This is a genomic window from Methylobrevis albus (genome assembly GCF_015904235.1).
In the GTDB taxonomy this organism is placed as follows: domain Bacteria; phylum Pseudomonadota; class Alphaproteobacteria; order Rhizobiales; family Pleomorphomonadaceae; genus Methylobrevis_A; species Methylobrevis_A albus.
In genome coordinates this window covers 57,341-151,501 of record NZ_JADZLT010000055.1, presented here as the reverse complement: position 1 = coordinate 151,501, position 94,161 = coordinate 57,341, and the positions used below count along the sequence as shown (strand labels likewise).

General features: G+C 69.8%; 77 protein-coding genes, 2 tRNA genes and 1 pseudogene (1 of these 80 running past the window's edge). 39 read left to right on the top strand and 41 right to left on the bottom strand.

The features are described from left to right. The 11 genes from I5731_RS17450 to lhgO form a co-directional block, all read left to right on the top strand. Positions 1–1,068 (top strand): aldehyde dehydrogenase family protein (locus I5731_RS17450; RefSeq protein WP_197312691.1); only part of this gene is annotated, 1,068 nt, incomplete at its 5' end. Positions 1,069–1,079: 11 nt separating this feature from the next. Further along, complete coding sequence (locus I5731_RS17445) at positions 1,080–2,009, top strand: dihydrodipicolinate synthase family protein (RefSeq protein ID WP_197312690.1); 930 nt, start codon at positions 1,080–1,082, stop codon at positions 2,007–2,009. Continuing rightward, positions 2,006–3,052 (top strand): Ldh family oxidoreductase, encoded by a 1,047-nt coding sequence (locus I5731_RS17440; protein WP_407941856.1) that lies wholly within the window; start codon positions 2,006–2,008, stop codon positions 3,050–3,052. The genes I5731_RS17445 and I5731_RS17440 overlap by 4 nt, the downstream gene beginning before the upstream one ends. A gap of 1 nt (position 3,053) precedes the next feature. After that, on the top strand, positions 3,054–3,965 hold the full coding sequence (locus I5731_RS17435) for a DMT family transporter (protein WP_407941855.1): 912 nt from the start codon (positions 3,054–3,056) through the stop codon (positions 3,963–3,965). Between the two features lie 134 nt (positions 3,966–4,099). Beyond that, the gene (locus tag I5731_RS17430) at positions 4,100–5,191 is read left to right on the top strand and encodes an Ldh family oxidoreductase (protein ID WP_197312687.1); all 1,092 of its coding nucleotides are present in this window, start codon (positions 4,100–4,102) and stop codon (positions 5,189–5,191) included. Positions 5,192–5,256: 65 nt separating this feature from the next. Further along, positions 5,257–5,928, top strand: coding sequence for a GntR family transcriptional regulator (locus tag I5731_RS17425; RefSeq protein WP_197312686.1), 672 nt, complete (start codon positions 5,257–5,259; stop codon positions 5,926–5,928). Positions 5,929–5,957: 29 nt separating this feature from the next. Continuing rightward, complete coding sequence (locus tag I5731_RS17420; protein ID WP_197312685.1) at positions 5,958–7,133, top strand: mandelate racemase/muconate lactonizing enzyme family protein; 1,176 nt, start codon at positions 5,958–5,960, stop codon at positions 7,131–7,133. A 118-nt stretch (positions 7,134–7,251) separates the two neighbouring features. Further along, positions 7,252–8,229 (top strand): tripartite tricarboxylate transporter substrate binding protein, encoded by a 978-nt coding sequence (locus I5731_RS17415; protein ID WP_197312684.1) that lies wholly within the window; start codon positions 7,252–7,254, stop codon positions 8,227–8,229. A 125-nt stretch (positions 8,230–8,354) separates the two neighbouring features. Next, positions 8,355–8,822 carry a tripartite tricarboxylate transporter TctB family protein gene (locus tag I5731_RS17410; RefSeq protein ID WP_197312683.1) on the top strand — a complete coding sequence of 156 codons (468 nt, stop codon included), beginning with the start codon at positions 8,355–8,357 and terminating at the stop codon, positions 8,820–8,822. Positions 8,823–8,856: 34 nt separating this feature from the next. Next, positions 8,857–10,365: a tripartite tricarboxylate transporter permease gene (locus tag I5731_RS17405; protein ID WP_197312682.1), complete on the top strand. Its 1,509-nt coding sequence runs from the start codon at positions 8,857–8,859 to the stop codon at positions 10,363–10,365. An 82-nt stretch (positions 10,366–10,447) separates the two neighbouring features. Further along, positions 10,448–11,638 (top strand): L-2-hydroxyglutarate oxidase, encoded by a 1,191-nt coding sequence (lhgO, locus tag I5731_RS17400; protein WP_197312681.1) that lies wholly within the window; start codon positions 10,448–10,450, stop codon positions 11,636–11,638. 322 nt (positions 11,639–11,960) lie between these two features. On the opposite strand, the gene I5731_RS17395 is transcribed toward lhgO, so the two are convergent. Continuing rightward, entirely contained in the window at positions 11,961–12,668 is a 708-nt protein-coding gene (locus I5731_RS17395) for a ribonuclease activity regulator RraA (protein ID WP_197312680.1), read from the bottom strand. A 37-nt stretch (positions 12,669–12,705) separates the two neighbouring features. Then, a complete protein-coding gene (locus tag I5731_RS17390; protein ID WP_197312679.1) occupies positions 12,706–13,491 on the bottom strand; it encodes an SDR family oxidoreductase in 786 nt (261 codons plus the stop codon). Positions 13,492–13,582: 91 nt separating this feature from the next. Here I5731_RS17390 and I5731_RS17385 point away from each other — a divergent pair, with 91 nt between their 5' ends. Continuing rightward, positions 13,583–14,458, top strand: a complete 876-nt coding sequence (locus tag I5731_RS17385; protein WP_197312678.1) for a LysR family transcriptional regulator — start codon at positions 13,583–13,585, stop codon at positions 14,456–14,458. 37 nt (positions 14,459–14,495) lie between these two features. On the opposite strand, the gene I5731_RS17380 is transcribed toward I5731_RS17385, so the two are convergent. After that, on the bottom strand, positions 14,496–15,191 hold the full coding sequence (locus tag I5731_RS17380; RefSeq protein WP_197312677.1) for a fumarylacetoacetate hydrolase family protein: 696 nt from the start codon (positions 15,189–15,191) through the stop codon (positions 14,496–14,498). A 123-nt stretch (positions 15,192–15,314) separates the two neighbouring features. Here I5731_RS17380 and I5731_RS17375 point away from each other — a divergent pair, with 123 nt between their 5' ends. The 4 genes from I5731_RS17375 to I5731_RS17360 all read left to right on the top strand — a co-directional run bounded on the left by I5731_RS17375 (position 15,315) and on the right by I5731_RS17360 (position 17,739). Beyond that, complete coding sequence (locus I5731_RS17375) at positions 15,315–16,037, top strand: FadR/GntR family transcriptional regulator (protein WP_197312676.1); 723 nt, start codon at positions 15,315–15,317, stop codon at positions 16,035–16,037. A 33-nt stretch (positions 16,038–16,070) separates the two neighbouring features. Continuing rightward, entirely contained in the window at positions 16,071–16,547 is a 477-nt protein-coding gene (locus tag I5731_RS17370; protein ID WP_197312675.1) for an AAC(3)-I family aminoglycoside N-acetyltransferase, read from the top strand. A gap of 312 nt (positions 16,548–16,859) precedes the next feature. Beyond that, positions 16,860–17,219 (top strand): ArsR/SmtB family transcription factor, encoded by a 360-nt coding sequence (locus tag I5731_RS17365; protein ID WP_197312674.1) that lies wholly within the window; start codon positions 16,860–16,862, stop codon positions 17,217–17,219. Next, positions 17,212–17,739 carry an arsenate reductase ArsC gene (locus I5731_RS17360; protein ID WP_197312673.1) on the top strand — a complete coding sequence of 176 codons (528 nt, stop codon included), beginning with the start codon at positions 17,212–17,214 and terminating at the stop codon, positions 17,737–17,739. The genes I5731_RS17365 and I5731_RS17360 overlap by 8 nt, the downstream gene beginning before the upstream one ends. Positions 17,740–18,105: 366 nt before the next feature. On the opposite strand, the gene I5731_RS17355 is transcribed toward I5731_RS17360, so the two are convergent. The 5 genes from I5731_RS17355 to I5731_RS17335 all read right to left on the bottom strand — a co-directional run bounded on the left by I5731_RS17355 (position 18,106) and on the right by I5731_RS17335 (position 23,301). After that, positions 18,106–18,663: an isochorismatase family protein gene (locus tag I5731_RS17355; RefSeq protein ID WP_197312672.1), complete on the bottom strand. Its 558-nt coding sequence runs from the start codon at positions 18,661–18,663 to the stop codon at positions 18,106–18,108. Between the two features lie 72 nt (positions 18,664–18,735). Continuing rightward, positions 18,736–19,635 (bottom strand): HNH endonuclease, encoded by a 900-nt coding sequence (locus I5731_RS17350; protein ID WP_197312671.1) that lies wholly within the window; start codon positions 19,633–19,635, stop codon positions 18,736–18,738. 56 nt (positions 19,636–19,691) lie between these two features. After that, the gene (locus tag I5731_RS17345) at positions 19,692–20,540 is read right to left on the bottom strand and encodes an alpha/beta hydrolase (protein ID WP_197312670.1); all 849 of its coding nucleotides are present in this window, start codon (positions 20,538–20,540) and stop codon (positions 19,692–19,694) included. 17 nt (positions 20,541–20,557) lie between these two features. Next, complete coding sequence (locus tag I5731_RS17340) at positions 20,558–22,048, bottom strand: NAD-dependent succinate-semialdehyde dehydrogenase (RefSeq protein ID WP_197312669.1); 1,491 nt, start codon at positions 22,046–22,048, stop codon at positions 20,558–20,560. Then, complete coding sequence (locus I5731_RS17335) at positions 22,045–23,301, bottom strand: iron-containing alcohol dehydrogenase (protein WP_197312668.1); 1,257 nt, start codon at positions 23,299–23,301, stop codon at positions 22,045–22,047. Before I5731_RS17335 ends, I5731_RS17340 begins: the two co-directional genes overlap by 4 nt. Before the next feature lie 193 nt (positions 23,302–23,494). Here I5731_RS17335 and I5731_RS17330 point away from each other — a divergent pair, with 193 nt between their 5' ends. The 5 genes from I5731_RS17330 (at position 23,495) to I5731_RS17310 (ending at position 28,415) form a co-directional block, all read left to right on the top strand. Continuing rightward, positions 23,495–24,145 (top strand): GntR family transcriptional regulator, encoded by a 651-nt coding sequence (locus tag I5731_RS17330; RefSeq protein ID WP_197312701.1) that lies wholly within the window; start codon positions 23,495–23,497, stop codon positions 24,143–24,145. Then, the gene (locus tag I5731_RS17325; RefSeq protein ID WP_197312667.1) at positions 24,142–25,710 is read left to right on the top strand and encodes a sugar ABC transporter ATP-binding protein; all 1,569 of its coding nucleotides are present in this window, start codon (positions 24,142–24,144) and stop codon (positions 25,708–25,710) included. Before I5731_RS17330 ends, I5731_RS17325 begins: the two co-directional genes overlap by 4 nt. Then, complete coding sequence (locus I5731_RS17320; protein ID WP_197312666.1) at positions 25,703–26,695, top strand: ABC transporter permease; 993 nt, start codon at positions 25,703–25,705, stop codon at positions 26,693–26,695. Before I5731_RS17325 ends, I5731_RS17320 begins: the two co-directional genes overlap by 8 nt. An 86-nt stretch (positions 26,696–26,781) precedes the next feature. Further along, positions 26,782–27,732 (top strand): substrate-binding domain-containing protein, encoded by a 951-nt coding sequence (locus I5731_RS17315; protein WP_197312665.1) that lies wholly within the window; start codon positions 26,782–26,784, stop codon positions 27,730–27,732. Between the two features lie 62 nt (positions 27,733–27,794). Beyond that, entirely contained in the window at positions 27,795–28,415 is a 621-nt protein-coding gene (locus I5731_RS17310; RefSeq protein ID WP_197312664.1) for a DJ-1/PfpI family protein, read from the top strand. Positions 28,416–28,784: 369 nt separating this feature from the next. Here I5731_RS17310 and I5731_RS17305 read toward each other — a convergent pair whose 3' ends face one another. Beyond that, on the bottom strand, positions 28,785–29,783 hold the full coding sequence (locus I5731_RS17305; protein WP_197312663.1) for a sensor histidine kinase: 999 nt from the start codon (positions 29,781–29,783) through the stop codon (positions 28,785–28,787). A 174-nt stretch (positions 29,784–29,957) separates the two neighbouring features. Continuing rightward, on the bottom strand, positions 29,958–31,232 hold the full coding sequence (locus tag I5731_RS17300; protein ID WP_197312662.1) for a TadE/TadG family type IV pilus assembly protein: 1,275 nt from the start codon (positions 31,230–31,232) through the stop codon (positions 29,958–29,960). Positions 31,233–31,343: 111 nt separating this feature from the next. Between I5731_RS17300 and I5731_RS17295 the strand changes: the two are divergent. After that, positions 31,344–31,787: pseudogene (locus I5731_RS17295) on the top strand (IS630 family transposase); the annotation flags it as partial. Positions 31,788–31,825: 38 nt separating this feature from the next. Here I5731_RS17295 and I5731_RS17290 read toward each other — a convergent pair. Both I5731_RS17290 and I5731_RS17285 read right to left on the bottom strand, forming a co-directional pair. Continuing rightward, positions 31,826–31,915: transfer RNA gene (locus I5731_RS17290), tRNA-Ser, on the bottom strand. Between the two features lie 106 nt (positions 31,916–32,021). Beyond that, positions 32,022–33,008 (bottom strand): 2-hydroxyacid dehydrogenase, encoded by a 987-nt coding sequence (locus tag I5731_RS17285; protein WP_197312661.1) that lies wholly within the window; start codon positions 33,006–33,008, stop codon positions 32,022–32,024. 345 nt (positions 33,009–33,353) lie between these two features. Between I5731_RS17285 and I5731_RS17280 the strand changes: the two genes are divergently transcribed. Together I5731_RS17280 and I5731_RS17275 are read left to right on the top strand one after the other, a co-directional pair. Continuing rightward, positions 33,354–33,911: an SH3 domain-containing protein gene (locus I5731_RS17280; protein ID WP_197312660.1), complete on the top strand. Its 558-nt coding sequence runs from the start codon at positions 33,354–33,356 to the stop codon at positions 33,909–33,911. Positions 33,912–33,986: 75 nt separating this feature from the next. Then, entirely contained in the window at positions 33,987–34,469 is a 483-nt protein-coding gene (locus tag I5731_RS17275) for a TspO/MBR family protein (protein WP_235981877.1), read from the top strand. A gap of 244 nt (positions 34,470–34,713) precedes the next feature. Here the strand turns inward: I5731_RS17275 and pyc are convergent, their stop codons facing one another. The 11 genes from pyc to I5731_RS17220 all read right to left on the bottom strand — a co-directional run bounded on the left by pyc (position 34,714) and on the right by I5731_RS17220 (position 52,757). Continuing rightward, the gene (gene pyc / locus I5731_RS17270) at positions 34,714–38,154 is read right to left on the bottom strand and encodes a pyruvate carboxylase (protein ID WP_197312658.1); all 3,441 of its coding nucleotides are present in this window, start codon (positions 38,152–38,154) and stop codon (positions 34,714–34,716) included. Between the two features lie 205 nt (positions 38,155–38,359). Further along, entirely contained in the window at positions 38,360–39,010 is a 651-nt protein-coding gene (locus I5731_RS17265) for an acyl-homoserine-lactone synthase (RefSeq protein WP_197312657.1), read from the bottom strand. Positions 39,011–39,779: 769 nt separating this feature from the next. Further along, on the bottom strand, positions 39,780–40,511 hold the full coding sequence (locus I5731_RS17260) for a LuxR family transcriptional regulator (protein ID WP_197312656.1): 732 nt from the start codon (positions 40,509–40,511) through the stop codon (positions 39,780–39,782). 193 nt (positions 40,512–40,704) lie between these two features. Continuing rightward, positions 40,705–41,670 carry a polysaccharide pyruvyl transferase family protein gene (locus I5731_RS17255; RefSeq protein ID WP_197312655.1) on the bottom strand — a complete coding sequence of 322 codons (966 nt, stop codon included), beginning with the start codon at positions 41,668–41,670 and terminating at the stop codon, positions 40,705–40,707. A gap of 18 nt (positions 41,671–41,688) precedes the next feature. Continuing rightward, entirely contained in the window at positions 41,689–43,203 is a 1,515-nt protein-coding gene (locus I5731_RS17250) for a glycosyltransferase family 29 protein (protein ID WP_197312654.1), read from the bottom strand. Between the two features lie 120 nt (positions 43,204–43,323). Continuing rightward, a complete protein-coding gene (locus I5731_RS17245; protein ID WP_197312653.1) occupies positions 43,324–48,348 on the bottom strand; it encodes a capsular polysaccharide export protein, LipB/KpsS family in 5,025 nt (1,674 codons plus the stop codon). 47 nt (positions 48,349–48,395) lie between these two features. After that, a complete protein-coding gene (gene kdsA / locus I5731_RS17240) occupies positions 48,396–49,247 on the bottom strand; it encodes a 3-deoxy-8-phosphooctulonate synthase (protein ID WP_197312652.1) in 852 nt (283 codons plus the stop codon). Between the two features lie 56 nt (positions 49,248–49,303). Continuing rightward, positions 49,304–50,107: a 3-deoxy-manno-octulosonate cytidylyltransferase gene (locus tag I5731_RS17235; protein ID WP_197312651.1), complete on the bottom strand. Its 804-nt coding sequence runs from the start codon at positions 50,105–50,107 to the stop codon at positions 49,304–49,306. Beyond that, positions 50,104–51,072, bottom strand: a complete 969-nt coding sequence (locus I5731_RS17230; protein ID WP_235981876.1) for a KpsF/GutQ family sugar-phosphate isomerase — start codon at positions 51,070–51,072, stop codon at positions 50,104–50,106. The genes I5731_RS17235 and I5731_RS17230 overlap by 4 nt, the downstream gene beginning before the upstream one ends. Positions 51,073–51,294: 222 nt before the next feature. Next, a complete protein-coding gene (locus I5731_RS17225; protein ID WP_197312649.1) occupies positions 51,295–51,672 on the bottom strand; it encodes a tetratricopeptide repeat protein in 378 nt (125 codons plus the stop codon). A 2-nt stretch (positions 51,673–51,674) separates the two neighbouring features. Next, positions 51,675–52,757 carry a hypothetical protein gene (locus tag I5731_RS17220; protein WP_197312648.1) on the bottom strand — a complete coding sequence of 361 codons (1,083 nt, stop codon included), beginning with the start codon at positions 52,755–52,757 and terminating at the stop codon, positions 51,675–51,677. Positions 52,758–53,143: 386 nt separating this feature from the next. Between I5731_RS17220 and I5731_RS17215 the strand changes: the two genes are divergently transcribed. Continuing rightward, entirely contained in the window at positions 53,144–54,565 is a 1,422-nt protein-coding gene (locus tag I5731_RS17215; RefSeq protein WP_197312647.1) for a DUF1800 domain-containing protein, read from the top strand. A gap of 19 nt (positions 54,566–54,584) precedes the next feature. Further along, positions 54,585–55,856, top strand: a complete 1,272-nt coding sequence (locus I5731_RS17210) for a DUF1501 domain-containing protein (protein ID WP_235981874.1) — start codon at positions 54,585–54,587, stop codon at positions 55,854–55,856. Positions 55,857–55,878: 22 nt separating this feature from the next. Here the strand turns inward: I5731_RS17210 and I5731_RS17205 are convergent, their stop codons facing one another. From I5731_RS17205 to I5731_RS17185, 5 genes are all read right to left on the bottom strand, one after another. Next, a complete protein-coding gene (locus tag I5731_RS17205) occupies positions 55,879–57,210 on the bottom strand; it encodes a glycosyltransferase family 29 protein (RefSeq protein ID WP_197312646.1) in 1,332 nt (443 codons plus the stop codon). Between the two features lie 64 nt (positions 57,211–57,274). Next, complete coding sequence (gene mdoH, locus I5731_RS17200; protein ID WP_328839084.1) at positions 57,275–59,503, bottom strand: glucans biosynthesis glucosyltransferase MdoH; 2,229 nt, start codon at positions 59,501–59,503, stop codon at positions 57,275–57,277. Continuing rightward, a complete protein-coding gene (locus tag I5731_RS17195) occupies positions 59,479–61,071 on the bottom strand; it encodes a glucan biosynthesis protein (RefSeq protein WP_197312699.1) in 1,593 nt (530 codons plus the stop codon). Before I5731_RS17195 ends, mdoH begins: the two co-directional genes overlap by 25 nt. A gap of 388 nt (positions 61,072–61,459) precedes the next feature. Continuing rightward, positions 61,460–62,095, bottom strand: coding sequence for a bifunctional nicotinamidase/pyrazinamidase (gene pncA / locus I5731_RS17190; RefSeq protein ID WP_328839082.1), 636 nt, complete (start codon positions 62,093–62,095; stop codon positions 61,460–61,462). 90 nt (positions 62,096–62,185) lie between these two features. After that, entirely contained in the window at positions 62,186–62,839 is a 654-nt protein-coding gene (locus I5731_RS17185) for a glutathione S-transferase family protein (RefSeq protein WP_197312645.1), read from the bottom strand. Positions 62,840–62,970: 131 nt separating this feature from the next. Between I5731_RS17185 and I5731_RS17180 the strand changes: the two genes are divergently transcribed. Further along, positions 62,971–64,185, top strand: a complete 1,215-nt coding sequence (locus I5731_RS17180; protein ID WP_197312644.1) for a polyhydroxyalkanoate depolymerase — start codon at positions 62,971–62,973, stop codon at positions 64,183–64,185. 198 nt (positions 64,186–64,383) lie between these two features. Here the strand turns inward: I5731_RS17180 and I5731_RS17175 are convergent, their stop codons facing one another. The 4 genes from I5731_RS17175 to I5731_RS17160 all read right to left on the bottom strand — a co-directional run bounded on the left by I5731_RS17175 (position 64,384) and on the right by I5731_RS17160 (position 67,424). After that, the gene (locus I5731_RS17175) at positions 64,384–64,854 is read right to left on the bottom strand and encodes an NfeD family protein (protein WP_235981872.1); all 471 of its coding nucleotides are present in this window, start codon (positions 64,852–64,854) and stop codon (positions 64,384–64,386) included. A 36-nt stretch (positions 64,855–64,890) separates the two neighbouring features. Continuing rightward, entirely contained in the window at positions 64,891–65,898 is a 1,008-nt protein-coding gene (locus I5731_RS17170) for an SPFH domain-containing protein (RefSeq protein ID WP_235981870.1), read from the bottom strand. 105 nt (positions 65,899–66,003) lie between these two features. Beyond that, positions 66,004–66,981 (bottom strand): class I SAM-dependent methyltransferase, encoded by a 978-nt coding sequence (locus I5731_RS17165; protein ID WP_197312643.1) that lies wholly within the window; start codon positions 66,979–66,981, stop codon positions 66,004–66,006. Positions 66,982–67,058: 77 nt separating this feature from the next. Beyond that, positions 67,059–67,424, bottom strand: coding sequence for a hypothetical protein (locus tag I5731_RS17160; RefSeq protein ID WP_197312642.1), 366 nt, complete (start codon positions 67,422–67,424; stop codon positions 67,059–67,061). Here I5731_RS17160 and I5731_RS17155 point away from each other — a divergent pair. Both I5731_RS17155 and rpoH read left to right on the top strand, forming a co-directional pair. Further along, on the top strand, positions 67,423–68,583 hold the full coding sequence (locus I5731_RS17155) for an RluA family pseudouridine synthase (RefSeq protein WP_197312641.1): 1,161 nt from the start codon (positions 67,423–67,425) through the stop codon (positions 68,581–68,583). The genes I5731_RS17160 and I5731_RS17155 overlap by 2 nt on opposite strands. Positions 68,584–68,737: 154 nt before the next feature. Further along, positions 68,738–69,652, top strand: a complete 915-nt coding sequence (gene rpoH, locus I5731_RS17150; protein WP_197312640.1) for an RNA polymerase sigma factor RpoH — start codon at positions 68,738–68,740, stop codon at positions 69,650–69,652. Positions 69,653–69,733: 81 nt separating this feature from the next. On the opposite strand, the gene I5731_RS17145 is transcribed toward rpoH, so the two are convergent. Continuing rightward, a complete protein-coding gene (locus tag I5731_RS17145) occupies positions 69,734–70,207 on the bottom strand; it encodes a DUF1579 domain-containing protein (RefSeq protein WP_197312639.1) in 474 nt (157 codons plus the stop codon). 454 nt (positions 70,208–70,661) lie between these two features. On the opposite strand from I5731_RS17145, the gene I5731_RS17140 reads away from it, so the two are divergent. Next, the gene (locus tag I5731_RS17140; protein ID WP_197312638.1) at positions 70,662–71,210 is read left to right on the top strand and encodes a redoxin domain-containing protein; all 549 of its coding nucleotides are present in this window, start codon (positions 70,662–70,664) and stop codon (positions 71,208–71,210) included. 103 nt (positions 71,211–71,313) lie between these two features. On the opposite strand, the gene I5731_RS17135 is transcribed toward I5731_RS17140, so the two are convergent. Beyond that, entirely contained in the window at positions 71,314–72,990 is a 1,677-nt protein-coding gene (locus I5731_RS17135) for a TRAP transporter large permease (protein WP_197312637.1), read from the bottom strand. 97 nt (positions 72,991–73,087) lie between these two features. Then, the gene (locus I5731_RS17130) at positions 73,088–73,630 is read right to left on the bottom strand and encodes a TRAP transporter small permease subunit (RefSeq protein ID WP_197312636.1); all 543 of its coding nucleotides are present in this window, start codon (positions 73,628–73,630) and stop codon (positions 73,088–73,090) included. 423 nt (positions 73,631–74,053) lie between these two features. On the opposite strand from I5731_RS17130, the gene I5731_RS17125 reads away from it, so the two are divergent. Continuing rightward, positions 74,054–74,530, top strand: coding sequence for a response regulator (locus I5731_RS17125; RefSeq protein ID WP_197312635.1), 477 nt, complete (start codon positions 74,054–74,056; stop codon positions 74,528–74,530). 28 nt (positions 74,531–74,558) lie between these two features. On the opposite strand, the gene I5731_RS17120 is transcribed toward I5731_RS17125, so the two are convergent. Beyond that, positions 74,559–76,088, bottom strand: a complete 1,530-nt coding sequence (locus I5731_RS17120; RefSeq protein WP_197312634.1) for a bifunctional metallophosphatase/5'-nucleotidase — start codon at positions 76,086–76,088, stop codon at positions 74,559–74,561. A 184-nt stretch (positions 76,089–76,272) separates the two neighbouring features. Here I5731_RS17120 and hemH point away from each other — a divergent pair, with 184 nt between their 5' ends. The 6 genes from hemH (at position 76,273) to I5731_RS17090 (ending at position 86,312) form a co-directional block, all read left to right on the top strand. Further along, positions 76,273–77,334 carry a ferrochelatase gene (hemH, locus tag I5731_RS17115; RefSeq protein ID WP_235981869.1) on the top strand — a complete coding sequence of 354 codons (1,062 nt, stop codon included), beginning with the start codon at positions 76,273–76,275 and terminating at the stop codon, positions 77,332–77,334. 234 nt (positions 77,335–77,568) lie between these two features. Beyond that, positions 77,569–77,644: transfer RNA gene (locus I5731_RS17110), tRNA-Glu, on the top strand. A gap of 249 nt (positions 77,645–77,893) precedes the next feature. Continuing rightward, the gene (locus I5731_RS17105; RefSeq protein ID WP_197312633.1) at positions 77,894–82,942 is read left to right on the top strand and encodes a putative Ig domain-containing protein; all 5,049 of its coding nucleotides are present in this window, start codon (positions 77,894–77,896) and stop codon (positions 82,940–82,942) included. Continuing rightward, on the top strand, positions 82,942–83,385 hold the full coding sequence (locus tag I5731_RS17100; RefSeq protein WP_197312632.1) for a hypothetical protein: 444 nt from the start codon (positions 82,942–82,944) through the stop codon (positions 83,383–83,385). The genes I5731_RS17105 and I5731_RS17100 overlap by 1 nt, the downstream gene beginning before the upstream one ends. After that, positions 83,382–84,053, top strand: a complete 672-nt coding sequence (locus I5731_RS17095; protein ID WP_197312631.1) for an SCO family protein — start codon at positions 83,382–83,384, stop codon at positions 84,051–84,053. The genes I5731_RS17100 and I5731_RS17095 overlap by 4 nt, the downstream gene beginning before the upstream one ends. A 255-nt stretch (positions 84,054–84,308) precedes the next feature. Further along, positions 84,309–86,312, top strand: a complete 2,004-nt coding sequence (locus tag I5731_RS17090) for an acyl CoA:acetate/3-ketoacid CoA transferase (protein ID WP_197312693.1) — start codon at positions 84,309–84,311, stop codon at positions 86,310–86,312. A gap of 318 nt (positions 86,313–86,630) precedes the next feature. Here I5731_RS17090 and I5731_RS17085 read toward each other — a convergent pair whose 3' ends face one another. Beyond that, positions 86,631–87,737 (bottom strand): TRAP transporter substrate-binding protein, encoded by a 1,107-nt coding sequence (locus tag I5731_RS17085; protein WP_197312630.1) that lies wholly within the window; start codon positions 87,735–87,737, stop codon positions 86,631–86,633. Between the two features lie 346 nt (positions 87,738–88,083). Between I5731_RS17085 and I5731_RS17080 the strand changes: the two genes are divergently transcribed. Further along, positions 88,084–88,836: a gamma-glutamyl-gamma-aminobutyrate hydrolase family protein gene (locus tag I5731_RS17080; RefSeq protein ID WP_197312629.1), complete on the top strand. Its 753-nt coding sequence runs from the start codon at positions 88,084–88,086 to the stop codon at positions 88,834–88,836. A gap of 19 nt (positions 88,837–88,855) precedes the next feature. Here the strand turns inward: I5731_RS17080 and I5731_RS17075 are convergent, their stop codons facing one another. The 4 genes from I5731_RS17075 to I5731_RS17060 form a co-directional block, all read right to left on the bottom strand. Next, complete coding sequence (locus tag I5731_RS17075) at positions 88,856–90,013, bottom strand: nickel/cobalt transporter (RefSeq protein ID WP_197312628.1); 1,158 nt, start codon at positions 90,011–90,013, stop codon at positions 88,856–88,858. Then, positions 90,010–90,720 (bottom strand): DUF1007 family protein, encoded by a 711-nt coding sequence (locus tag I5731_RS17070; RefSeq protein WP_197312627.1) that lies wholly within the window; start codon positions 90,718–90,720, stop codon positions 90,010–90,012. Before I5731_RS17070 ends, I5731_RS17075 begins: the two co-directional genes overlap by 4 nt. 130 nt (positions 90,721–90,850) lie before the next feature. After that, positions 90,851–91,747, bottom strand: a complete 897-nt coding sequence (locus tag I5731_RS17065) for a LysR family transcriptional regulator (RefSeq protein ID WP_197312626.1) — start codon at positions 91,745–91,747, stop codon at positions 90,851–90,853. A gap of 30 nt (positions 91,748–91,777) precedes the next feature. Beyond that, the gene (locus I5731_RS17060) at positions 91,778–93,370 is read right to left on the bottom strand and encodes a gamma-glutamyltransferase family protein (protein WP_197312625.1); all 1,593 of its coding nucleotides are present in this window, start codon (positions 93,368–93,370) and stop codon (positions 91,778–91,780) included. 612 nt (positions 93,371–93,982) lie between these two features. Here I5731_RS17060 and I5731_RS17055 point away from each other — a divergent pair. Further along, on the top strand, positions 93,983–94,161 hold the 5' end (the start) of the coding sequence (locus I5731_RS17055; protein ID WP_197312624.1) for a type III PLP-dependent enzyme. 952 nt of this gene lie beyond the right edge of the window; 179 of the gene's 1,131 nt are visible here — the first part of the coding sequence; it begins with the start codon at positions 93,983–93,985; its stop codon lies beyond the right edge, outside the window.

Genomic DNA, 94,161 nt, shown 5'->3' with positions numbered 1-94,161 from the left:
AGCGTGCGCCCCGGCGTCGGCATCGAGGTGACGCGCGAGCCGGTCGGCGTCGTCGGCATCATCACGCCGTGGAACTTCCCGATCGCCATCCCCGCCTGGAAGATCGCCCCGGCGCTCGCCTACGGCAACACCGTGGTGTTCAAGCCGGCCGAGCTGGTGCCCGGCTGCGCCTGGGCCATCGTCGACATTCTCCACCGGGCCGGCCTGCCGAAGGGCGTGCTCAACCTCGTCATGGGCAAGGGCTCGGTGGTCGGCCAGGCGATGCTGGACAGCCCCGACGTCACCGCGCAGACCTTCACCGGCTCGGTCGCGACCGGCAAGCGCGTCGCCGCGGCCTGTGTCGAGCATATGCGCAAGTTCCAGCTCGAGATGGGCGGCAAGAACCCGCTGGTGGTGCTCGACGACGCCGACCTCGCCGTCGCCGTCGACTGCGCCGTCAACGGCGCCTTCTTCTCGACCGGCCAGCGCTGCACCGCCTCGTCGCGCCTCATCGTGACGGAGGGCATCCACGACCGCTTCGTCGCCGCCGTGACGGAGAAGCTGAAAGGCCTCGTCGTCGACGACGCGCTGAAGGCCGGCACCCACATCGGCCCGGTGGTCGACCCGAACCAGCTCGCGCAGGATCAGGATTACGTCGAGATCGGCCGGAAAGAGGGCGCGACGCTCGCCTTCGGCGGCGAGCGGCTGAACCGCGAGACGCCCGGCTTCTACCTGCAGCCGGCCCTCTTCACCGAGGCGACCAACGCGATGCGGATCTCGCGCGAGGAGATCTTCGGGCCCGTCGCGAGCGTGATCCGGGTCAAGGACTACGACGAGGCGCTGCAGCTTGCCAACGACACGCCGTTCGGCCTCTCGTCGGGCATCTGCACGACCAGCCTGAAGTACTCCACGCACTTCCGGCGCAATGCCGAGGCCGGCATGGTGATGGTGAACCTCCCCACCGCCGGCGTCGACTTCCACGTCCCCTTCGGCGGCCGCAAGGGCTCGAGCTTCGGCTCGCGCGAGCAGGGCCGCTACGCGGCGGAGTTCTTCACCACGGTGAAGATCGCCTATACGGCCGCAGGGTGAGGAGCACCGCCATGAGCTTCACCAAGGCCCTCACCGGCATCTCCGGCATCCTCGTGACGCCGTTCGACGCCGACGACCGCATCGCGCCGCGCCGCCTCGTGCCCATCGTCGACCGGGCGGTCGCGGCCGGCGTGCACATCCTCGTCTCGAACGGCAACACCGGCGAGTTCTACGGCCTCACCATCGACGAGGCCGAGGCGATGCTCGCCGAGACCGCAGAAATCATCGCCGGCCGGGTGCCGCTCGTCGCCGGCGTCGGCCGCAGCGTCAAGGACGCCGAACGCCTCGCCCGCGCGGCGCAAGAAGCCGGCGCCACCGCCCTGATGGTGCACCAGCCGCCGGATCCCTTCGTGTCGCCGCGCGGCATCACGGCCTATCTCCGCCGCGTCGAGCAGGCGGCCGGCGGGCTGCCGATCGTGCTCTATCTCCGCAACGATGCCATCGGCACCGCGGCGATCGCCGAGCTCTGCGCCATCCCCTCGGTGGTCGGCGTCAAATGGGCGACGCCGAACCCGCTCCGCCTCGCCGACGCGATCGCCGCGGCAGCCCCGGACATCGTCTGGGTCGGCGGCCTCGCCGAGACCTGGGCGCCGACGCTCTACGCCGTCGGCGCGCGCGGCTTCACCTCGGGCCTGATCAACGTCTGGCCGGCGCATTCGGTGGCGATCCACACGGCGCTGGAAGCCGGCGACTATGCCGGCGCCAACCGGCTGATCGCGAAGATGCGCGCGTTCGAGGACGTCCGCGCCGAGGAACTGAACGGCACCAACGTCACTGGCGTCAAGGCGGCGCTCGCCCTGCAGGGCCTCGACTGCGGCCCGGCCCGGCCGCCCTCCGCCTGGCCGCTGAGCCCGGCGCAGGCCGGCCGACTCGCCACCTTCATGACGGACAACGGACTGCTCGCCGCGCCTGCGCCGGCGAGCGCACGCACGGGAACATGACCATGGCACGCGTGGACCAACAGAAGCTCCGTACCGGCATCGCCGGCCTGCTCGCGGCGGAGGGCATGGACGCGGACAAGGCGGCGGTCGTCGCCGAGGTGCTGGTGGAGGCCGACGCGATCGGCCACTTCACCCACGGCGCCGGCCTCGTCGGCGGCTATCTCGACGCGCTGAAATCGGGCGAGATGACCGGCCGGGGCAGCTACGACGTCGTCGCCGACCGCGGCGCTTGCCTCACGTGGGACGGCAACATGCTGCCCGGGCCGTGGCTGGTGCGCTCGGCGCTCGACCTTGCCGCCGAGCGGGTCGCCACCCACGGCGTCGTCACCGTCGCGATCCGCCGCAGCCACCACACCGGGGCGCTCGCCGCCTACATGAAGCGGCTCACCGACCGCGGCCTGATCGCCGAGATCAGTTGCTCCACGGCATCCGCGGCGCGAATGGCACCCTTCGGCGGCACAACGCCGGTGCTGACGCCCAATCCGGTCGCCTTCGCCTTCCCGACCGACGGCGACGCCGTGGTCGTCGACGTCAGCTCGTCGATCGCCACCACGACGATGACGCGGCAACTCGCCAGCGCCGGCGAGCGCTACCCCGGCGCCTGGGGCCTCACCGCGGCCGGCGTGCCGACCGACGATCCGGAAGAGGTCGTCTCGCGCGGCGGCACGCTGATGCCGCTCGGCGGCGCCGAGAAGGGTTACAAGGGCTTCGGCCTCGCGCTCGCGGTCGACCTGCTCAGCCAGGGCCTCTCCGGCTCGGGCCGGGCCGACACGCTCGGCCAGATGACGCTGTCGGTGTTCATCCAGGTGATCGACCCCGCGGCGTTTGCCGGCACCGACGCCTTCCTGCACCAGGCGAGCCACACCGCCGGCCTCTGCCGCGACAACCCGCCCGCGCCCGGCGTCACCAAGGTCCGCGTGCCCGGCGACGGCGCCGCGGCGTCCCGGCGCAAGGCGGCGGCCGAGGGCGTCGCGGTCGACGACGCGGTGCTCGCCGGCCTCGCCCGGAGGGCCGCCGCGCACGGGCTCGACTGGCCCCTCTGAGGTGGCCCGGGCACCCCTGTCCCCGGCCGTTGCCGGAGCGGCGCTGATGCTGGTCTCGGCCAGCGTCGGCGTCGTCGATTCGATCGTCGTCAAGTCGATCTCGGCCGAGGTGCATCCGTTCGAGATCGTCTTCTTCCGCAACCTGTTCAGCCTCATGGCGCTCGCGGCGCTGCTGCGCGGCGGCGAGTTCGCGCTCGCCGGCGGCGGGCTGTGGCCGGTGCACATCGCCCGCGCGGTACTGAAGCTCGCGGCCCTCGCCGCCGCCTTCCTCGCCGTCACCATGCTCCCCCTCGCCACCGTCACCGCGATCGCCTTCACGACGCCGGTGTTCACGGTGCTCGGCGCAATTCTCATCCTCGGCGAGGCGCCGCGCACCCTGCGGCTCGCCGCCCTCGTCCTCGGTTTTGCCGGCGTCCTCGTCGTCGTGCGCCCCTGGGAGACGGGCATCTCGGGATCCGTCGGCACCGGCTTCGCGCTGGCGATCGGCGCCGCCGTTGCGCTTGCCGCCGTGATGCTGCTGCTGAAAGTCTCGTCGCACCGCGAGGACGGCCGCCGCGTCGTCTGGATCAACCTCGTGCTCAGCGTGCCGCTCTGCCTGCTGCTGGCGATTCCCGTCTGGACCTGGCCGTCTCCGGGCGCGCTCGCCCTGATGGCGGCGCAGGGCATTGGCGGCCTCGTCGCGCAGCTCGCCGTCACCCGCGCGATGCGGATCGGCGATGCCTCGCTGCTCGTCGTGGTCGACTTCGTGCGCCTGCCGCTGGCGATCCTCGCCGGCCTCGTCCTCTTCAGCGAACCCTTTGATTTCGCTGTCGCCGCCGGCGGCGGACTGATCCTCGGCGCCGTGCTGCTGATCGCCGCCGACCGCCCGCGCCGCCTGCCGCCAATGCCGCCGCCGGGCCCGCCCTCCGTCTGACCCCGCGGGGCAGAAGACAGTTCTGCTTCGCTTTGACGAAAGGTTCGGCCGCATTGTTCTTATCTCCCGGCTCCGCCTAAGGTCGGGGCCTCCGATGCGGCCGTGGAGGCGGTCGCAGCGGCGGGAGGAAAACAATGCGACACGACTACGACGTCCATCGGCAGCAGGCGGAAGAAATTTTCCGCGCCTGGGGCATGCCGGACGAGAAAGCCGCGATCACCGCCGAGATCCTCGCCTGGTCCGATCTGCACGGACACGAGAGCCACGGCATCGCGTTGCTTGTCGAATACAACGAGCGGCGCCAGACCCGGCCGATCAATTTCCAGTCTGTCCCGAAGATCGTCCGCGAAACACCGGTATCGGCGCTGATCGACGGCGACGGCGGCCTCGGCCATCACCCGGCGCGCTTCGCGATGGAAACCGCCATCGCCAAGGCGAAGAGCGCCGGGGTCGGCCTCGTCAGCGTGCGCAACTCCGGCCATTTCGGCGCGCTCGGCTACTACACGACGCTCGCCGCCGAGTTGGACCTGATCGGCATCGCCGCCACCAGCGTCTTCGGCATCCGCGTGCCCCCGACCGGCGGCACCAAGGCGCGCTTCGGCACCGACCCGTGGTCGTTCGCTGCCCCCGGCGAGCCCGGCCGCCCCTTCGTGCTCGACATGGCGACCACCACGGTCGCCTCGGGCAAGGTGCGCAACAAGATCGTCGAGGGCCAGCAGATGCCGGCCGGCTGGGGCATGGACGCCAGCGGCAAGCCGACGCTCGACCCGTCCGAGGTGATGAACGGCGGCTTCCTCGCCCCGCTCGGCGGCACGCCGGACGGCGGCAGCCACAAGGGCTACGGCCTCGCGGCGATGGTCAACATCCTCGCCTCGTGCCTGTCCGGCTCGACGCTGATCACCGACCCGATGCATTCGCGCCAGCCCTACGGCCTCGACGTCGGCCACTTCTTCATGGCCTTCGACCCCGGCCTGTTCCGCGAGGTGTCGGACTTCCGCGGCGACGTCGCCCGCTTCTGCGACGACCTGCGCAGCACCCCGCCGATCGATGCGGCAAAACCCGTGATGGTCGCCGGCGATCCGGAGCGGAAAGTCCGCGACGAGCGCCGGGCGAACGGCATGCCGATCGGGCCCGGCCTGCATCGCCGCCTGAAATCCATCGCCGCCGACGTCGGGGCGCGCTGGGTGATGACCGAGCCGGCGCCTGCCGCGACTGCCACAAAGTAAACTGTTGACAGTTTACTGGCATCAGTCGACGGTAGGCACGTCGCACCGGCCGAGAGGGTGATCTCATGTCGCTGAAACCGATCGAACGCACCGAAAGCCTCACCGCCCGCGTCTACGCGGCGATCGAGGACATGGTCGTCTCCGGCAGCCTGGAGCCCGGCGCGCGCCTCAACGAGGTGCTGCTCGCCGAGCAGCTCGCCGTCAGCCGCGGCCCGGTGCGCGAGGCGACGCGGGCGCTGGTCAAGGCGGGGCTGCTGGTGTCGATCCCGGCGCGCGGCGTCTTCGTGCGCAAGATGTCGGACCGTGAGGTCAGCGAGAACTACGACGTGCGCGCCCTGCTCACCGGGCTGATGTGCGCCCGGGCCGCGCAACTGCGCACCGAGGCCGACGTCGGCCGCCTCGCCCGCCTCGTCGGCGACATGGAGCGGGCGATCACCGAGGACCGCATCGCCGACTACTACGAGATCAACCTCGAGTTTCACGACCTGATCGGCCGCATCGCCGGGCACGGCTGCGCCCACCGGGTCTACGACGACCTGATCCGCGAGACCCACAGCCTGCGCCGCGCGCTGTCGTCGCCGGGTCAAACCAACAGCGAGCACCGCGGCATGGTCGAGGCCATCCGCGCAGGCGACGCCGATCTCGCCCGGCGCCGCGGCGAGGAGCACGTGCTGCACGGCAAGGAGCGCTGGCAGGCCGCGCTCCGCGCCGCCGGCATCACCCCGCCCGAACTTTGAAACACCAGCAAGACCTAAGGGAGAAAACCTTGAAGATCGCCAACATCACCGCCAGCCTGCATCGGCACGAGATCGACCTGCCGGGCATCGGCGCCTCGATCGAGAGCCGCATGTTCGTCTTCGTCGAGGTCGAGACCGAAGACGGCCTGAAGGGCATGGGCTGCACCGGCCAGTTCCTGCCCTGGGCCGTCATGCCCTGCATCGAGGACCACATCTTCCCGCTCATCAAGGGCATGGACGTCTTCCACACCGAGGCGATCCACCACAAGGTCTGGAAGCAGCTCAACAACCGCGCCTACACCGGCGTCATCTCCAACGCGCTGTCGGCGATCGACATCGCGCTGTGGGACCTCAAGGGCAAGGCGACCGGCCGCACGATCTCCGAGCTGCTCGGCGGCTATTCCCGCGAGGCCTACACCTACGCCACCTTCGGCTACCCCTTCTTCGACGAGAAGCAGATCGCCGAATACGCGAAGAAGTTCCTCGCCGACGGCCACACGATGCTGAAGATGGTGGTGGGCGGCGAGCCGACCCGTACCTGGAAGGACGACGTCCGCCGCGTCTACGCCGCCCGCGAGGCGATCGGTCCCGACGTCGACCTGATGATCGACGCCAACTGCTGGTTCAACCCGCACGACGCCTTCATGCTGGCGAGCGCGCTCGAGGGCGCGAACCTCAAGTGGTTCGAGGAGCCGATCGAGCAGAATGACGCCCGCGCGCTCGCCGACCTGCGCAGCCGCGTCAAGATGCCGATCGCGGCCGGCCAGATGGAAGGCAACCGCTGGCGCTTCCGCGAGCTCGTGATGCACCACGCCGTCGACGTGCTGCAGCCGAACGTCCTCTACAACGGCGGCTACACCGAGGCCCTCAAGGCGGCGCATCTCGCGCAGTCGTTCAACCTGCCGATGGCCAACGGCGGCGGCTGGCCGATCTTCAACATGCACATCCTCGCCGGCGTCATGAACGGCGGCCCGGTGGAGTTCCACTACGGCATGTGGATGACCGGCAAGCACTTCTTCAACGGCACCCCCGACCCGGTGAACGGCAAGATGACCATTCCGGACGCCCCCGGCCTCGGCTTCACCCCGAACTACGACGCCCTGAAGGACGCCCGGGTCAAGGATTCGAAGGGCAGCCGCTTCGAGGGCCGCGACGCACACGGCTACCTGCTGCGCGACGCCATCGAGGCGCGCCTCAGCGCCTGATACGACGCCCCCTCCCGGCCTCTTCCCGCGGGAAGAAGTTGCCCGCGCGGCGCGGCGGGTGCGGGAGGGGGCCTGTCGGCCCGCGCGCCGAAAGCCTGAAAATACGGGAGGAAAACCAATGACAAAGACCGCTTCGACCTCGTTCGGCCGCCTGCGCACCGCCGGCGTCGCCCTGTTCGCGACCGCCGCCCTCGCCGCCGCCCCCGCCGCCGCGGAGTACCCCGAGCGCGACATCCAGATGATCATCCCGTTCGGCGCCGGCGGCGGCAGCGACACGCTCGCCCGCACCATCGCCGAGGTGATCGCCGAGCTCGACCTGCTGCCCGTCAACATCCTGCCGGAGAACCGTCCCGGCGGTTCCGGCGCCGTCGGCTACAGCACGGTCGCGAAGGAAACCGCCGACCCGTACTTCATCGCCACCGTCAGCGTCAGCTTCTTCACGACCCCGCTGCTCGGCGGCTCGCCGGTGAGCTACCGCGACTTCACCCCGCTCGCCTCGATCGCGCAGTCGCCGTACATCATGGTGGCCCCGGCCGCGGCCGGCTACGAGACGCTCGACGACCTGAAGACCGCCGGCCGCCTCACCACCGGCACGGTCGGCGTCGTCTCCGACGCGGCCCTGCTCGCCAAGCTCACCTCGAACGCCCTCGGCGTGCAGATCGACGCGATCCCGTTCGACGGCGAGGGCGAAGTGCTCGCGGCCCTGCTCGGCGGCCACGTTAACGTCGGCTACATGAACCCGTCCGAGGCGATGAGCCAGATCCAGGCCGGCACGCTGCGTCCGCTCGCGATCAGCTCGGCCGAACGCTCGCCGGCCTTCCCGGACGTGCCGACCTTCCTCGAGCTCGGCCATGACCAGATCGTCCACACCCAGCTGCGCGGCCTCGTGATGCCGGCCGGCGTGCCGGCCGAGGTGGTCACCTACTGGGAGGGCATCCTCCAGCAGGTCGCGACCAGCGACGCCTGGAAGACGAAGTACATCGACCGCTTCCACGACATTCCGGACTTCACGGATGCGGCCGGCTTCGCCGAGGCGATCGCGACCACCAACGCGCGCTACGAGACCCTGATGAAGGAACTCGGGATCATCGAGTAATCCCGACGGCCGCAAGGCCTGCCGGCGAGGGCTTCGACGCCCCCGCCGGCGTTCACGCGACACGGCGGACAAGCGACGACAAGGCAATTCCACGCAGGATGGCCGCCGTCCGGGGAGAGACGACCATGACGATCCACACGCTCGACAAGGCCGTTGCCGGTCTCCTGATCCTCTTCGGCGGCTGGCTGATCTGGACCGGGCTCGACTATGGCATCATGCAGGGCACCACGCCCGGCGCCGGACTGTTCCCGCTCATCATGGGCATCGCGATCGTCGTGCTCAGCGCAATCAACCTGTTTCGCGCGGTCACCAACCTCGAGACGCTCAGCGCCGGCATGTCGCGCCGCGAGATCATCAAGGCCGCCGGCGTGGTCGTCGTGCTCATCGTTTCGCTGCTGCTGATCCCCGTCCTCGGCATGACGCTCGCCACCCTCGGCGCCATGGTCGTGATCGGGCTGCTGCTGCGCACCGATCCGAGCCGCGCCTTCCTCGTCCGGCTCGCCGCCGTCTCGCTGCTGACGCCGATCATCTGCTGGTGGCTGTTCGACGGCCTGCTCGGCGTTCCCGTGCCCGTCGGCCCGCTCGGCTTCTGACGATCCGCCCCCCCCCGTCACAAGGAACTTCACCATGGAAGTCCTCGCTCTGCTGTGGAACGGCATCGTCGCTGCGTCCGATCCGGCAATCTTGATGTGTACCCTGCTCGGCGCCGTCGTCGGCCTGCTGATCGGCGCGCTGCCGGGGCTCGGCCCCACGGCCGGCGTCGCGATCATGCTGCCGATCGCCGCCGGCTTCGGCGGCATCGCCGCCATCGCCTGCCTCGGCGGCGTCTACTACGGTTCGATGTTCGGCGGCGCGATCACCTCGATCCTGCTCGGCATCCCGGGTGACGCGCCCTCGGTGATGACCGTCGTCGACGGCTATCCGATGGCCCAGAAGGGCGAGGCCGGCCGCGCCCTCGGCATGAGCGTGTTCGGCTCCTTCGTCGGCGGCGTACTCGGCATCCTCGGCCTCGTCGCCATCTCGGTGCCGGTGTCGCAATTCGCGCTCGCCTTCGGCCCGACCGAGATGACCGCGATGATGTGCTTCGCGCTGTCGCTGCTCAGCGTCCTCGGCGGCCGAAATGCGATCAAGGGCTTCGTGGCGCTGGCGATCGGCTTCTGGCTCGGCACCGTCGGCCTCGACCCGATCGCGGGCTCGACGCGCTACACCTTCGGCTCGGTCGACCTCTTCGACGGCCTCGACTTCTCGATCATCGCCGTCGGCCTGTTCGGCCTCACCGCGATCTTCACGACGCTCGAGGTCTCCGTCGACAAGCCGCTCGCCCGCTACAGCTTCCGCTCGCTGATGCCCCGCTTCTCCGACGCCATCCTCTCGCGCTGGCAGCTCGCCCAGGGCTCCGTGGTCGGCTTCTTCATCGGCGTGCTGCCCGGCGTCGGCGCCACCGCCGCGACGATGCTCTCCTATGCGATCGCGAAACGCACCTCGCGCAACCCGGACGCCTACGGCACCGGCATCGTCCAGGGCGTCGCCGCCCCCGAGGCCGCCAACAACTCCGCCTCCTACGGCTCGATGATCCCGCTGTTCAGCCTCGGCATTCCGGGCTCGGCGACCACGGCCGTCATGATGGGCGGCCTGTTGATGGTGGGCCTGCAGCCCGGCCCGCTGCTGTTCGCCACCAATCCGGACTTCGTCTGGTCGGTGTTCGGCAGCTTCGCGATCGGCAACCTCGCGCTGGTCTTTCTCACCCTCGCCCTGACGCCGCTGCTCGCCAGCGCGCTCTTCGTCTCGACGGCGCTGCTCTATCCGATCGTCATCGCCATCGTCGTCTTCGGCGTCTACGCCATCGACTATTCGCTCTCGAGCGTGATGCTGACGATCATCGCCGGCGCAATCGGCGTCGTGCTCCTGAAGCTCGACTATCCGGCGGTGCCGCTGATCCTCGGCCTCGTGCTCGGCCCGTTGCTCGAGCGCAACATCCGCCGCACGATGATCAGCTCGCAGGGCGACCTCAGCGTGTTCATCGAGCGGCCGATCGCCCTGGTGCTGTTCATCGCCACCATCGTCGTGCTGCTGGTGCCGGTCGCGCTGCATTTCCTCGGCAAGCGCAAGATCGCCGCCGACGAGGCGGAGATCTGAGCACCGGTCCCGGCCATCCTCCGGCTATCCTCTCCGGCGGGGCGAAGCGCCCCGCCGCCCCCACCCCAGCAGTGGACGTCCCATGGACTACGAGTATGCAATCGTCGGCGGCGGCATCGTCGGGCTCGCGACGGCCGCCGAACTGAAGCGGCGCGACCCGGCCGCCCGCATCGTGCTCGTCGAGAAGGAGGCCGACTACGGGCTGCACCAGACCGGGCACAACAGCGGCGTCATCCACGCCGGCATCTATTATGCGCCCGGCTCGCTGAAGGCCCGGCTCTGCCGCGCCGGCGCCGAGGCGACCAAGGCGTTCTGCCGCGAGACCGGCATCCCCTTCGAGACCTGCGGCAAGCTGCTGGTCGCGACCAGCGCCCTCGAGCTCGAGCGCATGCAGGGCCTGAAAGTCCGCGCGGCGCAGAACGAGATCGCCATCGAGGACGTCTCGGCCGCCCGGCTGCGCGAGATCGAGCCCAACATCGCCGGCGTCGGCGCGATCCTGGTGCCGGCGACCGGCATCGTCGACTACCGCCGGATCTGCCTCGCCCTCGCCGAACGGCTTAGCACCCTCGGCGTCAAGCTCGTCACCGGCACCGCCGTCACCGCGATCGACGAGGACGGCAGCGGCGTTTCGGTCCAGACCGCCGCCGGCGACCGCTTCCGCGCAGCAAAACTCGTCGCCTGCGCCGGGCTGCAGGCCGACCGCATCGCCCGCCTCGCCGGCCTCGCCCCGACCTTCCAGATCGTGCCGTTCCGCGGCGAGTACTACACGCTGCCGCCGGAGAAATCGGGCATCGTGCGCCACCTGATCTACCCGATCCCCGACCCCGACCTGCCCTTCCTCGGCATCCACCTCACAAGGATGATCGACGGCCGCGTCACCCTCGGCCCCAACGCCGTGCTCGGCTTCCACCGCGAGGGCTACGCCAAGGGCAGCGTCCGCCTCGCCGACGTCGCCGCGATGGCGACCTCGGGCGGCTTCTGGCGCATGGCGCGCAAGAACCTCAAATCCGGCATCACCGAGTTCCGCAACTCGATGTCGCGCCGGCGCTATCTCGAGGAGTGCCGCAAGTACTGCCCGCAGCTCACCTTGGATGACCTCGGCACCCCCGGCGCCGGCATCCGCGCCCAGGCGGTGATGAACGACGGCGCGCTGGTGCACGACTTCCTGTTCCTCGACTCCCCACGCCAGCTCCACGTCTGCAACGCCCCCTCGCCGGCGGCGACCTCGGCGATGCCGATCGCGGCGATGATCGTGGACCGGCTGGCGGGGTGAATGTGGGGGTGGGCTGACGGTGCTCTTGTAAAGAGGATAGGCCGTTACCCCTCCCGACCCCGCCTCCGGCGGGGCCACCCTCCCCACGAGGGGGAGGGATGTCTTCAACTGATGCTCTGGATCTAGCCGCGACCTATTGCTGGATCTGGCCGCGACCTATCGAGGTGCGAATCCCTCCCCCTCGTGGGGAGGGTGGCCCGGCGGAGCCGGGTCGGGAGGGGTAGCGGCCTCTCCCCCAACTCGGTCCCAACAATCCCCCGCCCAAACAAAAACGGCCGCCGCGAGCACCCCCGCGACGGCCGCACATCCCCTCAACCCCCCCTCAGCCCTGCGACGCCTTCCACCCCTCGTAGCGCTCCTTGGTCTCCGCGTTCATCGGGTAGAGCCCCGGCAGCGGCACCCCGCGGTCGACCTCGGTCATGATCCAGCCTTCCATGCGCTCCTGCTCGGGCGCCTCGGCGAGGATCTGGTCCAGGAACGCGATCGGGATCAGCACGGCGCCGTCGTCGTCGACGACGACGACGTCGCCCGGGAACACCGCGACGCCGCCGCAGGCGATCGGCTCCTGCCAGGCGACGAAGGTGAGGCCGGCCACCGACGGCGGGGCGGCGATGCCGTCGCACCAGACCGGCAGGCCGGTGCCGAGCACGCCGGCGGCGTCGCGCATCACGCCGTCGGTGACGAGACCGGCGACGTTGCGCTTGGCCATGCGGGCACAGAGGATGTCGCCGAAGATGCCGGCGTCGGTGACGCCCATCGCGTCGGCGACCGCGATGCAGCCTTCCGGCATCGCCTCGATGGCGGCGCGAGTGGAGATCGGTGAGGCCCAGCTCGCCGGGGTCGCGAGGTCCTCGCGCGCCGGCACGAAGCGCAACGTGAAGGCTTCGCCGACGAGGCGCGGCTGGCCGGCGCGGATCGGCCGGGTGCCGCGCATCCAGACGTTACGCAGGCCCTTCTTCAGGAGGATGGTGGTGAGCGTCGCGGTCGAGACGCCCTTCAGGGTTTCGACGACCTTGGGATCGAGTGCCATGCTGCTTCCTTGGAACGATGAGACGGGTCTGGCGGGGTCAGATGCTGGCGATCAGGCCGCCGTCGATGCGCAGGACCGAGCCGGTGATGTACGACGCCCGGGTACTGGCGAGGAAGGTGACGGCGTCGCCATATTCCTGCGGTTCGCCGTAGCGGCCGACCGGGATCGCGGCGGTGCTTTCGGCGCTGACTTCTTCCACCGTCCGCCCCTCGCGCTTCGCCTTCTGCTCGTCGAGGAAGACGATGCGGCCCGTCGCGACGCGGCCGGGCAGCACGATGTTCGCCGTAATGCCGTCGCGGCCGACCTCGCGCGCCAGCGTCTTCGACCAGCCGACGAGGGCGAGCCGCAGCGAGTTGGAGATGCCGAGGTTGGCGATCGGCGCGACGACGCCGGACGAGGTCGAGGTGATGATGCGGCCCCATTTGCGCTCGCGCATCTCGGGCAGCACGGCGTCGGTCAGCGCGATCACCGAGCGCACCATGCTGTCGAAGAACTTCGACCACACCTCGGGCGCCTGGCCGGCCGCGGGCGTCGGCGGCGGGCCGCCGGTGTTGTTGACCAGCACGTCGACCGGGCCGAACTCAGCGCGGATGCGCTCAAGATTCGGCGCGATCAGGCCGAGGTCGGCGACGTCCCAGGCCATGGTGATCGCCTTGCCGCTGGCGGCGACAATGGCGTCGGTGGTGCGCGCGGCCGCGGCCTCGTCGATGTCGGCGACCACGACCTTGGCGCCTTCGGCGGCCAGCGACGCGGCGATCGCCCCGCCCAGCCCGCCACCGGCGCCGAAGACGAGCGCGACCTTATCCTGAAGTCCGAGATCCACGTCTGAGTCCTCCTTGTTGAAGTCCGCAGTATCGCGGTGCGAAAGCGAAAAGAAATCTGGATTCTGCTTCGTTCAGAAGATAGGCAAGCTTATGGAGACGCGCTTTCTCGAGACCTTCCTCGAAGTCGTCCGGCAGGGCTCGCTCGCCGATGCCGCGCGCCGGCTCGGCGTGACGCCGGCGGCGATTTCCCAGCGGATGCAGGCGCTCGAAGCCGAAATCGGCGTGCCGCTGCTGGTGCGCGCCGGGCGCACGGTGCAGCCGACCGACGCCGGCCGGGCGATCCTCGAGCGCAGCAATCGCATTCTCGCCGAGGTGCGCCAACTGCGCGGCCTGGCCCGGCTCGACGTACCGGCCGGCGAACTTCGCCTCGGCGCGGTGTCGACGGCGATGACCGGCCTCCTGCCCCCGGCGCTGCGCATCCTGCGCGAGCGGCTGAGCGGCATCGAGGTGTTCCTGTTGCCCGGCACCTCGGCCGACCTCTACCAGCAGCTGCTCGATTCCCGCATCGACGCGGCGATCCTGGTGCGCCCGGCCTTCGAGCTCTCGAAGAGCTTCGAGTGGCGCACGCTGCGCCGCGAACCGCTGATGCTGATCTGCCCGGAAAGCGCCCCCGGCGACGACGTCATCCGGCTGATCGAGAGCCACCCCTTCATCCGCTACGACAGCAACAACTGGGGCGGACGTCTCGTCGACAGCTGGCTGCGCGACCAGGAGCTGCGGCCGAAGGAATGGCTCGAACTCGATTCGCTCGACGCCATCGCCGTGATGGTCAGCAACGGCCTCGGCCTCTCGATCGTGCCGCGCTGGGCGCGGCCGTGGCCGGAGGGCCTGTCGGTCCGGATGCTGCCGCTGCCGGGCACCGCGCCGGTGCGGGAAATCGGCGCCGTCTGGGCGCGCAGTTCCGGAGCCGGCCGCCTGGTGCAGGCGCTGCTCGGCGCGCTGGAGGAAAGCGAGCCGGCGGCCTGACCGGCCGCCGCACCGCCGTTTTTCAGACCTTCCGGCTTCAAACCACCGTGACGACCAGCCCCGGCAGCCCCTCGACGCTCGCTTCCATCACGTCGCCGCGCACCACCGGGCCGACGCCGGCCGGCGTGCCGGTCAGGATCACGTCGCCGGGGGCGAGGATGAACAGGGTCGAAAGGTGGGCGATCACGTCCTCGATCGGCCAGATCATGTCGGAGATGCGGGCCGACTGCTTCACCGCGCCGTTGACGCTGAGGCTGATCGCGGCCTCCGCGATGCCGGAAACCGCAGACGCCGGGGCCACCAGCCCGATCGGCGCCGAGAACTCCGCCGCCTTCGCCGCCTCCCACGGCCGCCCGGCCTTCTTCGCCTTCGCCTGCAGGTCGCGCCGCGTCATGTCGAGCGCGACGGCATAGCCGTAGATCGTCGCCGCCGCGTCCGCGCGGGCGATGTCGCGGCCGCCGGCGCCGAGCAGCACGGCGAGCTCGACCTCGTAGTGCACGTCCTCGCTCAGGGCCGGATAGGGAAAGCGGCCATCGGTGACGAGGTTGTCGGCATTCTTCTGGAAGAAGAACGGCGGCTCGGCGTCGGGATCGTGCCCCATCTCGCGGGCGTGGTCGGCATAGTTGCGGCCGACGCAATAGACCCGGCGCACCGGAAACCGCGCCTCGGACCCGGAGACGGGCAGCAGCACCGGGGCCGGCGCGGGAATGACGAGGGCGGGCGAGGCTGTCATGACGATCTCCGGGAGGCTTGACCAATCATGGATTGGTTACATAGCTTCACCGGCAGCGTCAACGCGCGATCGGCGCAGCCGCGGGCCGGCGGGCGGGCGACAGCGTTCGGGGAGACGGCGAGGATGGCGGACGCGGCAGAGGCATCCGGACCGGCGGTGGAAGCGGCGCTGCTGCATTTGCGCGCGCTGCTGGCGCGCCAGGCCGCCGGCCGCGACGCACCCGCGACGCGGCTGCCGGCCGAGCGCGACCTCGCCGCCGCCATCGGCGTCTCGCGCCCCACCCTGCGCCGGGCGCTGCAGGTGCTGGAGGACGAGGGGCTGATCTGGCGCCATGTCGGCCGCGGCACCTTCGCCGGCCCGCGCGCCGACCGCGTCGAGGTCGCCATTCCCGCTGCGGCACTGTCGGCAGACCCGGCGCAGGTGATGGCCGCGCGCCGCGCGCTGGAACCCGGTCTCGCCGCCGCGGCGGCCGGCATCGGCCTCGATACCGCGGCGAGGGCCGACCTCGCCGCGATCGGCGCCCGCACTCGGACCGCCCAAAACTGGCGCGAATACGAGGTCGCCGACACCGAGTTCCACCTTGCGGTCGCCCGCCTCGCCGGCAATCCCGTGCTGCTGCTGCTTGCCGAAACGCTGCATCTCGTCCGCCGCACCGCGACCTGGACCCGCGCCCGCGGCAACGCCCCGGCGCCGCCGCAGGATCACCACAGCTTCGCCGAGCACGACCGCATCGTCGCGGCGATCGCCGCCCGCGACCCGGACGCCGCCCATGCCGCCATGACCGCCCACCTCGACAGCGTCGGCAGCCGGTTTCGGGTGGCGGACGCCCCGTCGGACGGGGTCTGATCGCCGGCAGCAAACCAGCCGCGAGACGACCCCATGCCCGCGACCCGCCCGCCCCCCTTCACCATCCATCGCTTCGGCGCCGGCGACATCCGGCTGTTCCGCCGCCTGCTGGCGCTGTTCGGCCGGGTGTTCGAGGAGCCCGCGACCTATGGCGACGCCCAGCCGGACGACGCCTATCTGCAGCGACTGCTCGGCGGCGACGGCTTCGTCGCCCTCGGCGCCGTCGCGGACGGCGAGGTGATCGGCGGCCTCGCCGCCTATGTGCTGCCGAAGTTCGAGCAGGCGCGCAGCGAAATCTATGTCTACGACCTCGCCGTCGACGCCGCGCACCGCCGCCGCGGGGTGGCGACGGCGCTGTTTACGGCGTTGCAGCCGATCGCCGCCGAGGCTGGCGCCTACGTCATCATCGTCCAGGCAGACCTGCCCGACGCCCCGGCCATCGCGCTCTACGACAAGCTCGGCCGGCGCGAGACGGTGCTGCACTTCGACATCGCGGTCACCCCGCGATAGGTGCGTTAGGAGGGACGGCGCAGGCGCCCCGGCTTTTCCCTCGCCCTTCGAGACAGCCGCTGCGCGGCTTCCTCAGGATGAGGGAAAAGGATAACCGCCTGCCGTGAAACGAAAAACTCGCGGAGGCCTCATCCTGAGGAGGCCCGGAGGGCCGTCTCGAAGGGCGAGGCCGGGTGCACCGCCGCCCCCCCGACCCGCCTCCAGCATCCCGAGCCACGCCACGTCGACCACGATCGCGACACCGCTTTTCCGGCTTGACGAAATCCTCGGCCTGCGCGACATTTCAATAGTCATAAAACAATCGAAGTGTTCATGGACGAACGTCAGGCTCTCGACGCCTTTGCCGCCCTGTCGCAGCCGACCCGGCTGCGCATCCTGCGGCAGCTCGTCACGGCAGGGCCGGATGGTCTCGCCGCCGGGGTGATCAGCGACGCCGTCGGCGCATCGTCCTCGAACATCTCGTTTCACCTTAGCCACCTGGAACGCGCGGGGCTGATCCAGTCCCGCCGTGAATCGCGGTCGATCATCTACAGCGCCGCCCTCCCCGCCCTGTCCGGCCTGATCGCGTTCCTGATGCGCGACTGCTGCCAGGGCCATCCGGAGGTCTGCGGACCGGCCGTCACCGCTCTCGACAGTTGTTGCACGCCAAACGAGGCCATCGTCGATGTCTGACCGTCCCTTCAACGTCCTCTTCCTCTGCACCGGCAACTCGGCCCGCTCGATCATGGCCGAGGCGATCCTCGCCCAGGATGGCCGCGGCCGGTTCAACGCGTTTTCCGCGGGCAGCCAGCCCAAGGGCGCGATCAACCCGCTGGCGCTCGCGACCCTCGAGCGCTTCGAGTATCCGACCGCCGGCTTCCGCTCGAAGGCGTGGGACGAGTTCGCCGTGCCCGGCGCGCCGGTGATGGATTTCGTATTCACCGTCTGCGACAACGCCGCCGGCGAGACCTGCCCGGTGTGGCCTGGCCAGCCGATGTCGGCGCACTGGGGCATCGAGGATCCGGCCGAGGCCGAAGGCACCGAGATCGAGCGCCTCGCCGCCTTCGCAAAATCGTTCCGCTACCTGAAGAACCGCATCAGCATCTTCGCCGCCCTGCCGCTCGAAAGCCTCGACCGGCTCGCCCTCGGCCACAAGCTGCGCGAGATCGGCCAGTCGGAAGGCTCGACCTCGCCGCGCTCCGACGTGGCGTGAGGTGGGTTTGGCTCTAGCTGGCTCCGGTGGGCATGATTGATCGAAGGTCCCGGCAACGGCGCCACTGCTATCCGGTCGACGTTCATCGGCACCTGTGAGGTGGCCGAGAAGAGGGGAAGAAGTCGGGGATTGCCGACGAGGACACGACGTGCTGTCTGCCGGCGCCTCGGCTTTTCCCTCGCCCTTCGAGACAGCCGCTGCGCGGCTTCCTCAGGATGAGGGAAAAGGGCAACCATCTGGAGTTAAACGGCAAACCTCACCAAGGCCTCATCCTGAGGAGGCCCGCAGGGCCGTCTCGAAGGGCGAGGCCGGGCGCGCCGGTCTCTCCCGACGGCTGAACCGGCCAGCCGTACGCCGGAGCCCGGATTACGCGTCGAACCGCGCGACGATCCCCGCCGCCGGCTCCACCGCCGCCCCTGCCTCGCCGAGCGCCCCCATGAAGGCCGCATGCACATCGGCGGCCGGTAACACCCGCTCGCCGAAGGCGAGGTCGCGCGTCGCCACGGCGTCGTGCGCCACGGTGACGCCATAGCCGTGGTCGAGCGCGGCGCGCGTGCCGGCGTCGACGCACATGTGGCTCATCGCGCCGACGATCACGAGGTCGGTGACGCCGCGCCCGCGCAGGATCTCGTCGAGCCCGGTGCCGCGGAAGGCGTTGACCTCGGACTTCACCACCACCGGCTCGCCCTCCGCCGGCGCCACGGCGGCATGGATCGCCGCCCCGTCGGTGCCCGCGACGAAGAACGGCGCGTCCGCCGACGCCTCCTCGTGCCGCACATGCACCACCACCGCCCCCGCCGCCCGCGCCGCGGCGAGCAACTCGGCCGCCGTCTCGGCCGCGCGCTCGATGCCGACCAGCGGATGGCGGCCGTTGGCAAAATAGTCGTTCTGGATGTCGATGATCAGCAGCGCGGGAGCGGGCATGGGGAGGTGTCCTCGGAGGGGTGCGCGTCTCGAGCGCGCAAACAGGGTTATCGGACGGCGCAAAGAGCGAGGCTAGTGCTTGAAGCAGTTCTCCCGGTGCCATGCCAAAAAGTGCGGGTGGGGTCGGTCGCCGGCCCGCTGCGGGGCGAAGGCGACGCCGCTGCGGTTGAGGAAGCTGCGGACGCCGTCTGGATCGTTGACCTGCCGCGAGATCAGGATCTCGAGGTCGTCGCCGAGGCTGACGAGGCCGCGGTCGAACATCCAGTGCGCAGTACCCGACAGCGCGAGGCCATTGTTGACCACATCGGGCCCGTTCGCCTCGACCGGGCGGATGTGCGCGGCATCGACTTCGGCCCGCCCGCCGCCGTTGATCAGCTTCAGCCCGGTCAGCGCGCAGCGCGCGTCATAGGCGCGGAGCACGACCTTGCGGAACACCCGGTCGCGAACCACCCGCGAGGTCAGTTGCTGCACGCGGTCGCGCGGCTGCTCGACGACATAGGGCGCCTGGCCTTCCGCAAAGCCGATCGCCGGCTGGTCGAGATCGACGCGCGGCAGCAGCGGGTCCGTGTCGTCGAGGCCGCGGGCCACGATGCGCTCGAAATCGGCCGGCGAGACCGGCCGCACCGCCGCCTGCGCCCGGCCGGACAGCTTCCTCTCCGCGTTGAGCAGGCCGCGCTCGATCGGGCCGCCGGCTTCCTTGAACGGCACCGGCCGCGCGAAGTCGAGATAGGAGCCCGGCTCGATCAGCGCGAGATACATGTCCGGCGCCGTCGGATCCGGAACGATCCGCTCCACCTTCGCGATCGCAAAGTAGCCGCGCGATCCGGGCACCTTGGTCGGCTCCAGATAGACGATCCAGTCCCCGACGCTCCCCGCGGCCCGGCCGAGATACGATTTCGGGAACTGGTACCGCTCGGCGGGACTGTCGTCGTAGATCGAATCCGACCGGTGCATGAAGACGCAGTAGCTCATGCGATGAGCCTAGCGCGCGGCCGCGCCGCTGCCTATGGGCGAGCCGGCGCGGGCGGTCACGCGCGCGCCCGGACGCCCGTGACGCCGCCGCCCTCCGCCCCGAGGCAGCGGGCGAGCCGGTTCGCGACCTCCGTGCCCGGCGTGCCGAGATCGGCGACGATGCTCATGTGGTCGGCGCCGGCGATGGTCGCGGCGTCGGCATCGACCCCGGCTCGGCCGAGATGCGCGGCAAAGGCGCCGGCCTGTGCGTGGAACGGTGCCGTCTCGCGCTCCCCGACCAGCAGGGACATCGCCGGTCCGCGGCCGTAGTCCGTCCGCAGCGGGCTGAACTCCGCCACCTCGTCGTTGCCGAGCAGGATCAGCGGCTGCAGGAACGAGGCCTGCAGCGGCGCGAGGTCGTAGATGCCGCTGAGGAGCAACGCCCCGGCGATCCGCCGCGCCGGCTGGCCCTCGCCGAACAGCATCGCCGCGAGATGGGCGCCGGCCGAATGGCCGCTGACGGTCAGCTGCGTCGGGTCGCCGCCATATTCGTCGATGCAGCGGACCACCCAGTCGCGGGCGCGGCGCACCTCGGCGACCACCGTCGCCATCCGCACCTTGGGCATCAGGTCGTAGCCGACCACCACAGCAATGGCCCCCGCCTGGGTCACCGTCTCGGCGACGAAGGAGAAGTCCGATTTTCCGAACATCCGCCAATAGCCGCCGTGGATGAACATGTGCACGGCGCCGGTCGAAAGATGCGCCGGCGGCAGGAACACGTCGAGCCGCTCGGCCGGCGACGGGCCATAGGCGATGTCGGCGAACATCGGCAGCCGCGCCCGCGCCGCCGCGCTGCGCGCGGCATAGTCGGCGACGTGCCGGTCGAAATCCGGCACGTGGTCGCGGGTGCGAAAGAGGTCGCTCATCGCGCGGAGGTTCGCGGTCAGAGCGTGGTGGCGATGTACTTCGCCTCCAGGAACTCCAGCACGCCGTGCGTGCCGCCTTCCCGGCCGAGGCCCGACTGCTTGGTGCCGCCGAACGGCGCCGCCGGATCGGAGACGAGGCCGCGGTTGAGCCCGACCATGCCGACCTCGAGCCGCCGCGACACGCGCAAGCCCCGCGCGAGGTCGCGGGTGAAGACATAGCCGGCGAGGCCGTATTCGGTGGCGTTGGCGAGCGCCACCGCCTCGTCCTCGGTCTCGAAACGGGTGAGCGCGGCGACCGGCCCGAAGATCTCCTCCCCGGCCATCATCGCATCCGCCGGCACGTCGGCCAGCACGGTGGGCGGATAGTAGAACCCCGCCCCCGCCGGCCGCGTGCCGCCGCAGTGCAGCGTCGCGCCGCGGGCGAGCGCGTCGCCGACCAGCCGCTCGATCTTGTCCACCGCCTTCGCGGTGATCATCGGGCCGCATTCGGTGCCGGCCTGCGTCCCCGGCCCGACGGCGAGCGCCGCCATCCGCGCGGTGAGCGCAGCGGCGAAGCGGTCGTGGATGCCGGACTGGACGTAGAAGCGGTTGGCGGCGGTGCAGGCTTCGCCGGCGTTGCGCATCTTGGCGAGCATGGCGCCCTCGACCGCGACTCCAAGGTCGGCGTCGTCGAACACGATCAGCGGCGCGTTGCCGCCGAGCTCCATCGAGCAGCTGATGACGTGCTTCGCCGCCTCGGCGAGCAGCGTGCGGCCGACCGGCGTCGAGCCCGTGAAGGAGAGTTTCCGCACGCGCGGGTCGGCGAGCATCGCGGCCGTCACCTCGCCGGGGGCGGACGTGGTCAGCACGTTGACGACGCCGGGCGGCACGCCGGCCTCCTCGTAGAGCGCCGCGAGGACATAGGCCGTCAGCGGCGTCTCGCTCGCGGGCTTCAGCACCACCGTGCAGCCGGCGGCGAGTGCCGGCGCGATCTTGCGCGTCGCCATCGCCGCCGGGAAGTTCCACGGCGTGATCAGCACGCAGATGCCCATCGGCTCGTAGTCGACGATGATGTGGTTGCCGCCGGCCGGCGACAGCGCGAAGTCGCCGCTGATGCGCACCGCCTCCTCGGCGTTCCAGCGGAAGAACTCGGCGGCGTAGGCGACCTCGCCGCGCGCGTCGCGCAGCGCCTTGCCGTTTTCGAGCGAGATCAGCGTGGCGAGTTCTTCCGACCGCGCGGTCATCAGGTCGAAGCAGCGGCGCAGGATTTCCGAGCGCCGGCGCGGCGGCGTCGCGCGCCAGCCGGCCGCGGCCGCGGCCGCGGCCTCGACGGCGGCCAGGGCGTCGTCGACGGTCGCGTCCGGCACGTCGGCGAGCTTCGTCTCGGTAGAGGGATCCATCACCGGGATCGCCTTGCGGCCCGCCGGCCACAGCCACGCGCCGCCGATGTAGAGACCGCGGGCGCCGGACGCCGGATCGAGGGTCGGCGCGATACCAGGGGCGATGGAAGAGAGCGCGGCGACGTTCATGACAGCATGTCCTGTTCAAGGAGGAGATCGGCGGCCGCGGCGTCGAGGTCGCCGCGATAGGCCGCGTCGAGCAGCCGGGTCATCTCGGCCGGCCCGAGCGGGCGCGGGTTGTTCTTCATCAGCCGCTCGATGCCGAGCGCCTGCTCGCCGACCCAGCCGAGCTTGTCGGCGGCGAGGCCGAGCCTGGCGAGCGAGGACGGAATGCCGATCGCGGCGAGCAGCCGGCTCACCGCGGCGATGGCCGCGTCGGCCAGTACCGCGGGCGAGCGGCCCTCGCCGGCAACCCCGAGCGCCAGCGCGATCTCGGCCATCTCGGCCGTCGCCGCGTCGCGGTTGAAGCGCATCACATAGGGCAGCAGCGCCGCGACCCCGAGCCCGTGCGCGGTGTGGGTCAGCGCGCCGAGCGGATACTGGATCGCGTGCGCCGCCGCCGTGCCCGCGGTGCCGAAGGCACAACCGGCGGCGAGCGCCGCCATCATCACGTCGCCCCGCGCCTCGTCGTCGCCGCCGTCGCTGTACGCCCGCTCGAGGCTGCGGCCGAGCAGGCGGATCGCGAGCAGGGCGAAGTGGTCGGTGAGGGCGGTCTTGCCGATGAAGACGTGCTTCTGCGCAAGCTCCGGCGACGGCGGCCGCCGCTTCGCCGTGAACGCCTCGATGGCATGGGTCAGCGCATCCGCGCCGGCGATCGCGGTGAGCGCGGGCGGACAGGAGCGCGTCAGGTCCGGATCGCAGATCGCCGCGGTCGGGATCAGGTAGGGGCTGGAAATGCCGACCTTCAACGTACGGTCGGGGTCGGAGATCACCGCGACCGGGGTCGCTTCCGAGCCGGTGCCGGCGGTGGTCGGCACGGCGATGATCGGCAGCAGCGGCCCGGGCACCTTGAACTCGCCGTAGTAGTCCGGCAGCGCCCCGCCGTGGGTCAGCAGCAGCGCGACGCATTTCGCCATGTCGAGGCAACTGCCGCCGCCGATGCCGATCACGAGGTCGGGGGCGAAGGCCCGCACCGCCTCGGCGCAGCGGGCGACGCTGTCGCGCGGCACTTCCGGCAGCACGCGGTCGTGCACCAGCACCGCGAGCCCGGCGGCGCCGAGCCCGTCGCGCAGACGGGCGAAGTCGTCCGATGCGGCGAAGCGCTCGTCCGTACAGACCAGGGCACGGCGGCCGAGCCGCGCGGCCACGGCGGGCAAGGCCTCGCTCTGCCCCTTGCCGAACAGGATTTCGGTCGGCAACCGGATCGCGGAGAAGGATGTCACAGCGTCTATCCAATTGGTAAAGCTGAATTATTCAGCTTGTTGGGTGATCCTATATGAAATCCTATAGGAAATCGTATTGAGTGGAGTTGAGGATCGTGCTAGCAGTCGCTCATTGTCAAGGGGCAAAACCGTGCGCAGTCCGAAACCTCACGCCACCACCCACCTGCCGGAACCGGGCGAACCCGCGCCGGCGGTGCACCGCGCCGCCAGCCTCGCCGAGGAAGTCTACGATGCGATCTTCGCGCGCCTGATGGCGCTGAAGATCCCGCCCGGCGCGCGCATCACGGTGGACAATCTGGTGCGGGAACTCGCGGTGTCGCAGACGCCGATCCGCGAGGCGCTGGGGCGGCTCGAGGGCGAGGGGCTGGTCGTCAAGACGCATCTCGTCGGCTACAGCGCCGCGCCGCAGATCACCCGCCGCCGCTTCGAGGAGCTCTACGAGCTGCGCCTGCTGCTGGAGCCGGAAATGGCCGGCCGCGCCGCGGCGCGGATGACCGACGCCGCCCTCGCCGAACTCACCGCCGCCGCCGGCGTGATGTCGCGCAGCGGCGGCATCGACGAGCGCGCCCGCTACTCGCAGTTCGCCCGCCAGGACGCCGTGTTCCACGACCAGATCCTCGGCGTTGCCGGCAACGAGATGGTGCGCGAGACGCTGGCGCACCAGCACACCCACTTCCACATCTTCCGCCTGATGTTCCACGCGCGCGTCACCGAGGAGGCGCTCGACGAGCATGAGGCGATCCTCGCCGCCTTCGCCGCCCGCGATGCCGACGCCGCCCGCCGCGCGATGCGACTGCACATCGAGCGCTCCCGCGACCGCCTGCTGCCGGCCTTCGAGCAATGACCGTCGCGCTCGCCCCCTCTCAGCGGACGGACGCCGTCGCCGCGCCGGTGCTGCGCGCCGAGCGGCTCGCCAAGGCGTTCGGCGGCGTCACGGTGCTGTCCGATGTCTCGCTCGACATCTGGCCGGGCGAGATCCACGCGGTGATCGGCGAGAACGGCGCCGGCAAGTCGACGCTGATGCGCCTGTTGTCCGGCTACCTGCATCCGACCGAGGGCGGGCTGCTGATCGACGGCGCACCGATCGCCTTCCACGCCCCGAAGGACGCGGAGGCGGCCGGCATTGCGCTCGTGCACCAGGAAATCCTGCTCGCCGAGGCGCTGACCGTCACCGAGAACATCTTCATCGGCCGCGAGATCACCGGCCGCTTCGGCAGCCTCGACGAGCGCGCCATGCGCGAGGCGGCCGCCGCCGAGCTCGCCGAGATCGGCTGCAAGGTCTCGCCCCGGGCCCGCGTCGGCGACATCTCGCTCGCCAACCGGCAGCTGGTGCAGATCGCCAAGGCGCTGCACGGCACCCACCGGGTGGTGATCTTCGACGAGCCGACCGCCGTGCTGACCCACGACGAGGTCGATCCGCTGTTCGACATCATCCTCGAGCTGAAGCAGCGCGGCGTCGCGATCCTCTACATCAGCCACCGCCTCGACGAGGTCGAGCGCCTCGCCGACCGCGTCACCGTGCTGCGCGACGGCCGCAAGGTCGGAACCTACGACGCCGCGGGCCTCACCCCGCAGCGCATGGCGAGCCTGATGGTCGGGCGGGAGTTCTCCAGCCTCTATCCGCCGCGCCTCGAACGCGACCTCGCCGAACCGGCCCTCGAGATCGAGCACGCCAGCGTCCCCGGCTTCGTGCACGACGTCTCGTTCACGCTGAAAAAGGGCGAGATTCTCGGCCTCGCCGGCATGATCGGCGCCGGGCGGACCGAGCTGTTCGAAGGGCTGCTCGGCCTGCGCCCGGCGAGCTTCGCCGCCGTGCGCCTGCATGGGCGGCCGGTGCACTTCGGCTCGCCTGCGCAAGCCATGGCGGCCGGCTTCGGCTACCTGACCGAAGACCGCAAGGGCAAGGGCCTGCTGCTCGGCGAGCGCCTCGCGCCCAACCTCACCCTCGCCGCCCTCGTCCGGGTGCACCCCGTCACCGGCCTCGATCTCGGCCGCGAAGCGCAGCTGCTGGGCGAGGCGGTGGAAACCTATGACATCCGCCTGCACAGCCGCGACGTCCGCGCCGGCCAGCTCTCCGGCGGCAACCAGCAGAAGCTCCTGCTCGCCAAGGTGATGCTGAACGACCCGAGCGTCATCGTCATCGACGAGCCGACGCGCGGCATAGACATCGCCAACAAGAGCCAGATCTACGCCTTCATCCAGTCGCTGGTGCGCGAGGGCCGCTCCTGCATCGTCATCTCCTCGGAGATGCAGGAATTGATCGGCCTCTGCGACCGCATCCTGGTGATGCGCTCCGGCCGGATCAACGGCGAGCTCAGCGGCGACGCCATGACGGAAAGCAACGTCGCGCTCCACGCCACCAGCAGTGTGGCGAGCAAGGAAACGCCAGGGGGAAACGCACATGACTGACGTCCCGGCCGCGCCGCCGCGCGCGCTGCAAGGCTGGTCCATCGGCTGGGGCGACGTCGGCCCCTTCCTCGCGCTCGGCGCGCTGGTGCTGATCGGCTTCCTGATCAATCCCGACTTCCTGTCGGCCAACAACGTCGCCAACGTCGTCACCCGCAGCGCCTTCATCGCCATCATCGCGATCGGCGCCACGTTCGTGATCTCGTCCGGCGGCCTCGACCTCTCGGTCGGCTCGATGGCGGCCTTCATCACCGGCGTGATGATCCTGTTCATGAACTGGGCGGTGCCGAGCTTCGGCACGGCGGCGATCCCGCTCGGCATGGCGGTGGCTCTCGTCACCGGCATCGCCTGCGGCCTGCTCAACGGCACCATCGTCACGATGGGGCGCATCGAGCCCTTCATCGTCACCCTCGGCACCATGGGCATCTTCCGCGCGCTGATCACCTACATGACCGACGGCGGCACGGTTGCGATCGACCGCAGCCTGCGCGAGGCCTATCGCCCGGTCTACTTCGGCAACGTGCTCGGCGTGCCGATCCCGATCCTCGTCTCGCTCGCGGTGGCGCTGGTTGCGGCCTACGTGCTCTACCGCACCCGCTTCGGCCGCCGCTGCATCGCCGTCGGCGCCAACGAGGACGTCGCGCGCTACTCCGGCATCTCGGTCACCCGCGTGCGCACCATGGCGTTCGTGATCCAGGGCGCCTGCGTCGCGATCGCCGCCATCTGCTACGTGCCCCGCCTCGGCGCCGCCACCCCGACCACCGGCCTGCTCTGGGAGCTGCAGGTGATCACCGCCGTCGTCATCGGCGGCACCGCGCTCCGCGGGGGACGCGGCCGCATCTGGGGCACGGTCATCGGCGCGGTGATCCTCGAGTTCATCGCCAACCTGATGGTCCTCTCCGACTTCGTTTCCGAATACCTCGTCGCAGCCGTCCAGGGCGTCATCATCATCATCGCGATGCTGATCCAGCGGATGTCGAAGCGGTAGGCGGAACAGGAAAGCTGGCGCGCGCGAGGCAGCCGCGACGCGCCGGACTGCAACAACGACTGCCGTCACATCAATGGAGGAAACCCATGCTCAGGAACATTCTGCTCGCGACCAGCGTGACGCTGTCGCTGCTCGCCGCCGGCCCGGCCTTCGCCGCCGAAAAGAAGACCATCGCCGTCTCGATCCCGGCCGCCGACCACGGCTGGACCGCCGGCGTCGTCTACCATGCGAACGCCGCCGCGGCCGAGATCAACGCCGCCTTCCCGGATATCGAGGTAGTCGTGAAGACCTCGCCCTCGGCAAGCTCTCAGGTCAGCGCCATCGAGGATCTGTCGGCGACGCGCCAGCTCGACGCCCTCGTCATCCTGCCGCACACCTCCGAGGAGCTGACCACCCCGGTCGCGGCGATCAAGGACAACGGCACCTTCATCACCGTCGTCGATCGCGGCCTGAGCGACCCGGAGATCCAGGACCTCTATGTCGCCGGCGACAACATCGCGGTCGGCTTCAACACCGCGAAGTTCCTCGTCGAGAACCTCGGCGGCAAGGGCAACGTCGTCGTGCTGCGCGGCATTCCGACCGTGATCGACGACGAGCGCATCAAGGGCTTCCAGGACGGCATCGCCGGCTCCGAGCTCAAGGTGCTCGACATCCAGTACGCCAACTGGAACAGCGACGAAGCCTTCAAGCTGATGCAGGACTACCTCGCCAAGTACCCGCAGATCGACGCGGTCTGGGCGAACGACGACGACATGCTGCTCGGCGTGCTGGAGGCGATCAAGCAGTCCGGCCGCGAGGAGATCAAGTACGCGCTCGGCGGCAACGGCATGAAGGAAATCATCGAGAAGGTGATGGCCGGCGACGCGGTCACCCCGGTCGAGACCCCCTACCCGCCGTCCATGATCAAGACCGCGATCTACCTGACGGTCGCCCACTTCACCGGCCATGCCCCGGTGCGCGGCTCGTTCAAGCTCGATGCGCCGCTGATCACCAAGGACAACGCGGCGGAATACTACTTCCCGGAATCGCCGTTCTGATCGCTGCCGATCGGCCATCCGGTCCAGCGCACCGACACTCAATACGCGGAGGAGACACGACCATGCCAGGCAAGAAGATCCTGATGCTCACCGGCGAGTTCACCGAGGAATACGAGATCTTCGTGTTCCAGCAGGGGATGGAGGCCGTCGGCCACACCGTCCACGTGATCTGCCCGGACAAGAAGGCCGGCGAGATCATCAAGACCTCGCTGCACGACTTCGAGGGTGGCCAGACCTATACCGAAAAGCCCGGCCACGACTTCGTCATCAACAAGACCTTCTCGGAGGTCAACCTCGACGAGTATGACGCCGTCTACTGCGCCGGCGGGCGCGGACCGGAGTACATCCGCACCGACAAGCGGATCCAGGCGATGGTCCGCCACTTCCACGAGACCGACAAGCCGATCTTCACCATCTGCCACGGCGTGCAGATCCTGATCGCGGTCGACGGCGTCGTCACCGGCAAGCGCGTCGGCGCCCTCGCCGCCTGCGAGCCGGAAGTGCGCCTCGCCGGCGGCACCTACGTCGACCTCTCGCCGACCGACGCCCTCGTCGACGGTACCATGGTCTCGGCCAAGGGCTGGACGGCGCTCGCCGCCTTCATGCGCGAATGCCTGAAGGTGCTCGGCACCGAGATCCATCACGCCGAAACCGTCCCGGCCGCCGCCACCCGCGCCGCCTGACGACAAGTGCTCCCGGGCGCTCGCAACGGCGCCCGGGGGGACTTACTGCTGTCCGTTTCGTACCGGCTCTTGCCGGTCGATGCGTTGACTGGATGCTATGTTGCACCAAGTGGCCCTGCGCGCACACGGCATGGCGTCTCGGCCCGTCGGGCTTCGGTTCCGATGCCCCCTCTCGATCGTCATCGCCGGGCTTGACTCACGGCTGTCTCGAAGGGCGAGGGAAAAGCCGGGGCGCCGGCGAGCTCGAGGCCGTGTCCGGCATCGAGCATCGCAACTTGCCAACGGCTCCAGCTGCTTGGTCCGGAATTGAGACGGCCGAACCGGACAACGGCGGGCTGGTCGCAGGGCCCCGCGGCTCAACGACGATCACTACTCCGCCAGCTTGCCCGGGTTCATCGTCACCGTCACGATGATGCCGTCGTCGGACCAGTCGGTCCGGATCGCGCCGCCGAGTTGCCCGGTCACGCTGCGCCGGAGCAGCTTGCTGCCATAGCCTTCGTCGCCCGATTTCGTCACCGGCGGGCCGCCGCGCTCGGTCCAGACGATGCAGACCTCGGTCTCGCTCGACGTCCCCGAGATGTCGAGCATGCCCGACGACACCGACAGCGCGCCGTATTTCAGCGAATTCGTCGCGAGTTCGTGCACCACCATCGCCAGCGTCGTCGCGGACTGTTCGCCGATGCCCATGCGCGGCACGGCGACGCGCACGCGGCCGCTGAAGGCGCCGGAATCGTCATAGGGTGCGAGCAGCACGGCGATCAGGTCGCCGAGCAGCGCGGCGCGGCCCTGGTTGCCGGCGAGCGGGCGGACGAGGTCGTGCGCCCGGCCGAGCGCCGTCAGGCGGTGGATCAGTTCGCGCGACATCTCCTCGACGGAATTCACCGAGCGCGAGGTGAGCGAGGTGAGCCCCGCGGCGATCGCCAGCAGGTTCTTGACCCGGTGGCTCATCTCGCCGGCGAGCAGTTCATGCCCCTCTTCGGCCTGCTTGCGCCCGGTGACGTCGAGGAAGACGCCCGACATCCGGCCGTTGTGCTCGCCCTCGTCGTTGCCGAGGCCGCGGGCGGAAATCCAGCGGATCTCCTCGCCGATCAGGATCCGGAAGTCGATTTCATAGGGGCCGACCAGCGCCCGGGTCGCGGTGAAGGCGGCGCGCACCCGGTCGCGGTCCGCCGGGTGGATGCGCGAGGAGAGATCCTCGAACGTCACATGGCTCGCCAGCGGCAGCCCCCAGAGCCTGAACGCCTGCTCGTCCATCGCGAAGGCGTCGGTGTCGGTGGTCCACGACCACAGCGCCACCCCGGCCGCATGCAGCGCCCGCTTCAGGTTCGCCACCTGCCAGAGGGGATGGCTATCGTCGCTGAATGGCATGACGCCCTTCCTGGATTGCTGGCGCGGATTGCCCGGTACCGCGCCATCCGTTCGGGCTTCCCCCCCGGAGAGTCAAGCCGCGGGGCGCTGATTTCTGGTCTTGCGGCTACCGCGAGGGCGGACGGCGCGGCGCGAGGCTGCGTCGGCCGATGTACTGCGAAACGGGCACCCGCGCTACTGCGACAGGATCGGGACACCCGACGCCGGGCCGAGGCCGGCGGGCACCGGGATCTCGGTCGAATCGTAGTCAGATTGAACCATGAGCTTAGGGTTGGCGCTGAGGTAGAGCCTCCGCACCACGATCACGGTGAAAGCGGATTGCTGCGCGACCTCGTTGGTCGCGTCGACGGTCAACTGGCCGCGCGACAGATACATCGTTCCCGTCAGATTCGACACGTAGTTGCTGGTTATCTTGTGCTCCCGGCCAAGGGAAACGCTCCTGTCCTCGAAGAACAGCAGGCCAGACATCGGGCCGTCTTTCGGCGCGTCGATGTTGACCTTGGCGTTGCTGACGAACTGGAACGTCGTCTTTTCGCCCTGCATGTAGAACCCGACATGGGTGCCGCGCACGTCGGCGTTGGAATCGATCACCAGTGGCCCGTCCTTGATGACGTAGACCCCGGGGTCCAGTCGCACGACCGAGTTGCCGCCGATGAACAGCCCACCGCAATAGGTGCCGGGGGTCAGCACATGCCGGGCGCTCAGCGTTCCCTTGTCGACGACGCGGTGACCCTGCGCCTTGCAGGCGGCGGTCGGAGGCGGCGGGCGCGCCGCGAGCGGGTCGACGATCGGCGGACAATCTGGAACTTTCAGTCCAAAGAACTGGCCTGTCCCGGAGAAGCCGCCAGCCGAGCAGGTCATCTTGGCCGTGACCTTGATGCCGCTGTCGGACTTGATCCCCGAAGGACTGCTGGAGTTCGAATAGACGTTGCAATCTTGCGCCGTCAGCCAGGCGTTCGACTTCAGGTAGATCGATTCGGAGCCGGTTTCTTCGAGCGCAATGACACAGATCTTCTGGTTGCCCGAGACGATCGCCGTCGACAGGACGACGATGCTGGACGCGCCGTTGCCGACGATATCGCCGAAGAACCGCCGCATCGGGTGCTCGATCTCGACCGTCACCCCCCGGCCGGACGAAACGAGACTGGCCCGCACGACAGCGTCGGCCTCCAGACCCTGACGCTTCAGATGCGGTTCCGCAAGTGCGCTGGCGACGGAGGCGATCCCGGCATCGGTGACGTTGGCGGTCGAGAGTTCGCTCGCCACCGCCAGCGCTGTCGTATCGGAAATGATCTGCAGCGCCGATCGGTCACGGGAGGCGAAGCCGAAATCGACCGCGACCCCGACGGCGATCAGCAGAACCGGGAGCACCAGCGCCCCGATCAGGACGACCCCACCATTAGCGGACCGCCGGAAGCGTCGGAGCGTGCTGTGCAGAAGATCGATCACACCTGGTCCCCGGAACGAAAAAAGTCAAACGGTCGAGAATCGTCATGGTTCCGATCATCCGCGATGCACAGTAAAATGATTGTATAGCGAACCGATCGATTGCGGCGCAGCGGCATCAGGGCCGACCAACGGCGCCCCGCTGGCCACTGGAAGACGACCACCTTCGTCGGCGCGCTCACGCTGCGTGGCTTCATCGCGCCGTGGGTTCTGGACGGCGCCATCAACCGGACGGCCTTCGAGACCTACATCGCCAAGGTCCTCATCCCGGAACTCCGGCCCGGCGACGTCGTCATCATGGACAACCTGTCGAGCCACAAGGGCCCTCGCGTGCGCAAGATGATCGAAGCCGCCGGCGCCAAGTTGCGCTACCTGCCGCCCTACAGCCCGGACTTCAACCCGATCGAGAACGCCTTCTCCAAGCTCAAGGCACTGCTCAGAAAGGCTGCCGAACGCACCGTCACCGGCCTCTGGAGCGCCATCGGTCGCGTCATCGATCTCTTCCCCCCGACCGAATGCGCCAACTACTTCAAAGCAGCCGGATATGATGCAACCTGATCGGATTCCGCTCTAGGAGACGCTTCATTTGGAAGTAATGGCGGAGTCGGAGGGATTCGAACCCTCGATACGGTTTCCCGTATACACACTTTCCAGGCGTGCGCCTTCAACCACTCGGCCACGACTCCGCGATCGACCGTTGGCCGAAGCGGGTGCACTATACCCATCGGCTCTTGCCGTTCAAGCGCATAAGGCCAACGCCGGAAAACAGTTTTGCCGGCGCGGCTTGGCGCCTCAGAGCATCGACGGCAGCACGCGGTCCGGCGGGCGGTGGCCGTCCATGAAGGTCTTGATGTTGATGATGACCTTCTCGCCCATGTCGATGCGGCCCTCGATCGTCGCCGAGCCCATGTGCGGCAGCAGCACGACGCGGTCGGATTTGGCGAGCTTCGGGTTCACCGCCGGCTCGTGCTCGAACACGTCGAGACCGGCGCCGGCGAGCTCGCCCGCCTCCAGCATGCGCGCCAGCGTGTTCTCGTCGACGACCTCGCCGCGCGCGGTGTTGACGAGGTAGGCGTCCTTCTTCATCAGCCGCAGCCGCCGGGCGGACAGCAGGTGATAGGTGCCGGGCGTGTGCGGGCAGTGCACCGAGACGACGTCCATCCGCGCCAGCATCTGGTCGAGGCTCTCCCAGTAGGTCGCCTCCAGCTTGTCCTCGATCTCGGCCGCGACGCGGCGGCGGTTGTGGTAGTGGATCGACATGCCGAAGGCGAGCGCCCGCCGCGCCACCGCCTGGCCGATCCGCCCCATGCCGATGATGCCGAGCCGCTTGCCCCAGATGCGGTGGCCGAGCATCCACGTCGGCGACCAGCCGTGCCAGTCGCCCTGCTCGATCACCTTGATGCCCTCGGCGACGCGCCGCGGCACCGCGAGGATCAGCGCCATCGTCATGTCGGCGGTGTCCTCGGTGAGGACGCCCGGGGTGTTGGTGACGGCAATACCGCGGTTGGTGGCGGTCTCGACGTCGATGTTGTCGACGCCGGTGCCGAAGTTGGCGATCAACTTGAGGTTGGGGCCGGCCTGCGACAGGATGCCGGCGTCGATCCGGTCGGTGACGGTCGGCACCAGCACATCGGCGGTGCGCACCGCGTCGACCAGTTCGGCCTGGGTCAGCGCGCGGTCCTCGCTGACGAGGCGGGTGTCGAAGAGTTCGCGCATCCGCGTCTCGACGACATCGGGCAGCTTGCGCGTGACGAAGACGAGGGGCTTCCTGCGGGCCATTCGACCGGCTCCTTTGTGGGCCGCGGCCGCCTGTCGCGGTTCGGGGCCGGCGCGTTGCGATGCTGACCTTGATATATCGACCGCACCCCGCCTTCTCAACGGTCTCGTCGATCGTTGACCGGGCGTTAACCCTGTGGCGGGACACTGGTCCCGCCCGGTGCCGCGGCCGGCGCGCGGATCTCCGGGCGGGGCCGCCGCCGGCGGTTGCCGGTTTCCCGCGGTTTTGTCCCACGGGGCGGGCACGGCGTCCGGCCGGACGTTCCGCCTTCCGCCCGCCGCGCGTTGCCGGCGCCCCTCGACGGGCGACACCGTGTCGCTTCCCGCCCTGACACCAGACGGATCGAGATGACCTGCCTGCCGAAGTTTCTCGCCGTTCTCCTCGCCGCAGCCCTCGTCACCGTGGTGGCGCCGCCAGCGCCCGCGCGCGCCCAGGACCAGCCGGCCGGGGCCGAAAACTATCGCAAGGGTGCGGCCACCGGCCTGCGCATTCCCCGCTTCGTCAGCCTGAAATCCGACAACGTCAACGTGCGCGTCGGCCCGAGCCGCGAGCATGGCGTCGCCTGGCGCTATGTGCGCGCGGGCATGCCGGTCGAGGTGACGCAGGAATTCGACAACTGGCGCCGCATCCGCGACTACGAGGGCGCCGAGGGCTGGGTGTTCCATGCCCTACTCTCGGGCGTGCGCACCGCCATCGTCGCGCCGTGGGACAAGTCCGGCACACCGGTCGCGATCTATGCCAGCGCCGCGCAGAGCGCGGCGATCGCCGCCCAGCTGGAACCCGGCGTCCAGGGCAACGTTTCCGGCTGCGACGGCCGCTGGTGCCACATCGACGGCCGCGGCTTCGACGGCTGGATCGCCCAGACGGCGCTGTGGGGCGTGTATCCCGACGAGACCTTCGAATAAGGTCGGGCTTTCGGCGACCCGCCGACGATCGCCGCCCGGACGCCGACGTCCGGGCCGGCAACCAAGGATGCGATGATGAGCGAAGCAAACCGGTCCCTCGTCGCCCTCGGCATCGCCCTCGCGATCTGCTACGCGGCGGCGGCGATCGGCGGCCTCGTCACCGCGCCGGCGATCCCGGGCTGGTACGAGACGCTGCGCAAGCCGCCGTTCAACCCGCCGAACGGGGTGTTCGGCCCGGTCTGGACCGTGCTCTACACGATGATGGCGCTGGCGGTCTGGCTGGTCTGGAAGGCGCCCGCCCCCGCGCCGCAACGCCGCCTCGCCTTCCTCGCCTTCGCCGTGCAGCTGGTGCTCAACGTCGCCTGGTCGGTGGTGTTCTTCGGCCTGCAGAGCCCCTGGGGCGGCGTGCTGGTGATCATCGCGCTGATCGCCGCGGTCGTCGGCACCATGTTCGCCTTCGCCCCGATCAGCCGCAACGCCGCCCTGCTGCTCGCGCCATATCTGGCGTGGATCGCGTTCGCGAGCGTGCTGAATCTGTGGATCGCGGCGCTGAACTGAGGTTCGGTCGTGCCGTGGGGCCTCCCCCCTCCCTGTCCCTCCCCCGCTTCGCAGGAGAGGGGACGCAGGAGGCTAGTGCGCTCGTCTCACCGGCACTTCGGTTAGGCGCGGATTTCGTTTCGCGAAAGGCCCATCGCCCATCGTCCCCTCTCCTGCGAAGCGGGGGAGGGACAGGGAGGGGGGAGGCCACACGGCACAGCCCCGCACCTCCAACCCGGGCGCGCCGCAGCGCGCCCGCCTCGCCTCACCCCGCGTAGACCACGAGAAGGTCCTTCGCGTCGATCTGCGCCCCGGCCGCCACCACCACCTCGGCGATGGTGCCGTCGCGTTCGGCGTGGATCGAGGTTTCCATCTTCATCGCCTCGATCGAGAGCAGCACGTCGCCGGCCGAGACCTTCTGGCCGGCCTTCACCGCCATGGTCGAGACGACGCCGGGCATCGGCGCCGCGACGTGGTTGGCGTTGCCCTCTTCCGCCTTGCGCTTGACGCCCTTGCCGGTGGCGGCGCGGGCGCGGTCGGGCACGCGCACCATGCGCGGCTGGCCGTTGAGCTCGAAGAACACCCGCACCATGCCGTCGTCGTCGGGCTCGCCGATCGCCTGGCAGATGATCACCAGCGCCTTGCCGCGCTCGAGCTCCACGGTGAGCTCGCCGCCCGGCGTCATGCCGTAGAAGTAGACGCTGGTCGGCAGCGCCCCGGTCGGGCCGTAGGTGTCACGGGCGCGGGCGTAGTCGCTGAACACCTTCGGGTACATCAGATACGAGGCGAGATCGGCGTCGCTGAGCGGCTGGCCGAGCTTTTCGGACGCCTCGGCGCGCACCGCGTCGAGATCGGCGGGCGGCAGCAGCGAGCCGGGGCGCACCAGCACCGGCTCCTCGCCCTTCAGGATCTTCTTCGAAAGATCCGCCGGCCAGCCGCCCGGCGGCTGACCGAGGTCGCCCTTGAACATCTGCACGACGCTCTCGGGGAACGCGACGTCCTTGCCCGGATCCATCACGTCCGACGGCGTCAGGCCCGAGGAGACCATCAGCAGCGCCATGTCGCCGACGACCTTCGACGACGGCGTCACCTTGACGATGTCGCCGAACATCTGGTTGACGTCGGCATACATCTGCGCGACTTCGTGCCAGCGCGCCTCGAGGCCCAGCGAGCGGGCCTGTTCCTTCAGGTTGGTGAACTGGCCGCCCGGCATCTCGTGCAGGTAGACTTCCGAGGCCGGCCCCTTGAGGTCGCTCTCGAAGGCCGCGTAGAGCGAGCGCACGGATTCCCAGTAGAACGAAATCCGCCGGATCGCCGCCTGGTCGAGCCCGGTGTCGCGGGCGCTGCCCGCGAGCGCCGCGACGATCGAGCCGAGACAGGGCTGCGAGGTGTTGCCGGCGAAGGCGTCCATCGCCGCGTCGATCGCATCGACACCCTCGTCGACGGCCGCGAGCACGCTCGCCGCCGCGATGCCGGAGGTGTCGTGGGTGTGGAAGTGCAGCGGCAGGTCGGTCGAGTCGCGCAGCGCCTTGAACAGCACCCGCGCCGCGGCCGGCTTCATCAGGCCGGCCATGTCCTTGATGCCGATGACGTGGGCGCCGGCGCGCTCCAATTCCTTGGTCAGCGCGATGTAGTACTTGAGATCGTATTTCGCGCGCGACGGGTCGAGGATGTCGCCGGTGTAGCAGATCGCCGCCTCGCAGACCTTGCCGGTATCGAGCACCGCGTCCATCGCGACGCGCATGTTCTCGACCCAGTTCAGGCAGTCGAAGACGCGGAACACGTCGATGCCGGCCGCCGCCGACTGGTTGACGAAGTAGCGCACCACGTTGTCGGGATAGTTGGTGTAGCCGACGCCGTTCGAGCCGCGCAGCAGCATCTGCAGCAGGATGTTCGGCGCCTTCTCGCGCACCGCCGCCAGCCGCTCCCACGGATCCTCGGTCAGGAAGCGCATCGCGACGTCGAAGGTGGCGCCGCCCCAGCACTCGAGGCTGAACAGCCCCGGCAGGCCGCGGGCATAGGCTTCCGCCGCCGCGGCGACGTCGTAGGAGCGCATGCGGGTCGCGAGCAGCGACTGGTGGCCGTCGCGCATCGTCGTGTCGGTGACGAGCACACGGTCCTGCTCGCGCATCCACTTCGCCAGCGCTTCGGGGCCGCGCGCGACGAGCAGATCGCGGGTGCCCGGCTGCACCGCGCCGTTGAAGCTCGGCACCACGACCTTGACCTCGGCCTTCGGCTTCGGCCGCTTGCGCGTCTCCGGATGGCCGTTGACCGAGACGTCGGCGATATAGGTCAGCAGTTTGGTGGCGCGGTCGCGCCGCTTCACGCTGACGAACAGCTCCGGCGTCTCGTCGATGAACCGGGTCGTGTAGCGGTTAGATTGGAATTTCGGGTGGCTGATGATGTTTTCGAGGAAGGTGAGGTTGGTCGCGACGCCGCGGATGCGGAACTCGCGCAGCGCGCGCAGCGTGCGCTTGATCACTTCCTCCGACGTCGGCGCCCACGCCGTCATCTTTTCGAGCAGCGGATCGTAGAAGCGGGTGATCACCGCCCCCGCATAGGCCGTGCCGCCATCGAGGCGGATGCCGAAGCCGGTCGCGCCGCGATAGGCGGTGATGCGGCCGTAGTCGGGGATGAAGTTCTGCTCGGGATCCTCGGTGGTGATGCGGCACTGCAGGGCGTGGCCGTTGAGCTGGATGTTCTCCTGCGTCGGCACGCCCGATTCCGGCGACCCGATCACCGCGCCCTCGAGGATGTGGATCTGCGCCTTGACGATGTCGATGCCGGTCACCTCCTCGGTGACGGTGTGCTCGACCTGGATGCGCGGGTTCACCTCGATGAAATAGAACTGGCCGGTGTCGCTATCCATCAGGAATTCGACGGTGCCGGCGCCGTAGTAATTGGTCGCGTGGCCGATCGCGATGCCGTGGTCGGTGATCTCCTTGCGCTGCGCCTCGGTGAGGTACGGCGCGGGGGCGCGCTCCACCACCTTCTGGTGCCGGCGCTGCACGGTACAGTCGCGTTCGAACAGGTGGACGACGTTGCCGTGCTTGTCGCCGAGGATCTGCACCTCGACGTGGCGGGCCCGCTCGACCAGCTTCTCGAGATAGACCTCGTCCTTGCCGAAGGCGGCGCGCGCCTCGCGCTTCGCCGTCACCACTTCCTTCAGCAGCGAGGCCTCGTCGCGGATGACGCGCATGCCGCGCCCGCCGCCGCCCCAGGACGCCTTCAGCATCACCGGATAGCCGATCGCCTTCGCCGCGGCCTTCACCGCCTCGGGGTCGTCGGGCAGCGGCTCGGTCGCCGGCATCACCGGCACGCCGGCTTCGATGGCGAGGTTGCGCGCCGCCACCTTGTTGCCGAGCTGGCGCATGGTGTCGGGCGACGGGCCGATGAAGATGATGCCGGCGTCGGCGCAGGCCTCGGCGAACTCCGGGCTCTCCGACAAGAGGCCGTAGCCGGGATGGATCGCGTCGGCGCCGGACTCGCGGGCGACGCGGATCACTTCGGGGATCGAGAGATAAGCCTCGATCGGGCCGAGGCCCTTGCCGATCTGATAGGCCTCGTCGGCCTTAAATCGATGCAGTGCGATCTTGTCTTCTTCCGCGAAGACGGCGACCGTCTTCAGGCCGAGTTCATTGGCCGCCCGGAACACGCGGATCGCGATTTCCGACCGGTTCGCCACCAGAATCTTGGTGATCGCCACGCCCTATCCCCCTCGCTACTGCGATATCCTCGACGCTTCCTTATCGCGTTTGCGGCGCAGCGCAAAGTGCCCAAGGATTCGCCATCGCACATGCACGCGCCGTGCCACCCCCTGCGCATGACAGCTGCGCAGGGGTTTGAAGCAAAAGGGAAATCCTTGGCGCAGCCCGGATCGGCGGCAGTCCGCCCGCCGCCGATCGGGAAGTTCAGACGTGCAGCGCGAGTTCCGGCAGCTGAGGGGCCATTGGCGCCCGTTCCGGCCGCCGCGCGCCGCGCCGTCCGCACACCGCCCGCGTCCGCTTGATCGCCCGCTCGCCGATCTCGAACAGCAGCGCGACCACCAGCTCATCGCCGACCATCTGCGGCAGGCCGAGCGGATCGACGCCGAAGCCGAGCTGCAGCGTGCGGGTGATCCACAGCGGATCGCCCTGGCAGGTCGCATGGCTGATGCCGCGCGCCTCGCACCATTCGAGCACCGCGAGGATCAGCTCGTTGCTCGCCTGCACCGCCGCCTGCCCCGACAGCCGGTCGGTGTCGACGCAGTGGCGCGTCCACTCCACGATATGCGGCCCACGCGGGATTTCGGCGCGCTGGCAGAGCCAGGGGTAGACGTCGCTGAGCAGGTGCGGCCCGGTGGTCGGCAGGATGCGCGCATAGGCGAGCACCTCGCCGTCCTCTCCGACGGCGGCGAAATGCACCGCCGCCGCGGTGTCGAACTGATCGATCTCCCGGCCGTCGTCGCGGGCGATGTCCGTCCAGCCCCGCTTTTCGACGAAGATGCGGTGCCGCAGCCGATGACAGGCCTCGAGGACCTCGGTGTAGCGGTGGGCATTGTCTGCACTGATGACATGGACCATGACGTGCCTCCTTACTGGTCTGCATGGAGGCAGGATTGTAGGAGGCACGCGGTGGTGGGAGGACGACGAATCCCGTCGCAGGATCAAGCACCCGCGACCCCGGCGGGTTATGCCCGCAATCCACACGGCGAGCGTTAACGATTTTGTAACATAGCGGGCGCCGCAGGCCGCGCGACCCATGCGATGGGCGCGGGACGAAGCAGGAGCGCGGCGACTCACCCCGGCTGACCGACGGCGTGCGGGCACGGCTCGTGCGACGCGGCCGGTCGTGGTGGTCGTTCCGGCCATTTCGGGCCGTGAATTCGCTACGCGGAGTGACGACGGCTCGGGGGAGGACGATACCGCAGGACGCGCGACACGGCTGGAAACAGGGAGGCCGCGGGGAGCGGGCCCACCAATGCCCCGGCTTTTCCCCCCCTTCGAGACAGCCGCTGCGCGGCGTCCTCAGGATGACGGAAAAGGACAAATCCTCGCGATCCAGGGAGAACGTCTCGAAGGCCTCACCCTGAGGAAGCCGCGCAGCGGCTGTCTCGAAGGGCGAGGCCGGGCGCGATGGCCGCGATACTCGGCCGCGATATTGGCAAGTCCGGACTGACATTCCTCCGGCGAGGTCAGCCTAAAAGACGGACCCCCTTGATCGTCTCTCCTATCGCAAGACTAGGGGGAATCCGGCTCCCGCGGCCATCGATTGCAAACCGCCGAACCCGGCCAAGAGGCGCAGTCCATACGCCGCCCTGCCCCGCATCGCCTTACGCTGCCATCTCACCCGTCAGTGGATCAGCCCGCGCCGAAACCCTTCCGCGACCGCCTGGATGCGGTTGACCGCGTGCAGCTTGCGCGTCGCCGAGGTGAGGTAGCCGTCGGCGGTGTGGTTGGAGATGTTGAGGATCTGCGCGATTTCCCACGAGGTCTTGCCGTTCGCGGCCCAGCGCAGGCACTCGATCTCGCGCGGCGACAGCCGGCCGCGGCGCGAGCGGCGATCGGCGGCGGAATCGCGAGCGTAGCATTCGCGCAGCTGGTTGTGGGCGTAGATCGCGACGAGGTGGAGCATGCTCTTGTGCTCGCCGGAGATGTCGATCTTGCCACCGGCGAACGAGACGACCGCCTGGAAGCCCGTGGTGGAATAGATCGGCACCGAGAGACCGGTGAGCAGGCCGAATTCCGCCGCCTCGTTCATCACGGCGGCGCCGAGCGGCGTCGGCTCCGCCGCGGCGGTGGCCTCGCTCCACATGAAGGGCCGCGTCGTCGAGCGCACCATGGCGACGACCGGATCGTGCTGCACGAAGTCGCGCGCGAGGTAGCGCTCGGTCCAGGCCTGGTTCCAGCCCTTCAGCAGCAGGTAGCCGTCGATCTTGTCGCCGGGGTCCGGCAAGCCGGTCATCATGAACCCGTCGAAGCCGACGCTGTTCGACACCGACTGGAGATCACCGAGTATCTCGTCGGGCGTCTGCCGCATCTTCAAACGTTCGATCGTGTCGAGCGCAGCCTGGAAGACGGTCATGATCTCGTTCCAAGGTTGCCCGGTCCGATGCCGACCGGGCCCGATCGGCGGCATCGCGAAAGAGATTAACCAGCGTTAACCGACCCGGAGCCGCCTCAAATCATCTGAGCAGCACTCATCATTGCGGATGAATCGCTGCGAGGTCAATGAAAGACGGCGGGATCGACCTCTGCAGAGACCGCAAAACTGCGTATCAACTCGGCGAAAGCGCCGACGCCGTCGCCGCGAGCTCGCCGATGCGGCGTTCGACGGCGCCGTAGAGGTCGGCCTTGGCGGCGAAGAACCGGTCGAGCGCTTGGTTTTCCGCCTCGGTCCAGGTCACGTAGGGGACGAGATCCAGCTTCTTCAGCGTCTTTGCCGCGACGACCCGGTCGGCGGAGCCGAGGATGTCATTGAGCACGTTGGTGATCTTCGGCGTGTTGGATTCGACGGCGATGAAGGGGGTCCGCGTCGCGAGCGCGAAGCAGACCGAGTGGAACCGCCCGGTCACCAGCAGGTCGAGGCCGCCGAGCACCTCCGCATAATGCCGGATGCCCTTGCCCTGGCCTTTGGCGAATCGAATGCTCGCGTCCGAAAAGCCGCGCTTCTCGGCGATCTCCTGCAGAAGGTCGCGTGCCGACGTGACGACCGAATCGGTGAAGCCGACCTTCGGCGGCGTCGACGGCGCGGTCACCGTGCGCAGTCCGCCGAAATCGTGGAACATCGAGAAATCCGGGCAGTAGCCGACGTCCGTCACCCCGAACCCGGCCGCCTCCGCGATGCTCGCCCGGTCGCGCACGACCACGGCGTCGAAATCGGCGACGCCGCGGTAGACGGCCTCGTCGTTGGCGAACAGCGTCGCGTTCAGCAGGATGCTCGGCTTGCGCAACTGGGTCTTGCAGACGGTGCCGAGGCTCGACAGCGTCTGCGCCTTGGCGTTGGCGTGGTGAATGCTGCCCTCGCCGTTGACGATGACGATGTCGGCCGCCGCGGCGGACTCGAGGAACGCGTCGTCCTCGTTCCACGGCCGGTTCACCGCCTGATAGCGGATCACGTCGATCCCCTGCCGCTCGAGCATCGTCGCGATCGTCGTCATCACGGCCTCGCAGCCGTAGTGACGCTGGACGCGGGTGTCATTGACGACGACGGCGGTCCGGCGCGGCTCATTCGTTTCGGTCATGCAGAAAATCCATGTGCGTTACGAGGCGTTGCCGGGCGGCGGCGTCCCGTGTGTGGCGATCATCTCGCGCACGTAGTGCTCGACGTCCATCGACAGGATGTCGTGCAGCACGGCATCGACCTCGATGTAGCCCCGCTCCAGCATGCGCTTCAGGAAGACGAAGTTCGACACGATGTCGTGACGGATGAAGACGAAGGGCAGGTTGAAATTGAGGAAATGGCCCTTGTGATATGCCGGGTTCGTCGGGTTCCGGTCCAGCCACATGTTGCCATTGAAGATCTTGATCCGGCTGGCGCCATAGTGGAACAAATCGAAGATGTAGCGCTGGAAGGCGTTCGGGGTACCGGCGAAGAACGGCGTATCCTTGCGGCCCGCGATCAGGTTGGGCGGAAACTTCACCCGCTTGACGCCCTCGATCTTGCGCCCCATCGGAATGATGGCAAAGCGCAGGTCGTCGAGCACCGCGAGCGTCCGCTCGTACTCCTTCGAAAGCAGCCCGTTCACGTAATAGGAGATATCGGTGCGCGTGCCGAACACCTCGGGCGGAAAGCCGTCGAGGCCGCGGTAGTTCATGCGCACGACGGCATCGAACCCGTCGATCTCGGCGCCATTCGCCAGTCCGGTGTTCGCCGGACCGACCATCGCCACCGAATGGCCGCGGATGAACGCCGAGATCTCCTCCGTCCCCGGCAGCAGCGGCCCGGGCTGGGGGCGTTCGCGCGCGAGATAGACACGGATGAACCGCATGTCCTTGGCCACCACCGGATGCGCGGCCACCACGCGGTCGAGGCCCTCCCCGTCGCCGACTTCGGCATGGGCGCTCGCCTTGAGGCGGATGGCGGCGCGCGAATCCACCGGACAGGAGTCGTCGAGGGCCGCCTGCAAGGCCTGGCCGCGCGCCCAGTGGCCGAGGCTCGGGTCGAGGGCAAGGATCAGGATGTAGCTGATCACCAGCCAGTGCGCGGGCGCGATCGTCGTGATCGGCGGCGCCTCGGGCAGCCGGCTCAGCGCATCGCGCACGGCCTTGAGCACGGCCGGCCGGAACCGCGGCGCGCCGCCGGCCGTCACCAGCTTGCCGTCGATCTTGGCGACCCGCGTCGACAGCGCCGCCATCGCGGACGCCAGCGCGTCGCGGTCGAGGAACGGCGCGTAGGCCGGATCGCTCGCCAGGATGTCGAGCGTCTCGGCGAGACCGGCGAGGTCTTCGGGATTGAAGTTTCCGGGCTGGACCAGCTTCGCCTGCCCCGCGAGGAAGCGCGCGCGCTCCTCCGGCGCAACCGCGTCCAGCCTGGCCCGGGTCTGGGCCGCGGCGCGCAGGAAGCGATAGGCCTTGAGCTCGCCCTTCGGTCCCTTGCGGGCGCCCGGCTTCTTCGCGGCGACCCACTGGTCGACCTCGTCGAACAGTGCCGCCGCCGCCGGCCAGTCCTTGCGGCCGAACGCCTCGACGGCACGGGCATGCACGGCCGCGATCTCGACGTCGCCGGGGGATTTGCTGTCGGGCGACGATCGGGACTCGTTGGCTTCAATCGACATGTATTGCAACTTTCCTTGCGCGGCTGGCGGCGACGCCGTCACGCCGCTTCCCCCGCAGCGGCGCGATGCAGCATTCCTGTCACCTCGGAAGGCCCGGCGACTTCATCCCGCGCCGGACCCTCACTCGTCCGCTTCGAACAGACCGGCATCGAACACCGGGTCGGCCAGCAGCTGAAGCTCGCTCTCGATTTCTTCGATCACCGTGCGAAGATCGAGCACCGCACCGGTCTTCGGATCACAATACTTCGCATAGAGCAGATAGGCGCCCGCGAAGAGTTGGTCAATCGTCAGCTGCCGGTTCCGCCGCGGCGTCGCCATGCGGGTGTCGGTCAGGCCCCAGCCGGCGTAGAACGGCGCGCCGACCGTCGTCACCTTGATCCCCCGCATCAGGGCCTCGAAGCCCGCCAGCGAAGTGATCGTGTAGACGTGGTCGACTTCGTGGAAGGCGTCGTGCATCGACAGCGGCCCCGACGAGATCTCGCAGATCCCGGCGACGTCGGCCGGATCGGAGTTGTAGGCGCGCCGGCCGGCGAGCACGTCCGGGTGGATCTTGTAGATCACCTGGGCGTCGGGGTTCTCGGCGCGGGCGAGCCGGACGAGATCGTTGTTGGAGACGCCGCCCGGCGGACCGCCGAACTCGATCGACGCGTCGTCCTCGACCTGGCCGATCACCAGCACCCGCTTCGCCCGCTTCGGGCCGAACGGACCGCCCTCGGTGCTCGGATAGGGGAAGTTGTACTTGGAGAGGCCGCGCGCGACGATCATCTCGCGCAAGGTGGCCGCCTGCTCGACCAGATCCGGCTCGGCCGCGAAGTCGAAGCTCGACAGCACCACCTCGAGATCCGACGGCTGCGTCGCGTCGAAGTAGATGCCGCGGCTGTCGAGGCAGAACGAGTAGGGCAGCACCTTGTCGGCGCCGAGGCCGACCGAGCGCACGAAGCCGTCTTCCATGCGGTAGACCGGGATCGACCAGCGCCGGCACAGCACGCTGAGGCCCGGCCGCGTGCTGCGGCCCCAGACCACGAAGGCCGGGTTGTTCGAGCCGCGGATCGCGCCGCTGATGTCCTGGATCGACGTCCCCGCGTCGACGAACTCGATGCGGTGGTTGCTGAAGATGTTCTGCAGGTACTCCCGCTTCCACGGCGAGAAGTTCAGCGCCCAGATCGTGGCGTCGGCGGCGAGCGGCTGCTCCTGCAGCGGCGTCGGCAGTTCGGCCGGCGACAGCGCGCCCGCCTCCTCGCGCACCGCCGCGCCGAGCGTCAGCGTCTCGTCCGGCATCCGCCACGGCCGGATGTCGGCGATGTACTGGACGACGCGCTCGACCTCGCACGGCTGCTCGACCACCGGGTCGAAGTAGCGGCTCAGCGTGATGTAGAAGGTGTGGAACAGGTCCTCGATGGTGCGCTTCGCCGTGCGGCGCGGCACCTTGACCCGGTCCTTGGTGAGGCCCCAGCCGGCATAGAACGGCACGCCGAAGCACCAGACTTCCTTGCCCGCCATCAGCGCCTCGAAGCCGAGGCCCGAGGTGACGACGAACACCTTGTCGACGACGTCGATCAGCGAATAGGGGTTCATGTCGTCGGTGACGACGGTGACCGCCGGATTGTTGCGCGCCGACTCCAGCGTCGCGAGGCCGATGGCGCTGTCCTTGCCGCCGATGTTGGCGTCGGGATGCGTCTTGATGATCACGTCGTGATCGCGGCTGAGCTCGATCGCCGCCATCACCATCGCCTGGAACGAGGTCGGCGAGGCGAGACCGGATTCGATCGACTGGTCGCCGCCGCGCTGGTCGACGACGAGGATCTTCTTGCGCTCCGGCGCCCCGAGGTCGAGGCGGCGGTAGGGGGCGAAGTTGTACTTCGTCACCTTCAGCGAGGTGATCAGCTCGATCGCCGCGCGCGATCGCGCCTTCTGGTCGGGCGTGAGTGCGAAGCTCTTGTCGTTGAGGATGGTCTCGAGCCGCGACGGCTGCGTCGCGTCATAGAACGGCGTCATGTCGTCCATCGTCACCGACAACGTCGGATCGCCCGACAGGCCGATGTTGATCGAGCGGATGAAGCCGTCTTCCAGCAGCAGCCGGCCGATGCCGAGGCGGCGACGCGCGAGGTCGACCGCTTCCTTCTGGACGTTGCTGCGGATGCCCCACTGCACGACGAGATCGATGTCGATCATCTCGGACAGCGCCGTGGCCGCGGTGGTGCGCACCCAGCGGCGGGCGCCGATCATCGGCAGCAGGTGGCGCTGCGTGCGCTGCAGTTCGGCGAGCGGCACCGTGCTGCTGACGACCGCGAACGGCACCTTGCCGCCCGAAAGCAGCCGCTCTTCCGGCGGCGGCAGCACCGTCACGGTGCGAGCCCCCGACAACAGCTCGCCGAGCACCTCGTCGAGCGCCTCGGCGTCCGACCCGGTGGCCGGGCCGCCCTCCGCCGGCAGGTTGTCGAGGCTGGCGGCGAGCGCCGAGCGCACTTCGGCGGCATTGCGGCAGATGTTGCGACCGGCCGGCACCGCTTCGGCATCGCGCGCCAGCAGCACGCCGAGCAGCCCGATCTGCTGCACGCGGCGCTGGATCGCCCGGGAATCGCAGAGAACCACGGTCGATTCGAGCAGCAGTTCGTCGAACGGGCGCAGCTCCGCGCCTTCGATCTCGAAGGTGACGTTCGGCACCGACTGCAGGATCTGCAGCCCGCGATCGGGCAGCGTCTTCAGGAACTCCTTGCCGAGATGGAAGGCGACCCCGTAGCCGAAAGCGTCGGCGAGTTCGATCAGGTCGACGATGAAGTCGTCGGCATCCTTCGGCTCCTCGCTCCGGCTGCGCTCCCAGCGCTGGCCGAGCGAGACGAGGATGCTGTTGTTCGCCGAGGCGTCCACGGCGGCGGTGACGCCGGCGTCGACCGCAAGGATGCGGTCCGCGGGATAGCCGATCTGCTCGAGCAGCGCCCCGTAGCCCTCGTCCCAGGCGAGTACGAGGTCGGCGAGCGAGCTCAGCGATTCGAGCTGCAGCCGCTCCTCGTCGTCGAGCATGTCGCTGGCGTTCATCGGCAGGTAGATGCGCGGCACGCCGAGCGAGCCCGCCGCCCGGGCGAAGAAGCGCACGGCCGGATTGCGCAGGTCGCGGATCACCACCGCGCGGGCGCCGAACCGGGAGAGCCGGCCGCGCACGAGGCGCAGGAACAGTTCGGGCTGCTTTGCCGCGAAATTGGCGACGCGCCGGGCGCTGACCGAGACGTCGGCGTCGTCGTTGAGGACGAGGTCGATCACCGCCTCAACCTTCGGCACGAAGGCGTTGTCGCCGCTGCGCAGGTCGAAATCGAGACCGACCAGCCGGCCGGTCGGCACTTCGCCGGCGGGCTCGGCGGCGAGCCAGTTCGGGACCACCATGTGGGCGACGCCCTCGGCCGGCCGCGGCTGCGTCGCCTGCTCCTTGGTGAGCGCCTTCTTGTCGGGCACGCGCAGGTTCGCCAGCAACTTCTTGATGCTGACCGGCGCCGCGGCGCTCGGCTGCGGCTTCGGCGCGGCGGGGGCGGCCGGGGCCCGCGCGACCGGCTCCCTCCAGGCGGCACTGACGCGCGGCTTGACTGGCGTCTTCTGGGCGGCGCGGGCGGCGATCAGACCGATCGCATCGGAGAGTTCGATGGCCCGCGAAGAGACGGGGTCGACGTAGTGCACGCCGTCGGCGAAAACGGCGGCGAACAGATCGAGCGGCGGCACCTTCTCGGCCAGCCCGCGGGCGAGGTCCGTGTCGCCGATCGCGACCACGGAAATCCCGCGCGCCGCGGCGTCGAAGCCGGCGAAGCTGTTGTGGACGAGCACGGCTTCACAGCCGCCGAGCAGTTGCGGGCTGTACGGCGCGTGGATGACGTTGTCGACACCGGCGACGACCTGCGACACCACGGCGTCGGGAATGAAATAGTCGAAGTTGGTGACGAAGTTGATTTCCCAGCCCGGGAAGCGCTCGCGCGCGATGCGCACCAGTTCGCCGTAGCCGGCGAACCGCTTCGCCGACGCCGGCGCGAGCAGGCCGTCCTGCTCGTCGGCGACGATCAGCACCGAGCGGCGCGTCGAGCGCGGCGGCGCGACGCCGCGGCAGCCCGGATTGGCGAGCGTCACGCCGGCCTTGAGATAGGCGTCGAGCAGCGCCTGCAGCCTGGCCGTCTCGGCGGCGGTGCGCATCTGCGACGGGCGCAGGGTCCGCACGGCCGAGGAGCCGAGCGCCGGCGGCGCCGGGGTCTTGTCGAGGTAGAAGCCATAGGGCGTCAGGCCCGGGCCGCCGGTGGCCGGGCCGAGCAGGCCGGCGGGACCGAGGCGGGCGAAGGGTACGCCGGTCTCGACGATGAACTCCTCGAGATCCGAGGTGCGCGCGTCGCCCCACGCCGCGACGCAGGCACCGGCCGAGTGCACGATGCGGTCGCGCCGCTCGCCGAGCGGCTGCGTCGTCAGGAGGAAGCGGAACACCCGGTCGGGCATCGCCGCCTCGATCAGCGGCCTGAGTTCCACCGGCGCGCCGAGGATCCAGATCGTGCGGAGCGCCGGCAGCGCCCGCGTCGACCGCGCCGCCGCAGCGGCCGCAACCGCGACCGCCTCGGCGCTGCCCGCGGGCGCGGCAGCCGCCACGGTCTCTCCGGCTTCGGCCGTCTCGTCGGCCTCGAAGGCCGCCGCCTCGTCGGTGACGGTCGCGTCACCGGTCCCGGCGTCCGGATCCGTCTCGTCGTCGGCGACGAACTCGGCCGGATCGGGCACCTCATAGGTCGCGTCGTCGTCCACCGCCTCGGCGTCGGCGGCGTCGCTGTCCGTCTCGCCGGTTTCGGCGTCGTCGCTGCCGAGGTCGTCGGCGCCGTCGTCCGCAGCGAGATCCACCGGATCGGCGGCGTCGCCGGGAGCCTCGTCGACATCGCCCGTGTCGGGATGCTCGTCCGCAACGAAATCCGCCGGATCGGCCACGTCGAAGGTCTCGTCCGCGGCCGGCCGCTCGAGGTCCACCGCGGCGGGAGACGTCGGCGACGTCTCCTCCGTGGCGGACTCCGGCCCCCCGGCCGCATCGAACATCACGACCACGGAATCGTTCGATTCCGCAGTCGCTTCAACTGCCTGATCAGACGGCTTCACCCCGGATTCCTTCTGATTGTCCATCACGGCGACATCGGCCATACGATTTTCCCCGTCGTAGTTCCGAGCTGTCCGCTCACGAGCGGTGATCAGAAACCATAGCCCGTCTTGCGGCTCTTCGCGACCTCGTCGATCGCCTTGAGGTCGGCGAGGAACGGCTCGACCCACTCGAGCGGCAGCATGTTGGGACCGTCGGACGGCGCGTTGTCCGGGTCGTCATGCGCTTCGGCGAAGATCGCCGCGGCGCCGACGGCCAGCGCCGCGCGGGCGAGCGCCGTCGCATAGTCGCGCTTGCCGCCCGAGGATCCGCCGCGCCCGCCCGGCTCCTGCACGGAGTGGGTGGCGTCGAACACCACCGGATAGCCGGTCTGCGACATGATCGGCAGGCCGCGGAAGTCGCTCACCAGCGTGTTGTAGCCGAACGAGGTGCCGCGATCGCAGAGCAGGATGTTCTCGTTGCTCGTCGAGGCGATCTTGCTCGCGACGTTCGCCATGTCCCAGGGCGCGAGGAACTGGCCCTTCTTGACGTTGATCACGGCGCCGGTCTCGCCGGCGGCGAGCAGCAGGTCGGTCTGGCGGCTGAGGAACGCCGGGATCTGGATGATGTCGACGACCTTCGCCGCGATCCGGGTCTGCTCGATGTCGTGGATGTCGGTGAGCACCGGGCAGCCGAACTCGTCACGCACTTCGCCGAGCACCTTGAGGCCCTCGTCGATGCCGATGCCGCGCTGGCCCGACAGCGAGGTGCGGTTGGCCTTGTCGTAGGAGCCCTTGAAGATGAAGGGGATGCCGGCCTTGTCGGTGGCGGCCTTCAGGAAGGACGCGATCTTGAACGCGTGCTCGCGGCTTTCGATCTGGCACGGGCCGGAGATGAAGACGAACGGCAGCGCGTTGGAAAACTGGACGTCGCGAGCCTTCACGACCTTGGGTTCGACAGTCATGCGAAAAATCCTCGTGGGACCCGCGCCCGGCGCGGGCAGTCAATGGTCCTGGACGATCAGTCGATGCCCAGCTTGGCGAGATAGCCTTCGATCAGCGGCACGTCGGTCGGGTTGTTCAGCTCCCAGAACGCCCCGCCGCGCGCCTCGACCTCGACGGCCTTGACCGGATGGCCGTTCTCGAGGAAGCGCAGCTGCTCCAGCCCCTCGAGCGTCTCGAGCGGGCCCTGGGCGAACCCGCCATAGGCGGCCAGCGCCGAGCGGCGGTAGGCGTAGAGGCCGACATGGTGGAATACCGGCACGATGCCGTCGACTTCGCTGCGTCCGTTGGTGAACGGCAGCACTTCCTTGGAGAAGTAGAGCGCGTCGCCGGTGTTCGCGACGACCACCGTGGTCGCGCCGACGCGGCCGTTGCGGCGGTCCTCGAGGAAGTTCTCGAGCGCTTCCTTGTCGCAGCGCAGCACCGGCGTCGCAACGCCCACCGACGGATCGGCGTCCATCGCCGCGGCGAGCGCGGTGACGAAGTGCGGCGGCGTCAGCGGCGCGTCGCCCTGCAGGTTGATCACCACTTCGGCGTCCAGCCCGGCCCGCTCGACGGCCTGCGCCACGCGCTCGGTGCCGTTGCGGCAGGCGGCGTCGGTCATGATCACCGCGGTATCGCAGTTCTCGGCCTCGGCGGCGATCCGCTCGTCATCGGTCGCGACATAGATGTCGGCGCCGAGGTCGGCGGCCCGCGCCGCGGCGATCGACCGGGCGAGCAGCGTGCGCGCCGTGCCGGAGGCCCCGCGCAGCAGCGCGAGGGGCTTGGCCGGATAGCGGGTCGAGGCGTAGCGGGCAGGAATGATGATGGCAATGCGGCTCATGCGACACCGGCGCGAAGGAGGTCGAGGATGTGGAGGATGCCGACGGGAACGCCGTTGTCGCCGACCACGAACAGCGTCGTGATCTTCTGCGACTCCATCATTTCCAGCGCGGCGCTGGCGATCATGTCGGGCTTCACCGTGCGCGGCCTCGCCGACATGACGAGTTCCACCGGCTGGGCCAGCAGGTCGGGGCTCATGTGGCGGCGCAAGTCGCCGTCGGTGATGATGCCCGCGAGCGTGCCGTCCTTCTCGACGATGCCGACGACGCCGAAGCCCTTCGACGACATCATCACGACGGCCTCGCTCATCGGCGTGCCGACGGTGAGCAGCGGGATGCGCTCGGGGCCGTGCGACAGTTCGCCGACGAGGCGCAGCTGCGAGCCGAGCTTGCCGCCCGGGTGGTAGACCTTGAAGTCGTTGGCCGAGAAGCCGCGGCTTTCGAGCAGCGCGATCGCCAGCGCGTCGCCGATGGCGAGTTGCAGGATCGTCGATGTCGTCGGCGCGAGGCCGTGCGGGCACGCTTCGCGCGCCTTCGGCAGCGCCAGCGCCACGGTGGCGTTGCGGCCGAGCGTGCTGTTGGCGTTGGAGCACAGCGCGATCAGCGCGACGCGGAAGCGCTTGGCATAGGTGAGGACGGCGGCGAGTTCGGCGGTTTCACCCGACCAGGACAGGCAGATGATGACGTCGTCGGGCCCGATCATGCCGAGGTCGCCGTGGCTCGCCTCGGTCGGGTGGACGAAGTAGGCCGGCGTGCCGGTCGAGGCGAGGGTCGCGGCGATCTTGCGCCCGATGTGACCGCTCTTGCCGACGCCCGAAAGAATGACCCGGCCGCTGCGGCTGGAGATCAGTTCGACGGCGGCGATGAGGCTGGAAGCGAAGTTTTCGTCAGTGTTGAATTTCTCGACCAGCTCACGAAGTCCCGCGCTCTCGGTGTCGAGGGAGCGAGCAAGCGACTCGCGTATCATATCAGTCTCCATTCGTCCCACCCGTCCTTCCATGAATGGCCGCCGCCCCGGCCCAAATACTTTAGCAAAGCGCGATACTTACAATTGCGCCTAATCATGACGGCATGTGCGGCAATATTCGCGAGCGATCAACGCACGCGCGCCCCTTCTAAAACCGGCACACACTCGGATTTCGCACCCGCCTCGTCAAGGACGAATTTCGCGGTTGCGAGAAGCCCCGATTCATCTGTTCGCCTCGCCAACGAGTTCATCGACGAGTTCGGCAAAATGCCTCGCCGCCTCGCCCAGACCCGGGTCGAGCGCCGTCGCCTGCTCGTAGTAGGCGGCCGCGTCGCGGCGGCGCCCGATCCGGCGCAGGAAGTGGCCCATCTGCAGGTGCAGGTCGGCGTCGAGCGGCATCCGCTCCAGCGCCTCCCGATACGCCTTGCCGGCCGCCTCGAAGTGGCCGGCCTCCTTCAGCATGTGACCGAGCTGGACCCAGATCGGCCCGGCACCGGCATCGAGCGCCAGCGCCGCCCGGTAGCCGGCGGCGGCGGTGGTCCAGTCGCCGCGGTCGCGCGCACCGTCGGCTTCGGCGACGAGGCTGTCGAAATCGGCCATCGTCAGCGCCCCCAGGTCATGTTGATCGACGTCCTGAGCGCCCCGTCCTGCAGGCGGCGGCCGCCCGGAGCTGGCGCCGGCGCGGCGCCGAGCACATGGCGCCAGGCGGCGATGCCGAGGATGTCGGGATGCATGGGCAGGAAGGCCGGCAGGCCGGTCCCTGTGTCGCCGTCGAGCGCGGGATCCCGGTTGGCGAGCACGCGCCGGGCCGGCACGCCGAAATAGCGCGCCTCGTGCAGCACGCTCGACGAGAGGCTCGCCACGGCGGCGACCGTCGGGACCGCGAGAAGGTCGTAGGCCGCGGCCTCGGTCCAGGTGATGCCCCCGACCTCGGCGACGGCGGCCTCGACCGCGCGGCGCCGCTCGATGTGCGGATGCGGCCGGTAATAGACGTGCGGATAGGTGTCGCGCAGGTCGGCGAGCGCCCGGGTGACGTCGGCGAGCCCGGCCATCCGGCCGTCGACGATCAGCGAACTGTCGACCGCGATCTGCCCGAAGAACACCGCGGCCCCAGCCTCCGGCCAGCCGCGCCGGAAGGCGCGGATGGACCGGGCCCGCGACAGGCGTGCCTCGTCGCGAATCGCCTCGTCCGCCATCGCGAAGGCGCCGAGGCGGGCATGGAGATCGGGGACGTTGGAGCGCATGCCGAACACGTAATCCGGCATGAACCGCACCGGGTGGATCGTGGTGTCGATCAGCGGGATGCCTTGGGCGCGCAGGATGCGGGCGAGATAGGGCGGGGTCTCGAAGCCGACGACGAGGCTGCCGGCGAAGAGGTCGCCGATGCGCTCGCAGAGCCAGGCATCGTCGATCCCGGCATGCAACCGCGCCCAACCGTCGGTGGAGAACTCGAGGCCGAGCCGGCGATAGGCGGCGAGCCGCGCCGTCGGTGCCGGATAGTCGTCGGCGAGGACGGTCTCGGCGGCCGCCCCGGTGATCTCGGCGAACACCGGCGCGAACAGGCTGGCGATCCACTCGACGTTGAGGGCGTGCGGATTGGGCAGCCGCAGCCGCTCGCGATCGTCGACCTTGTAGATGTCGGACGTGAAGCAGACCTTGCGGCCGTTCCACTCATTCGCCAGCATGCCTTGCTCCGATGCGGACCGGTCGCCGATCCGGACGCCGCGGACCCGGCGCCTCGCATCCCTACCAAGCCCGGCGGGGATCACACAACTGTGGCCCTGTCGAATGGCCCGCTGCCCGTCACGGCGCGCCGGCGGGCGGGGGCTTCTCCGGCGGATCGGGCCGCATCCGGAAAACTATAGATCCCTCATTGTGCGTTGCAACATGCATTTCCGGAGGGGCCGGCCTGCATCCTCCGGCCTTCGCCGACCGCCGCGGAACGCCGCGGAGTTTCGGCGCGGCAGCGCCGCATCGCCACAGAGCCTCGCCATAGAAATGGACCAGTTGCGTGCTCTGTCGGGGATGAAGCGGCGTTTCCGCCGATGATCCATCCCGAGGACGAACCACTTTGGCGACCGACATTTCGCAGGACGCGGCGGGCCGGGGCGGCCTCATCGCGCTGACGCGCTTCGGGCTCGGCCCAAAGCCGGGCCAGCGCGCCATGGCCGAGGCCGACCCGCGCGGAATGGTGGCGGCGGAGATCGCCCGTCCCGGCGCCGCCGCCCTCGACGTCGACTCGATCCTGTCCTTGCCCGACGTGATCGCCGAAGTCACCCTGCGGCGCCAGGCGGTACGGGCGCGGAACATCGCCGCCGCCGCGGCGGGCTCGTCCGAGGCCGGGATGGCGTCGCTCACGCCCGAACTTGCGGCGGCGATCAAGGGCATGAGCCCGATCGGGCTCGCCTACGAGACCGAGGTCCGCGCCCGGCTCGATCGCGCCGCCGCCGTCGAGATCGGCTTTGCCGAGCGCCTCGTCGGCTTCTGGACCAACCATTTCACCGTTTCCACCGTCAAGTCGTCCTTCATCGGCGCCCTCGGCGGCGCCTATGAGCGCGAGGCGATCCGGCCGCACGCGCTCGGGCGCTTCGGCGACATGCTGCTCGCCGTCGCCCGGCATCCCGCGATGCTGCTCTATCTCGACAACCGCACCTCGACCGGGCCGAACTCGGCGCTCGGCCGCCGCCGCCCCGGCCGTGGTCTCAACGAGAACTTCGCGCGCGAACTGCTCGAACTGCACACCCTCGGCCCGCGCAACTTCGGCCAGGAGGACGTCACCGAACTCGCCGCGGCGCTGACCGGCTGGAGCTTCGGCATGAATCCGAAAGAGCCCGACGTCGGCGTGTTCCGCTTCGAGAGGCGGCGCCACGAGCCCGGGCCGCGTGTGATCCTCGGCAAGCGCTATCCGGAGGGCGGCGCCGGCCAGGCGGAGGCGATCCTCGCCGATCTCGCCCGCCATCCCGCAACCGCCCGCAATGTCGCCGACCGGCTGGTTCGCGCCTTCGTTGGCACGCCGTCGGCGGCACTCACCGAACGCCTCGAGCGCCGCTTCCTCGACACGGGCGGCGACCTCGCCGAGGTCGCCGCGACCCTCGTCGCCGCTGACGAGGCCTGGGCCGCGCCGCCGGCCCAGCTGCGGCCGCCGATCGACTTCATGCTCGCGGCGATGCGGGCGACGTCGAGCAACTTCACGGTCTCGTTCGCCCGCCGCAGCCTCGAGGTGCTCGGCCAGCCGGTCTGGGGCGCGCCCTCGCCGAAGGGCTATGCCATCGACGGCGACGACTGGCTGGCGCCCGACGCGATCACCAACCGCCTCGACATCGCCGAGCGCATCATCGCTCGCGCCCCCGACGTCGAGCAGCCGATCGAGCTCGCCGACGACCTCTACGGCACCGCGCTCACCGACGAGACCCGCACCGCGATCCGCCGTGCCGGATCGCGGGCGCAGGCGATGACGCTGTTCCTGATGAGCCCCGAATTCCAGCGTCGCTGACGCGCCGAGGAGAGCCACCATGCCGATCGATCCCGCGATGCTGCACGGCCACGACCCCTTCGGCCGCTTCGCCCAGCCGAGCCGCCGCCTGTTCCTCGCCGGCGTCGGCTCGCTCACCGCCTCGGTGATGCTGCCGCGGCTCGCCAGCGCCGCCGGCACGCGCGATCCGCGCCTCGTGGTGATCGTGCTGCGCGGCGCCCTCGACGGGCTCGGCGCGGTGCCCCCGGTCGGCGACCCGCACTATGCGGGCCTGCGCCCCGACATCGCCGTCGAGGCGGAGGGGGAGCACGCGGTGCTGCCGCTCGACGGCTTCTTCGGCCTCAACCCCGGCCTGACCCGGCTGCACGCGATGGTCGCCCGCGGCGAGGCGCTGATCGTGCACGCCGCCGCGACGCCCTATCGCCAGCGCTCGCATTTCCAGGGCCAGGACGTGCTGGAGAACGGCTCGCCGCGGCCCGATCTCGCCACCGGCTGGCTCAACCGCCTCGCCGGCATCCTGCCCGCGGGGGGCCAGCAGATCTCGGCGACCCCGGTGCGCGGCCTCGGCATCGGCGCCACCGTGCCGCTGATCCTGCGCGGCCCGGCGCCGACCGTGACCTGGACGCCGACCGAGGGCGACACCGCCCGCGCCGACACGATCGAGCGTCTCGCCGCGCTCTATGCCGCGCGCGACCCGGCGCTGGAGGCCGCCCTCGTCGCCGGCGCCGACCTCGATCAGCTCGCGGCCCAGACGATGGCGGGAGGGACCACCATCGACGCCACGCTCGACCGGGCCCAGCGCACCTTCGTGCAGCTCGCCAATGCGACCGCCGGCCTGATCGCCGCCGACGACGGGCCGCGCATCGCCGCGATCAGCTACGACGGCTGGGACACCCATGCCAACGAGGGCGGCGGCACCGGCCGCCTCGCCCGGCTGCTCGCCGGCCTCGACGTCGCCCTCGATGGCCTGCGCACCGGGCTCGGCCCGGTCTGGAGCGAGACCGCTGTGCTCGTCGTGACCGAATTCGGCCGCACCGCGCGCGAGAACGGCACCGACGGCACCGACCACGGCACCGGCACCACGGCCTTCCTGCTCGGCGGCCGGGTGAAGGGCGGGCGCATCATCGCCGACTGGCCGGGCCTCGCCGAAGCCGACCTGTTCGAGAACCGCGACCTGAAGCCGACCCTCGACCTGCGCTCGCTCTGCAAGGGCGTGATTGCCGAACTCTTCGACGTGCCCGAACGGCTGCTCTCCGAGGTGGTGTTCCCCGAAAGCGCCGGCGTCCGGCCGATGCGCGGCCTGCTGACCTGATCGCAGCGCCCGTGAACGCCGGTCAGGCGCACCACTCCGGCGCGGGGCCGGCCCGCAGCTCGTCGAAGGCTGCCTTTTCGGCGATCCAGTTGTGCCGGAAGCCGGGGCGCGCCGACTCGAAATAGTGCGCGCTCACCGTCTCCTGCAGCTGGTCGACGAAGCCGAAGCCGAAGCAGCCGACGCCGGCGAGCGAGCCGCGCACGTGGGCGAGATGGGCGAGCATGTAGAGGCCGGCGCTCGGCACGGCCGCAAGGCGCCGGACGAGCTGCCCGTCGAGGTGCTCGGCAAAGCAGCTGACGCGGTGGCGGGCGGCAATCGCCTTCGCCGCGCCGAGCCGCCGCATCGCCATGAACCGCAACCCGCTCAGGATGACGCGAACCGCCGGGTCCGCGCCGCCGAGCACGTCGTCGGCGAGCTCGCCGCCGGAGACGAGGATCGTCGTGCGGCTGCCGTAGTCGGCGCGGAACGGCTCGCCGAGCGCATGGCGGTTGAAGCGCACGACGTGGTCGTGGCCGTCGATCGCCGCCCCCTCCCCCTTGCCGAGACCGTTCGGTGAATTGCCGACGACCGCGATGCGGATCGCCGGATCGGCGAGTTCGCGCCAGAGGTCCAGCCGTTCCGCGGTCATGGCGCCGCCGAGCGCCGCGTAGCCGGCGGCCGCCTCGAGTTCCTCGGCCGACGCCCCGACACTTTCCGGGGCGTCCCCCGCGGAGATCGCGCGCGCAACCGCGGCGTTGGAGAGGGTCGCGGCCCGGAGTTCGGGCGCCGCGCGGAGGAGATCGGCGAGGGCGGCGTGGCGGCCGCGGGCGGCGAGCAGCGGCGCGAGCACCCGCCCCAGCCGCCGGGCGAACGACGGGCCGCCCTCGGCGGATGCCCGCAGACAGGCGTCGGCCAGCGCCTCCGTCGCCCCGTCGCGGATCCAGGTGTAGCGGACGGCCGCCTTCACCGCGTCCGGCCGGCGAAAGGGACCGGCGAGGATCTGCGCGGCGAGCGCGTCGCTGGTGGCGTCGAAGCGCGCCATCTCGTCGCGCAGCACCATCAAATGATCGGCGGCCATCGCCTCGAAGCCGGCGACGGTGGCGAGCCGCTGCCAGGGCGCGGCCGCGGCATCGAAGGCCCCGGCCTCGGCGATCGCCAGCATCGAGCGTTCCAGGATGTCGGCGGCGACGCGGACCGGCCGTCCGGTGTCGAGGAGGATCGCTTCGCAAAGGGCGCCGGCCTCCGCGAAGGCCCCCGCCCTGAACCGGTCTCCCGCCGCGGAGAGGCGGAGCTTGAGGTCGGCGGTATCCGTGTCGCCAGCCGGCGCCGGCCGCGGCGTCCGGGCGGCTTTGCGACGGCGCGTCTGATCGCGCATGCTGCCCCCCGTCCCCGCCGCCGGGAGCGCCGACCGGCCCCACCGCTCGGCAAATCCCGTCGCCCTATTCCGCCGGCGTCGCGGCCGTCTTCTGCGGCAACCCGGCTAGCACCTCCATCAGCGGCGGCGTGCCGAGCAGGATGGCACTTTCGCGCTTGTCGAGGAAGGACACCGCCTCGTCGATGGTGCGCGCATCGGCGATCTTCGCCGCCGCCATCGCCTCGACGGGATCGATCTTGCCGCGCGGCCGCTCGAGCATCCGGTCGGTGACGGCGAGGTGCACGGCGAGGCTGGCCGGATCGCGCACCACGTCGAGCAGCGACGGCGCCGAGGCGATCGCCTCGGTATAGGCCGGCCGCGCCTCGCTCATCGCGAGACGGATCGGCGGGGTGTTCTTTTCTTCGGGCGTGCGCAGCAGCCCGAGCCGCCGGATGAACCGCCCCACCGCCGGCGAGCCGGTCAGCGCCGACAACGGCACCGCAAATACGAGACCGGTCACCGCCGGGGCGAGCCAGGCGAGCATGATCCAGCTGTCGGCGAGAGCGGCCGCAGCCAACGCGACGCCGGACACCACATGCCAGCGATGGCGGTGCACGAGGTCACGCAGCGGCACGCCGCCGTCGTCGCGGCGCTGCGGGTTCCAGCCGGCGTCGCGCCGGAGCAGGATCTCGGTGATCGCGCCGGTGTGCATCAGCATCATGATCGGCGCCACCAGCGCCGAGACGATGATCTCGGTGATGAAGCTGAAGAAGAGGCCGATGAAGCCGCCGGCCGCACGGCGCTGGCGCCCGTCGGCGGCGAACGCGATCAGCCCGAGCACCTTCGGCACGAACAGCACCGCGAGGGTCAGGATGAACAGCGCGAGGGCGCGCTCCGGGTCGATGCGCGGCCAGGACGGGAACAGCTGGAACTCGTCGACGAAATATTCCGGCCGGATGAAATGCGCCTGCAGCGCCAGCGTCAGGCCGGAGAGGATCAGCAGCAGCCACAGCGGCGAGGTGAGATACGACATGATGCCGGTGAGGAGATGCGACCGGCTCACCCAGTTGAGCCCCCGCCCGAACAGCACGCGGGTGTGCTGCAGGTTGCCCTGGCACCAGCGCCGGTCGCGCACCGCCATGTCGATCAGCGACGGCGGGCTTTCCTCGAACGAACCCGAGAGGTCGTCGGCGATGATCACCGTCCAGCCGGCGCGGCGGATCAGCGCCGCCTCGACGAAGTCGTGGCTGAGGATGTGGCCGCCGAACGGCGCCTGCCCGGGCAGCACCGGCAGGCCGGCGGCGCCCATGAACGCCTCGGTGCGGATGATCGCGTTATGGCCCCAGAAGTTGCCTTCCTTCTGCACCCACCAGGCGAGCCCCGATCCCACCACCGGTCCGTAGACGCGCCCCGCGAACTGCTGCAGCCGCGCCATCAGCGTGGTGCCGTTGACCAGCATCGGGATGGTCTGGATCAGGCCGGCGTCGGGATCGGCCTCCATGCGGCGCGCGAGCTCGACGATCGTCTCGCCGTCCATCAGGCTGTCGGCGTCGAGCACCAGCAGGTGGTCGTAGGCCTTGCCCCAACGGCGGCAGAAGTCCGCGACGTTGCCCGCCTTGCGGCCGATGTTCTGGCGCCGCCGGCGGTAGTAGAGCCGCATGCGCCCGCCGAGCCGCGCCCGGGCGAGCATCAGCGCGGTCTCTTCCTCGAGCGCGATGGCGGGGTCGGTGGTGTCGGCGATCACGAACCAGTCGAAGGCGTCGCCGGCGCCGAGTTCGTCGACGGCGCGGACCATCGCCTCGAGGGCCGCGAACACCCGGTCGGGCGCCTCGTTGTAGGTCGGCATCAGCACGGCGGTGCGTCGCACCAGCGGCGTCGCCGGCCGCGCCACCGGCCAGATCCGCCGCGCCATGATGGCGGCGAACCCGGCAAAGGCGCTCGCGCAGGCGATCGCGATCCACACGAAGGTCAGCGAGAACAGCACCAGCACGACGGATTCGACCGGCGTCATATCACCGATCGACAGCACCCGCTGCATTTCGAAGATCGCAAAGCCGCTGAGCAGGGCGGCGCTGCCGAGCACGGCGACACGGCGCAGGAAGCCAGACCGGGCATGGGGATCGACGAGCGATCGGCGGGTCTTTTTGTCGAAGCGGTCGAGGCGCTGTGGCGGCATGTCGCCGGCGACTTCCGGCGGCATGCCGGCGAGATCGGGCCGCGCGCGCAGCCGCTCCGGCGACCATTCCGGCTCTTGCCGCTGGGCCGGAGTCAGGCGCTGCGCAAGGGCGATCACACCGTCCATCGATAAACCCACGTCTCGGCCTTCTGGCCATCGGCGAAGGCAAGTTCCGCCCGCAGCTCGATCAGCGTCTCGTCGGCGGGATCGAGCTGGAAGCTCAGTCGCAGGCCCCCCGACTGGGCGTTGTCCTGCACCACCACGTTCTTGACCGTCCCCCGCGACGCCGACACCGTGCCCTTGGCTTCGCCGAGCACGGCGCGATCGACGCCTTCGGTGAAGGTGAAGTCGATGACGAAGATGCGTTCCGGCGTCGGCCCGAGCACCGTCCCCCGCCCGGACCGGGTCGAGGCAATGACCGCCGGCCCGATCGACGCCGACGGATCCCCGCCCCAGGACAGGCGGTAGGCGAGGCTGTACTCGCTGCCTGCCGGGATCACCTCGCGCGGCGCCCAGTAGGCGACGATGTTGTCGTGCACTTCCGAATCGGTCGGGATCTCGATCAGCGTCACCGCCCCGGTGCCCCAGTCGCCGATCGGCTCGACCCACAGGCTCGGCCGACGCTCGTAGGCGGCCTCGAGATCCTCGTAGGCCGAGAACGCCCGCTCGCGCTGGATCAGGCCGAAGCCGCGCGGCGAGATGTCGGAGAAGGCGCTGATCTGCAGCGTCTGCGGATTGGCGAGCGGCCGCCACAGGCGATCGCCGCGGCCCGTGACCATCAGGAGGCCGTCGGAATCATGCACCGACGGGCGGAAGTCGTCGACGTTCAGCCGGTTGCTGGGCGAGAACAGGTACATGCTGGTGCCGGGGGCAAAGCCGACCTTGCTGAGATCGACGCGCGGAAACAGCTGCGCCTCGACGTCCATCGCGGTCGGGTTGCCGGGACGGATCGTGAAGCGGTAGGCACCCGAGGTCGACGGGCTGTCGAGCAGCGCGTGCACCACGATCGTCTCGCTGCCCTCGACCGGTGTCTCGACCCAGAACGCGCGGAACGCGGGAAACTCCTCGCCCTCGGGGTCGGCCGTCTTGATCGCGAGACCGCGCGCCGACAGGCCGTAGACCTGGTTCTGACCGAGCGAGCGGAAGTAGCTCGCGCCAAGGAACACCGCGACTTCGTCGAAATAGTCGGGACGGTTGATCGGGCCGTGCAGACGGATGCCGGCAAAGCCGATGTCGTCGTTGGGAACCGGCTCGGGGATCAGCGGTCCGATGGTGAAGAGACCGGGATCATAGGCGAAGTGCTTCGCCTCGCCGTTCTCGACCAGCGCCACCTCGACCGGGTCCTTGTAATAGAGCCCACGGTGGAACAGCTGCATGCGGAACGGCAGCGGCCGGTCGGCCCAGATCGACGCGTCCGGCCGGAAGCGGATGTCGCGATACTGGTCGTAATTCAGCTTGTCGAGCACCTCCGGCAGCGCGGCCGCGGGAGCCTTGTACGGCTCGGCGGCGAGGCGGCGGGCGAGTTCCGACACGGTCGAGCGCCGGAACGGCCCATCGACGGCGAAGTTGACCTGCTGGTCAGCGGCAAATGCGACAGGCACGAACCCCGTCTGCAGCGCCGCGATCGCCCCGACGGCGGCGACGCCGCGTGCGAGCACCGCGCGGCGGCTGGGATTCGTGTCCTCATCGGGTGTCTGGACAGTCACGGGATCCAAGTCGAGAGCTCCGCTCGGCAAAGGGAAGGGGAGTGAGGCAGGGCGGCGGCGAGAGCCGCTAGACCCTTCGCATCCGCCACCGCAAGACAGGTCCGGCCTCCGTGGCCCCGCAGATCCGCACCCGCCTTGCCGGCCCCGCCCCTGGAAGGCTGGTACCGACGCGTGCGATCGCGGCCGTCAGGACCTCTCGAACCCGGCTGCCTGCCCGGTTCAGCAGAGGGAAGCGATGCGGCGGAAAGATGACGGCAATTCAAGGACGATTCCCCGGCTCGCCGACGCTGGCACAGTGATAGCGGACGTGGAACGTGCAATCGCACGTCTTCGTTCCGCTGCATCGCTGAAAGATTCGGCATGCCCGCAAACGGGCGGATCGGGCCGGTCATGCGAGATCGTCGCCGTGGTGCAGGCCGACGCCGACCGCCTGCATCTGCGCCAGGGCCGACGCCAGCGAGCCGCCGAGATCGATCGCGCGGCAGGCGCCGAGCACGACGTGCGCCTCGAAGCCGAGCGCCGCCGCGTCGAGCGCCGAATAGGCGACGCAGTAGTCGGTGGCGAGGCCCGCGAACACCGCGCGGCGGAAGCCGCGCTCGCGCAGATAGCCGCCGAGCCCGGTCGGCGTCGTCCGGTCGTTCTCGAAGAAGGCCGAATAGGAATCGATCGCCTGGCGGAACCCCTTGCGCACGATGAGCTGCACCGGCTCGAGGTCGAGCCCGGGGTGGAACGCCGCCCCCGGTGATCCGGCGACGCAATGGTCCGGCCACAGCGTCTGCGCGCCATAGGAGAGCTCGACCGAGGAGAACGGCGCCGCCCCGGGGTGGCTGGAGGCGAAGGAACCGTGCCCGGCCGGATGCCAGTCCTGGGTCGCCACCACATGGGCGAAGCGCCGGGCCAGCCGGTTGATCGGCGCAACCACCGCACCGCCGTCGGCGACGGCGAGGGCGCCGTCCGGGCAGAAGTCCACCTGGACGTCGATCACGACGAAGACGTCGGTGGCCGGGTCGATGACGAAGGACACGATCGGATGGCCTCTTTCAGGGGGTTCGCCGGGATTTCGCTATAGATGGGCGCGGCGGACCGACGTCCAGCGCCCCGTGCCGCCGGATGGTCAGAATTCCGCGTCGAGCTCCTCGATGTCGTCCGGCTCGTCCTTCGCCGCCGCGATCCACTCGCCGAGCAGCGGCCATGCCATGAGGGTGGCGCGGTAGGCTTCGCTCACCGGGTCGAGCTTGACGTCGTAGGTGGTGAAGCGCGTCGCGACCGGGGCGTACATCGCGTCCGCCATCGTCGGCTTGCCGAACAGCCAGGGGCCGCCGTAGCGGGCGAGGCAGTCGCGCCAGATCTCCGTCACCCGCGCGATGTCGCCGGCGGCGCCCGCGAAGGTGCGGTAGCCGGGGAAATGCGCCTTGAGGTTCATCGGCAGTGCCGAGCGGAGATTGGCGAAGCCCGAATGCATCTCGCCGCAGATGGCGCGGCAGTGCGCCCGCACGATCCGGTCCTGCGGCAGCAGGCCGGCGCCGGGGGCGATCTCGGCGAGGTACTCGGCGATCGCCAGCGTGTCCCAGACCCGCGCCCCCTCGTGCTCGAGGCAGGGGACGAGGAACGAGGGCGACAGCAGCAGCAGTTCGGCGCGTACGGAGGCGTCGTCGGCCTCGGTCGCCTTCTCCTCGAACTCGAGCCCCGCCATGCGGCATAGCAGCCAGCCGCGCAGCGACCAGGACGAATAATTCCTGGAGGAGATCGTCAGAACGGCATTCGCCATATGGTTTCGCCCCCTCAGGCTGATGGCCGCTGCGACCCCTTGCGCCTCGCCGACAATTATCTCGCAGCGCAACAGGAAATGCACTAGCTTTCAGTCGATTGGACGCGATCGGCGGAGCCTAGCGGGGGTTTATGCTCTACCACGCCTACCAGATGATGACGGACGCCGCCGAGCCCGTGCGGCGTTTCGCGCGGCTCGCCCATGCGATGTTCGCGGTGCCCGATGGAACGCTCGGGCCTTTCGCACCGCGGCAGGCCGCGGCCTTCTGGTCGATGATCGCCGACACCGCCTACACCCACGAGCGGCCCGCCTACGCCATCGACAGCGTGCGCGTCGGCAACGTCGATGCGGCGGTGACCGAGCAGGCGGTGTTCTCGACCCCGTTCGGCACGCTGCTGCACTTCGCCAAGGACGTGGAGACGCCGCAGCCGAAGATGCTGGTGGTGGCCCCGCTGTCCGGCCATTTCGCGACGCTGCTGCGCGGCACGGTGAAGACACTGCTCGCCGACCACGACGTCTACATCACCGACTGGCACAACGCCCGCGACGTACCGCTCGGCGCCGGTCGCTTCGGCTTCGACGACTACGTCGAGCACGTCATCCGCTTCATCGAGGAGATCGGTCCGGGCACCCACGTGCTCGCCGTCTGCCAGCCCTGCGTCCAGGTGCTCGCCGCTGCCGCCGTGATGGCCGAGGACCGCAATCCCGCCGCGCCCAGCAGCATGACGCTGATGGCCGGGCCGGTCGACGTCCGCGTCAACCCGACCGAGGTCAACCGTCTCGCCAACGGCAAGCCGCTCGAGTGGTTCGCGGAGAAGCTGATCGCCACCGTCCCGGCGCGCTACGGCGGCGCCGGCCGCCGCGTCTACCCCGGCTTCCTGCAGCTCACCGCCTTCATGATGATGAACCCGGCGCGGCACGAGAAGGCGCACCGCGACCTGCATCGCCACCTCGCCCGCGGCGAAACGGCCGAGGCGGCGACGATCCGCGCCTTCTACGACGAGTATTTCGCCGTGCTCGATCTCGACGCCGAGTTCTACCTCGAGACCATCGACATCGTGTTCCAGCGGGCGCTGCTGGCGAAGGGCGAGCTCAGCTATCGCGGCCGCCCCGTCGATCCGGCGAAGATCCGCCGCACCGCGCTGCTGACGGTGGAGGGCGAGCGCGACGACATCTGCGCCCTTGGCCAGACCGCCGCGGCGCACGATCTCTGCACCGGCCTGAAGCCGTTCCTGAAGCGCCACCACATGCAGCCCGGCGTCGGCCACTACGGCGTGTTTTCCGGTCGGCGCTGGGAGGGGCAGGTCTATCCCATCGTGCGCAACATGGTGCTGGCGACGAGCTGACGGCGGGGGCTTTGCCGTGCGGCCTCCCCCCTCCCTGTCCCTCCCCCGCTTCGCAGGAGAGGGGACGCAGGATGAGAGGGCGCCTCTGTCATGAGCGCTTCGATTCGGCGAAGCGCCTGATGTGCGAACGCCCTATCCCCCATCGTCCCCTCTCCTGCGAAGCGGGGGAGGGACAGGGAGGGGGCTGCAGCCTCGCGGTTAGCCCCCGACTTCCCCCACCGCTTCCACCGCCAGCCGCCCGTCGCGCACGGCGACCACCTTCACCTGCGTCCCCGCCGGCAGGTCCGGGCCGGTCACGCGCCAGATCGTGTCGTCGAGCCTGAGCCGGCCGAGACCGGACGAAATCCCCTCCTCGAGCCGACCGATCCGGCCGATCTGCCGCGCTGTGCGGTCGTTGAGCAGGCCGTCGGCGCTCGGCGTCCGACCGAGGTGGCCGTAGATCCGGCGGCCGGCGAAGACGGCGGCGATCGCGAGCACCACGAACAGCAGCGCCTGCGCCTGCCAGCCGATGTCGAAGGCGAGCGTCAGCACCGCGACGACCATCGCCGCGACGGCGAACCAGATGAAGAAGGCGCCGGGAAACACCAGCTCGACGGCGGCGAGCAGCAGGCCGAGCACCGCCCAGGCCCAGCCGCCGAGCGCGGCGATGATGCTCTCGAACAGTCCCATGTGACGCCTCCCTGCCCCGTGGTCCGGCGAGATCCGTCAGCCGATCGGGCTGTCGCGGTCGCTGCGGCCCGCCGTCGGCACGCCGGTCGAGCGCCGGCGCGCCGGCTGCCCACCGGCCGCGTCGTCGCCGAAGGCGGCGCGCGCGAGTTCCGCGATGCCGCCGAGCGAGCCGAGCAGCGCGGTCGCCTCCATCGGCAGCATCAGGATCTTCTGGTTCGGCGAGGTGGCGAACTGGGCGAGCGCCTGGGTGTACTTGTCGGCGATGAAATAGTTGAGCGCCTGCACGTCGCCCTGGGCGACCGCGTCGCTCACCATCTGCGTCGCCTTGGCCTCGGCCTCGGCGAGGCGTTCGCGGGCCTCGGCGTCGCGGATCGCCGCCTCGCGCCGGCCCTCGGCCTGCAGGATCTGCGACTGCTTCTCGCCTTCGGCCTTCAGGATCTGTGCCTGCCGCAGGCCCTCGGCTTCCAGGATCGAGGCGCGCTTGTCGCGCTCGGCCTTCATCTGCCGTGCCATCGAATCGACGAGGTCCTTCGGCGGGTTGATGTCCTTGATCTCGATGCGGGTGATCTTGACGCCCCACGCCTCGGTCGCCGCGTCGACGACGTGCAGCAGCCGCGTGTTGATCTCGTCGCGGTTGGACAGGAGATTGTCGAGGTCCATCGAGCCCATCACCGTGCGGATGTTGGTCATGGTGATGTTGATGATCGCGTTTTCCAGCCCGCTGATCTCGTAGGCCGCCTTGGCGGGATCGAGCACCTGGTAGAAGGCGACGCCATCGACGGTGCAGGTGGCGTTGTCTCGGGTGATGATCTCCTGGCTCGGCACGTCGAGCACCTGCTCCATGATGTTGAGCTTGGCGCCGATGCTGTCGATATAGGGGATGATCAGGTTGAGACCCGGCGTCAGCACCTTGGTGAAGCGCCCGAAGCGCTCGACGGTATAGGCGGAGCCCTGCGGCACCTGCTTGATGCCGGCGAACAGCGTGACGACGACGACGCCGACCAGCACCAGCACCGCGATGTCGAATCCCGACAGATCGAGCATGTCTCTCCCCTCCGCGGCGCCGTCCGCGCCGGCGCCTACCTTGCTGTGACTCGGCGGCGGCCGACAAGCGGGGGAATGCCCCGATGCGGCCCCGGATAGCCCGGCTTACGGTCCGGCTTGTGGTCCGACTTGTGGTCCGTCCGCGGCCGCGCGCAGGCCCGGCGGCTTCGGCGGCAGCCGCACCTCGACCAGCGGCTGGCGCAGCGGCCGCATCCGGGCGAGCCGCTTGGCGGCCTTGAGGTGCGCCGCGATGCGCCGGCTCCGGTCGCCCGCCGGCACCAGCCGCACCGCGACGTTCTGGTAGTGGCCGTGCTTGCGAAACGCCGCGAGGTCGCCGCGCAGGCGGTCGCGGCTGCAGAAGCGGTCGAATGGGTAGAGCGAGCCGACCTTGACGTACCATTCGAAGTCGAGGTCGGCCCGGAGCAGGAACCGGTAGAAGGCGAGGAACTCGTTCTCGGGGAAATCGAGGTAGTTCACGAGCTCGTCGAACACGATGACGCTGCCCGGACCGAGGCGTGCCCCCAGCTCGTCGAAGATCGTCGCGGTCGACGAATAGATGTCGCAGTCGACGTGCATGAGGTCGACCATGGCCCCGGCCGGCAGCGCCGCGACGAAGCCCGGCAGCGTGTCGCTGAAGAAGCCCTTCACGAGCCGCACGTTGCGCCGCACCTTCGGCAGGCCGTCGACCGCGAAATCGAGCTTCCAGTCGAGCCGCCCGTCGTCCGGAAAGCCTTCGAAGCTGTCGAAGCCGTGGATCTGAGCCTGCGGAAAGCGCCGGGCGAGGCGGTTGATCGAAAAGCCGCGCCAGACCCCGAACTCGAGGATCGTCGCCGACGCGGCCATCACTGCCGGCTGCTCGGCCTTCAGCCGCCGCGCCACCGCATCGAGCACCGGCGCGACCGGCTTCGACCCGGCAAGGAACGGCAGGAACCGGAACGGCCGGATCGTCAGTCCTTCAGCGGGAAACCGCGCGAAGGCGTCGAGCAGGAACGCATAGTAGTGGGCGAGATCGACGATTTCGCCCGGCGCCGGAGGCGTCGCGGCGGCAACAGTCGAAGGCGAATCGGCAGCAGGCAGTGTCATGCGGCACCTTCGACGTAGGGACGGCCGATGCGACGATAGCGGCCGTGACCGATCCGCGCGAGGCTCACATTGTGCCCTCAGCGCGCGATCAGGCGCACCGTGCCGAGCGGGCGGCCGGTGGTGAGCTGGAAGAGATGCAGCGTTCGCCCCTCCGGGCCCTCGACCGTGACGAGCAGGCGGTCGCCGTCGATATCCTGGTCGACGATGGTGACGCCGGCCGGCAGGTCGGCCACCGCGGCGAACGCCGGGCCGGAGGCCGGATCGGCATCGGAGTTGACGGAGCGCCAGACGAGCGCCGATAAGACCGCCAGCAGGCCGACGCCGAGCGTTCCGAGCGACACGATCACGAAGCGGCGCACCTTGGCCTGCATCGCGGCGAGTTCGGCTTCGTCGAGCCCGGTCGGGCGTTCCCCGCCGCCATCGTTCATGGAAGATCCCGTCATGCCGCCCCGCTCCCGCAAGGATAAGGAAACCGCAGCGCAGGCCGCGCCCGCGCCCGACACGGACCCGGCCGCTGCCGCCATCGCGGGCGGTGTAGCCGATGCCCCGCCGGAAGTCGACGACGCGATCGCCGGGGACGACGGCGCCGACCTCGATACCGAGCGCTTCGCGCTGGTCGCGATCGACGCCGGCCTCGCCGGCCGCCGCCTCGACGGGGCACTCGCCGAGGCGCTGCCCGACATCAGCCGCAGCCGCCTGAAAGCCCTGATCGAGGCCGGCCACGTCCGCCTCACCGGCCCGAACGGCGGCCCGCTGCCCGACCCGTCACGCAAGACGAAGAGCGGCGACGTGGTCGAGGTCTCCCTGCCCGCGCCCGTCGCGGCCGAGCCGCAGCCCGAGGCGATCCCGCTCGACGTCGTCTTCGAGGACGAGCATCTGATCGTCATCGACAAGCCGGCCGGCCTCGTCGTGCACCCCGCCGCCGGCCACTGGAGCGGCACCCTCGTCAACGCGCTGCTCTACCATTGCGGCGACAGCCTGTCGGGCATCGGCGGCGTCCGCCGGCCGGGCATCGTGCACCGGCTCGACAAGGATACCACCGGGCTGATGGTGGTGGCGAAGTCCGACGCCGCCCACGCCGGCCTTGCCGAGCAGTTCGCCGACCACGGCCGCACCGGCGCGCTGGAGCGCGCCTATCAGGCGGTGGTCTGGGGCACGCCGGAGCCGTGGCGCGGCACGATCAACCTGCCGCTCGGCCGCTCGTCCAGCGACCGCACCCGCATGGCGGTGGTGCGCAAGGGCGGCAAGGAGGCGATCACCCACTACGAGGTGCTGGAACGGTTTCCCACCGGCGCCGGCCGCGCCGCCGCGGCGAGCCTCGTCGAATGCCGCCTCGAGACCGGCCGCACCCACCAGATCCGCGTCCATCTCGCCGAACTCGGCCACCCGCTGCTCGGCGACCAGGACTACGCCCGCGGCTTCCTCACCAAGGCGAACCGCCTGCCGGAACCGGCCGCGACCGCGGTGCGCGAGTTCCCGCGCCAGGCGCTACACGCGTTCTTGATTGCTTTCGACCATCCTGTGACCGGCGAATTCTTGCGCTTCGAGCGTTCTATCCCGCAAGATATGAAGGAGCTGATGGAGCAATTGCAGCAGGTTTGAAAAACCGCGCTCAAAGGCTCTGGAAAAATATGAGGATGATTCTCATATAAATCGGTTGCCGGTTCCGCCCGAACCGGCGCCAGCGCCTCGAAGGAGGGCCGCGTCGCTCGCTTCAGCGAGGGGTGACGCGAACAGACGTATGAAAGGGGCAAACATGAGCCGCGCCTCGCTTCCCGCTATCGCCGCCGGTGAAGGTGGCCTTTCCCGCTATCTCGACGAGATCCGGCGGTTCCCGATGCTCGAGCCGCAGCAGGAATACATGCTCGCGAAGCGCTTCCGCGAGCACGAGGACCGCGAGGCCGCGCACCAGCTGGTCACGTCGCACCTGCGCCTCGTCGCGAAGATCGCCATGGGCTATCGCGGCTACGGCCTGCCGATCGGCGAGGTGATCTCGGAGGGCAACGTCGGCCTGATGCAGGCCGTCAAGCGCTTCGAACCCGAGAAGGGCTTCCGCCTCGCGACCTATGCGATGTGGTGGATCAAGGCCTCGATCCAGGAGTATATCCTGCGCTCGTGGTCGCTCGTGAAGATGGGCACCACCGCCAACCAGAAGCGGCTGTTCTTCAACCTGCGCAAGGTGAAGGGCCAGATCCAGGCGCTGGAAGACGGCGACCTGCGTCCCGACCAGGTTGCGACCATCGCCCAGAAGCTCGGCGTCACCGCCGAAGATGTGATCTCGATGAACCGTCGCCTGTCCGGCGACAGCTCGCTCAATGCCCCGATCCGCCAGGAGGCCGACGGCGGCGAGTGGCAGGACTGGCTGGTCGACAATTCCGACAGCCAGGAGACCGTGATGGCCGAGCAGGAAGAGCTCGACATGCGCCGGTCGATGCTGCGCGACGCGATGGGCGTGCTCAACGAGCGCGAACGCCGCATCTTCGAGGCGCGCCGCCTCGCCGAAGACCCGATGACGCTCGAGGATCTCTCGACCGAATTCGGCGTCAGCCGCGAGCGCGTGCGCCAGATCGAGGTGCGCGCCTTCGAGAAGGTGCAGGAGACGATGCAGAAGGCCGCCGCGAGCCTTGCCGCGCGCCCGGCCCTTCCCGCTGGCGCCGGCGCCTCGGCCTGACGGCACCGGACGGTTTCGATTGCGACGACCGGACGCCGGCCCCTGCGGGGGCCGGCGTTTTCGTGTCAGGCATTCGCAGGGTCAGGCGCGCCGGTAGCGCAGCGACATCATCCGCTGCCAGCTGCCGTCGTCGGCCTCGAAGAATCCTTCGAAGCGGCGCTCGTCGGCCGACACGATGGTGATGACATCACGGTAGTGCCGCATGCGGGAGGGGTCGGTGAGGTCCGGCCCGTCCGCGTTGAGGGTCAGCGTCGTGCCGCCCGCGTCGAGCTCGCCGTCATAGATCCAGAGATAGGTCATCATCGATCCGATGAAGCTGCCGACGAAGCGGCCGCGCGCCGGGTCGAAGCCGAGCGTAATCCGCGTCTCCGCCGCGCCCCCGCCCGGCATCTCGCCGGTCGAGACCCCGGCGATCCAGAACTCGCCGACCATGTCGACATGCTCCCGCCACGGCGGCGACGGATGCTCCATGGTGCCGTCCGGGTCGTCGATGATCCAGTCGCCGGCGAGTTGTGCGAGCCAGCGGTGCTCGTCGGTCACGGTGGCGTCGAACATGGCGTCCTCCTTCGTTTTTGGTCGTGCCTCTCCAAGGACGTGGTTGCGCGCGCCGAACCGACACCGCGTCATGCCCGGCCTCGCAGGATCGAGGCGCCCGCCCATCGTTCAGGTTGGGTGCAAAGCGTGCCCCTCGCAAGACGGGGGATTTCAGCCGGTGATTCCGGCCCCCGGCGGCCCGGACGCGGCAGCGGGCGGGCCATGGCGTGTGGCGCTCGCCGGCCCGGGACAAGAAGTGAATGGCTGCCATGACGGGCCGGGCATGGGCCTTGCACGGCTGCAATTGGTGGCAGGGTTACCGATTTTGCCCACCAGCGCCCCCCGTGTTCACCAAGCCGTAACGGGGTTGCCCGGAAGCTCCGTGAATCGTGAAGGGCCCCATCTTTCAACGTGATCGACAGAACGCCAGTTCTCGGGTGAGATGAAACCACGTTGCCACGAGGAGTTCCGTGTCATGCCCGATGTGAAACGACCGATGCCGGGGCGGCCCGTGCCGCCACTGCTGGTCGGCACCGTCGGCGGACCGTGCTGGCGGCTCTGCGACCAGAAGCCCAAGCATTTCACCATGCTGCTGGTCTACCGCGGCATGCACTGCCAGGGCTGCTGCACGCTGCTGAAAGAGATCGACGCGCGGCTCGGCGAATTCCAGAGGCGCGGCGTCGTCGTTGTCGCCGCCTCGATGGACGGCCGCGACCGGGCGGAGCAGACGGCCGAGTGCTGGGATATCCAGCGCCTGCCGATCGCCTATGGCATCAGCCCCGAGCGCGCCCGTGAATGGGGACTGTTCCTCTCCGAGGGCCGCGGCCCGGACGAGCCCGACGTCTTCGCCGAATTCGGCATCTTTCTGGTCCGCCGCGACGGCACGCTGCAGATGGCCGCGGTCCAGCCGACGCCCTTCGCGGCGCCGACGGTCGACGAGCTGCTCGCCTCGATCGATCAGCTGATCGCCGCCGGGGCCCCGGTGCGCGGCGGCAGCGAGCTGGAATCGACCGCCGCGGAATAGGCCCCCGTTCGGCCGCCCGGCAGGCTCCCGACAGGGCTGCAAACGAAAACACCACGCGGGCGACCGCGTGGTGTTTTTTCGTCTGGCGGGCGGTCTCCCGCGATCAGGGGCTCGCAGGCGGCGGCGCGCCGAAGTCCGGCGGCGGCAGGCCGCCCGGCGCCGTCGCGGGCGGGGTGGCCGGCGGGGCGGCCGGCGCGCCGAAGTCGGGCGGCGGCAGGCCGCCGGCGGCCGGATCGGCCGGCGCCGGCGTCGCCGGTGCGGCGGGCGCTCCGCCGAAGTCGGGCGCCGGCGCGCCGAACGGATTGGCGCCGCTGCCCGAATCGAACGGGTTGGCGAACGGATTGTCGCCGCCACCCGCCCCCGGCATCGGCACGTTGACGTCGATGGTCGACGGATCGACTTCGATCACACCGGCCTTGTAGTGCATCACGAGCATCGGGAAGGCGATCACGATCGCCACCATCAGCAGCTGGATGATCACGTAGGGGATCGAGCCGAGATAGATCTGCGTCGAGGTGATCGGCGCGATCGTCTGGCCGGTGACTTTGTCGACATAGGGCCGCGTCGGCGCCACCGAGCGCAGGTAGAACAGCGCGAAGCCGAACGGCGGGTGCATGAACGACGTCTGCATGTTGAGCGCGAGCAGCACGCCGAACCAGACGAGGTCGATGCCGAGGCTGTCCGCCACGGGGGCGAGCAGCGGCACGATGATGAAGGCGAGCTCGAAGAAGTCGAGGAAGAACGCCAACAGGAAGACGATGATGTTGACGACGATCAGGAAGCCGAGCTCGCCGCCGGGAATGTGCGACAGGAGGTGCTCGACCCAGACGTGGCCGTCGACGCCGTAGAAGGTCAGCGAGAAGACGCGGGCGCCGAGCAGGATGAAGATCACGAAGGCCGACAGCCGCGTCGTCGAATCGAGCGCCTGCACGATCATCTCGAACTTCAGGCGCCGGTTGATCGCGGCGAGCACCAGCGCACCGACCGCGCCCATGGCGCCGCCTTCGGTCGGGGTGGCGAGGCCGATGAAGATCGTGCCGAGCACGAGGAAGATCAGCACCAGCGGCGGCACCAGCGAGGTGATCACCTTCATCACCAGCGCCATGCCGCGCAGCGTGCGCGCTTCCGGCGGCAGCGCCGGCACCAGCTGCGGCTTGAACAGCGACACGCCCATGATGAAGAGGGCGTACATGCCGGTCAGCAGCAGGCCCGGCAGCATCGCGCCCTTGTACATGTCGCCGACCGAGCGGCCGAGCTGGTCGGCGAGCACGATCAGCACGAGGCTCGGCGGGATGATCTGTGCCAGCGTGCCCGAGGCGGCGATGGTGCCCGACGCAATGCGCCGGTCGTAGCCGTAGCGCAGCATGATGGGCAGCGAGATCAGGCCCATCGAGATCACCGAGGCCGCGACCACGCCGGTGGTGGCGGCGAGCAGCGCGCCGACGAAGATCACCGCATAGGCGAGGCCGCCGCGGATCGGACCGAACAGCTGGCCGATCGTGTCGAGCAGGTCTTCCGCCATGCCGGATCGCTCGAGGATCAGGCCCATGAAGGTGAAGAACGGGATCGCCAGCAGCGTGTCGTTCGACATCGTGCCGAAGATGCGGTCCGGGATCGCGCCGAAGAGATTGGGCGACAGCAGGCCGAGCTCGATGCCGATCAGGCCGAACACGAAGCCGTTGGCGGCAAGGGCGAAGGCGACTGGGTAGCCCAGCAGCATCACCAGCACCAGCGTGAAGAACATGATCGGCGCGAGGTTCTCGGCAATGAAGGCGGTCATTGTCGGATGTCCTTTGCGGGGGTCGCTGGTCTGGAAAGCGGGGTCGGATCGGCGTCCTCGTCAGGGCGGGGACGCCGTCGGCAGCACGGGGGCCGGGTCAGTGGCTGGTCGCGCCGTATTCGGCGGCCGGATCCGGACCCTCTCCCCGCAGGAAGGCGATCCGCTTCACGAGTTCGGAGACGCCCTGCAGGCCGAGCAGGATGAAGCCGATCGGGATCAGCGCCCAGACCGGCCACATGATGAGGCCGCCGGCGTTGCTCGAGACTTCGTTGCTGATGTAGCGGTTCACGGCGGTCGGCACGGTGAGGTAGACCGTGATGCCGACGAAGGGAAACAGGAAGAACAGCGTGCCGAGGATCTCGATCCAGACCTGGGTCCGGCGCTGCAGGCGGCCGTAGATCAGGTCGATCTTCACGTGCTCGCCCCGGAGCAGCGTATAGGCCGCGGCGAGCAGGAACACCGCCGAGAACAGGTACCACTGCAGTTCCAGCCAGGCGTTCGAGCTGATCGAGAACACCTTGCGCATCGTGGCGTTTCCGGCGCTGACCAGCACGGCCACCAGCACCAGCCACGACACCGCCTTGCCGACGAACGTATTGAGCCCATCGATCGCTCGACAGAAGTGGAGCAGCGCGGCCATCAAGCGATTCCCCCTGGGTCGGTCTTCGCGATTTTTTCGATTTGTCTTCGCTAATGCAGCAGATGTCAAACACCGCGGCCTAGGCCGATCGGCCAATCGGCCCGGGCCGATGCAGCGCCGCGCGCCGGGTGCCGGAACCGTCGATGGCGGGGCGGCGCCGACCGGCGGCGAGACGATCTAGCACGGCAGAATTAAGTTGTCCCCGGCCCGGTTAGGGTGGTTTGATGGCACGCAGGACTGGTAGCGGACAGATCGGCGACACTTTCCCGTTTCGGCGCGGGCGTGACGCAGCGTCAGCCTCCGGTTCGCGCAGAAGCGACAACACCGGGCAGGCGAACCCGGGTCAACCGGCACCGGACAGCAACGGCCTGGTTGGGGCCCGCGCACGAGCACCGGGCCGGAAAAAAGCGGAGGGAGGGCCGAATGTACCCCGCACAGAGGGCGGATCACCTGCTTCTGGAGCAGGGCGAACCGGATGCCCGGATCCTGCTCGTCGAAGACGATCCCGACGAAGTCCGGCTGATCACGCGCCTGCTCGGCCAGGCGCCGTTGCAACTCGAGATCGTGTCGGTCGAAAACGGCCAGCTGGCGCTCGACTATCTCGAGGAGGTCGGCGGCCTGCACGATCCCCGCGCGCCCGACCTCGTCATCCTCGACATGAACATGCCGGTGATGGACGGCACGCTGTTCCTCGCCACCCTGCGCCGGCATCCGCGCTTCAAGGTGCTGCCCGTGGTGGTGCTGACCACCACCACCGATGCCGAACTCATCCGCCGCGCCTACGACTTCGGCGCCAACGCGGTGATCAACAAGGTCGACAGCCTCGACGGCATGAGCCAGATCGCCAACACCATCGTCGACTTCTGGTTCCGCGTCGCCCGCCGCTACTACGTCGACTGAACGACGCGCGGCGGACGACGCCGTGCCCTCACTCCAGCACGATCCGTCCCTCGACGGCCGGCGCCACATTGCCCGCCGCGGCGATGTAGTCGATCACCTGCGAAGCCATCAGCGTCGCGTCGACCGCGTCGACGAGGTTGGTCGCGCCGACGAAGGCGCGGTAGCCGTCGCCGCCCAACGCCATGTAGTCGTTGGTCGCCACCGTGTAGACCTTGGCCGGATCGAGCGGCGCGCCGCCGATCTCGACCGCCGTCACCCGCTCGCCGACCGGATTGCCGAGCTTCGCCGTCACCTTGAGGCCCGACACTTGCGGGAAGCGGCCGGCGACCTCGCGCACCTGGCTGAAGCCGTTCTCCAGCGCCGCCTTCACCGCAGCCCCGGTGACTTCGAGCTTCACCGTCTTGTTGCCGAAGGGGAGCTCCGCGAGGATGTCGCCGCGGGTCAGCTTCGTGCCCGCCGCATACTCCTTGTCGGCGCGGATGCCGCCGCCGTTGGTGATGCCGATGTCGGCGCCGACGGCCTGGCGGGTCGCGTCGGCGATCAGGTTGCCGATCGCCGCCTCCTGCGTGCGCACCGTGGCGCGGCGGCTGTCGAGCGCCGTCTCGGTGGTGCCGATCTCGACCTGCAGCTCGGCGTCGAGCTTGTCCTCATAGCCCTTCACCACCGCCGCGATCGCCGCGTCCGGCTCGACGGTCGCCGTGTCGATCACCTCGAAGCGCGGGCTCCACGCGACCCGCGTCCGCCCGTCGCGCTCCGACTTCTCGATCGCGATCTCGGTGACGACGACGAAGTCGGCCTGGGAATAGGATTCGGTCAGCGCGGTGCGGCCGTCGTAGTAGGTGATGAGGTGCTCGTCGTGGCCGGACAGCACGAGGTCGGCCAGCCGCTCGCGCACCAGCATCATGTCGACGACGAGCGGCGTGTGCACCACGGCGACGACGAAGTCGGCCCCGGCTTCCTTCAGCGCCGCCGATTTCGCCCGGGCCGTCTCGATGCTGGACGCGAACGTCACGTCGCGGGCGGTCGCGACTACCGGCGTCTCCTCGGTGGTGAGGCCGTAGAAGGCGATCTTCAGCCCGCCGACCTCGATGATCTTGTCGTCGATCGTGTGCGCCGGGGCGGAGCCGTCCGCCTCGCGGATGTTGGAGGCGACGACGTCGAACGTCTTCTCGGCCATCCGTTCGCGGAACACCTCGGGGCCGAAGTCGAACTCGTGGTTGCCCGGCACCATCACGGTGACGTCCATCCGGTTCAGGATGTCGATGATATGCACGCCGCGGTCGATGCCCGACAGCAGCGACGGCGAGATGCTGTCGCCGGAATGGACGAAGAAGGTGGTGCCGTCCTTCGCGCGCTCGGCGGCGAGCACCCCGGCGAGCCGGGCGAAGCCGCCGCGGCCGTCGTCCTCCTCCATGCGGTCGATGTCGTTCGTCTGCACGAAGCGCAGCGTCACGGGCTCGGCCCGCGCCGCGGCGGGCAGCAGCGCGGCGGCGAGCACCAGTCCGGCGGCGGCGACCAGCGCGGCGGCGCGGCGGGTCTTCAACAGTGTCAGCGTCATCGGCGTCACCCTCGTCCTGTCCCGGCCGCGGCCGGTGCGATGCAACAACCGCAGTCTAGGGGACGGCCGCGACCGGCAAAAGACAAAGATGTCTCGGCGACCCGGCGCGGAATTCTCGCTGGTTTTCGCCGTATCATGCCTTATGTGAGGCGCGGTCGGGTTCGAGTGACGAGGGGATCTTGCGATGGATGGCAATGCAGCACGGGGGCTGAAGGTGCCGCAGCCGATGCATCTGCCGGCGGACCATCCGCCGGTGAAGAGCGGCCGCGTCGGCGTGCTGCTGGTCAACCTCGGCACGCCGGACGGCACCGACTACTGGCCGATGCGGCGTTACCTCAAGGAATTCCTCTCCGACCGCCGCGTCATCGAAACGCCGCGGGCGATCTGGTGGCCGATCCTCAACCTGATCGTGCTCACCACCCGGCCGAAGAAGAGCGGCGCGGCCTACGCCTCGATCTGGAACCGCGAGCTCGACGAATCGCCGCTGCGCACCTTCACCCGCGCGCAGGGCGACAAGCTCGCCGCCCGGCTCGGCGAGCTCGGCAACGTCACCGTCGACTGGGCGATGCGCTACGGCAATCCCTCGATCGCCGAGAAACTCGACGGCCTGAAGGCCGCCGGCTGCGACCGGCTGCTGATCTTCCCGCTCTATCCGCAGTATGCCGCCGCCACCACCGCCACCGTCAACGACAAGGTGTTCGAGCACCTGATGAAGCAGCGCTGGCAGCCGGCGGTGCGCACCGTGCCGCCCTATCACGACGATCCGGTCTACGTGGACGCCATCGCCGCCTCGATCGAGCGCCACCTCGAGACGCTCGATTTCGAGCCGGAGGTCGTGCTGACCTCGTACCACGGCGTACCGCAGTCCTATTTCCGCAAGGGCGACCCCTACCACTGCCATTGCCACAAGACGACGCGCCTCGTGCGCGAGAGCCTCGGCTGGGACGCCAAGCGCCTGAAGGTCACCTTCCAGTCGCGATTCGGGCCGGAGGAATGGCTGCAGCCCTATACCGACAAGACGCTGGAAGCGCTGCCCGGCGAGGGCATCAAGCGCGTCGCGGTGATCAACCCGGGCTTCTCCTCCGACTGCCTCGAAACGCTGGAAGAGATCGCCGAGGAGGGCAAGGAGAGCTTCCTGCACGCCGGCGGCGAGCAGTTCGCCCACATCCCCTGCCTCAACGACGGCGACCTCGGCATGGACGTGATCGAGACCGTGGTGCGCCGCGAGCTCGGCGGCTGGATCTGAGCCGAACGGGCGCCGTCCCGCAGCCCCCGTCGCGATTTGGTGCAGGCGGCTCGGCGTTCGGACGCCCCACCGCCCGCCCCGCAACATTTTAGGCCGCCCTCCGCCGGCCGTCCGCGCCGGTTTGCCGGCTCTGCCGCATCGTCTGAGAAATGCCCGGCGCCGCCGCCGCGTTTTGCCCCTTGCGCCCACCGCCCCGGCCGGCTATATCCGCCCCACTTCGGCAACGCCGCTTGCGCTCCCATCGTCTAGCGGTCCAGGACGTCGCCCTCTCACGGCGAAAACACCGGTTCGATTCCGGTTGGGAGTGCCAAATCCTCGCCCCGCGAGGTCTTCCTTTTCCATTTCTGGCTGTATCTCGCTGTCGGCGACGAGTTTTCGTCGTGCGCAGTCCGCGCCGTGGCATCCGCGCTCCGGCGACACCAGGCTGACGTGTCGGTTGCGGCGATGGCGGAGTTTCCCAACGTCGGAAAAGCGCGAGTTAATGGTAAATACCATTTAGAATTGAATCAAAATTCGTCCGATGTTTTTGTCCCTCCACGGGTTGGGGGACCAGTTGCAGATGCACAGACTGTCGCTTCTTGTCGGCATTCTCGGATTGCTGACCGCGCCCGCCCAGGCTGCCGGGGAGAACGTGTCCGGCCGCTGGTCGCAGCTCTACAACCTGCCGCTCGTGCCCTCCTCCGCCGCGGTCTTGCCGAGCGGCAAGGTGCTGCTGTGGTCGGCCGACGGCGAGTTCGGCTTCGGCTCGACCGGACGTGTCAATTTCACCGAGTTCGACCCCGCCACCGGCCAGGCGAACAAGTCCGTCTTCAACGGCGGCCACAACATGTTCTGCACCGGCACCACCAACCTCGCCGACGGCCGCATCCTCGTCAACGGCGGCTCCAACGCCGCGGTCACCAGCATCTTCGACCCCGTCGCCGGCTCGTTTCGCCGCGTGCAGAACATGAATATCGCGCGCGGCTACAACGCCAACACCATCCTCTCCGACGGCTCCGTGCTGACCCTCGGCGGTTCCTGGTCGGGCGACGCCAATGCCGACAAGGCCGGCGAGATCTGGACCGAGGCCGCCGGCTGGCGCCGGCTCTCCGGCGTCACCACCGCCGGCATGAAGACCAATGATCCGGTGCGCGCGTTCACCGCCGACAGCCACTACTGGCTGTTTCCGGCCGGCAACGGCAAGGTGCTCTACGCCGGCCCCTCGGCGATGATGAAGTGGATCGACACCGATGGGTCGGGCAGCGTCACCGACGCCGGCTTGCGCGGCGACGACGGCTTTTCGGTCAACGGCACCGCCGTGATGTACGACACCGGCCGCATCATGAAGGCCGGCGGCGGCCCGAACTATACCAGCGTCGCGGCGACGAACACCGTCCAGCACATCGACATCCGCGCCGGCGTCGCCGTCCGGCGGCTCGACCCGATGGTCTATCCGCGCGTCTACCACAACTCGGTGGTGCTGCCGGACGGCAAGATCTTCATCGTCGGCGGCCAGTCCTACGGCATGGAATTTGCCGACACCGACGCCGTGATGACGCCCGAACTCTGGGATCCCGCCACCGGGCGCACCACGCTGACGGCGCCGATGGCGGTGCCGCGCAACTATCACAGCATCGCCGTGCTCTTGCCGGACGGGCGCGTGCTGTCGGGCGGCGGCGGCCTCTGCGGCGCCGGCTGCTCGGCGAACCACCCCGACGCGCAGATCTGGTCGCCCGGCTATCTCTTCAACGCCGACGGATCGCCCCGCTCCCGGCCGCAGATCGTCGGCAACCCCGGGACCCTGCCCTTCGGCGGCAAGGTGACGGTGGCGACCGACCGGGCCGTCGCCGCCTTCGCCCTCGTGCGTGTCGGCAGCACCACCCACACCGTCAACAACGACCAGCGCCGCCTTTCGCTCGCCTTCACGCGCCTGAGCGCGACGAGCTACGACGTCGCGATTCCCTCGAACACCGGCTACCTGCTGCCCGGCAAATGGATGCTGTTCGCGCTCGACGACGCCGGCACGCCCTCGGTGGCGAAGATCGTCGACGTGGCGCCGAACCGGATCGCCCGGCTCGTCAGCCCGGGCACCATCGTCGCGACCGCCGGCGCCGCGGTCTCGGTGCTGCCCAACGCCGTGAAGCTCGACGCCGCCGCCGTGTTCGACGCCACCGGCCTGCCGCGTGGCCTCGCCGTCGACCCGGCGACGGGGCGGATCACCGGTACGACCGCCGAGCTCGGCACCTTCGCCGCCAACCTGACCGCGACCCTCGGCGCCGAGACCGTCAGCACCGAGTTTCAGGTCGCGGTGGAGCCGGCGTCCGGCGGCGGCGGCGGGCTGCTCGCCGAGTATTTCGGCGGCATCGATCTCGCCGGCCAGCGCCTGCTCGGGCGCTATGAGGCGCCGAACTTCCTGTTCGGCCGGTCGAGCCCCGCGCCCGGGGTGCCGAACGAGAACTATTCGATCCGCTGGAGCGGGGCGCTGCTCGCGCCGCGCAGCGGCGTCACCCGTTTCCAGGTCAAGGCTGACGACGGCGTTCGCCTCTGGATCGACGGGCAACTGCTCGCCGACGGCTGGCGCGACCAGGGCACCACGATTTTCGAAGGGGAGCTCCGCCTCGTCGCCGGCCGGCGCTACCGCGTGCTGCTCGAATATTACAACCGCACCCTCGACGGCGAGATCCGGCTCGGCTGGTCGCTGCCCGGCGACGCCGAGTTCACCGCCATCCCCGCGGCGCAGCTGTTCGCCCCCGGCGCCATGCCGGCGGTCAACGTCGCCGTCGGCAAGGCGGCGAGCCAGTCGTCACTGTTCGAAGGCGCTGGTCCCGGCCGCGCGGTGGACGGCAACACCAACGGCGTCTATTCCGCCGGCTCCGTCGCCCACACCGGCGGCACCGCCGCCAACGACTGGTGGCAGGTCGACCTCGGCGCGCTCACCGACATCGACCGCGTCCGGATCTGGAACCGCACCGACTGCTGCACCGTGCGCCTCTACGACGCGAAGCTGTTCTTCTCCGCCGCCGACATGACCGGGCGCAGCTTCGCCGACCTCGCCGCCGACGCCTCGGTCACGACCCGCACCCTCGGCGACAGCCCGATCCCGTCGAACCTCACGGTGCCCGGCGACGTCTCGGCCCGCTTCGTCCGGGTGCAGTTGCCGCGCCTCGACTATCTCAACATCGCGGAAGTCGAGGTGTTCGGCACGCCGACGCCGGTCAACAATCCCCCGGTGATCGAGGCGATCGCACCGGTCTTCGCCGGCACCGGCACCGCCCTCTCCGTCCAGGTCCGGGCGAGCGACCCGGACGGCGACGCCGTCGGCTTCGCCGCGAGCGGCCTGCCCGCCGGCCTGTCGATCAACAGCGGCACCGGCCGCATCTCGGGCACGCCGACGGCCGCCGGTACCTCGCAGGCCCGGATCACGGTGACGGATTCGCGCGGCCTCGCGGCAACCGCCACCGCGAACTTCTCGATCACGCTGACCTTGCCCTCGGTGAAATCGCTCGCGGTCGGCATCGCCGACGTCGGCGCCAGCGTCCGCTATGCCCCGGTGATCAGCAACGGCAAGGGCGCCACCGTCTCGTGGGACTTCGGCAACGGCACCGCCGTGACGCCCTACCGCTCCAACTCCGTCGGCACCACCGTCTTCGCCCAGCCCGGCACCTATGACGTCACCTTGCGGATGAAGGCGTCCGACGGCCGCATCGCGACCTATCGCTTCGTGCAGGCGGTCGCGCGCCCGGTCTCGGGCACCGCGCGCGCCGCGACGTCGAGCGGCATGGCCTACGACACCGCGCCCGGCGGCACGCCGCGGGTCTGGGTCGCCAATCCGGACAACGACAGCGTCGGCATCGTCTACCTCGGCTCGAACAAGTTCCATCGCGTGATCCCCGTCGGCAAGCGCCCGGTCAGCATCGCCCGCCGCGGCAACGGCGACTTCTGGGTCGTCAACCGCGACAGCGCCACGATCAGCGTCATCAGCCCGGCGACGATGAAGGTGAAGCAGACGATCCGACTGCCGCGCGCCTCGCGCCCGCACGGCCTCGTCTTCATCGGCACCGCGCAGGACGGCGTGGTGACGCTGGAAGCGCTCGGCAAGGTCGCCCTGATCGCCGGCGACGGCGCCTATGTCGCCGACGCCGCGATCGGCACCTCGCCGCGCCACATCACGGCGACCGCCGACAACTCTCGCGTACTGATCTCGCGCTTCGTCACCCCGCCGCTGCCCGGCGAGGCGACCGCCAATGTCCGCACCGTCGACAGCGCCGGCCGGCCGGTCGGCGGCGAGGTCGTCACCGTCGATCTCAGCGGCACCGTGACCGCGACCTACGTGCTGCGCCATTCCGAGGCCGCCGACAGCGAAGTCTCGGCGCGCGGCATCCCGAACTATCTCGGCGCCGCGGCGATCGCCCCGGACGGCAAGACCGCCTGGGTGCCCTCGAAGCAGGACAACATCAAGCGCGGCCGCCTGCGCGACGGCCAGGATCTCGACTTCCAGACCTCCGTCCGCGCCATCGTTTCCAAGATCGACCTCGTCACCGGACAGGAAGTCCCGTCGGCCCGCGTCGATCTCGACAACTCGGGCGTCGCCAGCGCCGCCCTGTTCCATCCGAGCGGCGCCTTCCTGTTCGTCGCCCTGCAGACCAGCCGCGAGGTGGCGGTGGTCGATCCGGTGGCCGCGCGCGAACTGTTCCGCTTCGGCGTCGGGCGTGCCCCGTCCGACCTCGGCATCACGCCGGACGGGCTGACGCTCTACGTCGCGAACTTCATGGACCGCACCGTCAGCATCGTCGACCTGAAGCCGCTGGTGCAGCAGGGCCGCCGGCAGGTGACGGTGCTCGCCACCGTGCCCTCGATCGCCGCCGAGACGCTCGATCCCACCGTGCTGCGCGGCAAGCAGCTGTTCTACGACGCCGCCGACCCGCGCCTTGCCCGCGACGGCTATCTGAGCTGCGCCGCCTGCCACGACGGCGCCGCGGACGACGGCCGCACCTGGGACTTCACCGGCGTCGGCGAGGGCTTGCGCAACACGATCAGCCTGGTCGGCCGCCGCGGCATGGGGCACGGCTTCCTGCACTGGAGCGCCAACTTCGACGAGGTGCAGGACTTCGAGGGCCAGATCCGCAGCTTCGCCGGCGGCACCGGCCTGATGGACGAGGCGAAGTTCCGCGTCAGCACCCGGGCGAAGCCGCTCGGTGCCAAGAAGGCCGGTCACTCCGCCGACCTCGACGCCCTCGCCGCCTATGTCACCAGCCTCGCCACCTTCCCCGACAGCCCCTGGCGCAATGCGAACGGCAGCCTGACGACGGCCGGAACCGCCGGCAAGGCCGCCTTCACCCGGCTCGGCTGCACCACCTGCCACGCCGGCAACCGGCTGACCAACAGCACCGGCGCCAACGGCATCCGCGACATCGGCACGCTGAAGCCGTCCTCGGGCAAGCGGCTCGGCGGCACGCTGACCGGCATCGACACGCCGACGCTGTTCGGCCTCTTCGCCACAGCGCCCTACCTGCACGACGGCTCCGCCCCGACCATCGAGGCGGCGATCACCGCGCACGGCCAGAGCATCTCGGCGACCGACCGCGCCAACCTCGCCGCCTATCTGCGCGAACTCGGCGGCACGCCCTGATGCGCCGGCGCCGCACCGCCTTGCTGTGGGCGATCGGCCTTGCCGCCGGGACGCTCGGCCTCGCCGCCGTCGGCGCGACGCAGGCCGCCCCGTGGCTGAAGGGCTATGCGCTCTACCACGGCCACGCGCCGCTCTCGGGCCGCATCGCCGGCCATGGCGAGGCGATGCCCGCCGCCGTGCTCGGCTGCGCCGGCTGCCACGACGCGCCGCGCACGGAGGCGACCGGCAACCGCAAGGTGCCGGTGCTCGGCCGCGCGGTGCTGTCCGTGCCGCGGTCCCGGCGCGGCGGCCCCGACTACGTCTACGCCGCCGACAGCTTCTGCACGCTGTTGCGGACGGGGATCGACCCCGCCCAGGTGATGACCAGCCGGACGATGCCGCGCTTTGCGATCGACGACGCCGACTGCGCCGCGCTCTGGACCTTTCTGAAGGACCGCGGATGACGGCGAAGCGCCCCTCCCCCCGCCATCTCGTCCTCGCCGCGCTGGTCGTTGCGGTCGTCGCGGTGCTCGGCGCCGCCTTCGCCGGCCTCGGCGACGCGCGCCCCGGCCTGCCGACGCTGCCGGCCGCGGCCGCGAAGCCCGCCGAGGGGCATCTGCCGTTCGGCCGCATCGAGCCGCCGCGCGCGCTGCCCGAGGTCGCGCTCACCCTCGACGACGGCACCGAAACGAACCTCGCCGCCGAGACCGCCGACGGCTGGACCCTGCTCCAGACGATGTTCGCCGGCTGCGCCACCACCTGCCCGATCCAGGGCGTCTTGTTCCAGCGCGCCGCCGCGGCGCTGGACGGTGTGCCGGTCCGGCTGCTCTCGGTCAGCATCGACCCGATCGGCGACAATCCGCGCGTGCTCGCCGGCTGGCTGCGCCAGTTCGAGGCGCCGGCGAGCTGGCGCGCCGCCCGGCCGGCGCTCGCCGACCTCGGGCCCCTGCTCGATGCGCTGGGGGCTCGCGACGACGGTGCCGACATCCACGCCGCCCGCGCCTATCTGATCGATCCGGCCGGCCGGCTGATCTTCATCACCGAGGAACTGCCCGACCCGGACGGCCTCGCCGGCCTCGTGCGCGAGGCGATCGCCGCCCTGTCGCCGGACTTCGCCGCCCCGGCCTCCTGACCTCGCGCGCCGGCCGCGGCCGCGGTCCATCGCCCGCGCCTATCGGCACCACCCCCACCCCGATCCCGTGCGGCAATTCGCGCTGCCCGGGCGCCGTCATCCGCGGCGCTTCGCCATAGGCCAGCCCGTTGCGCCGCGACCGGCCGGCCAAGTACTTTTCGGCTACGACGAAAGTCGAGCGGCGCCTCCGGGGGCGCGCTCGGCTGCGCCGGCGCCGGCAAGCGGAACAGGGCGGACGGGGGATACGGCATGGCGATGAAGAAGAACAAGGTGATCTCGGCCGACGACGCGATCGCGCTGATCAGCGAGGGCGACGTCGTCACCACCACCGGCTTCGTCCAGAGCTGCATTCCCGAGGCGCTGCACGCCGCCCTCGAGCGCCGCTATGTCGAGACCGGCGCCCCGCGCGACCTCACCCTGATCATGACCGCCGGCGCCGGCGACAGCAAAGGCCTCGGCACCGGCCGCTTCCACCACGACGGCCTGCTGCGCAAGGTGATCGCCGCCAACTTCGGCCGCATGCCCAAGGTGGCGCAGGCCGCGCAGGAAAACCGCATCCTCGGCTACAACCTGCCCCAGGGCGTCATCTCGCAGCTCTACCGCGCCTGCGCCGCCGGCCAGCCTGGCCTGTTCTCCAAGGTCGGCCTGCACACCTATGTCGATCCGCGCCACGGCGGCGGCCGCGTCAACGAGCTCACCAGCACCGACATCGTCAAGCTGGTCGAGGTCGACGGCGAGGAGTGGCTGTTCTACACCGCGACCAAGATCGACGTCGCCTTCATCCGCGGCACCAGCGCCGACCCCTCCGGCAATCTCAGCATGGAGAAGGAGGCGCTGACCCTCGACAGCCTCGCCCAGGCGATGGCTGCAAAGAACAACGGCGGCATCGTCATCGCGCAGGTCGAGCGCATCGTCGAGGACGGCTCGCTGAAGCCGAAGGACGTCCGCGTCCCCGGCATTCTGGTCGACTGCGTCGTCGTCGCCGACACGGCGGTGAACCACCGCATGAACTACGGCACCGAGTACAACGCCGCGCTGTCGGGCGAGATCCGCGTGCCCGTCACCTCGCTCGCCAAGCTCCCGCTCAACGAGCGCAAGATCATCGCCCGCCGCGCCGCCTTCGAGCTGCCGCCGAACGGCGTCGTCAACCTCGGCGTCGGCGCGCCGGAGGGCATCTCCTCGGTCGCCGCCGAGGAGCGCATCACGCCCTTCATCACCCTCACCACCGAGGCCGGCGCGGTTGGCGGCGTGCTCGCCAGCGGCTCGAGCTTCGGCTCGGCGGCGAATGCCGACTGCATCATCGACCAGAACCAGATGTTCGATTTCTACGACGGCGGCGGCCTCGACATGACCTGCCTCGGCATGGCCGAGTGCGACGTCGAGGGCAACGTCAACACCTCGAAGTTCGGCGGCCGGCTCAACGGCTGCGGCGGCTTCATCAACATCAGCCAGAACGCCCGCTGCGTCGTCTTCGCCGGCACCTTCACCGCCGGCGGCCTCGAGGTGGCGATCGAGGACGGCAAGCTCGTCATCGTCAAGGAAGGCCGGGCGCGCAAGTTCATCACCGCGGTCGAGCAGATCACCTTCTCGGGCAGCTTCGCCCGCACCCGCGGCCAGCCGGTGATCTACGTCACCGAGCGCTGCGTCTTCGAGCTCACCCCCGAGGGGCTCGAACTCATCGAGGTCGCCCCCGGCATCGACATCGAGCGAGACATCCTCGCCCACATGGATTTCCGGCCGATCATCCGCAAGCCGGTCCAGATGGACGCGCGCATCTTCCGCGACGAGCCGATGGAGCTCAAAGACGAGCTGCTCAACCTGAAGCTCTCCGAGCGCGTCAGCTACGACGCCGACCGCAACATCCTGTTCCTCAACCTCGAGGGCTGGAGCTGCCGCACCAAGGCCGACATCGACGACCTGCGCACCGTGCTGGTCGACGCTTGCGTCCGCGCCGGCCGCCGGGTGAACTCGGTGGTCAACCATGACGGCTTCAAGATCGCCGAGCACCTCTACGACGACTACGCCGCGATGATCGAGTACCTGCTCGAGCACCACTACGCGACCACCACCCGCTACGCCACCAGCGCCTTCCTCCGCCTCAAGATGCAGGAAGCCCTCTCCAAGCGCGGCCTCGCCCCGCACGTCTTCGAGCGCAAGGAAGACGCCCACGCCTTCCTCGCCGCACATGCCCGGGCGTTCCTGGACAGCCTCGGCGACGACGAGGACGAGGAAGAAGAGGAAGAGACGACGGCGGCGTGAGGGGGACGGGGGCGGTTGGCGGCGAGGTTGGTGATGCCGCGCCGCTGCTACCCCTCCCGACCCCGCTTCGCGGGGCCACCCTCCCCACGAGGGGGAGGGATACGATCCGACCGGCGCCTTGCCTTTCAGCCAGAACAAGCGACTGCAGTAGAATTGCGGGTCTGCCGCGTCGACATCCCTCCCCCTTGTGGGGAGGGTGGCCCCGCCAAAGGCGGGGTCGGGAGGGGTAGCAGCCTCACCGCCCACACCACCCCGACAAAAAAAACGGCCGGCGAGGTCATCCCCACCGGCCGCTTCCGTTCAATACGGAGCAGTCTCTTACTTGCCCGACGCCTGCATGGCGTAGTTGTACGAGTCCATCGTGTATTCCGCCACCCGGAACCACTGGAAGCTCTCGTCGCGGAACTGCTTCCACGGCTCGTAGACCTTCTTCCAGTTCTCGTTGGTCTGGACGAGGCCGGCGTAGAGCTCCTGCGAGGCGACGTAGGCCGCATCGAGCACGTCGCGCGGGAACGGACGCAGCTGCACGCCCTTGCCGACGAGGCTGCGGATCGCGAGGCGGTTCTTGGCGTCGTACTTCGCCATGGTGATGTCGTTGGCGTAGGCGCAGCCGGCCTTCAGCGCCGCCTGGTAGGCCTTCGGCAGTTCCGCGTGCTTCTGCGCGTTGAACATGAAGTGCAGCGTCGGGCCGCTCTCCCAGAAGCCGGGGTAGTAGTAGAACTTGGCGACCTGGTGGAAGCCGAGCTTCTCGTCGTCGTAGGGGCCGACCCACTCGGCGGCGTCGATGGTGCCCTTCTCGAGCGACGGATAGATGTCGCCGCCGGGGATCTGCTGCGGCACGGCGCCGAGCTTGGCCATCACCTGGCCGGCGATGCCCGCGATGCGCATCTTGACGCCCTGGACGTCGGCGAGGGAGTTGACCTCCTTGCGCCACCAGCCGCCCATCTGCACCCCGGTGTTGCCGCCGGGCACGCCGATGACGCCGTAGGTGGCGTAGAATTCGTTGAGGACCTCGTTGCCGCCGCCCTCATAGAGCCAGGCGTTCTGCTGGCGCGCGTTCATGCCGAACGGGATCGCCGTGCCGATCGCGAACGTCGGGTCCTTGCCGACGAAATAGTAGGAGCAGGTGTGGTTCGCTTCGACGGTGTTCGACTGCACCGCGTCGAGCGCCTGCGGGCCGGGGACGATTTCGCCCGCCGGGAACACCTGGATGTTGAACTTGCCGTCCGTCATCTCGCGAACGATGTTCGCCATCTCTTCGGCCGAACCGTAGATGGTGTCGAGCGACTTCGGGAAGCTCGACGTCAGGCGCCAGCGCACTTCGGGGCTGCTCTGGGCAATGGCGGGGGCGGCGAGCGTTGCGGTCGCGGCGGCGGCACCACCGCCGACGGCGCCGGCCTTCCGGATGAATGAACGACGATCCATGATGTCCTCCCAAACCAAGTTGATGTCCGCGATCCGGCGCGGGCGGCGGATATTCTGAAAATCGCCGTTCCCGTGTGCGGATGGGGTTCTGCGCGGTCCGGGGATTGTTCCCCGTTCGCCTCCGCCATGTCGTTCCGACGTGAAATCCCGTCGCGACTTAAGCCGAATCCCCGTGGAGTGACAAGGGTTGCCCGCTGCGATTGTCCGCGGCGATCCGGCGGCCTACGACGAAGGTCCTATGCGCCCGCAACGCGGCGGGGTCGCGCGTCACCCCCTGTCGCGGCGGCGCGGATTGGCGTATACGCCCCCATCCCGCAAGCGACCGACAATTCAGGAACGGCAAGGCATGGACACCCCGCTGGTGCTGGTCTCCTCCGACGTGAAGCCCGTCGACGGCTATGTCTGGCACGCCGCCCCGTCGACCTATCTCTCGGCACTCGTCGACCGGGCCGAGGTGATGCCGGTGATCGTGCCGTCGTTCGGCGACCGTCTCGACCTCGACGCCCTGCTCGGCCGGGCCGACGGCCTCGTCTGCACCGGCTCGCGCTCCAACGTCTGGCCGGAGCTCTACGGCGCCGTCGCCGACGCGCGTAACGAGCCCTACGACCGCGACCGCGACGCCACCACCCTGCCGCTCATCCTGCGCGCGATCGAGCTCGGCGTGCCGCTGCTCTGCATCTGCCGCGGCATGCAGGAGCTCAACGTCGCGCTCGGCGGCAGCCTCGCCACCGAGATCCAGGAAGAGGCCGGCGTGATGGACCACCGCGCGCCAGTGTCGGAAAACCAGGCCGAGCGCTTCTCGATCCGCCACCCGGTCGACGTCCGCCCCGGCGGCTGCCTCGGGCGGGTGCTGGGATCGGACCAGGTACTGGTGAACTCGCTGCACCGCCAGGCGGTCGGCCGGCTGTCGGACCGGCTGCAGGTCGAGGCCGTCGCCCCCGACGGCGTCGTCGAAGCGGTGTCGGTGATCGATGCGCCGGGCTTCACCCTCGGCGTGCAGTGGCATCCGGAATACTGGGCGACCACCGACACGCCGTCGTCGCGGATCTTCCGCGCCTTCGGCGACGCGGCGCGGGTCCGCGCCGCAAAGCGCGTCTGAGCGGTGAGGTTTCGCGGAATCAGGCGGCCGCGATGGCGCCGCCGAGCATGAGCGCACCGAAGGCGAGCACCGCGAGCGCGCCGCCGATCTCGACCGCCCGGTGCACGAGGCGGCCGCGGCCGTTGTCGGCCTTGGCAAAGCGCACCGCCAGCCCGCGCGCCGAGACCGCGACCAGCACCAGCGCCGCCACCGTCAGCCCGGTGCCGAGCCCCATCGCCAGCGTCGCGCCGACGCCGGCGAGGTAGTGCCCCTGCGACAGGGCGAACACCAGCACGATCAGTGCGCCGGTGCACGGCCGCAGCCCGACCGCGAGGATGGCGCTCCAGGCCTTGGCGATGTCGAGCCGGCCGGCGGCCTGTGCCGCGGCGGGCGCATGCGCGTGGCCGCAGCCGCAGTCGTCGGCGTGGCTGCCCTCCTCGCACGTAAAGCCACCGGACTTCGCCGCCGGCCGGGGGCGAAGCCGCAGCGCCGCGGCGCCGCGCTCGGACGCCGCGCCCGTGGCCGGCGCTGCGGCGGTGAAGGCAAAGCCCGACCTGGACGCGGGCGCACCGAAGGCCCCGGCGGCCGACAGCGCCGGGCGCGCCGGCGCCCGCAACCGCCCGCCGACCGCCTTCAGCGCGGGGCCGAGCGCCTTCTGCCAGACCAGCCAGAGGCCGAGGCCGGTGATCAGCGCGAAGGAGCCGATCTCGAGCACGGCGGCGAACCGCGTCATCGCGATGCCGGTGACGCCGAGCAGCACCGCGCCGACGGAAACCACCGCGATCGCCGTCGCCGCCTGCGCCAGCGCCGAGAGCAGTGACAGCAGCGCGCCGTTGCGCGCGGTTTCCGCGTTGGCGAGCACGTAGGACGAGACAACCGCCTTGCCGTGGCCGGGGCCGGCGGCGTGGAAGACGCCGTAGGCGAACGACAGCCCGGCCAGCATCCAGCCGGCCGACCCGTCGCCGTCCAGCCCGCGGATCGCGGCCTTCAGGCCGGTGTAGAAGCTGATCTGCCACGCCGCGATCCAGGCGAACACCGGCGAAAGCACCCCGCCCGGCGCCGCCACCGGCTCGGCGAGGCCGACGCCGAACGGGCTGGCCGCCAGCGCCGGGCCGACCCCGAGCGCGAGCACGGCGAGGAGCAGCGCGGCGAGCGCCATGCGGAGGGCGAATGTCGGGACGGCAGCCGGCGGCATCATGGACAGGCGAGGCTCGCGCCGTTGTTGAGGTCCTGCGTCACCATCGCGAGATCGGGCGGGATTTCGCGCTGGTCGGCCGGGATCGCCGCGAGCGCCGTCGCCGTCATCGGGTCGAGCTCGCCCGGCCGGCGCACCTCGACCTTGCAGTCGGCATGGGCGCCGTCGAGCACCAGCGGATCGTCGGCGACGAAGCGGAAGGCGACGTAGAACGTCGGGTCGTAGACGTCGAGGTCGACCGGCAGGCTGCGGATCTCGTAGGCCGTCTCGAGCGGCAGGGTAAAGTAGAGCGTCAGCAGGCCGTCGTCGGACTGCAGCCAGTATTCGGACGGCGTCGCGAATTCGACCGCCTTGTCGCCGGCGGTGAGGAAGGTGAAATAGTCGAAGTCGGCGAGCGACTCCATGTTGACCTTGGCGAGCGGCTGCAGTTCCTCGGCTGAGAGCACGCCGTCGCCGTTGGCGTCGAGCCCCTGCGAGGCGAAGGCCGAATAGCCGTCGTCGAAGCGCCAGATGTTGCGCACCGCGGTGACCTTGCCGTCGGCGTCGAACACCATCTCCGCCTTGGCCTCGACGAAGACGTGCGGATGCGCCGACGCCGTTCCGGGCACCGCGGCGAGACCGGCGGCAGCCGCGGCTGCGAGAACGGCGAGCCCGGGCGTGAAGCGACACCGGTTGGTCGTCCCGCGAGTGGTCGCGCCGATCTGCATCATGCCTCTGCCTTGTCCCTCGTCCGACCGGCGCAGTAGACGCTGCGCCGAAGCGCTAGAATCCTTCGCTTTCGAATGCGGCGCAAGCGGGGCCGGGCCGAAGGCGGCGGGACCGGGCCGGCGGACGGCCGCCTCAGCAGCCGCCATGCTTCTGGAACCACTCGGCGAGGAAATCGACGAAGGCGCGGATCTTCGCGGAAAGATGCCGCCGGTGCGGATAGACCACGTAGATCCCCGGCGGCGGCGTCGCGAAGTTCTCAAGCACGACGTTGAGCCGGCCGGCGGCGATGTCGCCGCGCACCATCACCTGCGGCACCGCGCCGTAGCCGAGGCCGGCGAGCACCGCCATGCGCACGGCTTCCGGCGAGTTGACCTCGATGCGGCCCGACACCTGCACCGTCTGGCGCTCGCCGTCGACCATGAAGCGCCAGTTGAACCGGTTGCGCAGGTTGGAGTCGATCACGCAGGGGAGTTCGGAAAGATCGGAGGGCCGCGTCGGCCAGCCGGTCGCCGCCATCATGTCGGGGCGGCCGACGATGACGAAGCGGTAGTCGGCGAGGCGCCGGGCGATCAGGCTGGAATCCTGCAGCTCCGTCACCCGCACCGCGCAATCGAAGCCTTCGTCGACGAGGTCGACGAAGCGGTCGTCGAGGTTGAGGTCGATCCGGATCGCCGGGTGCAGCGCGAGGAACTCCATCACCGCCTGGCCGAGGATGCTGTCGCCGAAGGTGCGCGGCGCAGCGATGCGCAGGAGGCCGGTCGGCTCGCCGTGGCGGTCGCGCACCATGTCCTGCAGGTCGTCGACGCGCTGAAGGATCTCGCCCGCATCGCGGTAGTAGGCCTGGCCGAGTTCGGTCAGCGAGAAGCGCCGCGTCGTGCGGTTCATCAGCCGGGTGCCGAGCTCGTCCTCCAGCTCCTTGACGTATTTCGAGATCAGCGCCTTCGAGCGCCCGATCTTGCGCGCGGCGGCCGAGAAACCGCCGGCGTCGACGACCTCGACGAAGGTCCGCATCCGGGTCAGCGTATCCATCGGCCCTCCATCGCAATCACCATCCGCCCGTCAGGCGAGCGCGGCGCCGCCGTCGGCGCGCGGGTCGTGCGCGCCCTCGATGTCGCCGCGCGGCGTGCGCAGCACCATGCCGGCATGGCCGAACGTGTCGGCCGCCGCGGCCGGCAGCAGCTCGATCTCGTGGCCGACGCGGGCCAACTGTTCGGCGACGTCGGTGTCGAAACCGTGTTCGAGCTTCAGCGTGGTCGACGTGTCGCCCCAGGTGCGGCCGAGCAGCCAGCGCGGCGCGGCCACCGCCGGCGAAAGGCCCATGCCGAAGCGGTAGCGGCTCATGATCGCCGCCTGGAACTGCGGCTGCCCGTCGCCGCCCATCGAGCCGTAGGCGAGGCTGCGGCCGTCGTCGAAGCGCGCCAGCGCCGGGTTGAGCGTGTGGAACGGCCGCCGGCCGGGGGCAAGCGCGTTGAGCGCGCGCGGATCGAGCCGGAAGCTCGCGCCGCGGTTCTGCATCAGGATGCCGGTGCGCGGCGAGACGACGCCGGAGCCGAACTCCCAGTAGATCGACTGGATGAAGGAGACCGCGACGCCGTTGCGGTCGATCGCGCCCATCCAGATCGTGTCGCCCGGATCGGAGAGGTCCGGCCACGGCGCGGCGCGGCGCATGTCGATCGCGCTCGCTTCCCGGGCGAGCGCCACCTCGGTCAGCGTTTCGAGATAATCCGGCGCCGCGGGGCGCGGGTCGGTGACGAGGCGGTCGCGCAGCCGGAAGGCGCGCTTCGTCGCCTCGACCAGACCGTGCACGTGCTCGAAACCCTCGCCGCGCGCAACGCCGAGCTTCTCGAAGATGCCGAGGATCAGCAGCGAGGCGAGCCCTTGCGTCGGCGGCGGCATGTTGAAGACGTCGGCGTCGCCGATCCGCAGCGTCAGGGGCTTCACGCGGCGCGGCTCGAACGCGCGGATGTCGGCCGCCGTCACCGGCGAGCCGGCCGATTCGAGGTCGTCGGCGAGCGTCGCGCCGACGTCGCCGCGATAGAAGTCGGCGAGGCCCGCCCGGCCGAGATGGTCGAGCGTGTCGGCGAGCCGCTCCTGGCGCATCAGCGTGCCGGCCTCCGGCGGCTTGCCGTCGACGAGGAAGACGTCGGCAAAGCCCGGCTGGCCGGCGAGGCCGTCGAGCTTCGCCGTGGTGAGTTCGGCCTGCGAGCGCGCCGCCGGCGTCCCGGCCTTGGCGACGGCCGCCGCCGGGCCGATCAGTTCGGCGACCGGCATCCGCCCGCCGAGCGGTCTGGCGAGCTCCAGCGCGAGATCCCACGCGCCGACGGTGCCGGGCACGGTGAGCGCCGCGAGGGGCCCTCGGAACGGGATCTCGCCGTGGCCGGCGCGGTGATAGGTCTCGATGGTGGCGCGGCTGCCGGCGGCGCCGCAGCCCTCGATGCCGACGGGGGGATGGCCGGGGGCGGAGATGATCCAGAAGCCGTCGCCGCCGATGTGCGTCATGTGCGGATAGACGACGGCGATCATCGCCGCGGCCGCCACCATCGCCTCGACGGCGGTGCCGCCGGCGCGCAGCACCTCGGCCCCGGCCTCGGCCGCCGCCCCATGCGGCGCGACCACGACACCACCCCGCGAAACCCCGAAGACGTCCACCATGCGCCTGCGCTCCCCGCCTCTGCCCGGCCCGATCGAAGCGGCAAGACCTACGCCTTTTGCGGGCGCGGGGAAACTCCGTCCGAGGGCACCCGCGCCGCTTGGCCGCGCCGCTCAAAAATATTCGGCCCGGACCCAAAAACCGCTTGTGTATGACAGTCGAAACACCTAATTCACGGCTTGCCCAATTTCGCACGTGCCTGTGGTTGCGTGCCGGCTTCGTAGGGCTGCTTAAACGCAGTTTCCTCACGAGGGCAAGCCGGTGACCGGAGTTTAACCGGGTCTAAGCCGACGCTCTGTCGGCGGACGCGACTTGAAGCAACGACGTAGAGGGCTTTTTTGGTCTCTCCCGGCTCTCCAAAGGCCGGGGTCACTAAAGAGGCAACTACTCCTTGCCGGACGTGCGGTACGGGTCTCCCGTTCCAATCGATGGCTGTCGAACGCGCTGGCGCGCTCCTACGAGCGCGACAAGCGGTCGCAATCTCATCCCGCCGACCCGCAAGGGCCGGTCGCTGGTTCGTCACCGGACCACGCTTCGCCGTCTCCACAGCGGCCGGGCGTGATCGAGGTACGGACCCGGGTCTCGCCAACTTCTGGGAACTGGGACTTGCCGCCATGACTGCTCGCATCCGTGAATTCCTCGCCGCCCGCCGTCCCGAGGGTCCCTGCCTGGTGCTGGACCTCGACGTGGTGCGCGACAACTTCCTGTCGTTCCGCCGCGCCCTGCCGGACAGCCGTGTGTTCTACGCCGTCAAGGCGAACCCGGCGCCGGAGGTGCTGTCGCTGCTCGCCGG

Coding starts and splice junctions, on each gene's coding strand:
- I5731_RS17130 (WP_197312636.1), bottom strand. CDS start 73,630: ATGGCCGCGCTGCTCCACTTCTGTCGAGCGATCGATGGGCTCAATACG.
- I5731_RS17265 (WP_197312657.1), bottom strand. CDS start 39,010: ATGGTCCATGTCATCAGTGCAGACAATGCCCACCGCTACACCGAGGTC.
- I5731_RS17065 (WP_197312626.1), bottom strand. CDS start 91,747: ATGGATACGCTGACCCGGATGCGGACCTTCGTCGAGGTCGTCGACGCC.
- I5731_RS17185 (WP_197312645.1), bottom strand. CDS start 62,839: ATGGCGAATGCCGTTCTGACGATCTCCTCCAGGAATTATTCGTCCTGG.
- I5731_RS17165 (WP_197312643.1), bottom strand. CDS start 66,981: ATGACACTGCCTGCTGCCGATTCGCCTTCGACTGTTGCCGCCGCGACG.
- I5731_RS17260 (WP_197312656.1), bottom strand. CDS start 40,511: ATGACCGTCTTCCAGGCTGCGCTCGACACGATCGAACGTTTGAAGATG.
- I5731_RS17425 (WP_197312686.1), top strand. CDS start 5,257: ATGTCGCTGAAACCGATCGAACGCACCGAAAGCCTCACCGCCCGCGTC.
- I5731_RS17170 (WP_235981870.1), bottom strand. CDS start 65,898: ATGCTCGATCTGTCGGGATTCGACATCGCGGTGCTGGTGCTGGTCGGC.
- I5731_RS17360 (WP_197312673.1), top strand. CDS start 17,212: ATGTCTGACCGTCCCTTCAACGTCCTCTTCCTCTGCACCGGCAACTCG.
- I5731_RS17235 (WP_197312651.1), bottom strand. CDS start 50,107: ATGAGCCGCATTGCCATCATCATTCCTGCCCGCTACGCCTCGACCCGC.
- rpoH (WP_197312640.1), top strand. CDS start 68,738: ATGAGCCGCGCCTCGCTTCCCGCTATCGCCGCCGGTGAAGGTGGCCTT.
- I5731_RS17380 (WP_197312677.1), bottom strand. CDS start 15,191: ATGACAGCCTCGCCCGCCCTCGTCATTCCCGCGCCGGCCCCGGTGCTG.
- I5731_RS17140 (WP_197312638.1), top strand. CDS start 70,662: ATGCCCGATGTGAAACGACCGATGCCGGGGCGGCCCGTGCCGCCACTG.
- I5731_RS17325 (WP_197312667.1), top strand. CDS start 24,142: ATGACCGTCGCGCTCGCCCCCTCTCAGCGGACGGACGCCGTCGCCGCG.
- I5731_RS17245 (WP_197312653.1), bottom strand. CDS start 48,348: ATGGCCGATGTCGCCGTGATGGACAATCAGAAGGAATCCGGGGTGAAG.
- I5731_RS17310 (WP_197312664.1), top strand. CDS start 27,795: ATGCCAGGCAAGAAGATCCTGATGCTCACCGGCGAGTTCACCGAGGAA.
- I5731_RS17135 (WP_197312637.1), bottom strand. CDS start 72,990: ATGACCGCCTTCATTGCCGAGAACCTCGCGCCGATCATGTTCTTCACG.
- I5731_RS17355 (WP_197312672.1), bottom strand. CDS start 18,663: ATGCCCGCTCCCGCGCTGCTGATCATCGACATCCAGAACGACTATTTT.
- I5731_RS17305 (WP_197312663.1), bottom strand. CDS start 29,783: ATGCCATTCAGCGACGATAGCCATCCCCTCTGGCAGGTGGCGAACCTG.
- lhgO (WP_197312681.1), top strand. CDS start 10,448: ATGGACTACGAGTATGCAATCGTCGGCGGCGGCATCGTCGGGCTCGCG.
- I5731_RS17125 (WP_197312635.1), top strand. CDS start 74,054: ATGTACCCCGCACAGAGGGCGGATCACCTGCTTCTGGAGCAGGGCGAA.
- I5731_RS17100 (WP_197312632.1), top strand. CDS start 82,942: ATGCGCCGGCGCCGCACCGCCTTGCTGTGGGCGATCGGCCTTGCCGCC.
- I5731_RS17385 (WP_197312678.1), top strand. CDS start 13,583: ATGGAGACGCGCTTTCTCGAGACCTTCCTCGAAGTCGTCCGGCAGGGC.
- I5731_RS17250 (WP_197312654.1), bottom strand. CDS start 43,203: ATGTCGATTGAAGCCAACGAGTCCCGATCGTCGCCCGACAGCAAATCC.
- I5731_RS17120 (WP_197312634.1), bottom strand. CDS start 76,088: ATGACGCTGACACTGTTGAAGACCCGCCGCGCCGCCGCGCTGGTCGCC.
- I5731_RS17350 (WP_197312671.1), bottom strand. CDS start 19,635: ATGAGCTACTGCGTCTTCATGCACCGGTCGGATTCGATCTACGACGAC.
- I5731_RS17255 (WP_197312655.1), bottom strand. CDS start 41,670: ATGACCGAAACGAATGAGCCGCGCCGGACCGCCGTCGTCGTCAATGAC.
- I5731_RS17440 (WP_407941856.1), top strand. CDS start 2,006: ATGACCATGGCACGCGTGGACCAACAGAAGCTCCGTACCGGCATCGCC.
- I5731_RS17230 (WP_235981876.1), bottom strand. CDS start 51,072: ATGATACGCGAGTCGCTTGCTCGCTCCCTCGACACCGAGAGCGCGGGA.
- I5731_RS17205 (WP_197312646.1), bottom strand. CDS start 57,210: ATGCGCGATCAGACGCGCCGTCGCAAAGCCGCCCGGACGCCGCGGCCG.
- I5731_RS17280 (WP_197312660.1), top strand. CDS start 33,354: ATGACCTGCCTGCCGAAGTTTCTCGCCGTTCTCCTCGCCGCAGCCCTC.
- I5731_RS17285 (WP_197312661.1), bottom strand. CDS start 33,008: ATGGCCCGCAGGAAGCCCCTCGTCTTCGTCACGCGCAAGCTGCCCGAT.
- I5731_RS17365 (WP_197312674.1), top strand. CDS start 16,860: ATGGACGAACGTCAGGCTCTCGACGCCTTTGCCGCCCTGTCGCAGCCG.
- I5731_RS17430 (WP_197312687.1), top strand. CDS start 4,100: ATGCGACACGACTACGACGTCCATCGGCAGCAGGCGGAAGAAATTTTC.
- I5731_RS17075 (WP_197312628.1), bottom strand. CDS start 90,013: ATGATGCCGCCGGCTGCCGTCCCGACATTCGCCCTCCGCATGGCGCTC.
- I5731_RS17225 (WP_197312649.1), bottom strand. CDS start 51,672: ATGGCCGATTTCGACAGCCTCGTCGCCGAAGCCGACGGTGCGCGCGAC.
- I5731_RS17375 (WP_197312676.1), top strand. CDS start 15,315: ATGGCGGACGCGGCAGAGGCATCCGGACCGGCGGTGGAAGCGGCGCTG.
- I5731_RS17180 (WP_197312644.1), top strand. CDS start 62,971: ATGCTCTACCACGCCTACCAGATGATGACGGACGCCGCCGAGCCCGTG.
- I5731_RS17275 (WP_235981877.1), top strand. CDS start 33,987: ATGAGCGAAGCAAACCGGTCCCTCGTCGCCCTCGGCATCGCCCTCGCG.
- I5731_RS17085 (WP_197312630.1), bottom strand. CDS start 87,737: ATGGATCGTCGTTCATTCATCCGGAAGGCCGGCGCCGTCGGCGGTGGT.
- I5731_RS17445 (WP_197312690.1), top strand. CDS start 1,080: ATGAGCTTCACCAAGGCCCTCACCGGCATCTCCGGCATCCTCGTGACG.
- I5731_RS17145 (WP_197312639.1), bottom strand. CDS start 70,207: ATGTTCGACGCCACCGTGACCGACGAGCACCGCTGGCTCGCACAACTC.
- I5731_RS17210 (WP_235981874.1), top strand. CDS start 54,585: ATGCCGATCGATCCCGCGATGCTGCACGGCCACGACCCCTTCGGCCGC.
- hemH (WP_235981869.1), top strand. CDS start 76,273: ATGGATGGCAATGCAGCACGGGGGCTGAAGGTGCCGCAGCCGATGCAT.
- I5731_RS17090 (WP_197312693.1), top strand. CDS start 84,309: ATGAAGAAGAACAAGGTGATCTCGGCCGACGACGCGATCGCGCTGATC.
- I5731_RS17415 (WP_197312684.1), top strand. CDS start 7,252: ATGACAAAGACCGCTTCGACCTCGTTCGGCCGCCTGCGCACCGCCGGC.
- I5731_RS17320 (WP_197312666.1), top strand. CDS start 25,703: ATGACTGACGTCCCGGCCGCGCCGCCGCGCGCGCTGCAAGGCTGGTCC.
- I5731_RS17340 (WP_197312669.1), bottom strand. CDS start 22,048: ATGAACGTCGCCGCGCTCTCTTCCATCGCCCCTGGTATCGCGCCGACC.
- I5731_RS17060 (WP_197312625.1), bottom strand. CDS start 93,370: ATGGTGGACGTCTTCGGGGTTTCGCGGGGTGGTGTCGTGGTCGCGCCG.
- I5731_RS17155 (WP_197312641.1), top strand. CDS start 67,423: ATGCCGCCCCGCTCCCGCAAGGATAAGGAAACCGCAGCGCAGGCCGCG.
- I5731_RS17405 (WP_197312682.1), top strand. CDS start 8,857: ATGGAAGTCCTCGCTCTGCTGTGGAACGGCATCGTCGCTGCGTCCGAT.
- I5731_RS17105 (WP_197312633.1), top strand. CDS start 77,894: ATGCACAGACTGTCGCTTCTTGTCGGCATTCTCGGATTGCTGACCGCG.
- I5731_RS17095 (WP_197312631.1), top strand. CDS start 83,382: ATGACGGCGAAGCGCCCCTCCCCCCGCCATCTCGTCCTCGCCGCGCTG.
- I5731_RS17160 (WP_197312642.1), bottom strand. CDS start 67,424: ATGACGGGATCTTCCATGAACGATGGCGGCGGGGAACGCCCGACCGGG.
- I5731_RS17220 (WP_197312648.1), bottom strand. CDS start 52,757: ATGCTGGCGAATGAGTGGAACGGCCGCAAGGTCTGCTTCACGTCCGAC.
- kdsA (WP_197312652.1), bottom strand. CDS start 49,247: ATGACTGTCGAACCCAAGGTCGTGAAGGCTCGCGACGTCCAGTTTTCC.
- I5731_RS17315 (WP_197312665.1), top strand. CDS start 26,782: ATGCTCAGGAACATTCTGCTCGCGACCAGCGTGACGCTGTCGCTGCTC.
- I5731_RS17080 (WP_197312629.1), top strand. CDS start 88,084: ATGGACACCCCGCTGGTGCTGGTCTCCTCCGACGTGAAGCCCGTCGAC.
- I5731_RS17395 (WP_197312680.1), bottom strand. CDS start 12,668: ATGGCACTCGATCCCAAGGTCGTCGAAACCCTGAAGGGCGTCTCGACC.
- I5731_RS17370 (WP_197312675.1), top strand. CDS start 16,071: ATGCCCGCGACCCGCCCGCCCCCCTTCACCATCCATCGCTTCGGCGCC.
- I5731_RS17175 (WP_235981872.1), bottom strand. CDS start 64,854: ATGGGACTGTTCGAGAGCATCATCGCCGCGCTCGGCGGCTGGGCCTGG.
- I5731_RS17070 (WP_197312627.1), bottom strand. CDS start 90,720: ATGATGCAGATCGGCGCGACCACTCGCGGGACGACCAACCGGTGTCGC.
- I5731_RS17345 (WP_197312670.1), bottom strand. CDS start 20,540: ATGAGCGACCTCTTTCGCACCCGCGACCACGTGCCGGATTTCGACCGG.
- I5731_RS17410 (WP_197312683.1), top strand. CDS start 8,355: ATGACGATCCACACGCTCGACAAGGCCGTTGCCGGTCTCCTGATCCTC.